The organism is Mesorhizobium sp. B2-7-2 (genome assembly GCF_006440775.1).
Lineage (GTDB): Bacteria > Pseudomonadota > Alphaproteobacteria > Rhizobiales > Rhizobiaceae > Mesorhizobium.
The window spans coordinates 55,521-166,227 of sequence record NZ_VFTZ01000001.1 but is presented as its reverse complement, the minus strand read 5'-3'; the positions used below and the strand labels follow the sequence as shown (position 1 = coordinate 166,227).

The 110,707-nt window shown below is 62.6% G+C and carries 114 protein-coding genes, 2 tRNA genes and 3 pseudogenes (2 of these 119 only partly in view); 62 read left to right on the top strand and 57 right to left on the bottom strand.

Annotation, left to right across the window (positions count from 1 at the left end):
* Both FJ425_RS00860 and FJ425_RS00855 read right to left on the bottom strand, forming a co-directional pair.
* A protein-coding gene (locus FJ425_RS00860; RefSeq protein WP_140546200.1) for an ABC transporter ATP-binding protein crosses the window boundary here: on the bottom strand, positions 1-59 show its start. It extends 883 nt beyond the left edge of the window; 59 of the gene's 942 nt are visible here — the first part of the coding sequence; its start codon is at positions 57-59; the stop codon falls past the left edge of the window.
* Entirely contained in the window at positions 56-1,330 is a 1,275-nt protein-coding gene (locus FJ425_RS00855) for an NEW3 domain-containing protein (protein ID WP_246676527.1), read from the bottom strand. The genes FJ425_RS00860 and FJ425_RS00855 overlap by 4 nt, the downstream gene beginning before the upstream one ends.
* A gap of 372 nt (positions 1,331-1,702) precedes the next feature.
* On the opposite strand from FJ425_RS00855, the gene FJ425_RS00850 reads away from it, so the two are divergent.
* Positions 1,703-2,308 (top strand): sigma-70 family RNA polymerase sigma factor, encoded by a 606-nt coding sequence (locus tag FJ425_RS00850; protein WP_140546214.1) that lies wholly within the window; start codon positions 1,703-1,705, stop codon positions 2,306-2,308.
* A 133-nt stretch (positions 2,309-2,441) separates the two neighbouring features.
* Here the strand turns inward: FJ425_RS00850 and FJ425_RS00845 are convergent, their stop codons facing one another.
* Positions 2,442-3,296, bottom strand: coding sequence for a 3-keto-5-aminohexanoate cleavage protein (locus FJ425_RS00845; protein ID WP_140546213.1), 855 nt, complete (start codon positions 3,294-3,296; stop codon positions 2,442-2,444).
* Between the two features lie 82 nt (positions 3,297-3,378).
* Here FJ425_RS00845 and FJ425_RS00840 point away from each other — a divergent pair, with 82 nt between their 5' ends.
* The 4 genes from FJ425_RS00840 to FJ425_RS00825 all read left to right on the top strand — a co-directional run bounded on the left by FJ425_RS00840 (position 3,379) and on the right by FJ425_RS00825 (position 9,317).
* Positions 3,379-4,263: a MurR/RpiR family transcriptional regulator gene (locus tag FJ425_RS00840; RefSeq protein ID WP_140721013.1), complete on the top strand. Its 885-nt coding sequence runs from the start codon at positions 3,379-3,381 to the stop codon at positions 4,261-4,263.
* Positions 4,260-5,606 (top strand): aspartate aminotransferase family protein, encoded by a 1,347-nt coding sequence (locus FJ425_RS00835; RefSeq protein ID WP_140721010.1) that lies wholly within the window; start codon positions 4,260-4,262, stop codon positions 5,604-5,606. Before FJ425_RS00840 ends, FJ425_RS00835 begins: the two co-directional genes overlap by 4 nt.
* A 45-nt stretch (positions 5,607-5,651) precedes the next feature.
* Positions 5,652-6,620: a TAXI family TRAP transporter solute-binding subunit gene (locus FJ425_RS00830; protein ID WP_140721008.1), complete on the top strand. Its 969-nt coding sequence runs from the start codon at positions 5,652-5,654 to the stop codon at positions 6,618-6,620.
* Positions 6,621-6,707: 87 nt separating this feature from the next.
* A complete protein-coding gene (locus tag FJ425_RS00825) occupies positions 6,708-9,317 on the top strand; it encodes a TRAP transporter permease (RefSeq protein WP_140721005.1) in 2,610 nt (869 codons plus the stop codon).
* Positions 9,318-9,333: 16 nt separating this feature from the next.
* Here the strand turns inward: FJ425_RS00825 and FJ425_RS00820 are convergent, their stop codons facing one another.
* Together FJ425_RS00820 and FJ425_RS00815 are read right to left on the bottom strand one after the other, a co-directional pair.
* Positions 9,334-9,657: a YciI family protein gene (locus FJ425_RS00820; RefSeq protein WP_140542396.1), complete on the bottom strand. Its 324-nt coding sequence runs from the start codon at positions 9,655-9,657 to the stop codon at positions 9,334-9,336.
* 120 nt (positions 9,658-9,777) lie between these two features.
* Entirely contained in the window at positions 9,778-10,212 is a 435-nt protein-coding gene (locus tag FJ425_RS00815; RefSeq protein WP_246676354.1) for an EF-hand domain-containing protein, read from the bottom strand.
* Between the two features lie 358 nt (positions 10,213-10,570).
* Here FJ425_RS00815 and FJ425_RS00810 point away from each other — a divergent pair, with 358 nt between their 5' ends.
* The gene (locus tag FJ425_RS00810; RefSeq protein WP_140721002.1) at positions 10,571-10,804 is read left to right on the top strand and encodes a hypothetical protein; all 234 of its coding nucleotides are present in this window, start codon (positions 10,571-10,573) and stop codon (positions 10,802-10,804) included.
* 213 nt (positions 10,805-11,017) lie between these two features.
* The gene (locus FJ425_RS00805; RefSeq protein WP_140542398.1) at positions 11,018-11,215 is read left to right on the top strand and encodes a hypothetical protein; all 198 of its coding nucleotides are present in this window, start codon (positions 11,018-11,020) and stop codon (positions 11,213-11,215) included.
* Positions 11,216-11,543: 328 nt separating this feature from the next.
* Here the strand turns inward: FJ425_RS00805 and FJ425_RS00800 are convergent.
* A pseudogene (locus FJ425_RS00800) lies at positions 11,544-12,211 on the bottom strand (DUF1236 domain-containing protein).
* Positions 12,212-12,531: 320 nt separating this feature from the next.
* Here FJ425_RS00800 and FJ425_RS00795 point away from each other — a divergent pair.
* The 4 genes from FJ425_RS00795 (at position 12,532) to FJ425_RS31845 (ending at position 14,905) form a co-directional block, all read left to right on the top strand.
* On the top strand, positions 12,532-12,882 hold the full coding sequence (locus FJ425_RS00795) for an antitoxin Xre/MbcA/ParS toxin-binding domain-containing protein (RefSeq protein ID WP_140720999.1): 351 nt from the start codon (positions 12,532-12,534) through the stop codon (positions 12,880-12,882).
* A gap of 11 nt (positions 12,883-12,893) precedes the next feature.
* Positions 12,894-13,391, top strand: a complete 498-nt coding sequence (locus tag FJ425_RS00790) for an RES family NAD+ phosphorylase (RefSeq protein WP_140542401.1) — start codon at positions 12,894-12,896, stop codon at positions 13,389-13,391.
* Positions 13,392-13,461: 70 nt separating this feature from the next.
* On the top strand, positions 13,462-14,400 hold the full coding sequence (locus FJ425_RS31850) for an HAD family hydrolase (RefSeq protein WP_246676355.1): 939 nt from the start codon (positions 13,462-13,464) through the stop codon (positions 14,398-14,400).
* Positions 14,297-14,905 carry a cation transporting ATPase C-terminal domain-containing protein gene (locus FJ425_RS31845; protein ID WP_246676356.1) on the top strand — a complete coding sequence of 203 codons (609 nt, stop codon included), beginning with the start codon at positions 14,297-14,299 and terminating at the stop codon, positions 14,903-14,905. The genes FJ425_RS31850 and FJ425_RS31845 overlap by 104 nt, the downstream gene beginning before the upstream one ends.
* A gap of 63 nt (positions 14,906-14,968) precedes the next feature.
* Here FJ425_RS31845 and FJ425_RS00780 read toward each other — a convergent pair whose 3' ends face one another.
* Together FJ425_RS00780 and FJ425_RS00775 are read right to left on the bottom strand one after the other, a co-directional pair.
* Complete coding sequence (locus tag FJ425_RS00780; protein WP_140542402.1) at positions 14,969-15,436, bottom strand: DUF2231 domain-containing protein; 468 nt, start codon at positions 15,434-15,436, stop codon at positions 14,969-14,971.
* A gap of 50 nt (positions 15,437-15,486) precedes the next feature.
* Positions 15,487-15,747: a hypothetical protein gene (locus FJ425_RS00775; RefSeq protein ID WP_140542403.1), complete on the bottom strand. Its 261-nt coding sequence runs from the start codon at positions 15,745-15,747 to the stop codon at positions 15,487-15,489.
* A gap of 127 nt (positions 15,748-15,874) precedes the next feature.
* On the opposite strand from FJ425_RS00775, the gene FJ425_RS00770 reads away from it, so the two are divergent.
* Genes FJ425_RS00770 through FJ425_RS00760 form a run of 3 tightly spaced genes read left to right on the top strand, consistent with a single transcriptional unit; the run spans position 15,875 to position 18,203 of the window.
* Positions 15,875-16,201 (top strand): PepSY domain-containing protein, encoded by a 327-nt coding sequence (locus tag FJ425_RS00770; protein ID WP_140542404.1) that lies wholly within the window; start codon positions 15,875-15,877, stop codon positions 16,199-16,201.
* On the top strand, positions 16,198-16,863 hold the full coding sequence (locus FJ425_RS00765; RefSeq protein WP_140542405.1) for a response regulator transcription factor: 666 nt from the start codon (positions 16,198-16,200) through the stop codon (positions 16,861-16,863). Before FJ425_RS00770 ends, FJ425_RS00765 begins: the two co-directional genes overlap by 4 nt.
* Entirely contained in the window at positions 16,863-18,203 is a 1,341-nt protein-coding gene (locus FJ425_RS00760) for a HAMP domain-containing sensor histidine kinase (RefSeq protein WP_140542406.1), read from the top strand. The genes FJ425_RS00765 and FJ425_RS00760 overlap by 1 nt, the downstream gene beginning before the upstream one ends.
* 7 nt (positions 18,204-18,210) lie before the next feature.
* Here FJ425_RS00760 and FJ425_RS00755 read toward each other — a convergent pair whose 3' ends face one another.
* The 3 genes from FJ425_RS00755 to FJ425_RS00745 are packed head-to-tail and all read right to left on the bottom strand — an operon-like array spanning position 18,211 to position 21,243.
* Positions 18,211-19,716: an RnfABCDGE type electron transport complex subunit D gene (locus FJ425_RS00755; RefSeq protein ID WP_140720997.1), complete on the bottom strand. Its 1,506-nt coding sequence runs from the start codon at positions 19,714-19,716 to the stop codon at positions 18,211-18,213.
* Positions 19,713-20,432 (bottom strand): FAD:protein FMN transferase, encoded by a 720-nt coding sequence (locus FJ425_RS00750; protein WP_246677838.1) that lies wholly within the window; start codon positions 20,430-20,432, stop codon positions 19,713-19,715. The genes FJ425_RS00755 and FJ425_RS00750 overlap by 4 nt, the downstream gene beginning before the upstream one ends.
* A gap of 25 nt (positions 20,433-20,457) precedes the next feature.
* The gene (locus tag FJ425_RS00745; protein WP_140720994.1) at positions 20,458-21,243 is read right to left on the bottom strand and encodes an FMN-binding protein; all 786 of its coding nucleotides are present in this window, start codon (positions 21,241-21,243) and stop codon (positions 20,458-20,460) included.
* Between the two features lie 258 nt (positions 21,244-21,501).
* Between FJ425_RS00745 and FJ425_RS00740 the strand changes: the two genes are divergently transcribed.
* On the top strand, positions 21,502-22,197 hold the full coding sequence (locus FJ425_RS00740; protein ID WP_140542465.1) for a VIT family protein: 696 nt from the start codon (positions 21,502-21,504) through the stop codon (positions 22,195-22,197).
* Positions 22,198-22,362: 165 nt separating this feature from the next.
* On the opposite strand, the gene FJ425_RS00735 is transcribed toward FJ425_RS00740, so the two are convergent.
* Together FJ425_RS00735 and FJ425_RS31840 are read right to left on the bottom strand one after the other, a co-directional pair.
* Positions 22,363-22,578, bottom strand: a complete 216-nt coding sequence (locus tag FJ425_RS00735; protein WP_140542466.1) for a DUF1858 domain-containing protein — start codon at positions 22,576-22,578, stop codon at positions 22,363-22,365.
* A gap of 75 nt (positions 22,579-22,653) precedes the next feature.
* Positions 22,654-22,871, bottom strand: a pseudogene (locus FJ425_RS31840) (GNAT family N-acetyltransferase); the annotation flags it as partial.
* A 229-nt stretch (positions 22,872-23,100) separates the two neighbouring features.
* Here FJ425_RS31840 and FJ425_RS00725 point away from each other — a divergent pair.
* The 4 genes from FJ425_RS00725 to FJ425_RS00710 all read left to right on the top strand — a co-directional run bounded on the left by FJ425_RS00725 (position 23,101) and on the right by FJ425_RS00710 (position 26,739).
* A complete protein-coding gene (locus tag FJ425_RS00725; protein WP_140720991.1) occupies positions 23,101-23,589 on the top strand; it encodes a sulfocyanin-like copper-binding protein in 489 nt (162 codons plus the stop codon).
* Between the two features lie 558 nt (positions 23,590-24,147).
* A complete protein-coding gene (locus FJ425_RS31435; RefSeq protein ID WP_181175776.1) occupies positions 24,148-24,324 on the top strand; it encodes a hypothetical protein in 177 nt (58 codons plus the stop codon).
* Positions 24,325-25,275: 951 nt separating this feature from the next.
* Positions 25,276-26,100 carry a Ku protein gene (locus FJ425_RS00715; protein WP_140542411.1) on the top strand — a complete coding sequence of 275 codons (825 nt, stop codon included), beginning with the start codon at positions 25,276-25,278 and terminating at the stop codon, positions 26,098-26,100.
* A gap of 45 nt (positions 26,101-26,145) precedes the next feature.
* Positions 26,146-26,739 (top strand): SOS response-associated peptidase, encoded by a 594-nt coding sequence (locus FJ425_RS00710; protein ID WP_140720988.1) that lies wholly within the window; start codon positions 26,146-26,148, stop codon positions 26,737-26,739.
* Between the two features lie 382 nt (positions 26,740-27,121).
* Here FJ425_RS00710 and FJ425_RS00705 read toward each other — a convergent pair whose 3' ends face one another.
* Entirely contained in the window at positions 27,122-27,409 is a 288-nt protein-coding gene (locus tag FJ425_RS00705; RefSeq protein WP_140542414.1) for a hypothetical protein, read from the bottom strand.
* A gap of 141 nt (positions 27,410-27,550) precedes the next feature.
* Between FJ425_RS00705 and FJ425_RS00700 the strand changes: the two genes are divergently transcribed.
* On the top strand, positions 27,551-27,820 hold the full coding sequence (locus tag FJ425_RS00700; RefSeq protein WP_140542415.1) for a hypothetical protein: 270 nt from the start codon (positions 27,551-27,553) through the stop codon (positions 27,818-27,820).
* Positions 27,821-27,829: 9 nt separating this feature from the next.
* Here the strand turns inward: FJ425_RS00700 and FJ425_RS00695 are convergent, their stop codons facing one another.
* Together FJ425_RS00695 and FJ425_RS00690 are read right to left on the bottom strand one after the other, a co-directional pair.
* Positions 27,830-28,672, bottom strand: a complete 843-nt coding sequence (locus FJ425_RS00695) for a plasmid partitioning protein RepB C-terminal domain-containing protein (RefSeq protein ID WP_140720985.1) — start codon at positions 28,670-28,672, stop codon at positions 27,830-27,832.
* Positions 28,660-30,234, bottom strand: coding sequence for a recombinase family protein (locus tag FJ425_RS00690; RefSeq protein ID WP_140720982.1), 1,575 nt, complete (start codon positions 30,232-30,234; stop codon positions 28,660-28,662). Before FJ425_RS00690 ends, FJ425_RS00695 begins: the two co-directional genes overlap by 13 nt.
* A 65-nt stretch (positions 30,235-30,299) precedes the next feature.
* Between FJ425_RS00690 and FJ425_RS00685 the strand changes: the two genes are divergently transcribed.
* Positions 30,300-30,560: a type II toxin-antitoxin system HicB family antitoxin gene (locus tag FJ425_RS00685; protein ID WP_140542418.1), complete on the top strand. Its 261-nt coding sequence runs from the start codon at positions 30,300-30,302 to the stop codon at positions 30,558-30,560.
* A 155-nt stretch (positions 30,561-30,715) separates the two neighbouring features.
* The gene (locus tag FJ425_RS00680) at positions 30,716-31,033 is read left to right on the top strand and encodes a YMGG-like glycine zipper-containing protein (RefSeq protein ID WP_127234358.1); all 318 of its coding nucleotides are present in this window, start codon (positions 30,716-30,718) and stop codon (positions 31,031-31,033) included.
* 64 nt (positions 31,034-31,097) lie between these two features.
* On the opposite strand, the gene FJ425_RS00675 is transcribed toward FJ425_RS00680, so the two are convergent.
* Entirely contained in the window at positions 31,098-32,270 is a 1,173-nt protein-coding gene (locus tag FJ425_RS00675; RefSeq protein ID WP_140542419.1) for an acyltransferase, read from the bottom strand.
* Positions 32,271-32,511: 241 nt separating this feature from the next.
* Here FJ425_RS00675 and FJ425_RS32440 point away from each other — a divergent pair, with 241 nt between their 5' ends.
* Positions 32,512-32,685 carry a hypothetical protein gene (locus tag FJ425_RS32440; protein ID WP_348640650.1) on the top strand — a complete coding sequence of 58 codons (174 nt, stop codon included), beginning with the start codon at positions 32,512-32,514 and terminating at the stop codon, positions 32,683-32,685.
* 220 nt (positions 32,686-32,905) lie between these two features.
* On the opposite strand, the gene FJ425_RS00665 is transcribed toward FJ425_RS32440, so the two are convergent.
* On the bottom strand, positions 32,906-33,439 hold the full coding sequence (locus FJ425_RS00665; protein WP_140542420.1) for a DUF4142 domain-containing protein: 534 nt from the start codon (positions 33,437-33,439) through the stop codon (positions 32,906-32,908).
* 194 nt (positions 33,440-33,633) lie between these two features.
* Here FJ425_RS00665 and FJ425_RS00660 point away from each other — a divergent pair, with 194 nt between their 5' ends.
* From FJ425_RS00660 to FJ425_RS00650, 3 genes are all read left to right on the top strand, one after another.
* On the top strand, positions 33,634-33,963 hold the full coding sequence (locus FJ425_RS00660) for a DUF768 domain-containing protein (RefSeq protein ID WP_140542421.1): 330 nt from the start codon (positions 33,634-33,636) through the stop codon (positions 33,961-33,963).
* A 371-nt stretch (positions 33,964-34,334) separates the two neighbouring features.
* Positions 34,335-34,580, top strand: a complete 246-nt coding sequence (locus tag FJ425_RS00655; protein WP_140542422.1) for a hypothetical protein — start codon at positions 34,335-34,337, stop codon at positions 34,578-34,580.
* 212 nt (positions 34,581-34,792) lie between these two features.
* Positions 34,793-35,581: an alpha/beta hydrolase gene (locus FJ425_RS00650; protein ID WP_246676358.1), complete on the top strand. Its 789-nt coding sequence runs from the start codon at positions 34,793-34,795 to the stop codon at positions 35,579-35,581.
* A gap of 174 nt (positions 35,582-35,755) precedes the next feature.
* Here the strand turns inward: FJ425_RS00650 and FJ425_RS00645 are convergent, their stop codons facing one another.
* From FJ425_RS00645 to FJ425_RS00635, 3 genes and pseudogenes are all read right to left on the bottom strand, one after another.
* Positions 35,756-36,037: a hypothetical protein gene (locus FJ425_RS00645; protein WP_140542424.1), complete on the bottom strand. Its 282-nt coding sequence runs from the start codon at positions 36,035-36,037 to the stop codon at positions 35,756-35,758.
* Positions 36,038-36,795: 758 nt separating this feature from the next.
* Positions 36,796-37,087 (bottom strand): annotated as a pseudogene (locus FJ425_RS00640) (hypothetical protein); the annotation flags it as partial.
* A gap of 107 nt (positions 37,088-37,194) precedes the next feature.
* Complete coding sequence (locus tag FJ425_RS00635; RefSeq protein WP_140542425.1) at positions 37,195-38,256, bottom strand: site-specific integrase; 1,062 nt, start codon at positions 38,254-38,256, stop codon at positions 37,195-37,197.
* 115 nt (positions 38,257-38,371) lie between these two features.
* Between FJ425_RS00635 and dusA the strand changes: the two genes are divergently transcribed.
* On the top strand, positions 38,372-39,370 hold the full coding sequence (dusA, locus tag FJ425_RS00630; protein ID WP_140720979.1) for a tRNA dihydrouridine(20/20a) synthase DusA: 999 nt from the start codon (positions 38,372-38,374) through the stop codon (positions 39,368-39,370).
* Positions 39,371-39,419: 49 nt separating this feature from the next.
* Here the strand turns inward: dusA and FJ425_RS00625 are convergent, their stop codons facing one another.
* Together FJ425_RS00625 and FJ425_RS00620 are read right to left on the bottom strand one after the other, a co-directional pair.
* Positions 39,420-40,124, bottom strand: a complete 705-nt coding sequence (locus FJ425_RS00625) for a TIGR02281 family clan AA aspartic protease (protein ID WP_140720976.1) — start codon at positions 40,122-40,124, stop codon at positions 39,420-39,422.
* A gap of 10 nt (positions 40,125-40,134) precedes the next feature.
* The gene (locus tag FJ425_RS00620) at positions 40,135-40,365 is read right to left on the bottom strand and encodes a DUF1289 domain-containing protein (protein ID WP_140542428.1); all 231 of its coding nucleotides are present in this window, start codon (positions 40,363-40,365) and stop codon (positions 40,135-40,137) included.
* A 161-nt stretch (positions 40,366-40,526) separates the two neighbouring features.
* Here FJ425_RS00620 and FJ425_RS00615 point away from each other — a divergent pair, with 161 nt between their 5' ends.
* On the top strand, positions 40,527-41,525 hold the full coding sequence (locus tag FJ425_RS00615) for a nicotinate-nucleotide--dimethylbenzimidazole phosphoribosyltransferase (protein ID WP_140721582.1): 999 nt from the start codon (positions 40,527-40,529) through the stop codon (positions 41,523-41,525).
* A gap of 11 nt (positions 41,526-41,536) precedes the next feature.
* On the opposite strand, the gene FJ425_RS00610 is transcribed toward FJ425_RS00615, so the two are convergent.
* The gene (locus FJ425_RS00610) at positions 41,537-43,060 is read right to left on the bottom strand and encodes a HAMP domain-containing sensor histidine kinase (RefSeq protein WP_140542429.1); all 1,524 of its coding nucleotides are present in this window, start codon (positions 43,058-43,060) and stop codon (positions 41,537-41,539) included.
* 76 nt (positions 43,061-43,136) lie between these two features.
* Between FJ425_RS00610 and FJ425_RS00605 the strand changes: the two genes are divergently transcribed.
* The 4 genes from FJ425_RS00605 (at position 43,137) to FJ425_RS00590 (ending at position 45,664) form a co-directional block, all read left to right on the top strand.
* Entirely contained in the window at positions 43,137-43,760 is a 624-nt protein-coding gene (locus tag FJ425_RS00605; RefSeq protein WP_140720973.1) for a thermonuclease family protein, read from the top strand.
* Positions 43,761-43,807: 47 nt separating this feature from the next.
* Positions 43,808-44,419 carry a glutathione S-transferase gene (locus FJ425_RS00600; protein ID WP_140720970.1) on the top strand — a complete coding sequence of 204 codons (612 nt, stop codon included), beginning with the start codon at positions 43,808-43,810 and terminating at the stop codon, positions 44,417-44,419.
* 28 nt (positions 44,420-44,447) lie between these two features.
* A complete protein-coding gene (locus tag FJ425_RS00595; protein WP_140542432.1) occupies positions 44,448-45,065 on the top strand; it encodes a uracil-DNA glycosylase family protein in 618 nt (205 codons plus the stop codon).
* Positions 45,066-45,172: 107 nt separating this feature from the next.
* Entirely contained in the window at positions 45,173-45,664 is a 492-nt protein-coding gene (locus tag FJ425_RS00590) for an Lrp/AsnC family transcriptional regulator (RefSeq protein ID WP_006205209.1), read from the top strand.
* A 23-nt stretch (positions 45,665-45,687) separates the two neighbouring features.
* Here FJ425_RS00590 and FJ425_RS00585 read toward each other — a convergent pair whose 3' ends face one another.
* The 13 genes from FJ425_RS00585 to moaA form a co-directional block, all read right to left on the bottom strand.
* On the bottom strand, positions 45,688-46,260 hold the full coding sequence (locus FJ425_RS00585; protein ID WP_140720967.1) for a DUF3299 domain-containing protein: 573 nt from the start codon (positions 46,258-46,260) through the stop codon (positions 45,688-45,690).
* Positions 46,261-46,324: 64 nt separating this feature from the next.
* Complete coding sequence (locus FJ425_RS00580; RefSeq protein ID WP_140720964.1) at positions 46,325-46,903, bottom strand: GNAT family N-acetyltransferase; 579 nt, start codon at positions 46,901-46,903, stop codon at positions 46,325-46,327.
* The gene (locus tag FJ425_RS00575) at positions 46,863-47,567 is read right to left on the bottom strand and encodes a DNA alkylation repair protein (RefSeq protein WP_140721579.1); all 705 of its coding nucleotides are present in this window, start codon (positions 47,565-47,567) and stop codon (positions 46,863-46,865) included. Before FJ425_RS00575 ends, FJ425_RS00580 begins: the two co-directional genes overlap by 41 nt.
* Positions 47,568-47,573: 6 nt before the next feature.
* On the bottom strand, positions 47,574-48,443 hold the full coding sequence (locus tag FJ425_RS00570) for an NAD(P)-dependent oxidoreductase (protein WP_140628037.1): 870 nt from the start codon (positions 48,441-48,443) through the stop codon (positions 47,574-47,576).
* A 178-nt stretch (positions 48,444-48,621) separates the two neighbouring features.
* Positions 48,622-49,446, bottom strand: a complete 825-nt coding sequence (locus FJ425_RS00565; protein WP_140628041.1) for an ABC transporter permease — start codon at positions 49,444-49,446, stop codon at positions 48,622-48,624.
* Complete coding sequence (locus FJ425_RS00560) at positions 49,443-50,159, bottom strand: ABC transporter permease (protein WP_140628043.1); 717 nt, start codon at positions 50,157-50,159, stop codon at positions 49,443-49,445. Before FJ425_RS00560 ends, FJ425_RS00565 begins: the two co-directional genes overlap by 4 nt.
* A gap of 78 nt (positions 50,160-50,237) precedes the next feature.
* Positions 50,238-51,023, bottom strand: a complete 786-nt coding sequence (locus FJ425_RS00555) for an ABC transporter substrate-binding protein (protein ID WP_140720961.1) — start codon at positions 51,021-51,023, stop codon at positions 50,238-50,240.
* Positions 51,024-51,174: 151 nt separating this feature from the next.
* Entirely contained in the window at positions 51,175-51,690 is a 516-nt protein-coding gene (mobB, locus tag FJ425_RS00550; RefSeq protein ID WP_140628047.1) for a molybdopterin-guanine dinucleotide biosynthesis protein B, read from the bottom strand.
* Positions 51,687-52,319 (bottom strand): molybdenum cofactor guanylyltransferase MobA, encoded by a 633-nt coding sequence (gene mobA / locus FJ425_RS00545; RefSeq protein WP_140628050.1) that lies wholly within the window; start codon positions 52,317-52,319, stop codon positions 51,687-51,689. Before mobA ends, mobB begins: the two co-directional genes overlap by 4 nt.
* A 5-nt stretch (positions 52,320-52,324) precedes the next feature.
* Entirely contained in the window at positions 52,325-53,245 is a 921-nt protein-coding gene (locus tag FJ425_RS00540) for a DMT family transporter (protein WP_140628059.1), read from the bottom strand.
* Between the two features lie 125 nt (positions 53,246-53,370).
* Positions 53,371-53,727, bottom strand: coding sequence for a hypothetical protein (locus tag FJ425_RS00535; protein WP_140628062.1), 357 nt, complete (start codon positions 53,725-53,727; stop codon positions 53,371-53,373).
* 113 nt (positions 53,728-53,840) lie between these two features.
* Positions 53,841-54,335, bottom strand: a complete 495-nt coding sequence (locus tag FJ425_RS00530; protein WP_140720958.1) for a hypothetical protein — start codon at positions 54,333-54,335, stop codon at positions 53,841-53,843.
* Positions 54,336-54,390: 55 nt separating this feature from the next.
* Positions 54,391-55,386 (bottom strand): GTP 3',8-cyclase MoaA, encoded by a 996-nt coding sequence (gene moaA, locus FJ425_RS00525; RefSeq protein WP_140720955.1) that lies wholly within the window; start codon positions 55,384-55,386, stop codon positions 54,391-54,393.
* 198 nt (positions 55,387-55,584) lie between these two features.
* Here moaA and FJ425_RS00520 point away from each other — a divergent pair, with 198 nt between their 5' ends.
* The gene (locus tag FJ425_RS00520) at positions 55,585-55,938 is read left to right on the top strand and encodes a DUF971 domain-containing protein (RefSeq protein WP_140720952.1); all 354 of its coding nucleotides are present in this window, start codon (positions 55,585-55,587) and stop codon (positions 55,936-55,938) included.
* Here the strand turns inward: FJ425_RS00520 and FJ425_RS00515 are convergent.
* Positions 55,935-56,390 (bottom strand): nuclear transport factor 2 family protein, encoded by a 456-nt coding sequence (locus FJ425_RS00515; protein WP_140720949.1) that lies wholly within the window; start codon positions 56,388-56,390, stop codon positions 55,935-55,937. The two genes, FJ425_RS00520 and FJ425_RS00515, sit on opposite strands and share 4 nt — an antisense overlap.
* Before the next feature lie 147 nt (positions 56,391-56,537).
* Here FJ425_RS00515 and FJ425_RS00510 point away from each other — a divergent pair, with 147 nt between their 5' ends.
* Positions 56,538-57,149, top strand: coding sequence for a pyridoxamine 5'-phosphate oxidase family protein (locus FJ425_RS00510; protein WP_140720946.1), 612 nt, complete (start codon positions 56,538-56,540; stop codon positions 57,147-57,149).
* Between the two features lie 12 nt (positions 57,150-57,161).
* Here FJ425_RS00510 and FJ425_RS00505 read toward each other — a convergent pair whose 3' ends face one another.
* The gene (locus FJ425_RS00505) at positions 57,162-57,614 is read right to left on the bottom strand and encodes a MarR family transcriptional regulator (RefSeq protein WP_140720944.1); all 453 of its coding nucleotides are present in this window, start codon (positions 57,612-57,614) and stop codon (positions 57,162-57,164) included.
* Between the two features lie 47 nt (positions 57,615-57,661).
* Here FJ425_RS00505 and FJ425_RS00500 point away from each other — a divergent pair, with 47 nt between their 5' ends.
* A complete protein-coding gene (locus FJ425_RS00500) occupies positions 57,662-58,570 on the top strand; it encodes an alpha/beta hydrolase (RefSeq protein WP_140720941.1) in 909 nt (302 codons plus the stop codon).
* An 8-nt stretch (positions 58,571-58,578) separates the two neighbouring features.
* Here the strand turns inward: FJ425_RS00500 and FJ425_RS00495 are convergent, their stop codons facing one another.
* Both FJ425_RS00495 and FJ425_RS00490 read right to left on the bottom strand, forming a co-directional pair.
* Positions 58,579-58,980, bottom strand: a complete 402-nt coding sequence (locus FJ425_RS00495; RefSeq protein WP_095765408.1) for a rhodanese-like domain-containing protein — start codon at positions 58,978-58,980, stop codon at positions 58,579-58,581.
* Between the two features lie 174 nt (positions 58,981-59,154).
* Positions 59,155-59,766, bottom strand: a complete 612-nt coding sequence (locus FJ425_RS00490) for a TetR/AcrR family transcriptional regulator (protein WP_140628085.1) — start codon at positions 59,764-59,766, stop codon at positions 59,155-59,157.
* A gap of 99 nt (positions 59,767-59,865) precedes the next feature.
* Between FJ425_RS00490 and FJ425_RS00485 the strand changes: the two genes are divergently transcribed.
* The gene (locus tag FJ425_RS00485) at positions 59,866-60,612 is read left to right on the top strand and encodes a 3-oxoacyl-ACP reductase family protein (protein WP_140628088.1); all 747 of its coding nucleotides are present in this window, start codon (positions 59,866-59,868) and stop codon (positions 60,610-60,612) included.
* A 223-nt stretch (positions 60,613-60,835) separates the two neighbouring features.
* Positions 60,836-62,716, top strand: a complete 1,881-nt coding sequence (locus FJ425_RS00480) for a murein L,D-transpeptidase (protein ID WP_140720938.1) — start codon at positions 60,836-60,838, stop codon at positions 62,714-62,716.
* Between the two features lie 63 nt (positions 62,717-62,779).
* On the opposite strand, the gene FJ425_RS00475 is transcribed toward FJ425_RS00480, so the two are convergent.
* From FJ425_RS00475 to FJ425_RS00465, 3 genes are all read right to left on the bottom strand, one after another.
* The gene (locus FJ425_RS00475) at positions 62,780-63,265 is read right to left on the bottom strand and encodes a hypothetical protein (RefSeq protein WP_140628096.1); all 486 of its coding nucleotides are present in this window, start codon (positions 63,263-63,265) and stop codon (positions 62,780-62,782) included.
* Between the two features lie 98 nt (positions 63,266-63,363).
* Positions 63,364-64,092: a lysozyme inhibitor LprI family protein gene (locus FJ425_RS00470; protein WP_246673192.1), complete on the bottom strand. Its 729-nt coding sequence runs from the start codon at positions 64,090-64,092 to the stop codon at positions 63,364-63,366.
* 84 nt (positions 64,093-64,176) lie between these two features.
* Positions 64,177-64,434: a PepSY domain-containing protein gene (locus FJ425_RS00465; protein WP_140628100.1), complete on the bottom strand. Its 258-nt coding sequence runs from the start codon at positions 64,432-64,434 to the stop codon at positions 64,177-64,179.
* Positions 64,435-64,848: 414 nt separating this feature from the next.
* Here FJ425_RS00465 and FJ425_RS00460 point away from each other — a divergent pair, with 414 nt between their 5' ends.
* Together FJ425_RS00460 and FJ425_RS00455 are read left to right on the top strand one after the other, a co-directional pair.
* Positions 64,849-66,630, top strand: coding sequence for an adenylate/guanylate cyclase domain-containing protein (locus FJ425_RS00460; protein WP_140542454.1), 1,782 nt, complete (start codon positions 64,849-64,851; stop codon positions 66,628-66,630).
* A gap of 117 nt (positions 66,631-66,747) precedes the next feature.
* The gene (locus FJ425_RS00455) at positions 66,748-70,974 is read left to right on the top strand and encodes a cytochrome P450 (protein ID WP_140628103.1); all 4,227 of its coding nucleotides are present in this window, start codon (positions 66,748-66,750) and stop codon (positions 70,972-70,974) included.
* A gap of 102 nt (positions 70,975-71,076) precedes the next feature.
* Here the strand turns inward: FJ425_RS00455 and FJ425_RS00450 are convergent, their stop codons facing one another.
* The gene (locus tag FJ425_RS00450) at positions 71,077-71,760 is read right to left on the bottom strand and encodes a Crp/Fnr family transcriptional regulator (RefSeq protein ID WP_140628245.1); all 684 of its coding nucleotides are present in this window, start codon (positions 71,758-71,760) and stop codon (positions 71,077-71,079) included.
* A gap of 572 nt (positions 71,761-72,332) precedes the next feature.
* Here FJ425_RS00450 and FJ425_RS00445 point away from each other — a divergent pair.
* From FJ425_RS00445 to FJ425_RS31430, 3 genes are all read left to right on the top strand, one after another.
* On the top strand, positions 72,333-76,007 hold the full coding sequence (locus FJ425_RS00445; protein WP_140720935.1) for a S8 family serine peptidase: 3,675 nt from the start codon (positions 72,333-72,335) through the stop codon (positions 76,005-76,007).
* Positions 76,000-77,523 carry an MBL fold metallo-hydrolase gene (locus FJ425_RS00440; protein WP_181175734.1) on the top strand — a complete coding sequence of 508 codons (1,524 nt, stop codon included), beginning with the start codon at positions 76,000-76,002 and terminating at the stop codon, positions 77,521-77,523. Before FJ425_RS00445 ends, FJ425_RS00440 begins: the two co-directional genes overlap by 8 nt.
* Positions 77,524-77,656: 133 nt before the next feature.
* Positions 77,657-77,827, top strand: coding sequence for a hypothetical protein (locus FJ425_RS31430; RefSeq protein WP_181164840.1), 171 nt, complete (start codon positions 77,657-77,659; stop codon positions 77,825-77,827).
* A gap of 86 nt (positions 77,828-77,913) precedes the next feature.
* On the opposite strand, the gene FJ425_RS00435 is transcribed toward FJ425_RS31430, so the two are convergent.
* Both FJ425_RS00435 and FJ425_RS00430 read right to left on the bottom strand, forming a co-directional pair.
* Positions 77,914-77,988 (bottom strand) — tRNA-Val (locus FJ425_RS00435).
* A 126-nt stretch (positions 77,989-78,114) separates the two neighbouring features.
* Positions 78,115-78,795 carry a phosphoglycolate phosphatase gene (locus FJ425_RS00430; RefSeq protein ID WP_140720929.1) on the bottom strand — a complete coding sequence of 227 codons (681 nt, stop codon included), beginning with the start codon at positions 78,793-78,795 and terminating at the stop codon, positions 78,115-78,117.
* A gap of 160 nt (positions 78,796-78,955) precedes the next feature.
* Between FJ425_RS00430 and rpiA the strand changes: the two genes are divergently transcribed.
* From rpiA to gor, 3 genes are all read left to right on the top strand, one after another.
* Entirely contained in the window at positions 78,956-79,651 is a 696-nt protein-coding gene (rpiA, locus tag FJ425_RS00425) for a ribose-5-phosphate isomerase RpiA (RefSeq protein WP_140700221.1), read from the top strand.
* A gap of 21 nt (positions 79,652-79,672) precedes the next feature.
* On the top strand, positions 79,673-80,272 hold the full coding sequence (locus FJ425_RS00420) for a DUF2059 domain-containing protein (RefSeq protein WP_140542460.1): 600 nt from the start codon (positions 79,673-79,675) through the stop codon (positions 80,270-80,272).
* Between the two features lie 118 nt (positions 80,273-80,390).
* Positions 80,391-81,779: a glutathione-disulfide reductase gene (gene gor, locus FJ425_RS00415; RefSeq protein ID WP_140700222.1), complete on the top strand. Its 1,389-nt coding sequence runs from the start codon at positions 80,391-80,393 to the stop codon at positions 81,777-81,779.
* A 54-nt stretch (positions 81,780-81,833) separates the two neighbouring features.
* On the opposite strand, the gene mgtE is transcribed toward gor, so the two are convergent.
* From mgtE to FJ425_RS00395, 4 genes are all read right to left on the bottom strand, one after another.
* On the bottom strand, positions 81,834-83,198 hold the full coding sequence (mgtE, locus tag FJ425_RS00410; RefSeq protein ID WP_140720926.1) for a magnesium transporter: 1,365 nt from the start codon (positions 83,196-83,198) through the stop codon (positions 81,834-81,836).
* A 280-nt stretch (positions 83,199-83,478) separates the two neighbouring features.
* Positions 83,479-85,368, bottom strand: coding sequence for an ABC transporter ATP-binding protein/permease (locus FJ425_RS00405; protein WP_181175732.1), 1,890 nt, complete (start codon positions 85,366-85,368; stop codon positions 83,479-83,481).
* Positions 85,369-86,044: 676 nt separating this feature from the next.
* Positions 86,045-86,725 (bottom strand): DsbA family protein, encoded by a 681-nt coding sequence (locus FJ425_RS00400; RefSeq protein WP_140720920.1) that lies wholly within the window; start codon positions 86,723-86,725, stop codon positions 86,045-86,047.
* 38 nt (positions 86,726-86,763) lie between these two features.
* Positions 86,764-88,584 (bottom strand): extracellular solute-binding protein, encoded by a 1,821-nt coding sequence (locus FJ425_RS00395; protein WP_140720917.1) that lies wholly within the window; start codon positions 88,582-88,584, stop codon positions 86,764-86,766.
* A gap of 293 nt (positions 88,585-88,877) precedes the next feature.
* Between FJ425_RS00395 and FJ425_RS00390 the strand changes: the two genes are divergently transcribed.
* Positions 88,878-89,498 (top strand): invasion associated locus B family protein, encoded by a 621-nt coding sequence (locus FJ425_RS00390; protein WP_095765425.1) that lies wholly within the window; start codon positions 88,878-88,880, stop codon positions 89,496-89,498.
* Between the two features lie 95 nt (positions 89,499-89,593).
* On the opposite strand, the gene hspQ is transcribed toward FJ425_RS00390, so the two are convergent.
* Both hspQ and FJ425_RS00380 read right to left on the bottom strand, forming a co-directional pair.
* Entirely contained in the window at positions 89,594-89,917 is a 324-nt protein-coding gene (gene hspQ / locus FJ425_RS00385) for a heat shock protein HspQ (RefSeq protein WP_181165073.1), read from the bottom strand.
* 238 nt (positions 89,918-90,155) lie between these two features.
* Positions 90,156-91,367: a UbiH/UbiF family hydroxylase gene (locus FJ425_RS00380; protein WP_140720914.1), complete on the bottom strand. Its 1,212-nt coding sequence runs from the start codon at positions 91,365-91,367 to the stop codon at positions 90,156-90,158.
* 101 nt (positions 91,368-91,468) lie between these two features.
* On the opposite strand from FJ425_RS00380, the gene FJ425_RS00375 reads away from it, so the two are divergent.
* The 8 genes from FJ425_RS00375 (at position 91,469) to FJ425_RS00340 (ending at position 99,953) form a co-directional block, all read left to right on the top strand.
* Positions 91,469-92,359, top strand: a complete 891-nt coding sequence (locus tag FJ425_RS00375; protein WP_140636668.1) for a DUF2182 domain-containing protein — start codon at positions 91,469-91,471, stop codon at positions 92,357-92,359.
* 11 nt (positions 92,360-92,370) lie between these two features.
* Entirely contained in the window at positions 92,371-92,985 is a 615-nt protein-coding gene (locus tag FJ425_RS00370; protein ID WP_140636670.1) for a DUF1326 domain-containing protein, read from the top strand.
* Positions 92,982-93,800 carry a phosphatidylcholine synthase gene (gene pcsA / locus FJ425_RS00365; RefSeq protein ID WP_181165074.1) on the top strand — a complete coding sequence of 273 codons (819 nt, stop codon included), beginning with the start codon at positions 92,982-92,984 and terminating at the stop codon, positions 93,798-93,800. The genes FJ425_RS00370 and pcsA overlap by 4 nt, the downstream gene beginning before the upstream one ends.
* 137 nt (positions 93,801-93,937) lie before the next feature.
* Positions 93,938-94,915 (top strand): quinone oxidoreductase, encoded by a 978-nt coding sequence (locus FJ425_RS00360; RefSeq protein ID WP_140636672.1) that lies wholly within the window; start codon positions 93,938-93,940, stop codon positions 94,913-94,915.
* 294 nt (positions 94,916-95,209) lie between these two features.
* A complete protein-coding gene (locus tag FJ425_RS00355) occupies positions 95,210-96,787 on the top strand; it encodes an ABC transporter ATP-binding protein (RefSeq protein WP_181175729.1) in 1,578 nt (525 codons plus the stop codon).
* The gene (locus FJ425_RS00350; RefSeq protein WP_140720908.1) at positions 96,784-97,914 is read left to right on the top strand and encodes an ABC transporter permease; all 1,131 of its coding nucleotides are present in this window, start codon (positions 96,784-96,786) and stop codon (positions 97,912-97,914) included. The genes FJ425_RS00355 and FJ425_RS00350 overlap by 4 nt, the downstream gene beginning before the upstream one ends.
* Positions 97,914-98,834 carry an ABC transporter permease gene (locus FJ425_RS00345; RefSeq protein WP_140720905.1) on the top strand — a complete coding sequence of 307 codons (921 nt, stop codon included), beginning with the start codon at positions 97,914-97,916 and terminating at the stop codon, positions 98,832-98,834. Before FJ425_RS00350 ends, FJ425_RS00345 begins: the two co-directional genes overlap by 1 nt.
* Positions 98,835-98,885: 51 nt before the next feature.
* Complete coding sequence (locus FJ425_RS00340) at positions 98,886-99,953, top strand: BMP family ABC transporter substrate-binding protein (protein ID WP_140545690.1); 1,068 nt, start codon at positions 98,886-98,888, stop codon at positions 99,951-99,953.
* A 76-nt stretch (positions 99,954-100,029) separates the two neighbouring features.
* Here the strand turns inward: FJ425_RS00340 and rimO are convergent, their stop codons facing one another.
* The 3 genes from rimO to FJ425_RS00320 all read right to left on the bottom strand — a co-directional run bounded on the left by rimO (position 100,030) and on the right by FJ425_RS00320 (position 102,883).
* On the bottom strand, positions 100,030-101,343 hold the full coding sequence (gene rimO, locus FJ425_RS00335; RefSeq protein ID WP_140720902.1) for a 30S ribosomal protein S12 methylthiotransferase RimO: 1,314 nt from the start codon (positions 101,341-101,343) through the stop codon (positions 100,030-100,032).
* A 178-nt stretch (positions 101,344-101,521) separates the two neighbouring features.
* A complete protein-coding gene (locus FJ425_RS00330) occupies positions 101,522-102,205 on the bottom strand; it encodes a TerC family protein (RefSeq protein ID WP_140545688.1) in 684 nt (227 codons plus the stop codon).
* Between the two features lie 270 nt (positions 102,206-102,475).
* Positions 102,476-102,883 carry a DUF930 domain-containing protein gene (locus FJ425_RS00320; RefSeq protein ID WP_140720899.1) on the bottom strand — a complete coding sequence of 136 codons (408 nt, stop codon included), beginning with the start codon at positions 102,881-102,883 and terminating at the stop codon, positions 102,476-102,478.
* Between the two features lie 270 nt (positions 102,884-103,153).
* Here FJ425_RS00320 and FJ425_RS00315 point away from each other — a divergent pair, with 270 nt between their 5' ends.
* A complete protein-coding gene (locus tag FJ425_RS00315) occupies positions 103,154-103,378 on the top strand; it encodes an antitoxin MazE family protein (protein WP_140545687.1) in 225 nt (74 codons plus the stop codon).
* A complete protein-coding gene (locus tag FJ425_RS00310; RefSeq protein WP_140720897.1) occupies positions 103,375-103,731 on the top strand; it encodes a type II toxin-antitoxin system PemK/MazF family toxin in 357 nt (118 codons plus the stop codon). Before FJ425_RS00315 ends, FJ425_RS00310 begins: the two co-directional genes overlap by 4 nt.
* A gap of 109 nt (positions 103,732-103,840) precedes the next feature.
* Here FJ425_RS00310 and FJ425_RS00305 read toward each other — a convergent pair.
* Positions 103,841-103,930: transfer RNA gene (locus FJ425_RS00305), tRNA-Ser, on the bottom strand.
* A gap of 584 nt (positions 103,931-104,514) precedes the next feature.
* Here FJ425_RS00305 and FJ425_RS00300 point away from each other — a divergent pair.
* From FJ425_RS00300 to FJ425_RS00275, 6 genes are all read left to right on the top strand, one after another.
* On the top strand, positions 104,515-105,765 hold the full coding sequence (locus FJ425_RS00300; protein WP_140720894.1) for a septal ring lytic transglycosylase RlpA family protein: 1,251 nt from the start codon (positions 104,515-104,517) through the stop codon (positions 105,763-105,765).
* A gap of 123 nt (positions 105,766-105,888) precedes the next feature.
* Positions 105,889-107,067 (top strand): D-alanyl-D-alanine carboxypeptidase family protein, encoded by a 1,179-nt coding sequence (locus FJ425_RS00295; protein WP_140545684.1) that lies wholly within the window; start codon positions 105,889-105,891, stop codon positions 107,065-107,067.
* Positions 107,068-107,139: 72 nt separating this feature from the next.
* The gene (gene tmk, locus FJ425_RS00290; protein ID WP_140636683.1) at positions 107,140-107,814 is read left to right on the top strand and encodes a dTMP kinase; all 675 of its coding nucleotides are present in this window, start codon (positions 107,140-107,142) and stop codon (positions 107,812-107,814) included.
* A complete protein-coding gene (locus FJ425_RS00285) occupies positions 107,811-108,866 on the top strand; it encodes a DNA polymerase III subunit delta' (RefSeq protein WP_140636685.1) in 1,056 nt (351 codons plus the stop codon). Before tmk ends, FJ425_RS00285 begins: the two co-directional genes overlap by 4 nt.
* Positions 108,867-108,993: 127 nt before the next feature.
* Positions 108,994-110,544, top strand: coding sequence for a methionine--tRNA ligase (gene metG / locus FJ425_RS00280; protein ID WP_140720891.1), 1,551 nt, complete (start codon positions 108,994-108,996; stop codon positions 110,542-110,544).
* Positions 110,544-110,707 carry the start of a TatD family hydrolase gene (locus tag FJ425_RS00275; protein ID WP_140636689.1) on the top strand. 631 nt of this gene lie beyond the right edge of the window, so the window shows 164 of its 795 coding nt (coding positions 1-164); the start codon lies at positions 110,544-110,546; its stop codon lies off the right edge, out of view. The genes metG and FJ425_RS00275 overlap by 1 nt, the downstream gene beginning before the upstream one ends.

Below are 110,707 nucleotides of genomic sequence, written 5' to 3'. Positions count from 1 at the left end.
ACCGCCGCGAAACGACCGTAGCGCTTAATAAGGCCGCGCGCTTCTATGACCGTCGTCATCGGCGTCCATACCGCGTTACGGCAAACGCGAGCATCAGCGCAGAGGCGCCGATAACCCCGAGGCCAGTCACGCCCCACAGCGTGGATGTGCGCACCGTCACCCGGAAATTGGCGCTATCGGATGCGCCATCTCCATTGGCGCGGACCGAGACCATATAGTCGCCGGCGATCGCCTGGTTCGAAGGTGTCATTGAGACGCCGACATTGGATGTTCCGCCTGGTGCGATCTCGTCGACTTTCTCTGGATTGAAGGTGACTTTCCAGCCAGCTGGCGGGCTTGCGGAAAGCTTCAGATCGCGGGCAGGGGCCGACCCGCTGTTCGACAGTGTGAATGTGAAGGTGCGCTCCTGACCCGCCGTGGCATCGCCCGAAAGCCGGCCCTGGGGACCTGAAAGAGAAACGGATGGCCTGCCGGTGATGTCGAGCAGCAGTCTGGTATCGGCGCTGGCGCCGCCGCCGCTGGCGGCTACGGCCACCGGATACTGGCCCGCCTGGGCGTTGTCGGGCGGCTGGACGCTGATGGACAGCGTTTTCGATTCTCCCGCCTTCAGCGGCAAACTGGTCAGTTCCTGCGAGCCGTAGCCCTGCTTGAAGGTCACCTGGAAGCCGGGTGGCGCCTTCGAAAGCAGGTTGACGGTCGAATCCTCCTGGCCGTCGTTCTTGATGTCGACCTGGAAGTCGAAAGCCGATTTGGCGGTGCCGCGCAACGCCGGGAGTTTGGGTTCCAGCGTCAGCTTTGCAGGCTCGGTCTTGGTGAGCGTCATCGCCATCGGCAATTTCAAAGCCTCGGCGGAGGTCTTGCCGGACACGGCAAAGTTGACCCCTTTGCCGATATCGCCTTCAGGCGGCGTCAATTTTAGCGTCAGGCCCACCGTGCCATCAGGATCTGCGATTGCCGCCGTAACGGGTTTGCCGCCGCCGTCGATCTCCCACTTCCAGCCACCGGGCAGGCCATCGACTCCGAACTCGACGCGTTGAGGCGGCAGTCCGCGGTTAGCCAGCTTCAAGGGCACGCTGACGTTCTTCCCGGCCTGGGCCGAGAACTCCGGATAGGGCGTGGTCAGCCATAAGCCGGTCGGCGACTGAGCAGCGGCACTCGCGGCGGACTGTGCGTGTGCCTGGGGCACAGTTGAAGCCAGGCCGATTGCCGTCAGGCCTGCTGCGATCCAAGTTGTCGGGGTCGAAAAGGGCGCGCGAATACCCGCAGGAATCATGCATACCTCCCGCTCATAAACCGAAAATTCTGTTTCCTTGCAACGCCTTGGAGGCATTTCGCGGGGAGAAAATTGCAGCCGCTAATGTGGCGCGAGTTGGGCGATTTCAGCCGATCAGGCTGTGTTCACGGATTTGTGCCTTTTTGTAATAGCGCGTGATGACGCGACCAGTGTCGCTCGCAGCCGAAACGGCGGTCCAACCGGCCGTGAAGCAGATGCTGTGCAATGACGAACGGCGATCTCGGGATCTTGGCAACGTTTCCACGGACACGGCATAGTCGCGGAATATTCAAACTGGGTCGCTCGTCCGCCCGACCCATCGGTTCGGTCAAAATTGCGCTACGCAACAGAACGCAGGAACGTTCCGTTTCCCCAGGCATTTCCTTAAGTCTGCATATCATCCACTCCTACTCGCCGGGGCCCGGAAAATTGTCAGCCACGGAGCATAAGCTTGCGAACCCTGACGCCGGTGAGATCTCGATCGTCGCTCTCATTCCTGCCTTGCGGGCTTTTGCGCGAACGTTCTGTCGGGAGGCCTATGACGCCGACGATCTCGTCCAGGAGACGTTAACCAAGGGACTTGCCAACCTGGACAAGTTTGAGCCGGGCACGCGCCTGAAGTCATGGCTCTTCACCATCATGCGCAACACGCACTACACGCGTGTCAAAGCGGCGGCCAGGGAGGCGCCCGGCCTGCTCGACTGCGCCTCCAGCCGGCCGATTTCGGAACCCTCCCAGGAATGGTCCGTCCAAAGCAGGGAAGTGCATCAAGCCATCCAGAAGCTGCCGTCCCATCAGCGTGAGGTTTTGATGCTGATCGGCGTGCTGGGCGTCAGCTACGAAGAAACGGCGGAGATCTGCGGTTGTGCCGTCGGAACCGTAAAAAGCCGGCTTAACCGTGCCCGTGCCGGTGTTCTGGAATTCCTGGAGGAAAACTCGCCGCAAGCGCTGATCGAGCCACGCCGTCAACTTTCGGAGCACCATTCGGATACTGGCGCGCAGGACGCCAAGACCGCCGAAGCCTACCTGCGCTGAGCTCTCCCCTCATTGCCTTCCCCTGTCTCATCAACGAGGCCCAGTTCAGGCCGAGCAGAGAAACAAGTTCGAGCGCCTGCGCTTCGGTGATACCCGCCTTTGCGACGTAGGCAGAGTGGCCCGGCAATGCCGTTCAAAGTTGTTCGTTGTCGTCTCCAGCCGCCCAGGCATGGCGCAACGAGGCGGCCGACTGTATTGGGCGCCCAAATCCCCGCAGCCGCTGCGCCACGGTATCGACCAGAACCGCATTCGATGCCGCCATCGAACCGTCCGGCTGCAGAAGATTGTTTTCGAACCCGACCCGGACGTCGCCACCAAACAATGCTCCCGCGCATACGCAAGCAGCCTCGTCACGACCGAAGGCGCAGACCATGAACGACCGGAAACGCGGAATGCCGGGTGAAAGAAACGGCAGCAGATCGTTCGGGGCAGATTGCTGTGACGCCGTATAGCGGCCGAGAACCAAAAGCACGGGAATGTGATCCCAGGGGATCAGGCCGCGCCGGTGCAGGTCGAACAGATACAAAGCCTCGTCAGGGTCGTAAAGGATGATCTGCGGCATTATGGTTTCACGCTTCAGCCAAACCAGGAATGCCGCAAAATCTGGCTCGGCATCTCTGCCGGGGACAAGCTCACGCAGCGCGAGCGATACCGCCTCGGGTCTGGTCTCGCGCACCACATCCATCTGCCTTCCAGGCTCGTACGCGCCAAGCGACTCGCTTGTGATCTGCACCACCATGCCGTCGCCGACTGCCTGGCGAACGGCAAGGATGGCAGCCCGATAGGCGTCAGGATCGAGAATGTGCAGGCCGTGCCGGTCGCGCACGTGGAGGTGGATCATTGCCGCGCCCCGCTCGAGGCACTCGGCCGCCGCTCGAGCGAGTTCGGCAGGCGTCATGGGCAAGGCCGGATGGTCGGCCTTGGTGCGCCGGCCGCCATTCGGCGCAACGGCAATGGCAACCGGCCTATCGGAGGATCGGGACATCATGTCGGGACCAGACAATTGGATCATTACGATATCTTGTGAATCACTTGTTGCAAATAGGATTGAGGCGCGCCAGACTGCCGTGATGGGTCAGGGGCCTTTGACGGAACGCATCATCGCAGAGTTCGACGGCATGTCGGCGCAGCTGCAGGCCGCAGCGCGCTACATGCTCGACCATCCGAGCGACGTGGCCCTTCTTTCGATGCGCGAACAGGCGAGGCAGGCAGGCGTGCAGCCGGCCACGATGACGCGTCTCGCCAAGCATCTCGGCTTCGAAGGTTACGACGTCATACGCGATACCTACGCGGCAGCGGTTCGGAGCGGATACCAGGGCTTTGCCGGAAAAGCCGGGATCCAGGTGCTCAGCCAGAAGCTCAGGGGCGATCGCGGCCAGGCCGCCGAGATGATGGATGCGCTCGCCGCCCACATCGACCGGCTTTCGGGGCCGGAGGTTCTGGATAGGATCGTGGCGGCCGCGAGTTGCCTCTCGTCGGCGCGGCGGATCTATTGCCTCGGCCTGCGCTCCAGCCACCCCGTCGCCTGGCACGTGCACTACGTCCTGTCGCTCGTCGGCGATCGATCGGTGCTGCTCGACGGCGTTGCCGCAACCGGTGCCGACGCGATAGGCCGCGCCACCCCCGACGACGTGCTGCTGGTGGCGAGCGTGCTCCCCTACACGCGCCAGACGGTGGAGATCGCCGAATATGCCGCCAGGCGCGGTGTTCCGGTCATTGCCATCACGGACAGCGAGGTGGCGCCGCTCGCCCAGATCGCAACGAAGGTCATCCTCGTGCCGACGCAAAGTCCGTCCTTCTTCCACACCATGGCGCCGGCCTTTGCTGTCGCAGAAATTCTGGCTGCGCTCCTTACCGGCCACGGCGGCGAGCAGACCTTGGCGGAACTGCGACGTACCGATGAGCATCACGCAGCGCTCAACGTTCACCTCAAACCGCGTCTGGGCAAGAAATGACCCATCTGCTCCACCGCACCATCAAAGGCTCGCTCCCCTTCGCAGTGGGCGGCAAGGGCATCCGAATATTCGACAGCGACGGCCGCGCTTACATCGATGCATCGGGCGGCGCGGCCGTCTCGTGCCTTGGTCATGGCCATCCAGATGTCATGGCGGCGCTGCGTGATCAGCTCGACCGCATTGCCTATGCCCATACCAGTTTCTTCACCACCGAGATTGCCGAGCGGCTGGCCGACCGCCTCGTTGAAGATGCACCCGCTGGTATCAGCCATGTCTATCTCGTCAGCGGCGGATCGGAGGCCGTCGAGGCCGCGCTGAAGATGGCGCGGCAGTATTTCGTGGAGAAAGGCGAGCAGCAGCGCCGCCACGTCATCGCCCGCCGCCAGAGTTATCACGGCAACACGCTCGGCGCGCTCGCTGCAGGGGGCAACGAATGGCGGCGGCGGCAGTTTCAGCCGCTGCTCATCGAAACCCACCACATCGATCCGTGCTTCGCCTATCGCTATCAGCTGCCCGGCGAAAGCGACGCCGAGTACGCTGCGCGAGCGGCGCAGGCCCTGGAGGACAAGATACTCGAACTCGGCGCCGGCGAGGTCATCGCCTTCGTCGCCGAAACGGTGGTCGGCGCGACTGCCGGAGCCGTGCCGCCGGTGGCTGATTACCTGAAGCGCGTCCGAGCCATTTGCGACCGCTACGGCGTCCTGCTCATCCTGGACGAGGTGATGTGCGGCATGGGCCGCACCGGCACGCTTCACGCATGCGAGCAGGAAGGCGTCGTTCCCGATCTCTTGACCATCGCCAAGGGACTCGGCGGAGGCTATCAGCCCATCGGCGCCGTGCTGCTCGGCCGGCATATCTTCGACGCCTTCGCGAATGGCTCCGGCTTCTTTCAGCACGGCCACACCTATATGGGCCATCCGATGGCCGCGGCGGCTGGGCTCGCCGTCCAGGAGGTGATCCGCCGCGACCATCTGCTCGACAACGTCAGCGCAACGGGCCTGCATCTGGAGCGGCGCCTGAGGGAACGTTTCGGGAATCATCATCATGTCGGCGACATTCGCGGCCGCGGCCTGTTCCAGGCGATCGAACTCGTGGCGGACCGTGGTTCTAAGGAGCCTTTCGATCCGGCGCTGAAACTCAACGCGCGCATCAAGCGCGAAGCGATGAACAACGGATTGATGGTCTATCCGATGGGCGGCACGATCGATGGCGCCCGCGGTGACCATGTGCTGCTCGCGCCGCCGTTCATTTCCACCAGCCAGGACATCGACGCCATCGTCGAACGGCTCGGCGATGCTGTCGATGCAGCCTTGCGCGCTCCCGATTTGGCGGGACGCGCCTGACCAGAGCCCGGCGCAAGGCCGGAGGACCACCAGGGAGGAAGTCGAATGCGTAACTTGCTGAAAACCTTAATAGCCGCCGGCACGGCGGGGTGCCTGCTTGCCGCCACACCTTCGTTTGCCGAGCAGAAGTTCATCACCATAGGCACCGGCGGTGTGACCGGTGTCTATTATGCCGTGGGCGGCGCCATCTGCCGGCTCATGAACAAAGACAGACAAAAGACCGGCATACGCTGCTCGACCGAATCGACGGGCGGGTCGGTCTTCAACGTCAACTCAATCAATACCGGCGACCTCGATTTCGGCCTTACCCAGTCCGACGTGCAGTTTCAGGCTTATAACGGCGTCGGCCCTTTCGACGGCAAGGCCATAAAGGACTTGCGCGCGGTCTTCTCGGTCCATCCTGAACCGTTCACCGTTCTGGCGCGGCCGGATGCCGGCGTGAAGGTCTTCGAGGACTTCAAGGGCAAGCGCTTCAACGTCGGCAATCCCGGCTCCGGCACGCGCTCCTCGATGGAAGAGCTGCTGAAACAGATGGGCTGGACGCTGAAGGACTTTTCGCTCGCCGCCGAGCTCAAGGCCGACGAACAGGGCAGTGCGCTTTGCGACAACAAGATCGACGGCTTCTTCTACGGCGTTGGGCATCCGTCCGCCGCGATCCAGGATCCGACCACGGCGTGCGGCGCCAAGCTCGTTCCGCTGACTGGTCCGGCCGTCGACGCGCTGGTCAAGGCACACCCCTATTATTCCGTCGCGACCATCCCCGGCGGCATGTATGCCAACAATCCCGATCCAACGACGACGTTCGGCGTGCGCGCCACCGTGGTGACGAGCGCCAAGACGCCCGACGATGTGGTCTACGAGATGGTCAAGGCGGTTTTCGAGAACTTCGACGATTTCAAGAAGCTGCATCCGGCCTTCGCCAATCTGGATCCGAAGGAGATGGTCAAGGCCGGCCTTTCGGCGCCGCTGCATCCGGGCGCCGAGCGTTACTACAAGGAGAAAGGCTGGCTATGAACCTTCGGCATGGCCAGGCTGCCTCGGAGGGCAGCCCGGCCGCAAGCCGAAACGCCAATATGAAAGAGTAGGGGCCGAAGGAGAGCGATGACAGATCAGTTCCGCCAGGTGGAAGCGCCTGAAGACGTCGACCTCGACAAGCTGAATGAGATCGTGGCGGAGGCCGACACTGGTGGGCGTAAGCCGACGGGTCTCGCCGCGTATCTCGTTCTGGCGGTGTCGCTCGCCTGGTCGCTGTTCCAGCTTTGGTACTCCTCGCCGATCCCTTACGTGCTTGGCTTTGGCGTCGTCAGCGACGGGATCGCGCGGTCCATCCATCTGGCCTTTGCACTTTTTCTGGCGCTCGTCACGTTTCCCGCCTTCAAAAGCTCCTCGCGCAATTGTGTTCCGCTGCCTGACTGGGTGCTGGCCGTCGCCGGGGCCGCCGCAGCGCTCTACCTCGTCGTATTCTACAGTGAGATTGCAACGCGGCCCGGGCTTCCCACGACGGCGGACCTCATCATCTCCATCGTTGGAATTGTCGTCCTGATGGAAGCTGCCCGGCGCGCCGTCGGCCCGGCAATCACCGTCATAGCCGGGCTGATGCTGATCTACATCTTCGTTGGGCCCTATATGCCCGGCCTGCTGGCGCACAAGGGTGCCACTCTGTCGCGCGCGGCCTCGCAGATGTGGCTCACCTCCGAGGGCGTGTTCGGCGTAGCGCTCGGCGTCTCGACCAACGTTGTTTTCATGTTCGTGCTGTTTGGAACATTGTTGGAGCGAGCGGGGGCAGGTGGCTACTTCATCCTGCTTGCCTTCTCCATCCTCGGCAAGTATCGCGGCGGCCCCGCCAAGGCCGGGGTCGTGGCCTCTGGCCTGACGGGAATGATCTCCGGATCGTCGATCGCCAATGTCGTCACCACCGGCACCTTCACCATTCCACTGATGAAGCGCGTCGGCTACACGCCGGTCAAAGCCGGCGCGATCGAATGCGCGGCCGGCGTCAACGGGCAGCTCATGCCGCCCGTGATGGGAGCGGCCGCCTTCCTCATCGCCGAATATGTCGGCATTTCCTACGCCGAAGTAGTCAAGCACGCCTTCTTTCCCGCGCTGCTCACCTATGGCTCGCTCTTCTATATCGTCGATATCGAAGCGATGAAAATGGGGTTGAAGGGTCTGCCGTCGCGCAGCCGACATCCCGCCTTGCAAGGGGCCGTGCGCTCTCTGATGGGTATCTGCGCGTTCGTGATTCTGGCTGGCCTCGTCTATTACGGCATCGGATGGACAAAGACTTTCTTCGGGAGCGCCGCCACGTGGATGATCGTCGCGGCGCTCATCATCGTCTACGTCGTTCTCGTCGCCTACAGGGCGAAGCATCCCGACCTGCCCCTGGAGAGCCTCAAAGGCGACATTCGGGAAATACCCCATTTCGGCGAGACGGCACGAACCGGGCTGCATTTCCTGCTGCCGGTCGTGCTCCTCATCTGGTGCCTGATGGTGGAAGAGCTTTCGCCAGGCCTCTCCGCCTTCTGGGGCTCCGCCGCGCTGATGGCGCTGGTCGTCACGCAGCGCCCGTTGACGGCGTTCTTCCGCGCGGAGCGTCAGCTTGCGCCGCGTTGGCGGGAAGGCTTCGTCGATCTCATCGAGGGGCTGTCGGCGGCCGCACGCAACATGACCACGGTCGGCATCGCCACGGCAACGGCCGGCATCATCGTCGGCACGGTGCTCCTGACCGGCGTCGGTCTGGTAATGACCGAGCTTGTCGAATTCATCTCGGCCGGCAGCTTCATGATCATGCTGCTGTTCACCGCCGTTATCTGCCTCATTCTGGGAATGGGCATGCCGACCACCGCCAGCTATGTCGTCGTGGCGACGCTGATGGCTCCGGTGATGGTCAATCTCGCGGCGCAGAACGACCTGGCCGTGCCGCTGGTGGCGGTGCACCTTTTTGTCTTCTATTTCGGACTGATGGCCGACGTGACGCCCCCCGTCGGTCTTGCTGCATACGCAGCCGCCGCGATTTCCGGCGCCGATCCTGTGAAGACTGGCTTTCAGGGATTCAAGTACGAAATCAGGACGGGGCTGTTGCCGTTCATCTTCATCTTCAACAACGGCCTGCTTATGATCGACCTGCAGGGCCCGCTGGATTTTGTCCTCGTCGTAGGCACATCCGCGCTGGCAATGATCGCCTTCGTTGCAGCGACGCAGAACTGGTTCCTCGTTCGAAATCGCTGGTACGAGGCCATAGCCCTCTTGCTGATCTGCTTCACGCTGTTCCGGCCCGGCTACTGGCTCGATCTGGTCGATGAGCCCTTTGTTGAAAAACCCGTGTCGCAGTTGAACCAGACTGTTGATGCGACGCCGGCGGGGCAGGCGGTTCGCCTCAGGTTGAAGACGGTCAACATCAATGGGGACGAGATCGAGAAGCTGGTCAGGCTCGATCTCGCCGAAGGCAAGAATGCCACGGAGCGGCTGGAGAGCGCAGGACTGAGCGTCAGTGAGCTGGGTGATAGCATGACGGTCGGCATCGTGCGGCTCGGAAGCCAGGCGGCGAAGTTCGGGCTGCAGCCCGGTGACGAAATCACCGGGGTCATGGTGCCAAACGACCGTCCATCGCGCTACTGGTTCGTGCTTCCCGCGCTTTGCCTGTTCGGTCTGGTTTTCTGGCTACAGAGGCGCCGAAAGCAGGCCGCCTTGCCAGTTGGAGCCGTTCCCTGAGGTATTGCCCTGTGTTTCATTTCAATGGCCATACCTCAACGACGCCGTGCGCGACAGCGCAGGGGACGTGCGAGATTTTGTCGATAGCGTCGCCCAGGTCAGCAGCTTCGATCACGGCAAATCCGGCGATCGGCAGGTCTGACGACATGAAGGCACCCTCCTGCGTCTTTACACCTGGTGCATCCGGATTAGGCACCTGTACCGGCGTCCCCGCCCTCCCTATCAGGGCGCCTTCCGAGCGCAACCTCTCGTCCTGTTCATGAGCAGCATCCCTGACGGATTGTAGAGTGCGATCGTATCCGGCCGGGTCGCCATATTGGATTGTAACGAATTTTGGCATCGGGACGTCTGCTTTCGCGGGGTTCGACGTGAAGCTCAGGCGAGGACCTAACTCGGGCAAGACGAGATTGGCACGACTACCTCGCGAAGAGCCGTCTTGACCTGATTGCTGGGAGATCTCCTACCGCATGTCTTCACCGCCAGAGCCGTGCAAGAAGGACTGGATCTCATCCATGTCGATCTTCCCATCACCATTCTGGTCGATTGCAGAGAAGATGCGCCCGACAGCGTCCTGAACCTCGTTTTCGGACAACGATCCGTCGCCATTTGTGTCCAAAAACGCGAACATCAGTCGCATTCCGGCGCCGCGCATCATCATACGCGGGCCATGGTGTCCAGCCATCCAGTGCTCGCCGGACGGGCCGCCATAACGGTTTTTATGCCAAGGGACGCCATGACGATCTGCGCTGTCCTGAGCGTTGTCATGCTCTTCTTGACGATTGTTGGCCACGTCAGAGCTTCGATCCTGCTGCATCCGCTCCTGGATGGCTTGGTCAATCATCTGGCGGATCATTTCACGCGTTGGGCCGCCCGCTTGCCCATTCGCATCCGGCAACTGCCCGGCACCAGGCTGTTCAGTCGCCGGGGGAGGCGCAGGGGTTCCGTTTGTCTGGGCGAGAGCAGGGAAACTAGCGAAAATAAGAGCGGCGGCCGCAGCCGTCGTGCAGCAAGGGAATCTCATGACATGCTCCATTTGGTTGGCCGTGGTCTGCCTCAAGCGGATTGGGCTGCCCAAACTGGCGGTATGCTCGATTGTTCCGGCCGGTGTTTCTTCGGCAAGAGGGCATGAGGGACGGGTTGGGCAAACATGGTCGGAGCGATCGAGATCCGGAGCATCAAGTAGCTCATTGTGGCGTCCTCGTTTGGAACGCTGATGCAGGCGCTGATAATCAACTCTTTTTGAGGAACGGAACGTGAACCTCGAGTGGACATTGGATGGAGGTCAGCGCTGGCTGCGGCCGTTCGGCTTCTTCTGGCGCGTCCTCTTGCCGCTCACTAAGACCCGGTCTTGCCAGGATGGCCACCTTCACCGTCGTCGCCGGCTGGAACAAATTCTTCGGGCCGCTGATCGCTACCAATTCCGGCGAGACCTGCAGGCGCTCGGGCTGGCAATTTTGGTCGGCGGCGCCGGCACATCGATGAAGTAAAATGTGCTAATCGCGTCCGCGGGCGTGGCGACGCTGCCGACGGCGATCCTCTTCCTCGCCTTGCAGCGCCACTTCGCGCGTGCCATCGCGGCGACTGGCATCAGAGGCCGGCGATGGCCGACATCGAGATCGCCGGCAACCGTCAGGCTGTGGGCTCTCCACGAAAGGCGGATTGATCTGGCGGCTGGGGATTAATCTCGGCCACGTCAGCCGATGCTACGCCTGCCGCCCGAACGTTCGGATCGCGACTCGCTCAAGGCCGGCTGCTTCCGTTTGATCCCGTTCGACAACAGGCTCGAAGGCAACCGTCTTCTGGTCGAAGCCAACTTCACCACGCAGGCAGTGCTTGTCCCAGGGGTTATTGGACTTCAGACGGCACCGCTGTCGCTCAAATTTCAAGGAGAGCATTAGCGCTATCGCGCTCTGCAAGCTTCGAATGCGAAGGGATGAGCTGCAATGCGATCCTTGGCGTGACGAAGCTCGGCGATCGCACGGTGCCGTTCGGGCTCGGCTGGCACCGCTATTTTCCGCTGAGACCGATTGAAGGGGCGGCTTCCGGGCCCCGCAACCAGGTGCCCGAAGCTTAATTTTAGGGACTGGAGAGCGCTGCCGCGCCGTTTGGCCAACAACGATTTTGATGGCTTGGGACGGCGCGGCCTCTAGCGCTCCCGAACGGGCGTATGCGGCTCGGGGTCGAGACCGCTCCTGCTGTCCCTATTTTCCTTGCCGATTGGCACGTTCAGCCTTCCACATACACGATGCGGCGCGTCGACGGCTCAACCAGCACCGGTCGGTTGTTCACATAGACGTACCGGTACCGGTAGTTCGGGATCTTCTGCAAGGCTACCGTGTCGGGCAGGGTTGCGCCCGTCACAACCTTTCCTTGAAGGTAAACAGGCTTGACCCGATGCTCGCTGATGTAAGTACGCACCTGTTCGGGCGGATTGATCACGGTGCCAGCCGCACCGCCGCCCACGATCCCCGCCGCGCCGCCCACAGCAGCGCCAACTGGGCCTCCGATGATAGCGCCGGCGATCGCTCCGGTAGCGCCGCCGGCGACCGCTCCGGCATTAGCCTGATCGCGAGGAGCTCTCACGATCGCGACGCCGGAGTTGGCCGGCCGCTCGGTTAAGACGACCCGATTGCCGCCGAATTCTGCGGTAACGTAATCGGAATAGACCCAGCCTTGACCACCGGCCTCGGCGATGGTGCACCATTTCGAGTTTGCAGGCAGCCGTTCAGTGTGGCCGTCTGACCCGCCCGCAGCACGCCGATGACTGGATATTGCGAGCCCGGACCGGCGCGAACATTAAGGTTTGTAGTAGCGGATACGGGAGTGTCGGCAAAAGCTGCGCCAGACCAGCCGACAAGCGCGCCTGCCACTGCAGGTAACAAAAGCCTTCTCATCGTTCTGTCTCCGTTTCATGGTTCCCTCAGAGCCAAAAACGAGGAAGAAGCGCGTGCGTTCCGCTGGCGGAATCGCTGAACGGATAGATTCCAAATGTCATCATTGAGCTGTCTCTGCTGCTCCCGCTTGAGTCTAGATAGATCGGGCTGGCATCATCGGAGTGGCCTTGGCGCACACCGTCGCGCGATAGGCCGTGGAGTAGTTTTAGGACCACTGAATCAGCAATCGTTGCGGGGAGAAGCCGGGCAGGTCTTGAAATGCCAGCACAACTGACGCTACATAGCGTCATAGTTTTTGGCCAGTGCACGGAGGTGCTGCGATGGGCCTGGCACGATATGCGGATAACGGTTTGTTCGCACCGAAGAAGATTGCGGAGGCTTTCCGCACCACGAGCGAGGAGATCGCGCGTACCGCTGGTCTAGGCAAAGACGCGATCCAGCGCCGGGAGCGGGTGCGCTCAGACAAGACGCAGCGCCGCCTGCGCGAGATGGTGGAAATAGTGAACAAGGTCGAGCCGCGATTTGGCTCCGCGCTCATGGCGTACGCCTGGTATCGGTCCGAGCCGCTGCGGGGATTTTCGGGGCAGACGGCTATGCAGCTCGTTCGGGAGGGTCGAGCCGATGAGGTCCTCGACTTCATCGACTCGGTCGATGCAGGGATTTACGCCTGAGCATCGCCGCCATCACCTATTCGGGCCGGCTCTACCGCGCCCTCAATCCGGTGTATGGCCGCGAGCCCATGTCGGGACGCGGTGCCGAGTTCTATGGAGGGCGTTTCAACCCCAAAGGCATGCCGGCGCTCTGTGCGTCGACTTCGATCCTGACAGCTTTGCGCGAAGCCAACCAAGTTGGCGATCTGCAGCCGACGACGCTGGTCACTTATCGTGCCGAGATCGAAGCCGTCTTCGATGCGGGCGACGCCACTGCACTTACAGCAATGGGTCTCGATGCGGCGGCCCTCGCCGACCCGACATGGCGCGATCAGATGAGAGACCATGGCGAGGCGCATACGCAGCGATTTGCCCGTGAGATGTTCGCGCAAGGCTATAATGGCCTGCTCGTGCCGAGCTTCGCCAAGGGCGCCGCCGCAATCGGCGACTTGAATCTCGTTCTGTGGCGATGGGGTGACACTGCCCCATCCAGGCTCGAGCTGATCGAAGACGAGCAACGGCTCGGTTGATCTAGCCGGCCGCTGCCCGCGTTGCCAACTATACTGCCTTCGACAGGGAACCGGTTAGGGCTGCACTGAAATGACAACTCCGACCGTCAGGTTCACCAAGATCGGCGAGATTCCCTACGATTTTGTTCGCAAGCGCTTGTCAGTCGCCGTCCAGGACAGCAAGCGCGAACAGATCCTTATCACCAAGGGAGCCGTGCAGAACGTCCTCGACGCTTGTGGTTTCGTGCATGGCTGGATACCCCTCGGCGCGACGGAACGCGAGGCAATCGATGAACGATTCAGACGCTGGAGCACGCAAGGCTATCGCGTTCTCGGCCTGGCGATCCGGCGATTTCAAAGCAAGGCGGGCTTCAGCCGCGACGATGAAACCGACATGGCGTTCGCGGGGTTCCTGCTGTTCCTCGATCCGCCTAAGGAGGGTGTACGGGAGACACTGTCAGCGCTCGCCGGTCGCGGCATCGGCGTAAAGGTCATTTCCGGCGACAACCGCTATGTCGCGGCGCATCTGGCAGAGGCCGTGGGCCTGCGGGCCGACAGGATCATGACCGGCGCACATCTATCGAAGCTAACGAAGAACGGGCTTCTGGCCGGCGTCCGCAACACCGATCTGTTCGTCGAGATCGACCCGAACCAGAAAGAGCGTATTGTCGAGGCGTTGCGCCGGAGCGGCCATGTGGTCGGCTATCTAGGCGACGGCATAAATGACGCGCCGGCGCTTCATGAGGCAGACATCGGCATTTCGGTCGATACGGCTGTCGATGTGGCGCGAGGCCGCGGACATCTTCTTGCTCAAGCGCGATCTAGGTGTGCTGGTAAGGGGCGTCGACGATGGCCGGAAAACGTTCGCCAACACGATGAAGTACATCTCGATCACGACCAGCGCCAATTTCGGCAACATGATCAGCATGGCCGCCGCCTCGCTTTACCTGCCATTCCTGCCTCTGCTGGCCAAGCAGATCCTGCTGAACAATTTCCTCTCCGACATCCCGGCTCTCGCGATTGCGGGTGACAATCTCGATGTCGATCAAGTGCGTCGGCCACGTCACTGGGATATTCATTTCGTGAGACGCTTCATGGTGAGTTTCGGGCTGGTGAGCTCACTGTTCGACTTTGCAACCTTCGCGTACCTTCTTCTGGCCGTTCACGCCACGGCAGCCACGTTTCAGACCGCGTGGTTCGTGGAATCGCTGCTCACCGAACTCTCCATCGTGCTTGTGGTGCGGACCCAAAAGAGGCTGTGGCGCAGCCATCCCAGCCATTTGCTTGCGGGCCTCGCCCTCGGCGTCGGCATTATCACCATCGCCATCCCTTTCGCACCGTTCGCCAGCAGGTTCGGATTTGTGCCTCTGCCAGGACCTGTGCTGGCCGTGCTACTCGCAATCACCACGCTGTACGTGCTTGTGTCGGAGATCACCAAGAGCCGCCTTTTCGGCCATGGTAATCGAAGCAAGCCTAGACGAGAAAGTCCCGGGTCAAATCCCAAATCGGTCGCGCCGATCGGCATCCCTGGCTGAACCCAAGGACGCGGTTCGGCGATTCCCGCAAAGTGCAACGGCTCGATATCTAACAGGGCGACGTCAACCGCCGACGGCGGCCTTGGTGACATTCACGCCAAGATCGTAAACCAGCTGCCCCCCATAGTAGCCTGTCACCGTGACCAGCGCCGCGCCGGCTATTTCAATCGCGGGAATGGCGGGGGCCAGCGTGGCCAGCTCTCGGTTTCGCACCCACAGCGCGAGCCGGAGCAGGCCCCAGCCCAGAAAGGTCAAGGCGCTGATCCCGCCCAAGCCCTCATGGATTTCCGCTATCTCGCTGCTGAAGCCGGCCGCCTCCGCGTGGTCAAGGGCCAAGCCGCCGAAGAACCATGTGCCGACGGCAAACAGGCCGGCGGCGACGGCGGCAAAGGTGGAAATCGTCCCTACGCCCGAGCGCTTCGTCACGGCATTGCGATTGGCGAGCGCGACAAGGTCGATGACAACGAGCGCGTACATGAGCACGATGGGGAAATGGACCAGGATGGGATGGATATGCTGAATTTCGGGCATTGCAGATATTCTCCCGGAAGCTTGATGGTCGTTGGACGCTCGGTCGGCTGTCAGTCGTTGTCCCCGAGTTCCTCGTCTTCCCGATCGCTGCGAGCGCCGGAGATCGGCTTGCCGTCGCCGCATTCGTCGCCGACATCTTTGACCGACTTGGGACCAGCGGCGCTCATCATGGGGATAGCTTCGAGGTCGATTGGCGCGGAAGAGGCGGCGGATGCGGTTGCGCATGATCCATGGTCGGATTCCGCAAGGGCGGGTATGACAAAAACGGTCAAACCTCCGAGGGCGACAAGCAAGACGGGAAAATTGCGCATGGTTTCGTATCCCTCTCTGAGCGCCCGTCATCGGGCGCGGCGGCCCTTGATAGAGACGTGCTCCTTGCCGCCGGCTGATGATGATTGACAGCGGTTTGACAGCTTCCACATGCGACAGCTCTCTCCCATGAAAACCGTTGTGATGAGCCTCGCCGCTCTGGGAGTGGCCGCATTTGTGCTGGCCACGCCGCTAGTCGTCCGGGCGCAGGACGACGACGATGACCACGACCGGGCGCGCGATCTTTATGAGCGCGGCGAAATCGAGGGTCTCGCCCATATCATGGCCATTGTCCGCGCCAGGGCTCCAGGCGAGATCGTTGCGGTTGACCTCATTCGCGCCGGAGACAGGTGGATCTATCGGTTCCAGGTGGTTGCCGCCGATGGGCGGCGCAGGATCGTTGACATCGATGCCGGCGCCGGTGGCGTCTTGAGCAGTGAAGGCGACCGTAAATGAAGATCCTCGTGGCGGAAGACGAACCGCGCATCGCGGCCGATATCGCGGGGGTCTTGAAGGCCTCGGGCATGGCCGTCGATATCGTGAGTGATGGTGAAGCCGCGTGGTTTGCAGGCGATGTCGAGAACTACGATGCGGCGATCCTCGACCTTGGATTGCCGAAGCTTGACGGCCTCACGGTGCTGAAGCGCTGGCGCGCCAACGGACGGCGCTTTCCGGTGCTGATCCTGACCGCGCGGGGGCTGTGGACCGAGCGGGTGGAAGGCATCAACGCCGGAGCAGACGATTACCTTCCCAAGCCTTTTGAAATGGAGGAGTTGCTCGCACGATTGCGCGCCATTCTGCGCCGTTCAAGCGGGCAGGCGGCACCGGTCCTGAAATCGGGTCCCTTGTTGCTCGACACGCGCCAGATGCGCATCTGCCTTCGCGGCATTCCCGTGGCGCTTTCGCCGCTCGAATATCGGCTTCTCGCGTTCCTGATGCATCATGCCGGTCGCGTGGTCGCGCCGACCGAGCTCGCCGAGCATCTGTACAGTTCCGACAACGAACGCGACCCGAACACGATCGAGGTCATCGTTGCGCGTCTGAGGCGCAAGCTTGGCAGCGATATCATCGAAACCCGACGCGGCTTCGGATATTTCGTGCCGGACGGGCCCGGCTGATGCGCAATTCGATCCGCTTCAGGCTATGGTCGGCCGCAGCCATATCGATCGTGATCGCTCTTGCCATTGCAGGCGTCGGCCTGCGCTATCTGTTCGAGCTCAACGTCGAGCGACGAGTCGTCAGCGAGTTGACCGTCGACCTCAACGAGCTGATCGGCGCGACGAGCTTCGCGGCCGGCGGCCGTCTGTCTGTCGCTTCGACGCTTTCCGATCAGCGCTTCGCCAGTCCGCTGTCCGGCCACTACTGGCAAGTGGAAGACCTTGCAACCCACAGCCTCGTTCGATCGCGCTCCTTGTGGGATGCCACACTCGCCTTGCCTGAACAATCAGCGAATGGCGAGCTGCGGAAGGAAGAGCTCAAGGGGCCAGGCGGCGAGCTCACGGTTGCCGTTCTGCGCACGATTACCGACGCCGACGGGCGGGCGTTTCGTGCCGTCGTTGCGGAGGATCATCGTAATGTTGAAGTCTCGGTCGGCGAATATGTCCATGATCTCGTACCGGCACTTATGATGCTCGCATTCGCCCTGATGGGAGCGTTCTTCATCCAGATCACCGTCGGTTTGGCGCCATTGGGAGGCTTGCGCGTAGCGGTCAGGGACGTGATTGCGCAGCGGAAGGCTCGTCTCGATGTGGCCGCGCCGAGCGAAGTGCAGCCGCTCGCGGACGAGATCAATCGGTTGCTCGCCGCCCAGGAGAAGGCCCTGTCTCGCGCACGCTCGCGCGCCACCGATCTGGCGCACGGCCTCAAGACGCCGCTGCAGGTCCTGTCGGCCGATATCCGCGCTCTGCGCAAGAAGGGTGAGACCGAACTTGCCGACGAGATCGAGAAAAGCGCCGGCGCAATCCGCCGCCATGTCGAGCGGGAACTGGCGCGCGCTCGTATGGCGCCTGGCGTTTCCGGCGATGCCGCTTGCCTTGTCCGAGAGGTGGCCAACGGCGTGGTTGCCGTCGTTAGACGAACGCCAAGGGGCAAGCAGCTCTCATTCGCGATCGATGTCGCCGAGGATTTCATAGCGCCGGTCGAGGAGGGCGATCTATCCGAGATTCTCGGCAATCTGTTGGAAAACGCGACGCGCTTCGCGAAAACCCAGGTCCATGTAAGCGCATCCGCAAGCGCTGGGGAGGTGATCATCAAAGTCGTCGACGATGGGCCGGGCATCCCCGAGGCCGCCCGGAATGCCGCATTGTTGCGCGGAGTCCAGCTCGACAGCAAGGGCGGCGGCAGCGGTCTCGGCCTGGCAATCGTCTCAGATGTCGTCGAAGCCTATGGCGGCCGCCTCGAGATGGCCAATGCCAACTCCGGTCTGGCGGTGACCATCTACCTGCCTCGTCATAGTTGAGCTGTGTTCAGGCAAATCCCGGGAAGTAATCGACTTTGATTCTGGAACGGCGAACCCCCATGGCCAACAGCTTCCTGCGCAACGCCTTGACCATCGCCTGGGGGCCGGAGATGTAGAAGGTGCGTTCGAGATAGTCGGGCATGGTGAGGCGCACGAGGCGTGCGTCGATGTAACCGGGATACTGGCCGTGCTCAGCACCCTTGGCCACGGCATGAAACGTCCTTATGCCCAGTTCGCGTCTCGCCAGGCCAAGCACGTCGCGATAGGCAATGTCGCCTTGTCCCTCCGTTCCATAGAGAACGACGACGGGCCGCACTTCCTTGCGATCGACGAGATACTGCAGCATCGAGCGGAAGGGCGTGATGCCGATGCCGCCCGCCAGGAAAGCGATCTTGGTTTTCGGATCGGACGGCAGCGTGAAATCGCCGGCCAGTTGTGAAGCGTGAATCGTGGCGCCCGGCTTCATGGCTCCCAGCGCCCGCTTGAAAGCGCTCGATTGCGGATAGAACTTGACGCCAAGCCGCACCGATTGCTCGGTCGGCGATGAGGCGACAGTGAAATAACGCCGGTTGCCGCGATTGTCGGAACGGTCAAGGCCAAGTGTCCACTCAAGATACTGACCCGCCTGGAAAGCGAGCCTCCGCTGCGATCTGAAGATGAAGTCATAGCTGTCGACGGCGGTCTGCTCGATGCGTTCCAATGTCAGCACGAAACGGCCCTTCGGGCTCACGGCGTGAGCAAAGAGGTTACCCACCAGGAGAGCGAGCTCGGGCGTGAAATAGAACGAGCCGACATGGATATTGGGCGCGAACAGAAGGCCGACAACACCGGCAAAGGCGACACGCGGCCAGCGCTGTGTAGGCGCGGTCAGCGGCTCGGTCAGCATCACGAAGGCGAAGAACAGCATCGGCGACGAACTCAGCGTCTCCTTGAGCGCATTGCCATATTGCGCGGGCTCAGTCGTCGCCAGGATCGTCGCTACCGCTACGGCCACAAATGTCGCGACGAGATCCAGGCGACGTAGCTTTCTGACAACAAGAATGCCGCCGACCACCACCAGGGGAAGCAGCCAGGGATTGCCACCGACCCACCAGATAGCCGGTTTGTCCAGCAGCAGGGCCGACAACGCCACACCGAGGGCCGCTGGATTGAAAAGATGTTTTCTGCCGACCGCGAAGATGAACTTGGATGAGATCGCCCAGACTGAAGCGAAAGCGACGGCGGCGATGCCGTTCAGATCCGTGACCGGATCGAGGATGAGGGCCAGAATGAGCGCGGTGATGTAGACGGATTCGTTGTTCGCCGGAACCTCGAAGACCAGGGCGAAAGCCTTGTTGGTAACCCAGCAGACCGAAACCGTCAGGGCCGTGGTGTAGACGAGCGCAAGCGGATCATGCGGCACGAGCTTGACGAAGCCGAAGGCGAAGGCCGCGCCCAGCAGCGCCATCAGATAGTAAAGCACCAGCCGATACATGGTCAGGTGATCGAGCAAACGGTCGACTGCCTTGATCATAGTTTGCAAAGGTCTCTGAACCCGCTTGTCGACGTGGCGCGGCCATTGACGTCGACCACATACCCCTCGAGCCCGGGAGCCTGCTCGATGAAAAGGATACCGTCCCGGCCCATGGCGAAGGCAGCGGTGGCGAAGCGATCGGCCTCGAGCACATCGGGTCCGATGACCGTCAGGCTGACGATGTCGGTGATAGCGTCGCAAGGTTCATGGGGATTGTAGATGTGCTGGCCGCGCGCATAGGTGCCGGACGTGGCGACGCCGCGACCGCGCGGATAGATGACCTTGATGATCTCTTCCGTCTTGAAGGGGTTGCGGATGCCGACGCTCCAGTCTTGCGCGGACGCATTCCTGCCGCAAGACTGAATGTCGCCGCCCGCCTCGATGAAGAAATCGCCGACGCCGGCTCCGCGAACGATATCGGCGGCATTGCGGATGGCCCAGCCCTTCACGATTCCGGAGGGATCAAGCGAACCGTCGACCTTGCGGATATTGAAATATCCGTTCGTTTCGCTTCTTGTCCGCTCGGCCAGCGCCAGCACTTCCATCATCTCGCCGCTCCAATCCTTGATCGGAACGTCGCCACGGTTGATGGCGGAAATCTCGCTATCGGTCCTGTAGGTGCTGAATCGGCGATCGATTTGCCCGAAATAGTCGAAGACGGAATCGATCAGCGAGCCGGCGGCGCCATCAACATCGAGTGTGACGGGCATTCCCATCAGAATTCGGGTCTCGCGCATGGAGTCAGGAAGAAGCCTTGCTCAGGGCGCCGCCGAGCGACTGGATGAAGGCCTTGCTGGTCAGCGTTGCGCCCGAGATGATATCCACATCGGCGCTCTGCGCGCTGATCGCTTCATCGCGCAGCATCGGCAAAGCCTGCCGGTTGATGTTGACAGAGGTACGTCGATCATTGGGGTATCTCAGCACCTTCAGTGCCGTGACCCGGCCACCCTGGACAAGCGCCTGAATCTGGATGATGCCGTAGTAGGCGTCGGCGGCAGGGCCGGTGTAGACCCCGTCGGTATAGCCATGCGTCGCGAGCTTCATGCCCGTATGGAGGACGCGCGCCTGGGGATAATCCGGCCGCGGCTGCGGGACGGGAATGTAGACGGCAGGCGTCACCGCGAATGACGGTGTCCGCGGCGGGACGGCATTTTCACTTGGGAGCACCACCGTTCGCTTCGGCGACGGGGGCGGTGTCGGCGTGACCTTCGGCAGCATGTCGGTAATGATGGGCTGCGGTGCCGTGACCGCAATCGTCGCGGAAGTATCCTTCCCGGGTTCGACCGTTGTGCGTGGCGCCGGCTCCTGTGCCGCATTCGGCTGGGGAACGACCGGGAAGATGGCTGCCGCTGATGGGACTGGACTGGCAGGAGAGAGCCGAGTAATCGGCGGCAACGTGGCCTGTTGCGCCGCGTCGGCGGTCCCCTGTGTGTCGATCAGTTCGTTGTCTGAAAGCTTGCCCGCCTGATCCCAGACATAGGCCCCGGACGAGGCGATCACGAAGAGAGACAAGGCGAGCTGTTTCATGAGCATTGTTCCGATTTCGAGCACGCTGCGGCCGAAGCCGGTTCGTGCAAGTTAGGAGCAATATCTCACGAGCTGGCTGACAACTGGCTGTCAGCGCTCCGGCCTGCGAAGAATGCCGAGTCGACGAACTGGGACGCCGATTGACTTTGATCAAGGCATTTGTTCGGCTCGAGGAGCAGTGAACAGTCGGACTGCCTTCCTGTGCTTGCCGATGTGGACCCAAACCATGGCCGAACCGACAATTGTTCCCCTGCTCAGATGAGTCGTCTTCACGCCGAAAATCACCTGGTTTCACGTGTCGGTTGGTTACGAGCCGCAGTGCTCGGCGCAAACGACGGCATCGTCTCGACCGCCAGCTTGATCATTGGCGTTGCAAGCGCCAATTCCACCACGGCCAGCGTGCTCGTCGCCGGAGTCGCGGGCCTGGTGGCTGGCGCCATGTCGATGGCCGCCGGCGAATATGTATCCGTCAGTTCCCAGGCCGATACCGAGCACGCGGATCTCGCACGTGAGCGAAAAGAACTGGCGAGCCAACCCGAATTCGAGAGGCACGAGCTTGCCCAGATCTACGTCGATCGGGGTGTGGAGCCTCAATTGGCGTTGCGGATGGCTGATCAGTTGATGGCAAAGGACGCTCTTGGCGCACATGCCCGTGACGAGCTTGGTATTTCCGAGATAACCGCTGCGCGACCGATACTGGCCGCGCTGGCTTCGGCGGCGGCGTTTTCAATCGGCGCGGTCATGCCGCTGGCGATGGTGCTGCTTTCATCGCCCTCCCAACTTGTTGCCGTCGTTTCGATAGCGTCGCTGTTGTTCCTGGCGGTGCTGGGCGCAATCGGCGCAAGGGCAGGGGGTGCCAATGTATGGAAGGCCACCATTCGCGTCACCTTCTGGGGAGCGCTGGCTATGGCGCTGACCGCAGGCATTGGCGCGATATTCGGGACTGCGGGCTAAGGTCCGCCGCTTTCATCGAGGCGTTGGACCCATGCGGAGCCACGTTATGTTCATCATTAACGTGCTGGTATGTCCTGGGCGAGAAAATAGCCAGCCTGGCGAAGCAACTCCCCGACACGGATGGCCCTCGTTGATCGATATCAACGTCGCAAGCCGCCTGATACGCTAATCCACGTCACCGCTTTTGATCGCTGCCTCAAGATCCCGGCGAAGTCGGTCCTCGTCCAAATCATGCTCGCGCGCCGCTTCGGAAAGGGTGTGAAAGGAAGCGATCGGACAGCCGACGCAAAGCATCGCGTGCTGGAGAACGACGCGGATCGTTGCCGGGGTCGCGCGCATGATCCCGTCCATCGTCGCATCGTGGTTCAGTTTGCGCTTCATGCAGGCATCCTGACCGAGCTTTCCGGTGCCTTCCTTGCTCTGAAACAAAGATGACATCGTCTTGCTTGCTTGACGGTCGATCGCCGCGCGGTTCTCGCGACTTTCGATCGACTCGATTGTCTCGATGTCATGGTCTTCGGCGTACGCGCTATATAGCCGAGGAACTCCCAGCCGACGCCGAGATGCTTGCGATCCTCGCGGATGCAGATGGCGACTTCGCCACGCCTGTCGGCCGGATCGGCTGCAAGCGTCGCCACCGCGATCAGCATTCCGCCGCTCGAAAAAGCGAGAAAGCGCGGGTGTCGCGCCTGTAGGTGGGTTTTCGATCGGCCTTGGGAGACGATGATTTCATCGTCACTTCGGCGATATACCCGATTCAACCTGACAGCGGCTGACAGCCGAATCGGCGTGCAGCCGATTTCACCACCATCAGTTTGATTTGGCGCAAGGACTGCGGATGGCCGCGCGAGCAGGGTGAGGACAGGCGTGAGCGCTCATGCTGCCGCCGCAAGGAGGATTGCCATGAGGACAATATCCAAGCTTGGACTTGTCGCCGCTGTGCTCATGACTTGCAGTTCTAATATCGTCCAGGCTGCGGCGCTTGTCCAAGTCTCGTTGTGGGACAAGGGTGCGAGTATGGAGATGCCCACCGGGCTCACCTATGCAGCGCCAGGACTGGACAGCACAAAGGCCACCATGGGCATCAAGATTTCGCGCGGTGCGGTGAAAGCAGGAAAGGTGACCTTCAAGCTCAAGAACGATTCCAAGGATACTATCCACGAGATGATCGTGATATTCCTTGCCGATGCGAAGAAGCCTCTTCCTTACATCGATGCCGAGAACCGGGTCGATGAAGACAAAGCTGGCGACGAGGGCGAGGTTTCGGAGCTGGATCCCGGTAAATCGGGTTCGTTGACCGTTGATCTGAAGCCCGGAAGATACCTGCTCATCTGCAACGTGTCCGGTCACTACGCCGCCGGCATGTGGACCGAATTTACAGTCAATCCTTAGGCTGGCCGGCTCTCGGCCGAATGTCGGGATCGCCAGTCTAATTCGGAGATTCGGGATACCCCACAAGGCTCCGGCATTTGTTTGCCGAGCCACCAGGCCCGATTGCTCTCGCGATTTTTCGAGTCAGCGTCTCAAAGTCCCCGCTGACCGAGAGCACGCATTTGCCCAATCCACTTCGCCCGTTTCGCCTCGCTGGCGTTCGCGACCATGTCGAATAAGGTTTGCCGCACCGACCTGATGCCGACGCGCTTTCGACCGCCTTGGCCGTTTTACCCCTGGACCGCGCTACTTCGGCTCTCGCCGGCGCCGGGGCGACGCGGGCTTATTTCGTGCTTCCTGACGGGCGCGTCGTCGACCGGAGCGCCTGATACGAGCGAGGCACGTTGCGGGAGCAATGGCCGGCTCGCTTGAAGCTGTTCGCTATCTGCTTTTCAAGGGCAGATTTGCGCGAACGCAAAGAGCCAACATCGTCGACCCGATAGCGTCAGCGTCCGGAAGCAACCGCTGGATAAAGTCGATGTTGCACCGAGCATGCGCTGCATGTCCCCAGCAAGCAAAGTGAAGGTGATGAAGTTCATGGTCGAGGAGCAAAAAGTGATCGAAGAGTGGCCGGCGCTTGTGTTCAGCACCGAAGCGGCAAGCGGGGCCACGACGGGCCACACGTTGCTGCCCATGCTTATCGCGGGGTTGGCCCTGGTCGTTCTCGGCGGCGCGGCCGTGATGATCTTTGTGTAGCGGAATAAGTCGGAGCGGGACCTGGCGGGCCTCGGCACTTTCCGCGAATTGTTTGCGCTTCGGCAAATAAACGGATTTCGCCCGAGTTACGTTTTGGCATCGGGCAGGCCCGACAGGGGTCAGAAGCGGCCTTTTGATTTGCACATTCGATCGAGCAGCCTCATCCTTGCTTACGACGCGGACGCTGGATCGTCGTCCTCCGGGACCACGCAGAACGCGAACGCAAGGTCCACGGGATCGATGCCGAAGCACCCTTCGGCGAGCTGCGCGAGCCATCACCCGGCGCCAGGAATGATCGCTGCCGGCGGCCGCATATAGTTCAGCGAGGCGCCGCTGGGCGCTGGAGCGGCAGTGTTGCACGTGGCCGATCAAACTGGCTTCGAAGTCATCGTCTCGAAGCGGAAGAATTCCGTCCATCGCCCTGGCACTCGACAGCTTGGCTGTAGACGAAATCCTATGCTGTCGACGAGTACGATTTGCTTGGCCGTCGAGGATTAAAACCGGGCAAACCGGCGTTCGCCCTCGTGGAGGGACAGGGCGTATGTTGGACCTGCATTCATCACCCTGAACCGTGAGAAGCGCGAACGACCTTGGCAGCGCGTGCAGGAACGCGCTGGCTCGGCGCCGAGGCATGAAGCGGCCCGCCACGCAATAGGTTCGGCCGGGCTTAATAGGGCGACTGAAACACATGCGCGGCGAAGACGACCTGCGACACGCGTCATTGCAGGACTGACCCGAGAATGGAACGTAGGGCGCCTGGCAGCCTTAGTTGTCGGGTGGCGCACCCTCGCCAGATGGCGCGTTATCCTCGGACTGCCCACAGTCCGAGAGCCTGCCATTCGTCCCTCGCGGGTCGGCAGGCTCAAAAAAGCTTATCGATTTCTGGGAAACTGAATGAAGTCGGAACCCCCGGCGGGCGCCAGTGTTTCTTCATCTAACGGAGGATGAAACATGGCAGCGCCGCGCGCGGTTTGGAAAGGTTTCCTGAAATTTGGATCGGTCGCATGCGGCGTAAAGCTGGTGGGAGCAACCACTGAGGCCGGGAGGATCCATTTCAAGATTCTGAACCGCGAAAACGGCTTGCCGGTGAAAAGCGCGTATATCGATGAAGGAACCGGCGATATCGTTCCTTCAGAAGATCAGATCAAGGGCTACGAGGCTGAGAAGGGCGACTTCCTCGAAATCGAGCCGGACGAGATCAAAAAGCTGAAGCTTACGTCGCAGCATACGCTCGACATTGAGGGCTTCGTCGCGATCGATGAGATCGACACGAGGTATCTGGAAAAGCCCTATTACGTCATTCCGGCCGACGGTGCCGCTGTTGAGACGTTTTCGGTGCTGCGGGAAGCAATGGCCAAGAAGCGGGTCGCGGCGCGATCTTGTGTTGTGCTGTATCAGCGGGGCAGGGAAGTCATTATCCAGCCCTTCGGCAAAGGAATGCTATTGACCGAATTGCGAACCCACAACGAGATGATTTCAGCAACGAGCGTCTTCGAGGACGTGAAAAGCCCCAAATACGACAAGGATCTCCTCGAAATTGCCGGGCTGCTGATCGACAAGAAGGTGACAAAGTTCGACCCCTCGAAATTCGAAGATACCTATGAGGATGCGCTGATCGCCATGATCGACGCCAAGCGCAAGGGCAAGAAGCCGCCCAAGCCGGCGCCGAAACCCAAGGAGAACGTGGTGGACCTTGCTGCAGTGCTGAAGAAGAGCCTCGCTGCGGAGGGCATCAAGGGGCGGCCAAACGCGAAGCCCGCGCGAAAATCCGCCTAGCGTGGCAACGGACTGCCCCGTATGTATTTCTTTTGTGGGGACAGCATGTGCAACGACTATGAGCAGCATGTCGCTTGGGCCGAATATTGCCGGATGATGGCTTCGCTGGCGCTGGAGATCCCGGCTCGTCAAACTGAACTCGATCTTCCCCAAGCTGACGATATCCGCATCAATGATCCGGCGCCGATCATGCTCGCTGCCGGAGACGGAGTTGAACTTGCGTCGATGACGTTTGGGTTTCCGCCGGCCGGCCCGAAGGGAGGACCGGTGTTCAACTTCCGATCGGAAGGACGTCGTTTCGCCGACAGCAAACGCTGTCTGGTCCCGGCCTCGGCGTTCTTCGAATTCACTGGCACCAAATACCCGAAGGCGAAACACCGCTTCGCTCTGAACGGCGCTCCTTTTCTGGCTATCGCCGGGCTCTGGCGGGAAGCGGCCGGCAACAAGCCGCCCACCTTCACCATGTTGACGACCGATCCCGGGCCGGATGTCTCGCCATATCACAATCGCCAGGTGGTCGTTCTTCAGCCTGAGGATTGGAGCGCTTGGCTCGATCTGTCGAAACCGGAGAGCGAGTTATTGCGGCCCTGGCCGGCGGGATCGTTGTCCGTTGAAACGGTACGGCCAGAGCGCGCCTGAGTTCCGTTGCGGAGAGGCTCCGGCACACTGAGCGGTCCAATGTCGAAAATCCGCCGATAGATGCCCTTGCGACGCCAGGCGCCACGTGCGCGTCCATTCTCTCTGTCTCGCTTGGGATCGAACATGATCCCGCCGAAGTGGCCAAGGAACGCGGCGGCGGCATCGCGATCAGCGAAACAGTGCAGTCGCCATTGCTCCTGCTTGCCGTCTTCCCAGATCGCGATCACCGATCGCGTCCGGCAAAATAGCCCTTGCTCCTCAAGAAACCGCCGGATCAGCGTGAAGTTGTGTGCGGTGCATATGTCGTCGGGCAGCGCCACCTGGTGCGGCATATCGCGATCGATCATCGTTGGCGGCGGAATGCTACGGCTGCGGGCCGCCATTAACTGCTCAATTTCCGTCGCCTGGTTTCAAAGGCTTGCTGCAAATCGATGTCGGTCTGGTCGCGCATCGCATCGGAAAGCGATATCGCAAGGTCAAGGCTGTCCGGGTAGATCGCCATGATCCAAGCGACAGTCAGCTCTGTAATCGCCTGCTTCTGGCTGACATCTGACAGTCCACGCAGGTGCTTTGCCATCTCTTGAGCTGCTCGGCGGATGGCAGGCATTTCGCGCCTGTCGATTGCGTAGATTTCGGGCTGCTCGGCTTCGGTCGCACGCATCGGTTTCATGTTTCTGTCTCCTTTCGCAAACAGTGAACGAAAAGAGAACAAAGAGTCAAGACACCCCTTGACCGCATGGGAATATGTTCCTCATTTCAGGGGATGCCGGAACAACCCGAAAAGTGGCCACGAGGCCATGCTTGGACGCTGATGCATGCTCATGAGGCCGGGCAGGTGGCCGGAATCAGCTGTGGCAAGTGCAACCTCAAGCGCTTCTACAAGCCGCTCGAGCTGCGCGAGGTTATTGGAAACGTCACGATCGACGAGGTTCGGGAAAAGGTTAGGTGCCAGAAATGCGGCAGCCGCGAGTGGATGAACGCCGAGCTATTCCATCCAACCGGACAGCAGGCGCACACGATCCGATATAGGCGCCTGGTTCAGATCCGTTGGGAGAAACGGGTTATCTGGCGGGATGAGTGAGCATCGAGCCTACCTAATTGGGGTCGGCGACAAGCCGTGAAACTCTTCAAATTGGTCCGGGAAGTTGTGTGCCAGGTAGCGCACCACCTTGGAATTATCCATCAGATGCTCAAAATAGCGGCGAGCTGCCACCAGTTCCAGCCTCACAGAGCCACGCCGTTCTACGGCCCTCAGAAACTCACTGCTTAGCCTGCCAAGTTCTGGCGTCATCGCGCCGAGTTGATCTTCAGACACGTTGGCTATTGTCGTTGGATCGAAGCCCTCGGCCAGCAGAGGGCGCGGCGTAAAGGCGACAAGGATCTTTGTGTATGTGAATGTGACCCGCTCCATGGCAACCATCAGTCGGGCAATTTCCATTTGCCTGGCCGGGAGCACATGTCGCAGTAATCCGAAGATCTTCACCTTCACAAAGCAGTCCTGGAGGAAAGCGAGGACGTCCGGGCAAATCCCGCTGACAGGTTGCCGGCCCGCGCTGCTGCCTGCAGGCGACATGCCGGCATCCTTTGCTGTTGCCGTCTCTAACGTAGCGTCGTCGTGTAACCTTTGCATCAGGCAGTTTGGGATGGTGGCAAACCCCTCGTACATGAGCAACGAGAGAAACTCTTTGTCATTAACTATTACGCGAAGCGCTTCAGCCAGACGGACCAGGCAGCGTTCCGCTTCCTCGGTTTCTCTTATGAAATCGCGCTTGCTGCTGCACGCCGCCCTGTAGGCCGGAAACAGCTTGGGTGCGAACAGCTTCTCCTTCGACCCAGGTTGATCGGCAGCAATTTCGCGGGCGTGTCTCTGGGCGCTGCCGTGCAACGCGTTGTAGGCCGCTTCGCGGGTCAAACGACGCTTCAACCGCACCATAGGATCTCCGCACTGGCTCGCGCTGACAGCTTGACGAGGGGGTCGAGCGTGGAGAAGAGGTAGGAGTCCAGCTGCGCTCCATTGTTCGCGGCCAATTGCGATTTGCCGACGATTTCAGAAGCGGGGGCAATGAAGTAGTCGCGAATGACCAGGTCACCCGGGCGCATCCTGATCAGGGTGAAAATGTCGGCCACCGACTGGCCTTGGGTGTCCATGGACCAGAAAGGGTAGCCGTGGTCGGAAGCGCGGCAGCGTGCGATTTCGACCGCAACCGTGAACTCGTCGTTGACCCGCAAGAGGTCGGCCTCTCTGTCGTAGGTCGCCTTTCCGCCAACGCATCCGATCGCGGCCAGTAGGTCCCCGATCGCCTGTGTGCGCAGCGACGCCAGTCGCTCTCGCGATGTGATAAACTGCCAGTTCTTGGGCGGCTGATACCCAATCAATTCGTAGGCCTTCAGAAGGCTCCCGAAGCGATGATGATACAAGCTGGCCTTGGGGCAATCAGGCGCAGCGTCGATGATCGAGCTGGATAGGGCGCCGTGACGCGCCAGGACCTTCTTCAGTGCAGCCAGAACCTCATCATTGCTCACGCGCAGATGCGAATAGAGCTTTCTGTGGATGGCTTGAGCCCGATCGAACAGCCTGCGATCTACGATCGGCTCGAATGCGCCTTCCGCGCGCACCCACTGTTCAGGAGGATTGCTCACTGCCTTTGCTTTCAGCTTGCGGGAGCGCCGGTTCCAGACATTGGTGCCGACATATTTTTCATTGGTTAGGACGCTGCGCGCAGTTTCCCGCTTCCATGGTCGCCCAAGGTCCGTCAGCACGCCGCGCTTGTTTAGAAGCCTTGCCATCTCAAGCTCTGTCATGTGCGTTTTGACGAACTGACGGAAGATCCACCGAACCGTTGCAACCTCTTCAGCCGGCCCGGGCACCAAGATCGTTCTGTCGGTGTGGACGCTCTTTTGCTCGTGCTCGGAGAGAATAAGTTTTGGACGTCCCGAATGGTCTATAATCTGGCGTCTTAATCCGAGCCCTGGCTTACCACCCTGGCGGAATCCCAACCGGATCAGCCTCGCCTGCCCTATGAACGTCTTTTGCGAGAGCATGCGGCTGTGCTCGGCCGCCATGCTGCGTTTGATGGCCTTAAGCACGTCCGAGCCGATACTGCCGTCGTTCAAGAATTGCTCGGCGCAGAATTCGATCCGAACGCCGGCCATATGGCAACGGTATTCATAGGAGGCGCTTTCATCGATGTTCTGAAAACGCCCCCAGCGGCTCACATCATAGACAACGATGGTTTCGAAATCGGCGCGGCCGCTCTCCACATCGGCGAGCAAACGTTGAAGGCCAGGGCGTCCGCCTAACTTAAGGCCACTGCGACCCGCGTCCTCGTATGTGGCGACGATATCGTAACCCATTATGTCGGCATAGTTGCGGATGGCATCTTTCTGGTTGTCGATCGAGTAGGTCTGGTGCTCTCTCGACATGCGCAGATATTGCGCAGCGCGAACCCTCCGCCTCCCTTCAGGAGTGGTGCGGTTCGATGTAGCCTTGTCCATCGTCTTGCGCCGTCGTGCTGGCGCTTTAAACTAGCGGTCGATGATCGGGCGGCAAGAGGAACGGAATGCGCCAGTACGTCGGGCTGATCCACAAAGAGGACGCCAGCGATTACGGAGTGTCCTTTCCTGACTTTCCCGGTGTGGTCACGACTGGAGCAAGTCTCGAAGAGGCGCGCGAGTTAGCTGAACAGGCTTTGGCCTTTCACGCTGAAGGCCTGATCGAGGACGGCGAGGCGGTTCCTGATCCCACTTCCCTTGCGCAGGTCATGGCAGAAGCCGACCGGCGGGTGCTCACTCCGATCATGGTTCCGCTTGACGCCTGCTGAACGTCTTTCCTCTTTGGAAACCATGGCGTTCAACCGCCGCGAAACCGTGATTCACTTCGTGAGCGGGCTCCGCCGCCGTTCCGCCGCAATGCGACCGCAGTTCAGCTCCGTTCGCCCCCGTCGTCAGTCCCTGGGGCTTCAAAGGAGTTCTAGTGATGATCATCAAGAAGGCCATTCTGGCCGTGCTCATGACCGCGGCACTTGCCGGCTGCGAGACGCAGACCGAAGGCCAGCAGCGGGCCACCACCGGCGCGCTGATCGGCGGCGCCGGCGGCGCCCTGGTCGGCCAGGCGATCGGCGGCAACACCAAGAGTACGGTGATTGGCGCGGCGAGCGGCGCGCTGCTCGGCGCCGTCGTCGGCTCGGCCACCACGCCGCAGCGCCGCGGCGACCAGCTCTGCCGCTATCAGGACCGCTACGGCCGCATCTATACCGCGCCCTGCGACGACCGGTACTACAACGGCAATTATTGATTATCTGGATTCTTCCCGCTGACTTCGATCGGCGGGAGGAAGTCCACCCCGATGCCGGCGTTGATCATTCAGCGGGGCTCGGCTTCAGCACCGGCTTCCTCCGGGCGAACCAGCGCAGGACCGTGCGGCCGAGTTGCTGGCCAGGCATTTCGATGACCCTGTAGGTGACGAACGACAGAAGCAAGACCACCGGCAGCACGATCGCCAGCACGATGGCGAAGCGCAGCGGCGCGTCCATCTCCTGGCCGTAGCGGGCAATGACGAATGCCGCGACCGGCTGCAGCACCAGCAGGTGGATGAGATAGATGCTGTAGGACAGCTCGCCCAGAACATGAAAGACACCGCCACCCAGCGCCACGGCGATCTTTCTCGAAACGGTGCCCGCCAAGCCGGGCAGCATGCGGTAGAGGACAAGGGCAAAGAAGCCCAGCACCAGCGCTTCGCGTATCAGGAATTTCGAAAGCCCGTAGCTGTCGCCAAAGGGCAGCGACGCAAGCCCCATGGCCAGGGCCAGATGCAGGAGCGGCCGCGGCCGGCTTTGATGCACGATGCCGGCCAGCAGCATGCCGCAAAGGAACACCTGGATCTTCAGCGGCAGGAAGGACGGCATAGGGAAATGGATCGATAGTTGTCCAAGGAGCAGCACGCAGCCAATGCCGATCGCCGCAATCATGATGGCGCCCCAGATCCAGTCGAAGCGGCGCACCAAAAGCATGAGCGCCGGGAAGACTGCGTAGAACTGCATTTCCAGGCCAAGACTCCAGTCCGGCAGCGGCGTCCGGTAGGCGAGATTCGGAGAAAGGCCGAACAGGAATGTGAGGTGGGCGACGATGTTCTTCAGGCTGCCGTCGAGAAAGCGCTCGGGCGCCTGTGGCGCGCGCTGCAGGAAGGCATCGATGACCGTCCGTGAGTCATAGAGATAGGGCCCGAGCGCCAGTGCGAAGAACAGCATGACGTAGAACAGCGGCGCGATGCGGAAATAACGCCGTGTCCAGAATTTGAGCCAGGTCTCAGGCCGTTGCCAAGGCTCCTTGGCCTGGCGCAACTGATAATGAAACACCATCAGAAATCCGGACAGCATGATGAAGAGATCGACGCCGAGCGCAGGATCGCCAAGCACCGGAATATGCCAGCCGGTCAGGAGCAAGCAGTGACCTAGCAGCACCCACAGCGCTGCGGCGGCGCGAAGGCCGTCCAGGCATTCGATGCGTGCTGACTCGGTAAGGCTACTGTTCATGCTGCAATGCAGCATGGCGAGCGAGCCACGAATGTCAACCCGCGATGTCACCAGAAGAAGCCTTGATGCGATTCCGGCAAACATCAAGCAGACAGCAACCGCTCAAGACCGATAGCAGCTGCCGCCGATATTCGCGGCATGATCTGGCAGCTGTGCGATGCTAGCAACGCCGTTCCTGTTTCGGGTGCATGCGCGTCCGCACGACTACAACCGCTAGACGCCCGCTGGGCTGAAACAGCTAATGGTCGAATTCGGCTTCGCCGACAACGACGTGCAGGCCTTTGGCTGCAACAACTCCTGCGCCAAGGCTCATACCCGTGGGCCGGTGCGGGCTTACGGCTTGTGGCGAGACCTCAGCAACGATGAGGAATATCCGCTGAGGTCTGGGCTTTTGGAAAGAGAGCTTCACGTCTGATGAGCAGGCGCGTTTCCCGCTCGAAGACGAACCAACAAACAGTGTAGCCGCCCAAGATCAAAAGGCTGCCGGTCGGGACGTCAAACTGCCGACCCTGGTCAGCGCTTCTCGAAGCTACAAGGTTGCCATGCCCGCGAACGGGTGAGGGCAATCCAGGTTCCCACCGAGCCGGCTTGGCGGCACGGGATGCCATGCGCACCTACGCCAAGTCCAGACAGGTTCACTTGTTAAGTCCGTTCGCCATGTCCAGGTGCTGCTGCAGATGCGGCAATGTCGCCGCTGCCCAGGCCTTCAGGTCGGCCTGGTCGCCACCCTGGCTGTAGCGCTTGAAGAGATCGACCGCATCCTTGTGCGCATCGACCTGATCGGAATGATATTGCTTGGTGAAGTCACCGCCCTGCAGCGCCTTCAGATCGTTGAGGGTTGACTGTTGCTTGTCGGTCATGGCCGTGGGAAGCGTGGCTTTCACCTTTCCGCCAGTTACCAGGCCCTTCAAGTCGGCGGTCGTCTTCTCGTGGTCGGCGACCATCTGCTTGGCGAAGGCCTTCGTCGCATCGTCGGACCGTTCGAGCGCCAGCTTGCTGGATTCGATCTCGAACATGTCGCTGGTGGCTGCTTCGGTGATGAAGTCCTGCGTCGACGGCGCAACGCCCAGAACCGAATTCACGCCGGTCTTTTCCGTGGTCGAGGTCGATTGGGCCCAGGCCGGCCACGCCAGCACGAGCGCGGCGACCGTCAGAGCGAACTTTTTCATCGATTTGTCTCCGTTGTGATTTTCCAACCGAAGACGAGCCGGTTTGTTCCCCACCCGAGATGAGCGCGGCGCGCTGCACAACTACCTGACGGTCCGCCGCTCATCACGTCAGTGCATCATGTGGCCTGGCGCGTTTCGGCTTTGCGGGAACCTCGGTGCCATGGTCCGGTTATCTCGCTGCGAGGAGGTGCTCCATGAATGCGACGAAGGAATTCCTGCGCAGCTGGCTGGAGGAGAACGTCGGAAACTTGCCCGCCGATACCGAGGTCAGCGTTCCGATGCTGGCGCAGCAGTTCGAGCAGGATGCCGATGCCGCCGGCTACGGTCGCGAAGTGCGGGAGCAGGAGGTCGGGAACATCGAAGACGCCATCCAACGCGCTCTCGATAAGACCCCCGAGGGAACCGGTGAGGTGGAATCCGGTCCCGATAAGGAGAATTCACTGGCGCCGGTTGTCGATGCCCTGGAAGCCGTCGAGCCCGAGGCTTTGGGCGACGCTGAGGGTGGCACGAAGCCGGCCGGCTAGCGGCTCTCCTTCTCCAGCCTCGCGACCACCGCGTCCAGAACAGCCTTTGGGCAGGTTCTCCCTCGCGCAACGCCTTGAACCGCCATGATCCTTAGACAGCTTCGAAGCAGCCCGCGTGAGCGCTTCGAATTACAAAAAAGCTGAAAGGGGAATTGCTAGACATTGTTGCTACATCGGAGGGGGACGCAAGGGGCGACCGGGCGCGTGCCGCATTCCTGGAAGCGCGCCTAGCAGCAGCTGTCGGTTCTACCTGCTTACTGAGCCAGCGGCTGAGTGACGCGCGTCCCAGCCGCTCACGGAACAAAGGCGAGCCGCAGAGGTTCGGAGCTGCTTCCCGCAAGCCGCAGACACTTGGTCAGCAGAGGTATCCGATGACGAAGCCCCATCAAAACGACGATCCCGCCCGATCGGCACCAAGCAGCGACCGGACCGGCCAGCACACAGGGACGCACAGGGATCGGCCGCAAGAAGATCCCGCGGAAGGCTCGCGCAAGATTGTGGATCGCGAGCTCGCGCGGCAAAAGCAGTCGCCCGGGATTGAGAACGAGGAACCCGAGCAGGGCCTGCGGGATCAGGTCGAGGAAGAGACAAAGCTGCCTCAGAAAGGGTCGGCCTGATCGCGGCGAGCAGCGGCGCGACTGCCCTCATGACGGCAAAGTCCAGGCGGAACCTGCTTCTGTTGCTTGCGGCGGCAACGGCTGGGTTGGCGCTCTACAACAACCTCCTTGCGAGACGGACATTGGCCGGACGCCCGCTTGGGCGCTTCGTCCATGTCCGCGGAACGAAGCTGCATTTCCTGGAGGCGGGCCATGGGCAATCGTTGCTGCTCTTGCACGGCAACGGCGCTTCGGCGGAGGACTTCATGACAAGTGGCATCTTCGGCGAAGCCGCTGGCAAATATCGCGTGCTTGCCTTCGACAGGCCCGGCTTCGGCATGAGCCCACGCCCAATAGGCAGATCTTGGACCGCCGGCGCTCAGGCCGATCTCATCCAGGCCGCGGCGGAAAAACTCGATGTCGAGCGCTACATCGTTGTCGGGCATTCCTGGGGAGCCGCCGTGGCGCTCGAGATAGCGCGTCGGCATCCCCGATCCGTCGCCGGTGTGATCGTTGTCGCTGGTTATCATTACCCGCCGCCAAGGCTAGCGCTTGCCATCTCCTCGCTGCCAGCGGTCCCCCTGATCGGGACGGTGCTACGCCACGCCATACTGCCTTCGCTGGTCAGGCTGAACTGGCGCTGGGCGATGAAGAAGATTTTCCACCCGGCAATGATCGCGACGCCGTTCGCGGCAACGACAAGGGGATTGGCGAGCCGGCCCTCGCAGCTGCGGTCCATCTCTGCTGAATCCTTCCTGATGCTGGCGTCGGCACTGTTCCCAAATCGTCGATACGCCGACATTGCCGTCCCTGTCGGGATAATTGCCGGTGCCGGCGATCAGCTGTTCGATGCCAAGGCCGAAGCGCTGCGGCTACACGCCGAGATAAACCACTCGCTGCTGGATATCGTCTTGGCTGCCGGACATATGGTGCATCAAAGCAAGCCGCAGGCGGTTCTAGCCATGATCGACAAGGTTGCCGCTCTCGCGAGTGTTGCCGACCCGGTCTTGGAACCTCTATGATGCGGCAGCTCCAGACGCGCACCGTGGGGTGTCGATCGGTAGCGGGTGCACAGGCCCTTAAAGGACAGCCAGCAACAGTCGAGATAACGCTTCTAAAGACCTCCATGGCGCTCGTCGCCGTTGATCATCAGATCAGCCTGCGAGAGCTATTGCCAGTCCCCCAGGCCGCTCGCGTTATGGCTGGAGAAGTGCGCCACCATATTGCGCCCAAAGGTGTTCGCAGTCCCATATCCTCAAGCTTGGCGTTCTTGGTTCCCCATATAAGACCATTGCACCGCGAACGTCGTATCCAAGCACCGAGGCATTGGCGACGAACTGGATGGCGCGGCCTAAGCTGATGGCGCCGATCGGGACTTCAATTTTGCTGGTGAGGTCGATCACTCCGAAGATTTCCGCATCCGTGCCTCTGCCGGCCAAAACAGCCATCGAGATCGCATCGTCCAGGGCAAGGAGCATCGCGTGAGTCCCCCAAGGAGCAGTTGCAAACTCCAATGCGCGGAATTTGTTCCGCGTCGCTAAAAGAATCTGAGATCACCCTTCACTTTCCGTCGCCTGGTGCACATCCGTTAGGAGAAGCGAGTGATCTGGCGCTATGAGTAAATGAACAGCGGGAGCGGCCGCGACACTCTGCCCGGTGGCCAGCACGAGTGGGGCCGCCATCGATCGCAGCCGACGTTCCACCCGCCCGGAAATAGGCGATGCCGATCCAGCCGAGCAGCAGCAGGAAGGTCAGGTGGATGTGGATCTCGGTGCCGCCCACACGGAGGATCGGATAGGACCACTGCATGACGTCACTCCGTCGGGTCGGAAGCAGGCCGCGCCCGCCGAGAAGTTTTGCAGTTGCGTCAAGTGCCCTCGTCATCCGTTCGAGCGCGTCGCTCCCGCCGGCTCGCTTACAGGGATTTGGGCCGGCGCGTCATTTCCTCAAGAGACAAGACAATAGGCCTCTTCGCCCGAAATGCGCGACTCGACCATGCTGGATCCGTCTCCCAATCCCGGTCGCGGTAGCCACTGCGCTGCACGAGCTGCAAAGGGTTCTTCTCGCCATAGGCGGCGCTGGTGGCCGCGCACCTTCAGTCCCAACAGTCGCTCGGTGGCAAAGCCGACTTCCCGTCGCACGTTGAAGCGAAGGCGGGGCATCTTCCGCGTTTGCGGCAGAACCTCAGTGGGTTTCCCATCGTTTTTCAGGCGTCATTTAGAGGGCGATAACCCTCCTATGAGCGGAGGTCGAAGCCCTCTTGTCCAGTGACGCAACAAATCGTCGAGTCTCGCCCGGCACAGCACGAGAGCTTGGTGACGTCCTTTTCGACGCCCACCGCAGCCAGCGTTAGGCCCTCGACTGTGGTGAGATACGGAAAGATCGTGTCCGCAAGTTCGTCAATGGTGAGCCCCTGCCGGATCGCCAGCGTCGCGGTTTGGATGCTGTCGGCACCTTCCGGCGCGAGGATATGGGCCGAACAAACGGCCGTCGTTCACATCGTCGACAAGCTTAATCAACCCGCGGGTAAGAAGGCCACTCGGTCTCCAAAACCGCTGCTCCGTTGAAATCCTGCCATAGGTTGCGCGATCAGCGCTTAGGGCGGCCCGATTAATGCTGCGGCTTCGCACCTCAACTATGCAGCCTTCGCAGCGTGGATAGTATGAAGCATCTCGGGCTTTAGATGCGTGTAGCGTCGCAGCATCTTCCAATCCTTGTGTCCCGTAACCAGCGCCACCTGTTCGATAGTGAACCCGGCTTCGAATAGGCGGCTCGTGCCTTCGTGCCGCAAGTCGTGAAAATGAAGGTCCTGGATGCCAAGGTCAGCGCATCCTCGGCGAAAGGCGGTGCCGACTGACCGATGATTGAACGGGAAAATTCGATCATCGTCATTGCTGCGCCTTGCGCGCTGCTCCTCGACAATGGCCCACGCGTCGTACCCGGTTGCGGCGAACAGCGGTATGCGCTGATTGTTCCCCTTCTTGTTGCGTGGGTCTTTGCGGTCGCGGATCAGAAGCATTCGCGTGCGAGAATCCAGATCGGACCAACGTGCCTTGCAGATTTCCTCCTGACGCATCGCGGTTGCGACGGCAAAACGTATAATGCGGCCAACCGGCGCTATCTGAAGTGGGTTTAAATCGAAGTGAGCGACTAGTCTGTCGAGCTCGTCCTGGGTCGGCCGCCTGTCGCGCTCACATCCCTTGCCGACCAGGCCGAGGCGCTTAAGCGCGATACGGGCGAGATCGACGGATTCCACCTTAGTCGGGAGACCGTGGACGGCCGCAGCATGGGACAGGACAAGCTTTACGAAGCCGATATCGATACCGAGCGTCATCGGGCCGGCACCCTGGGCGGCGCGCTCGCGGCCGAACTGAATGAGCCGTTCGCGATCGAGAGCTGCGATGCTGCTCTTGCCAAGATGTCTTCGGATCATATCGAGGGCCGCGGCCTTGGAGCGGCGAGGGGACTTGCCTACATCGCGCATGTCGTCGATATGGAGGTCGATGAGTTCGCCGAAGGTCTTAAGACGCGCAATGCGGGACTTGGTCGGCGTCTCTCCACGATCGATTTGGCGTTCGGTTTCGGTCGCCCAGCGGCGTGCGTCGTCGCGGCGCAGGAAGGTCTCGCTGACGTAGCGACCTTTGCGACGGACTTGCACGCGCCAGGAACCGGACGAGAGCTTTGTGTAGGTGGCCATATTTTCGTGTGCGCTCCGTGTGCACTGAGAGATCGAAACGTGGCGAAAAAGGTCGTATTCTGGCGTAAATTCGGTTTGGCCCGTTAGGAGCTAAGAATTTGATGCTAAATAAAAAATGCTTATAAATCAAGGGCATACAGTGGCCGTGGCCCCGATGATGGATTGGACGGATCGGCATTGCCGGTTCTTCCATCGTCAGCTGACGCGCCGCGCGCTGCTTTACACCGAGATGGTGGTGGCGGATGCGGTCATCCATGGCGCGCGCGAAAGACTGCTCGGTTTCGACAACGTCGAGCACCCGGTTGCGCTACAACTTGGCGGATCGGATACCGCAAAGCTCGCCGAGGCAGCGCGGATCGGCGAAGCCTTCGGCTATGACGAGATCAATCTCAATGTCGGCTGCCCATCCGACCGCGTCCAGTCGGGGACGTTCGGCGCCTGCCTGATGAAGACGCCGGTTCTGGTCGCCGAGTGCGTCGCGGCGATGAAGGCCGCGGTGAAAATCCCCGTCACGGTCAAATGCCGTATCGGCGTCGACGATCAAGACCCGGGGCCCGCGCTCGACACGCTCGCCGACGGCGTGCTCGCCGCCGGCGCCGACGCGCTCTGGGTGCACGCCCGCAAGGCTTGGCTGGAAGGGCTGAGCCCCAAGGAAAACCGCGAGATCCCGCCGCTCGACTATTCGCGCGTCTACCGGCTGAAGGCCAGAAAGCCGGACGAATTCATCGGCATCAACGGCGGCATCCAGTCGCTCGCCGAGGCGTCGGCGCATCTTTCCCATGTCGACGGCGTGATGCTCGGCCGCGCGGCCTATCATACGCCGGGGATCCTGACCGGCATCGATGCCGCCTTCTATGGCGAGGCGCCTGCCGCCTTCGATTATTCGGCGCTGATCGATGCCATGGCCGGCTATGCCGCGCGCCATATCGAGCGGGGCGGGCGGCTCGGTCACATTACCCGCCATATGGTCGGACTGTTCCACAGCTTGCCCGGCGCGCGCCGCTTCCGGCAGATCCTCTCCACCGACGCGAACAAACCCGGCGCCGGGCCGGAGGTGCTGAAGACCGCGTTTTTGGCAATCGATTTCACGGCGGCGGAAGCCGAGGCGGCCTGACTGTCGGTTAAAGCGTGTCGCGCCGCATACTACTGCTGCGCGACACGCATCAGTCCCGCAGGATCATGCGGTCGCCGCGTACGTCGAAGCCCGACAATGAGCCGATGAAGTTCATGCCGAGCAGGCTTTGGTCCAGCATGCCGGGCGCGGCGACCATCACCGACATGTCCTTGCGCACGATGCCGCCGATCGCCACTTCGTCGGTTCTGACCGTCGCAGCGCGCGCCATGCCGTTGGCCGTGGCGACATCCACGCTGTAGCTTAGCGCCGCCGGGTTGAACCCCGCGGCTTGAGCATCTTCGGACGTCAGCACCGTGCTGGTCGCGCCGGTGTCCACCACCGCCCGCACCGGCGTGCCGTTGACCAGGATCCGGGCTTCGAAATGGCCGTTGTCGGCTTTGTCGAGCGTGACGGTCGGGCGGCCATTCTCCACGCCGAGCGCCAGCGGGCTGCCCGGGACAAAGCCGGCGGTGACGCGGCTCGCCACATCCTGCAACTCGTAGCGATACTGATAGCCGGCGATCAGAACGAGGATCAGTGCGGCCCAGACACCGATATTGCGTGCCATGTCGCCCAGCGGCCGGCCGGAGCGGAGCAGGCTCGCACCGATCACCATGACCAGCACGCCGACCCAGATCAGCCGGCCGAAATCATTGTTGTTCATGCCGAAAGTGCGGCCGGCCGAATTGTTGAGCATGAGCAGCACGACCCCGACGCCGATCACCGCCATGACGATCCAGAACAACCGGTTCATCGGTTTCTTCTCACAGAACGCCGCGCTCGCGCGCCATGCGGGTACGCCGGGTTTCGCGGCGCGGCCGCCGCTCGACCGTTTCAAGTCGCGCCGGCAGTTCGGCCATCACTGATCGGCGCGTTTCGGGGGTCATTGCGAGCCAGGCGGAAATCTCGTCGCGCGTACGGCCGCAACCAAAGCAGAAGCCGGTTTTCATATCGATCGAACAGACCAGGATGCAGGGAGATTCGATGGCGGTCATGCTGTTCTCTTGCCTTTATTCCACATGGTGCAACCGCCGGAGCAATGCAAGCCCTCCGCATTGCGCCGCAAGGCGACGCGTTCGCGGCATCGTCAGGCGGTTGTGCCGGCTGGAGAAGGCGGCTATGCCGCTTGCGACTTCCGCAACCAACCGCGACCGACATAATGCCTGCTAAGCCTTTCGACGATTTCCGAAGCCTTCTGGCGGCATTGCCGCCGGCCGACGATGCGGCGAGCGCCCGTGTCCGGGCGCTTTTCGCCAAAGCGGCAAAGCCGAAGGAATCGCTCGGCCGCGTCGAGGACGTCGCGGCCTGGATTGGTGCCTGGAGCGGGCGCGCGCCGCCGGCGATCAATCGGCCTCTGGTGGCGATCTTCGCCGGCAATCACGGCGCCGTCAGGCACGGCATCTCGCCGCGGCCGGTGGCGGCGACCGCAAATGAAGTCGAACTCTGCGCCGCCGGCGGCGCCGCGATCAACCAGGTCTGCATCGCCAACGATCTCGGCCTGAAAGTCTTCGACCTCGCCTTGGATATCTCCACGGGCGACATCACCGAGGAGGCCGCGCTCGATGAACGCGGCTGCGCCGCGACCATGGCCTTCGGCATGGAAGCGGTCGCCGGTGGCGCCGACCTCCTTTGCCTGGGCGATCTCGGGGTCGGCAATTCGACGATCGCCGCCGCCCTTTGCGCCGCGCTGTTCGGAGGCGACGGGACCGATTGGGTCGGGCCGGGGTCGGGTGCCGATGCGACGATGATGGCGCGCAAAGCCGAGGTCGTGGATCGGGCGCTGGCATTCCATGGCCCGGGTCTGGGAGACCCGCTCGAGGTTTTGCGCAGGGTCGGCGGGCGCGAATTCGCGGCGATCTGCGGCGCCATTCTCGCGGCGCGCATGGAGAAGATTCCTGTCCTGCTCGACGGGTTCGCGGCGACAGCGGCGGCCGCCGTCCTTTATGCGGCCAATCCCGGCGCGCTCGATCATTGCCTGCTTGCCGGCCTGTCGCCGGAACCCGGCCACGCCAAGGCGGCCGAAAGGCTCGGATTGCGGCCGCTGTTCGATTTCGGGATCAGCCATGGCGAAGGGGTAGGGGCTGCTCTCGCTGCCGGTATCGTCAAGGCCGCGGCGTTGACCAGCTCGGGCATGGCGCTGGCTGTGCGGCTTTAGCGCCCGGCGACTCAGCGGCGTCCGCGCGCGGCGACCGTCTTGGTCGGCAGGGCCGGCAATTCCTCCATCACCCGGCTCAACGGGAAGATGGCGATCGCCTCGGTGCCTTCGCGCAGCTTGGAATGAAGCTCGAACTCGCCGCCATGCATGGCGAGCAGGCCCTGCACGATCGGCAGGCCGAGGCCGGTTCCCTGTTCGGCGCTCTTGATGGCGATCGAGCCCTGGCCGAAGGCGGAAAGCACCACCGGGATTTCCTCTTCCGGTATGCCCGGGCCGTTGTCCTTGACCGAAATGTACTGGCCGCCGCCGGCGGTCCAGCCGACACGCACGCGCACTTCGCCCCCTGAAGGGGTGAACTTGATCGAATTGGACAGGAGGTTGAGCGTGATCTGCCTGACGGCACGCTCGTCGGCGAAGAGGCGCGGCAGGGTCTCCTCGAACTCCTGGATGATACGGATGTCCTTGTTGCGGGCGCGCAGCTCCATCATGTGGCAGCAGTCCTCGACGATGGTCACCAGCACGACCGGCTCCTCGTTGAGCTGGTAGCGGCCGGCCTCGATGCGCGACAGGTCGAGGATCTCATTGATCAGGTCGAGCAGGTGCTGTCCGGACTCATGCACGTCATGGGCATAATCGCGGTAGGTCGGATTGCTCATCGGCCCCAGCACTTCATTGGCCATCACTTCGGAGAAGCCAAGGATGGCGTTGAGCGGCGTCCGGAGCTCGTGGCTCATCGAGGCGAGAAAACGCGATTTCGCCAGATTGGCGTCCTCGGCGCGCCGCCTTGCTTCATCCGACATCGATTTCGCGGTCTCCAGCTCGGCGATCAGCGCGTCCTTCTCCGAGCGGAAGGAGAGCAGCATCAGCGAAGCCTGATTGAGATGGCGCGCTACGTAACCGAAGAAGGGAAGCGCCGCGATGAGCAAGGCCGCCATCGTGGCCTCGATCGGCGTCCACAGGCGCATGACGGTGTAGACATAAACGGCAACGGGAATGGCAAAGGTCGCGAACAGCGCGCCGCCAAGCGAGGAGGCCATCACGGCCGTCGTCGCCATGGCGATCAGCAGCACCATGGCCTTGGCAACATGGAACTGGTCGATCTGGCATGTGGCGCAGCCGACCCAGGCGAACCACGCCCAGCCGAGGCCGCAGAGGAAATGGCCGATCAGGAAGTCGCGACGCGTCTGCGCCGGGTCGAGTTCGGCCGCCTCGGTCCGCTCCACACGACGCGCCATGAACGCGACGATCGTGTAGCAAAGCAGCGTCGACAGGGCCCAGATTGTGATCTGGCTGTCCAGACCCGCCAGCCGGCCGATGGCCGCCACGGCAAGCACGAGCAAGGGGATCGCAAGCGCGCTGACCGACATGGCGCGCGCATGCAGCTTCAGCAGTTCACGGTCGAAATCGAGGCTGCCCGCCTGCTGCGAAAGGCGGTCGCGCGTCTTGCGCACCGCGCGCGCCACATCGCTGTTGCGGTGCGGTTTACGGCGGTCCACAATAAATTTATCCGCTGTGTTCGAGCGTTGCAAAGGCATACAGACTTCAATTTCTGCGCGCAGCGACTTCCGGTTCGTTAAGCTACGTTCGAATGATTAAGAGACTGTTTGCCATATGAGCCGTTTCGGGCCGCGAGGACCGCGCCGACACTACGCGGCAAGCCGGCCGCGAAGCTACTGGCGCAAGCTGCTGGACTACGGACTTGCCATCCTTCTGCTTGGTTTGCTCATCCTGGTGGCGGCACGCCTCGACCGCTTCGAGAGGCGCCAGGAGCAAGGCACGGCGATCGTCAATGACGGCGATTCGATCACGCTCGGGGCCGAGCGCATCCGCATGCGCGGCATTGACGCTCCGGAGTATCAGCAGACCTGCCAAAAGGCCGGCGCCGACTATCCCTGCGGCAAGCTGGCGCGGCAGTCGCTGGTGCGCCTGATCGCCGGCAGGCCTGTTGCCTGCAGCGGCTGGGAGCGCGACCGCTACGGCCGCCTGCTCGGCGATTGCAAGGCAGGCGACACCGACCTAAACCAGGCCCAGGTGCAGGCCGGGTGGGCGGTTGCCTTCGGCGATTTCGAGACCGAGGAAGCAGCGGCGAGAGCGGCCAAGGCCGGCATCTGGGCAGGCACCTTCGCGGAGCCGCAGGACTGGCGCGACAGCCATCACGGCGCGCCGGTCGAACGAAAGCATGGCACGCTGGCCTCGTTCGGCGATGCAGTGCGCGAATTTGTTCGCTTCTGGTGATGGGCTGACCAGCGCCTTATGATCCGGTGGATAAGCTGGAGGATGGAATGAAGCTGTTCGATGGCGGTCGCGCCCCCAATCCCCGGCGCGTGCGCGTCTTCCTCGCCGAGAAGGGGCTGATGGTGCCGCTGGTGCCTGTCGACATGGGCGCGCTGGAGCATCGCGGCGAGCAGGTGGCTGAGCGCAATCCGCTGCGGCGCCTGCCGGTGCTCGAGCTCGACGACGGCACCATCATCACCGAATCGATCGCCATTTGCCGCTATTTCGAGGAATTGCATCCCGAGCCCGCTTTGTTCGGCACGGGCGCGCTCGGCAAGGCAAAAGTCGAGATGTGGCAAAGACGCTTGGAATTGAACCTGATGAGCAGCGTCGCCGCCGCTTTCCGGCACATCCATCCGGCGATGAAGGAATGGGAAGTGCCGCAAATTCCGGAATGGGGCGAGGCCAACAAACCGAAGGCGATCGAATTCCTGCACCTGCTCGACGACGAACTGGCGGAGCGCGAATTCGCCGCCGGCGATGCCTATTCGGTCGCCGACATCACCGGCATGATCGCCATCGACTTCATGAAACCAGCGCGTATCAAGGTGCCGGAGGAATGCACGAACGTGCTGCGCTGGTATGCGGCGCTTACAAGCCGGCCAAGCGCGATGGCCTGAGTGACAGCAATTGGATAATCCGCCGGACATGATCGAACCGCTGCCGCGCCTCGTCGAAAGGGTGCGGGCCTGCCGCATCTGTGTCAACCAGCCGCTTGGCCGGCCTTTGCCGCATGAGCCGCGGCCGGTGCTGCAGCCGTCCTCCACGGCGCGCATCCTGCTTGCCGGCCAGGCGCCGGGCACCAAGGTGCATGTGTCGGGCATGCCGTTCACCGACGCTTCGGGAGACCGGCTGAGAGATTGGCTCGGTGTCAGCAGCAAGGAGTTCTACGACGCCGAAAAATTCGCCATCGTGCCGATGGGCTTTTGCTTTCCCGGACAGGATGCCAAGGGCGGCGACCTGCCGCCGCGTCGCGAATGCGCTCCGGCCTGGCGCCCGGACCTAATGGCGCTGATGCCGCAGATCGACCTGGTGCTGACCATCGGCGGTTATGCGCAGGCATGGCATATGGGCACGACACGCCTGCCGTCACTGACCGAGACGGTCAGGAACTGGCGCGCCATATGGGATCGACCGTCCCTGCCGAAAGTGCTGCCGCTGCCGCATCCATCGTGGCGAAACACCGGCTGGCTGAAGAAGAATCCCTGGTTTGAAATGGATTTGCTGCCCTTCCTGAGGGCAGAAATCCGCTATCGCATCGATTAGGCATTCTGCAAGAAATCACTCGCATTTACCGCCATCGGCAGAATTTCTTTCTTGTGAAAGGCTCTGATAAAAGGGATTATAGCCAAACTATTCCCCTGGAGCCTCCCATGGATCGCCTCGATAGAAAAATTCTCCGCCTTTTGCAGGAGGACGCGACGCTCGCGGTCGCCGATGTCGCCAAGAAAGTCGGCTTGTCGACGACGCCATGCTGGCGGCGCATCCAGAAACTCGAGGAAGAAGGCGTCATCAAGCGGCGCGTCGCCATCCTCGATCATGAGAAGGTCAATGTGCGCGTCACCGTCTTCGTGTCGATCCGCACCAATTCGCACAGCCATGAATGGCTGCGGCGCTTCTCCGAGGTCATCCAGGAATTCCCGGAAGTGGTCGAGTTCTACCGCATGAGCGGCGACGTCGATTACCTCTTACGCGTCGTGGTTCCAGACATCGCCGCCTACGACGCTTTCTACAAGCGGCTGATCGCCAAGATCGAGATACGCGACGTCTCGTCGTCCTTCGCCATGGAGCAGATCAAGTACACGACCGAAATTCCGCTCGACTATATGGTGCTGGACAAGGAATCGGGCGCGAACGCGGCGTAGACGCCAGGCCGGGCCGGCAGGCCTTAGTTCTTCTTCTTGTTGAGGAAATTCCACGGCGAGTTGACCGGGAGCGTAACCGTGTCCGGCACGCTGTCGACGCCCGCCACCTCGGCCTTGCGCATGGTGTAGCCGGACTGGACGATCGAGACGCCATCGAGGATGAAAAGCTGGCTTTTCTCCATGCCGGGCTTCAGCACGCCGGTGACGGCGACCGGTTCGTAAGCCTCTTTCATCCTGTAGGGATGCGCCGGGCTCACCAGCACGATCTGGTTGGGTGGCGGCGTCGGCATGTGGCTGCAGGCGCCCGTCCACGGCACCAGCAGGAACTGGTAGATAAGATCGCCGTCACGATCGACCGGCAATGCATAGCCGGCTAATTGTATCGTCTTGTCCTGCAAGTTGAGCGACAAGGTCTCGCCATGGTCGGGCAGCTTTGCCGCGATCATCGGCAGGTTCGCGTCCTCGGCGGTCGCCTGCGTCGCGGGGCGCAGATCCTTCCAGAGGATATGCGCGGGTTCCGCCGAGGCATCGGCTCCCGTGGCTGCGAGGAGGAGCGCAGCCGCCAGCGCCGCGCATGACTTGAAACGCTTGCTCATGGTCGCTCCATCTTCCGCCAGTCCATTTGCTGAATCGAGTAAAAGCGTCGTGACCGATCCATGCTCAACGGTTCAGCCGCAATACATGCCGGCGCGTGCCGGCGGTACCGGTCTCATGGAAGCCCCTCGTAGTAAACATGTCGCGAAAACCCATGAAGCGGTAGCTGGGTGCTGCCTCATCGACGGGATAGGCTTCAATGACACGCGCGCCTTTGCTGAAGGCATGGTCGATCGCCGCGTCAAGCAAAGCGGAGGCCAGTCCGCCGCCGCGCAATGCCCTCGGCACATAGAAGCAGACGATCGACCAGATGCCGGTCTCGCTGTCGTCCTGCTGCTTTGAAAGTTTCCGGTAGGTCTCGCGCGGCGCCACCGAGCACCAGCCGACCGGCCTGCCGTCCATCTCCGCGATGATGCCGACCGGGGTGCCTTTGTCGATGAGCGCCATCATCATGCGCTTCCTCTCGTCGTTCTGAATGTGTTCGCGGGTGGAATGGCGCCAGGCCATGCACCAGCAATATTTCGGTGCGCCGGGCTGCTCGAACAGGTTTTCGAAGTCGGCGCGTGTCTCTGGCGTCACCCCGACGAACCGAATCCCGGCAAGGTCAGGCTTTTGCGACTGCGAGCCTTTCGAGCTGTCTGGCATCCGTCAGTTCCTTCACCGCATCCTTGCCGATCCAGCGCGCCGTCTTGTCGGACGATGCCGCCAATCTTTCCGCCAGCGCAAGGGCAGGGGCGTGCAGGCTCATTGAGCGCTTGCCGATCTGCCGCAGCGCCCAATTGACCGCCTTGCGGACGAAATTGCGCGGATCGCCGGCATGCTTCTCGATCAGCGGCAGATAGGCGAGGAAGGTCGCGTCCGGCTCTTTCTTGAGATGCACCGCGCTCCAGGCCAACATGGCAAAGGCGGTGCGGCGAACGAATTCGCGTTCGTCTTCGGCAAACTCGTCGATCAATTCACGCCAGAATGGTGATTCGGCGAACAAGTCGGCAACGGTGTCGACGATCTCCCAGCTGTCGAAATCCGCGGCCCAGCGCCGGCATTGATCGATATCGACCTTCTTCGGCTCGCCGGTGAAGGCGGCCATCAGCCGCGCTTCGCGGATGCCGCTGTTCCAGAGCTGCAGCGACCGCTCGTGGTTCTTCTTCAGCTTGCGCGCCAGCGGCCGCAATTGTGAATTGCCGACGCCGAGCGCGCTGGCGGTGTTGATGCCGAAGCGCGCCATGCCCGCCCGGTTGTCCTCGGTGCCGACCGAACGCAAATGAGCGACGATGTCGTCGGCGCTCCAGCTCGGATCGGGCAGTGGCATCGTCACCTATCTTTCCAGGCGCGCCAGCAGCGAGGACGTGTCCCAGCGCTTGCCGCCCATGTCCTGCACATCCTTGTAGAACTGGTCGACCAATGCCGTCACCGGCAACTTGGCGCCGTTGCGATTGGCCTCCGCCAGGCAGATGCCGAGATCCTTGCGCATCCAATCGACGGCGAAGCCGAAATCGTATTTGCCGGCGTTCATTGTCTTGTGGCGGTTCTCCATCTGCCAGGAACCGGCCGCGCCCTTGGAGATCACCTCGATGACCTTCTCGATGTCGAGGCCAGCCTTCTTGCCGAAATGGATGCCCTCGGCCAGGCCCTGGACGAGGCCGGCGATGGCGATCTGGTTGATCATCTTGGTCAACTGGCCTGCGCCAGCCGATCCCATCAGGCCGACCATGCGAGCGTAGGCGTCGATGACGGGCCTGGCCTTGTCGAAGGCGGCCTCATCGCCGCCGACCATAACGGTCAGCACGCCGTTCTCGGCCCCGGCCTGTCCGCCTGACACCGGCGCGTCGAGGAAGGAGAAGCCCGCCTTGCGCGCGGCGTCGTCAAGCTCGCGCGCGACCTCGGCCGACGCTGTGGTGTTGTCGATGAAGACGGCACCCTTCTTCATCGCGGTGAAGGCGCCGCTCGCACCTGTGGTGACCGAGCGCAGATCATCGTCATTGCCGACGCAGGAGAAGACGAAGTCCTTGCCCTCGGCTGCTTCGGCCGGCGTCAGCGCCAGTTTGCCGCCATGCTGGGCCACCCACTGCTCGGCCCTTGCCTTGGTGCGGTTGTAGACGGTGACGTCATGGCCGCCCTTGTTCCTGAGGTGCCCGGCCATCGGATAGCCCATGACGCCAAGACCGAGAAATGCAACCGATGCCATAAGCCTGCCTTCCAACAAAACACAGTTTCCAGTGGCGGAAGGTCTAGGCCAAGCGAAAAATTCGTCAAGGCACGCAGAGCCGCTTCGGCTGGTGCAGGCGGCCGGGGTGGCGATCTAAGTCTTTGTTTTATGCATGTCGTTTCCCCTAAAACCGCTGCGCACTTTTAGGCGACATGTATTAGCGATGCAGATGGACGGTGATGCGGCGCTCGATCCACTCGACGCCATGGCGCAGGATCTCGACCATCACCAGATAGACGATCGCCACCCAGATATAGGCCTGGATGTCGAAGGATTTCGCGTAGGCGAGCTTGGCGTTGCCCATCAAGTCGTAGACGGTGATGATGGCGACGATCGCGGAAGCCTTGATCATCAGGATGAGCTCGTTGCCGTAGGGTCTCAGCGCGACGATGATCGCCTGGGGCATGATCACCTTGCGCAGCGTCTGCAACCTGTGCAATCCGAGCGAGGCCGCACCTTCCCATTGGCCGCGCGTCACGCTTTCGATGGCGCCGCGCAGGATTTCGGCCTGATAGGCGGCGGTGTTGAGCGAGAAGGCAAAGACGCCGCAATAGAAGGCCTCGCGGAAGAACCACCACAGCCCGACCGTCTCAAGCTCAGGCCGGAACGAGCCGATGCCGTAATAGACCAGGTAGGTCTGCACGAGCAGCGGCGTGCCGCGGAAGAAATAGACGTAGCAATAGGCAAGCGCAGATAGGATCGGGTTCTTCGACATGCGGCCATAGGCGACCGGCAGCGACAGGAGCGCGCCAACGACCATCGAAATGCTCACCAGCGATAGGGTGGTCCCCAGGCCTTGCAGATAGGCGGGAGCATATCTGGCGAAGAATTCGGCGTTCCAGGCATAGACCAGATAGGCGATGATGCCGGCGCCGAACAGCACCCAGATGCCGACCAGCGCGTAGCCGAGGATACGGGCTCGCGACCACCCGCGCGCTTGCGGAGGCGGCTTGTCGATGGCGATGGCCTGGCTGACGCTCACCGCGCCTCCCTCCGTCCGAGGTAGCGCAGGATGTAGCTCGTGGCGATCGACGACAGGACGGCCAGCGCCAGAAAGATCAGCGCCGCAACGCTGTAGAACAGGAAGGCATGCCTGGTGACGCGCGCGGCGACACCGGATTGGCGCAGGGTCTCGGCGAGATTGACCACCGACACCAGGGATGTGTCCTTGAGCAGGCTTAGCCAGCAATTTTCGAGGCCCGGAAAAGCGATGCGTATCAGCTGCGGCAGGACGATGAGCCGCATCGTTTGCCATTTTGACAGGCCAATGGCGTAACCGCCCTCATACTGGCCTTTCGGAATGGCGCGGAACGCGGAGAGGAAGACCTCGCTGGCATAAGAGGAAAAGATCAGCGACAGCACGATCATGCCGGCGATGAAGCTGTTGACGTTGATCGTCGCGTCGGGATTGAACAGCCGCACGACATATTGCAGGAGAAGCGGCATGCCGAAGAAGAACAGGAACAGCGTCACCAGTTCGGGCAGACCGCGAAAGACCGTGGTGTAGATGTTGCCGGCCAGGCGCAGCGAGGATTCTTCATGCTGCTTGGCGAAGGCGACGAAAAAGCCGGTCACCAGGCCAATCGGCAGTGTAGCGAGCGCCAGCGCGATGGTGACCAGAACGCCAGACGCAATATCGTCACTCCAGCCCTCCGGTCCCCAGCTGAGAAGTGTCCAAATGCTTTGGGCCGGCATTGACGGGTCGTGTCTCCGTGGCGATCCCGGAAGGATTTAAGGGCGGTGAGGGATGCCTCACCGCCCTTGGCGTATCGATCAGGATTCGGCGCCGTAGACGTCGAACTTGAAGTACTTGTCGTTGATTTCCTTGTACTTTCCGTTCTTGCGGATGGCGTCGATCGCGTTGTTCAGCTTGTTGACCAGATCGGTCTCGCCCTTGCGCACGGCGATGCCGGCGCCCGGTCCGAAGATTTCCACCGGCTGCGGCGACGGCTGGCCGAGGATCTTGCAGCAGGCGCCGTCCGGCGAATCCAGCCACTGCTGCAGCACGACGATGTCGTCCTCGATCGCATCGAGACGGCCATTGGCGAGGTCTGCCTGTTCCTCGGGGCTGCTCGGATAGCCCTTGATGGTGCTGTCCGTGAAGGTCTTCGACGCGTAGTTGTAGTGCGTGGTCGTGGTGGCGACGCCGATGTTCTTGCCGGTGAGATCTTCCTTGGTCACGCCCTTGAGCGGCGAATCCTTCGGCACCGCAATGGCCGACGGGGTGTTGTAGTATTTGTGGGTGAAGTCGACCTTTTCCTGGCGCTCGGGCGTGATCGACATCGAGGCGACGATGGCGTCGAACTTGCCGGCCTGGAGCGCCGGGATGATGCCGTCCCAATCCTGCGCGACGAAGGTGCATTTCACCTTCATCTCGTCACAGAGAGCCTTGGCGATATCGATGTCGAAGCCGACCAGCTGGCCGTCCGAGGTCAGGTTGTTGAAGGGCGGGTACGCGCCTTCGGTGCCGATCCTCAGGGTCTTTTCCTGAGCCTGGGCGACGCCGAGTGTCAGCAGCGCGGCCGAAGCGGCAAGCGCGATACGCAGTGCAATACGCATGATAATCCTCTCATATGTCATGGCCGCTGTCCCGTGCGGCTCTTGTGGGCGGCCGTTTCTTGACCACCCGCTGAGGCGGATACTCCCACTCTTTGCGAGAAAAAAGCAACTGCAATTCAACGGCAAACGACAATCGGGATGTGCCGCTGCGTTACTTGGTTTGAGCCACGAGACCTGTGCTGCGCTCCACAAAGTCGGCTATCGATTTCGTGTCGTCGAGGTGGAAAACCGGCAGCTTTTCGCCTTCGACCATGAAGTCGGCGGCAACCGCGACAATGTTGGGATCGTTGGCCGAAAGCGGCGTCCGATCCTTGGCATCGAGCCGCCTTGCCTCGATCTTCTTATGTGGTTCGCGCTTGTAGCCTTCGACCAGCACGATGTCCGAGGGCGACAGCCGCGCCAGAATGTCGTCCAGCGCCGGCTCGTTCTCGTCGCGCAACTCGTGCATCAGGGCCCAGCGCCGGCCGGAGACGATGGCGACCTCCGTCGCGCCCGCCTGGCGGTGGCGGAAGGAGTCGGCGCCCGGCTTGTCGATGTCGAAATCATGATGGGCGTGCTTCACCGTCGAAACCGTCCAGCCGCGCGCCACCAGTTCGGCGACCAGCTTTTCCGTCAGGGTCGTCTTGCCGGAGTTCTTCCAGCCGGTGATGCCGAATATGCGTCTCATGGCCCGAGGCTTTGCAACAGACGCTCCGCCGCCGCAAGGTCGTCCGGTGTGTTGATGTTGAAGAAAGGATCGATCTTTTGGCCGCGAGCCTCGATCATGGCGAACTCGACCTCGACATGGCCGTGCCGCTCCATGAAGGCGGAAACCCGTCGGTCGTCCTCGTCGACCAGGAAACGGCGCAAGGCGTCGCGCAGGCCGAGCGGCCAGAGCGCGAAGGTCGGGTGCCATCTGCCGTCCGAGCTGGCGACGGCGATCGTGCCGGGCCGATCGAGCGCTGCCGCCACCAGGCGCTCGACGAGATTGTCGGGAAAGAACGGCGTGTCACCGGCGGCGCTCACCAGCCATCGGCAGCTTGTTTGCGTTGCCGCCCAGTCGAGGCCGGTGAGAATGCCTGCGAGCGGGCCGGCATGGCCCGGCATCGTATCTTGGATCACCGGCAGGTCCATGCCGGCAAATCGCGCCGGATCGCCGTTCGCGTTGAGCCCCAGTGTGGCGACCTGCGGCCTCAGTCGCGTGGCGACATGGTCGATCAGCCTGGCTTTGCCCAATGAAAGGAGCGGCTTGTCGCCGCCGCCCATCCGGCGCGACTGGCCGCCGGCCAGAATGATCCCCGCAACAGTTCGGTCCATCGCGCCTATATGCCGTCCGGTGCCATGTCGGGTCCAGCGCTTTCGGCGGCAGGTTGCTGCCGTCCGACGACGCGCTCGCGGTAGAGCGCATAGAGGCCCGAGCCGATGATGATGGCGGCGCCGACGGTCATCGGCGTATCGGGGATATCGCCGAAAACGACGAGGCCGAGCAGGATCGACCACAATAACGCGGTGTAGCGGAATGGGGCGATGAAGGAGATGTCGCCCGAGCGCATTGCCATGATGATGAACTGATAGCCGATGAGCACCAGCACCGCTGCCAGCGCCAGAAGCGTGGTCGCCCGGCCGCTCATCGGCATCCAGCCGCCCATCGGCGACAAAAGCAGCGCGCCCAGCACCGTCATGGCAAGCGCGGTCGCCGTCGACACCAGTATGGTCGGGATGGCCTGCGGGATGCGCTTGGTGGCGAGGTCTCGCACCGCGCAGCAGGCGACGCTGGTCAATGCCAGCAGCGAATAGACGCTGAAGCCCTCGAAGCCCGGCCGCACGATGATCATCACGCCGGCGAAGCCGACGGCGATGGCAAGCCAGCGCCGCCAGCCGACGCCTTCGCCGAAGAACAGCGCCGCGCCCATGGTCACCGCTAGCGGCAGTGCCTGCAGCACGGCCGAGACGTTGGCGATCGGCAAATGCGCAAGCGCGATCAGAAACGATACCGTGGCGCCGGCTTCGCCGGCAACGCGCGTCGCCACCATCGGCTGCAGCACGGCCGCCGGATTGGCAAGCGCGCCGCGCCGCCAGGCGAGCAGGCCGACGAACAGGGACGCGAAGGCGCCGCGCACAAGCATGACCTGCGCCATGTTCATCGATTCCGACGAGAATTTGGTGATCGCGTCGTTCAAGGTGAAGCCGACCATGGCCACGATCATGAACAGCGCGCCGCGCAGATTTGGCGAGAGAGGCAAAGGGGTTTTCCGGATTCAATTTTAATTCAGCCGTCTAGCAGGCAGCCGGAAAACAGCAACGGCAAAGAAATGGGCCACGAATTTCTGCGTGGCCCATGAGATCGATTTGCCGAGCTTTGGAAGGCTTACTTCGGCGTCAGCACCTCGGTGCCGTTGCCGTTCTGGCCGGCGATGGTCCACAGCCCGTGCAGGGAGCCGTCCTTCTCGATCTTGTAGACGACGAGACCTATCTCCTTGCCCATCGCGTAGCCGGCGGAAAATGCATTGTCGTTACGCATGCAGATGCCGTCCGAGGTCGAGCCGCCGGTTTCCCAGTGGATGGTGCAGGTCGTGTCGCTGGTCAGCGTGATGGTTGCCTCGCCGTCATATTTCGAGCCGTCGAAATTGGTGCCGGCGACGGTGTAGGTGCCGCCGATCGATTGAGCCGCGGCCGATACGGAAGCAACCCCAAGCATTGCGAGTGAAAGCATGAATGTGCGCATGTGCACTCCCCCTAGAGCGAAAATTGCGCGCGAAGGCTAGGCTGTAAAAGGCCGGCGGTAAATCGGCCGGAAGGCGACGCCAACGCTTTATTTTCAGTGCGGCCAGGCTGACCTCAAGGGCCGCGCAGGGTCTTGGCGATGGAGCCGGCCAAAGGGTCGTATTTTGCCTTGAGCGCGGCAGGGTATTCGATCCAGACGGTGCGAATGACGTCGTCCTTTCCGAACAGGCGCCGTTCGTAAAAAATGTTGCCGTCCTTGGTGCCGGAGAGCACCGCCCAATTCTTGCCGGTCTTGCTGTAGGTGACCTTGTAACCCGGTTCGGTGCTGGCTTTCTCCTGGACGACGAAACCTTGCGGCGTGTCGTTGTCAACGTTGTAGATGCCGGAACAGGTCAGGCTGGCGCCGTCGGCGCTAAGCCATTGCTGTCCGTCGCCATTTTCCGGCTCGGGCATCGGCTTGTTGAAGATGTCGTCGGGAAAAGTGCAGGACTGGCCGAACCGCGCATTCACGTAGGTGAAGGGCTTGGCCATCGCGGCCGCCGCCATGATTGTCGACAGGGACAAGATGGCCGCTACCGACGACCAACCGATGCGCTGCGGACGTTTCATGATCCCCCCTTTGGTCGATGACCGAAGGTGATCCTGCACCAAATCGTAGAAAAAATCAGCCGCCGGTGACGCTCATATGCCGAGATACCGAAGGACGGCTGGTGCGGCGGTCGATGACGAAATCATGGCCCTTGGGCTTGCGGCCGATGGCCTCGTCGATCGCCTCGCCGAGCAGCTCGTTGCCTTCGGTGGCGCGCAACGGCGCCCTGAGGTCGGCGGCGTCCTCCTGGCCAAGGCACATATAGAGCGTGCCGGTGCAGGTCAGCCGTACGCGGTTGCAGCTTTCGCAGAAATTATGCGTCATCGGCGTGATGAAGCCGAGCCGGCCGCCGGTCTCCGTGACATGAACATAGCGGGCTGGGCCGCCGGTCTTGTAAGGAATATCGGAGAGCGTGAACTGGCGCTCCAGCGAGGCGCGCAGCAGCGACAGCGGCAGATACTGGTCGGTGCGGTCGGTCTCGATCTCGCCCATCGGCATCGTCTCGATGAGGGTGAGGTCCATGCCGCGGCCATGCGCCCAGCGCATCAGCTCGGGGATCTCGGCATCGTTGAAGTCGCGCAGCGCAACCGCATTGAGCTTAATCTTCAGCCCGGCCTTCTGCGCGGCATCGATGCCTTCCATGACCTTCCCGAGATTGCCCCAGCGCGTGATCTGGTGGAATTTCTCGGCATCGAGCGTGTCGAGCGAGACGTTGATGCGCTTGACGCCGCAATCGGCGAGCTCGGCCGCGAAGCGCGACAGCTGCGAGCCGTTGGTGGTCAGCGTCAGCTCTTCCAGGGCGCCGCTCTCCAGATGCCGCGACAGCTGGCGCACCAGATGCATGATGTTCTTGCGAACCAGCGGCTCGCCGCCCGTCAGTCTAAGCTTCTTCACGCCTTTCTCGATGAAAACGGTGCAGAGCCGGTCAAGCTCCTCGAGCGACAACAGGTCCTTCTTCGGCAAGAACGTCATGTCCTCGGCCATGCAATAGGTGCAGCGAAAATCGCAGCGGTCGGTGACCGACACGCGCAGATAGCTGATGGTGCGACCGAAGGGGTCGATCATGTCCATTTGCAAACGTTTCCCATGGCCTGAGCGGCACCGTTATATACAGCTATGTGATACGATCCAATGCCGCATTCAAGATAGACGGTCTTGATCTTTGGTAACATTCCCCGGCCGACACCGCATGTCGGCAAGGTCTAAATGACCTTTTCCGGCTGAGCGAAGCAGCGTAGGGAAGGGTGGATTGATGCAGGATGGACGACATTGACGGCGCCGAAGGAACTCAGAGTCTCGAAGGACAGAAAACTGCTGTCCGTCACCTTTCCCGGTCATGACCCGTTCGAACTGCCGGCCGAACTTTTGCGCGTTGCTTCGCCCTCGGCCGAGGTGCAGGGCCATTCGCCGGAGCAACGGGTGACGGTTCCCGGCAAGCGCAATGTCACCATCCTGAAGATCGAGCCGGTCGGCAATTATGCCGTGCGCATCACCTTCGACGATTTTCACGACACCGGCATCTTCACCTGGAACTATCTGCATACGCTTGGCCACGAAAAGGACGAGCGCTGGAACGCCTATCTTACCGAGTTGGCCGAGAAGGGACTGAGCCGGGATCGCTAGGCCATCCTGTCCGCGTCTTTCGGCTTGGCCAGGGCTGCCAGGATCTCGCTGGTGTCATAGTAGAAGGGTGTGCCTTCAATCAGCCGGCCATTCCTGAAGCGCAGGACTTCGGCAAATGGCTGCTTGATCGTCACGCCGGTGGCTCGCGCTGTCAGCGAAAGCGTGCAGCTCATAAAGACGACGTCATCTTTTTGCGCCGCCTGAAGGTTCTCCACCGCAACACCGCTCCAGCTTTCGTGCATCGTCTGGAAAAGAGAGGCGATGCCTTCAAGGCCGTTCCAGTCGCCGGCATAGGGCAGTGAGTGCGGTTCATGCGCGACGACATCCCTGTGGAAGGCGCTGGTCAGCATCTCGATGTTGCCCGACCCCGATTGCAGGAATCGCATTTCAACGTCGAACATGTTTTCGAGAAGTTCCATGGCGGTGCTTTGCCGCTCAACTGCTTTGTCCATGTCGATCTCCGTGTCCGTTTTGTACGGTGAACACAGTTTGCGCCGGAAATCATTGTGTCGACACCCGTTTCCTGATTGTCAGGTTTGGCACGTCGCGAGGACGTCATAGAGTTGGGGTAACGCCGGCAAAGGTTCGGAGGCGGGAAAATGTCTGAGATTACCACGGTCGAACAGCTCGAAGCGCTCTATGGCCTGCCGGGCGAAGCTTCGGTCGTCAAGGAACTCGACCATGTGATTCCCGAATATGCCGCCTTCATCGCGGCCTCGCCCTTCGTGGCGCTGGCGACGAGCGGGCCCGAGGGCCTCGACTGCTCGCCGCGCGGCGATCTCGCCGGCTTCGTGCGCATTGTCGATGACAAGACGCTGATGATGCCCGACAGGCGCGGCAACAACCGCGCCGATTCGCTGAAGAACATCATTCGCGATCCGCGCGTCGGGCTGCTCTTTCTGGTGCCGGGCTCGGGCACCACGCTGCGGATCAACGGCCGCGCTCACATCACGACCGATGCCGAGCTTTGCGCGTCTTTCACGGTCGACGGCAAGCCGGCCCGCTCGGTCACCGTCATCGATGTCGACACGGTCTATTTCCAATGCGCCCGCGCCATCGTGCGCTCCGAGCTCTGGAACCCGGCCATGCATGTCGACCCGAAGTCGCTGCCGACACCCGGCCGGATTCTCGAGATCACCAGCCGCAAGAACATCGACGGCGAGGCCTATGATAGGGAATGGCCGGAAAGAGCAAAGAAAACGATGTGGTGATTGGAAGCCGGCTCAGGCTTCCTTCAGCACGTCGGCGATCTTGCGCATCTGCTCGCCGATCATGTCGCACTGCTCCGGCGTCGACTGGCTCATCGCCTTTTCGATCAGCGCCATGTGCACCTTCAGGGCCTTCATCAGCAGAGCCTCGCCCGCGTCGGTGAGGTTCAGCCGCAGCACCCGCTTGTCCTTCTCGTCGCCTCCGCGACGCAGCAACCCGCGCGCCTCGAGCTGCGGCAGCAGCATGGTGATGTTGGAGCGGCCGACGAGCAGCTTGCGGGCAAGGTCGTGTTGCGACATGCCGGGGTGGCGGTAGAGGTTCATCAGCACGTCGAGCTGCGCCGGCTTGAGGTCGAGCGGGGCGAGCTTAACCGCCAGCGTGCGCTCCAGCACATGGCAGGCGCGCGCCACCGCAACCCAGTTGCGAAAGCGAGGGTTGTCCCAGGGTAGCTCTTGCTTAATGTTCATGTTTGAACTATTATGTTCATGCTTGAACGAATGGATGGACTGCCAATATGGCATCATTTGGAATGAAGGTCATCCGGGGCGTTTTCGGCGCGGCCGAGCATGTTGCGCCGCGTCTTAGCGGCCGCGCCGCCTTCGAATTGTTTTGCCGCACACCCAACGTCAAATCCCTGAGCGACGGCGAACGGCGCGCTGTGGAGCGTGCCTCTGCCTTCATGGCCGAGGCGCGCCATCACAGGCTGAAAACCAGGACCGATTGCGTCGCGGTGCATGAATTCCGGCCGGAGCCGGACAGGGAGTCGCGCGGCACGGCGCTCGTCATTCATGGCTGGCGCTCGCGTACCGAATATATGCGCGCTTTGATCGAAGGGTTTCGCGGCGCCGGCTACAAGGTTGTTTCGCTCGACCTGCCCGGACATGGCCATTCGCTAGGCCGCCATCTCAACATGGTGACTGCCGTGGACGCGGCGCGGGTCGCCGGCGAATGGTTCGGCCCCTTTGCCGCCGCCGTCGGCCATTCCTTCGGCGGCGCGATTGCCGCCAATGCCGTCGCCGCATCGGTCAAGGGCATGCCGCCGCTTGCGGCGCAAAAGCTGGTGCTGATTGCGGCGCCGAGCTCGCTGCCTGCAATCTTCGACGACTTCAGCGATATGATGAATGTCGGGCCGCGCTCGCGCGTCGCCATGGCGGACAGGGTGAGATACCTTTCGGGGCGTCCGCTCAGCGAATTCACCGGCGACCGCCAACTGGCCGCAGCGTCGGTGCCGACACTGGTCATCCACGCGCCGGACGATCGCGAGGTCCATGCCGACCACGCGAAGCGTTATGCGGGCGCCGGCGAGCATGTCCACCTGCATTGGGCCGAGGGGCTTGGCCACCGGCGTATCCTCGCCGACAGGGATGTCGTCGCGCGCGCGGTCGACTTTGTGACTGGGCAGCGGGAAACGGCCCTGCACTAATCGACCTATCAGTCCGCCTTCTTTTTCTGCCCCGGCTCTACGGGCAGGCCCGCTGCTTTCCAGGCGGTATAGCCGCCGAGGATATGCTTGACCGGCGTCAGGCCCATGTCCTGCGCCGTCTTGGTGGCTAAAGCCGAGCGCCAGCCTCCGGCGCAGAAGAAGACGAAGGTCTTGCCGCTGGCGAAGAACGGCTTGTGGTACGGGCTTTCGGGATCGATCCAGAATTCCAGCATGCCGCGCGTCACATGCTTGGCGCCGGGGATCTTGCCGTCACGTTCGACCTCGCGCGGGTCGCGCAGATCGACGAAGATTGTGTCCTCATCCTCCAGCAGCCCCGCTGCCTCCTCAGGCGACACGACCTCGATCTCGGCATTCGCCTCGTCGAGAAGCTGGCGATAACCTTTCTTCACGGCAAATCCTCCCGGCCACGCTTGCTGCGGCCGCCGAAATTTCGATCACAAAGACTGACGTTTGTCACGAGGTCAGGCGTTAGATCGGGATGGCGTTTCGTTGAATCGCCGTCACGATCTAACTGTTTGTTGGAGCATGATCTTCTCCAAAAACCCAGTTCCCACTTTTCGGGATCATGCTCTAGTGCCGGCCATCGTCGTCCACGCCGCCATGGCGCCGGCAACGGTCGCCATAAGAGCGGCATGGGTTGCGCCGTCGCGCGCCTGGATCGACATGCCGTGCTGAACCGTAGCATAGAAGGTCGCCGCGGTGCCGCTGTCGAAGCTTGCCGGCAATTCGCCCTCCGCCACGGCGCGCTCGAGCCGTCGCAGCAAGGCGGTCCGGTTTTCCGCCCGGCGGCGGCGCAGATCATCGCAGATCGCGCCACTGCTTGAGTCCTGATGCAGCGCGCCGAGCGCGATAAGGCAGCCCTGCGGGCGATCGCCCTGCGAGTAGGCCTTGGCTGTCTGTCGCAGGAAGTTCTCCACCGCCTGGCATGCCGTCGGCGCCTTGTCGAGCGCCGCCCAGATCTCGGTACCTTCGGCGTGCGTGTAATATTCGGTCGCTTCAAGGAAGAGCGCCTCCTTGCTGCCGAATGCGGCATAGAGGCTGGGAGACCCGATCCTCATTGCCGCGGTCAGGTCTGCGATCGAGGTACCCTCATAGCCTTTGGCCCAGAACAGCTCCATCGCGCGCCGCAACGCGGCGGTTCGATCGAAACTTCGGGGACGGCCTCTTTCCGACATGGCGCTCTTTTCTGTGTTGATCGTTACATAATTCACTTGACGATTACGGGCAAGGCTGACAGGTATTTATGTATCGATCGTTACACAAAGGAGAGATCAATGACTTCCAATCAGCTGCGCGGCAGGGCCGCTTTTGTGACCGGCGGCAGCCGCGGCATCGGCGCGGCAATCGCAAAAAGACTGGCGCGTGAGGGTGCCAGCGTCGCGCTGACCTATGTGAATGGGGAAGCGCAGGCGCAGGCTGTCGTTGACGAGATCGAGGCGGCGGGCGGGCGTGCCGTCGCCATTAGGGCTGATGGTCGCGATGCCGAAGCGATCGAGCATGCCGTCGATCAGGCGATGGACACGTTCGGGCGGCTCGACATACTGGTCAACAGTGCCGGCATATGGCGCGCCGCGCCGATCGATTCCCTCTCGCTCGCCGATTTCGACGAGAGCATGGAGGTCAATCTCCGAGCGCCTTTCGTCGCTTCCAAGGCCGCAGCCCGACACATGGCGGATGGGGGTAGGATCATCTCGATCGGCAGCAATCTGGCCGAGCGGGTGACCGATCCTGGGCTCAGCGCCTATTCGACCAGCAAGGCGGCGCTGATCGGCTTGACAAAGGCCCTGGCGCGCGACCTGGGCCCACGCGGCATCACCGCCAACATTGTTCATCCGGGCTCCACAGACACCGACATGAATCCCGCCAGCGGGCCACATGCGGAGCACCAGCGCCGCAAGATGGCAACGCCGCGCTTCGGTGAGGCCGAGGAGATCGCGGGAATGGTGGCCTGGCTGGCAAGTCCTGAGGGCCGCTTCGTCACGGGAGCCTCGTTGACCATAGATGGCGGCGCCAACGCCTGATTGTTTTTTTCGACACCGCCACATGCGTGTGAGGCCCGAGGACAGCCACTGCCTCGGGCCTCACAAGGATGTGAAACTGTTCTGCAACACGGCCGCGAAAATTTATGGAAGCTTAACGAAATCGGTATGAATCGGTATAGTCACGTCATACATCCGCCATGCGGAGGGCGGGACCGTCCAGCGGCGCGGAACGGGAACCGGCCACAACCGGTGCGGGTGAAGCATGAAAATCCTCGGGAACAAAAGAACCGTCCTGCCGGTCGCCATCGTCGCGACACTGGCCTTCGGGCAGCAGCCGGCAAGCGCGCAAGGGCTGTTCGACATGCTGTTCGGCGGCGGCATCCGGCATAACCCGCAAGGCGAGTTCCCGCCGCCGCCGAAACCGCGCAAGATGCGGCCGGCCGGAGAGGATGGTGGCAGCGTCAGGATCAGCGGTCCGACCTACAACACCTACAGGGCCGACAAGCTTGTGCGGGTCGATTTCAAATCGCTGCTGCCGGCACCGCAGGCCACGGCCGCTCAGGACGCCGCGTTTGTGCCGTCTGTGACGAGCAACAGCTTCCGCGATGCCGTCGCTGGCTTGAGCGACTACGAGCTGTTTGCCGAGCCGGATATCGCCAAGGCGCTGATCGCCTATTATTCGGCCAATCCGGATTTCATCTGGGTGAGCGACAATATCCCCAACAGCCGGGCGCAGGATGCAGTGCGCGTCCTGGGGGAGGCGGCGAGCTATGGCCTGACGCCGGCCGACTACTCCGTCGATGTCCCGGCAGCCGCTCATTCCGCCGCCACACCGGAAGAGCAGACCAAGGAACTGGTCCGTTTCGAGATGGCGCTGTCGGCGCGCGTGCTGCGCTATGCCCATGATGCCCAGAGCGGCCGCGTCGATCCCAACCGGATGACCGGCTATTACGATTTCCCGGCCAAGCCGCTCGATCTCGAAGGCGTGCTGAAGACGCTGGCGCATACCCAGGAGGTCCGCACCTATCTCGAATCGCGGCATCCGCAGAATGCCGAATACCAGGCGCTGCGCGTCGAACTGGAAGCGCTCGAGGCGAGCGAGGAAAACGAGATCGTCGTCGATCCCAAGCTCCTGCTCAAGCCCGGCGAGAGCAGCCCGGAACTGCCGAAATTGCTGACGCTTATTTCCCGTAATCTCGATGACGAGATGGGTGGCAGCTATGGCGAAGTGCTCGCGAGGCTCGGCAAGAGCGAGCTCTACGATCCAGAGCTGGTGCCGGTGATCAAGGCGGTGCAGCAGCGCGCCGGCATGAAGGGCGACGGCGTCATCGGCCCGCGCACGGTGGCTTCATTGGCCGGCGCCTCAAAGGCCGACAAGGTCGAGAAGGTCAAGGTCGCGCTCGAGGAACTGCGCTGGATGCCGTCTGATCTCGGCAGTCCGCGCGTCTTCATCAACCAGCCCGCCTTCACCGCCAGCTATATCGACAATGGCGAGGAGAAGCTGAAGACCCGCGCGGTCATCGGTCGGGTCACCAACCAGACCGCCTTCTTCTACAACCAGATCAAGCAGGTCGACTTCCATCCTTATTGGGGCGTGCCGCAGTCGATCATCGTCAACGAGATGCTGCCAAGACTGCGCGGCGATCCGGGCTATCTCGACCGCGCCGGCTATGAGGTGACGGATAGTCACGGCAAGCGCATCCCATCGGCGGCGGTCGATTGGGGTGCTTATGGCGCCAACATTCCGTTCAATGTGCGGCAGCAGCCGAGCGAGGCCAATGCGCTGGGCGAGTTGAAGATCCTCTTCCCCAACAAGCATGCCATCTACATGCACGACACGCCGCAGAAGTCGTTCTTCGAGCGCGACATGCGCGCGCTCAGCCATGGCTGCGTGCGGCTGCAGGATCCGCGCGGCATGGCCGCCGCCGTGCTGGGCACCACGGTCGACGATATCGCCGAAAAGCTGAAGCACGGCCATTCGACCGAGAATGTCACGCGCGTCATTCCGGTCTATGTCGCCTATTTCACCGCATGGCCGGACATGTCCGGCAAGGTCGAGTATTTCGACGACGTCTATGGCCGCGATTCCAAGCTGATGCAGGCGCTCGACGCGACCGAAGCGGTGCGCACGCCGTCAAGCTGAGCGCTCTTACTCTCAAGCAATTTCGGACGGAAGGCTACGGCGAAGCCGCCCAGCCTGACCGCTTCACACTTTTCCTGGAATTGCTTTGATCAACGGCCGGCGCAATCCGGCGTCGCGCCCGGCGATCAGCCAATAGATCAGGCCGGCCACGAGGCCGCCGCCGGCGATGATGCCCATGTCGGCCCAGCGTTCCGGATCATCGGCGGCGCCCGGCCAGATCAGCATGAAACCGGCTGCCGCAGCTGCGGCGCCGAACAGCATATGCAGCCAGAAGCTTCGCAGCGAAAAGAACTCGGCGACCATTGCAAAGACCAGCGTCTGCATCGCCGTCAGGACGATCGTCAGAAAGTAGATGAACATGCCGAGCGGCGGCACCACCAGCGCGGCGACCGGCGTGAACGCCATAAGCTCGAAGTACCCCGGAGCATTGGGCAGCGAACTCAATATCGCGTAGATCACCACCACGGCGATCAACCCGACCAGCACCGCGACCAGATAGCCGACAAGCACCATCAGGATGCGCTTCAGGACGTAGCCGATCATTGCCATGCACCCCCGTGCCCGCAATCATGGCGGGCAGTCAGCCACCAAAGTTGTGACGATGCAAGGATGGTCCGTCGCGCTGGCTCCGCGCGGCGCCAAGGTCTTCAGGCGCCACCACATAGATGCTGGGAGTCGGGCAGGGCCCATGTGCCTTTAGCCGCGAGGTCGACGGCGTAGTAGACCATGCCGCGCAGATCGTCTTTCGGACAGTCGCGCGGGATCGCGATCAGGCACATGACGATCGGATCGCCGACCTTGGAACTCGCCAGCCCCGGTTCGCGGCCATAGGAGACCGCCGTGCCGCCGTTGGTAAATCGCGCCGCGCTGCCGGCTTCCGGGCTGGCGGTTTCCAGCGGGTCGTCGCCCAGCCTTGTCGTCAGCGCCGTGATATGGGTGAAGCCGCATTTTCCGATCGACACGGGCAGGGGCTGATCGACTGGTTTCGGCGTCCTTGCCGCAAAGTCGAGCGCCTTCTTGCCGATGAGCGCGATATTGTAGTCCTGCACCCATTGCGGCGCATTGCCGTAAGTCTGCAACGCATTGTTCTGGGCGCTGACGATGCAGGCTGCGTCCATCTTGCAGGCATTCCGGTCGGCGGCCAATCCCCTGGCGATCCTGCGTTTGTCGCCGCCGAAGGCGGGTTCGAAACCGGCATAGGCCTTGGTAACCAAAGCATCGATGGCCGACATTTGCGGGTCGGCGCAGATCGCCTTTTCGGCGGGCAACTGCGCCTTTCGGCAATCGAAGGACGGGCCGTCCGCGCGCGCCGGGATCGATGTCCCAAGCGCCGATGCGGCCACAAGCAAGGCGATTGCGCTGATGTGAAGCCGCATGTCTGTCGTCCGTCCGGCCTGTTTCGATGATCAAGTCTATGCCGAACGCAGGTCCTTCGGAATGGCGGAGGCAGGCAACAAGGCCTATTTGGGTTCACCGGTTACGGGATCGTAGGTGATTTGGACCTTGGCTTTGTCCGTCGTGTAGTAGGTGATGGTGTAGCCGTCACTATCCCATTCGACCTCCTTCACATAGCGGAAGTCGGTGCGGTGCTCGACCTTGGCGACGACCTCCGAGAGCTTCTTGGCATTTTGCGGCGGCACTGGCTGGTCGTCCGCCGCAAAGGCTTGTCCACTGATAAGCAGGAAAGCGATACCGGTTGCTGAAACAACAGTGCGCATGAGAGCCCTCAAATCTCGTCGGCGTCAGTGCCGTCAGAAACTCGCACGCAGGCGGGTTGGTTCCGCAGCGCTGCAATAACGGACTTTTGCAGCGCATGCCTCGATGAAGCCGGTTCTTGCCGGCAGGAGCCGGCCAATGTTGGCTGGCGGAGAAAACATAATAATTTCAACTGGTAAAGTCGCGCTTCGGATGTGCCTCCTGATGTAACGAACGACTAACCATGCGCCGGAGGGTGAATTCGCCATATTAGCTGTTCGTGGTAGAGCTTTCGCCAAGACCCTGATAGAATTCTGGTCATAACAGGGTGGCAACAGTGCGCCGGGCCTGCCGAGGATTTCCGTCGGCAGCCGGCGACGCGTTTCTTTGAGCGCAGGTCGCCTGTTCTGGACTGCAGTGGGACTGGGGGCTCAATCATGGCTGAACGGAACTATACCCGTCAGCTTGCGACAATCATTTCAATCGACGCCGTTGGATTCTCGAGGCTTATGGGCATCGACGACGAGTTGGCTGTTGCCGCCTTCGAGGAACGGCGCGACATCATCGCCGACAGTTGCGGCGCATTTGGCGGACGCACGTTCGGCGATGCCGGCGACAGCATCATGGCCGAATTCGGCAATCCAATCGAAGCCTTGCGGGCAGCCTTCGATTTCCAGGCCCGGGTCGTGGCGCTGAATGCCGCCGTCGCCGAGGACATGCGCATGCCTTTTCGCGCCGGGATCAACACCGGCGACGTCATCGTCCGGGAGGGCCGTCTCTATGGTGACGACGTGAATATCGCGGCCAGGCTTCAGGAATTCGCGCCGCATGACGGCGTCGCCATCTCGGCGACGACGTGGCATCACGTGAGGGACAAGACGGCGGCCGTCTTCACCGATCTCGGCGAGTTCAGCCTGAAGAACATCGCCCTGCCGGTGCGGGTCCTGATCGCCGGTCGCGGCGGCAACGGCCCTGCCGCGACGGCTTCCTTTGCTTCCATTCCCGCCACGCCCGGTCATTCCAGGCCGATCGCCAAGGGCCCCCCGGCAATCGCCGTGCTGCCGTTCCAGGGCAACGGCAGCGAACCCGATGTCGGCTACATGGCCGACGGTATCGCCGAGGACATCATCTACGGTCTTTCCAACACGCGCTGGCTTTCGGTCATCGCCAAGGGCTCGAGCTTCCAGTTTCGCGACGACAGCCTCGGCACAAGGCTCATCGGCAACGCGCTGGGCGCCCGTTACATCGTCAGCGGCACGTTGGCGCGCTCCAACAGGCAGATCCGCCTCAATACGTCGCTCACCGATACCTCGAACGGGCGCCTGGTCTGGTCGCAACGCTTCGACCGCGACCTCGTCGACATCTTCAGCCTGCGCGACCAGATCGGCAGCGAGATCGTTTCCATCCTCGACAAGGAGGTCGACCGCGCCGAACAGGCGCGCACGTTTCAGGTGCCGTGGGAAAGCCTCGAGACCTGGCAACTGGTCAGGCGCGGCCGCTGGCACATGAACAGGCGGACACGTCGCGATACCGAAATCGCGCTCGACTTCTTCGACAAGGCCTACCAGGAAGATCCGAATTCGAGCGCCGTGCTCAACGAGCTCGCATGGTGGTATTTCTGGCGGGCCTGGCTGCGCTTCGGCGACAGCGACGATCTGGAGAAAGTCGAGACGCTTGCGCGCAAGGCGCTGCTGATGGACAGCCTCGATGCGCGTCCGCATGCCTATCTCGGCGCCGCCGACATCATGCGCGGCTTGCCGGCATTGGCAGCCGAGCATCTTGCCGAAGCGATCCACATCAATCCGAGCTTCGCCTTCGCCCGCTCGGCCATGGGCAGCGCGTATCTTTTGCTTGGCGATGCGACCGGCGCGATACCGTTCTTCCTCGACACCGAGCGGTTGAGCCCGTTCGACCTCTATCGCTTCCACAATCTGGGGGAACTGGCCGCGGCCTATTGCTTCGTCGAGGACTGGCAGGCCGCGATCGCCACCGCCGAGCGCTCGCTCAACCTGTCGCCGGGCTACTTTTACGCAAGATTCCTGAAGATAGGCGCCCTGATGAGAAGCGGTCGGCGCGACGAGGCGGCGCATGAACTCGCGATTTTCATGACCAGGCACCCCGATTTTTCCGAGCAGAGGATACGCTGGATACCGTTCGTGGACCCGGCCAAGAACAATTTCCTGATCGGCAATTTCGATCGGGCCAAGTCTGCCGCATGATCGCCGGGGCCGACAACAAATGACTGTGAACGAATTCACATACGCCGGACCGATGCAAACCTAGGCCAGACAATGCCGGCATCGCATTGACGTGGATAGCCGGGGGGCTTGAACGCGATGATCACTTTGAAGTACTTCGCCGCCGTCCGCGCCGCTCAGAAGAGCCAGCGTCCGCTCGCCGAAATGCCACCGTTCGACATCAACCGGCTGCGTTCCAAGAGCGGCTTTGCTTCCCGCATCGCCGGCTTTCTTCTGGGCGATCCGCGCTGGCTGCTGGCGCTGCTGCGCCGTTTCTGGCCGAATCTCGGCTTCGGCAATTTCCTGCTCGTCACCAAAGGCGCGGATGTTCGCGACATATTGGAGCGGGGCGACGAGTTCGAAACGCCTTACGGGCCGGAGATGGCCGAACTCGCCCGGGGTTCGAATTTCATTCTCGGCATGCAGGACGGCGCCGCGTACCGGCAGATGAAATCGGCGGTGCTGAGCGCGTTCCCGCCGGCGGAGGTCGAAGCCGCCGTCAGGCCGATCGCCGAGCGCCATTCGCACGATATCATGACCCGCGCCAGCCCCGGCTTCGATGCCATCGCCGGATTGATGAAGATCGTGCCGGTGCGCATCTGCCGCGATTATTTCGGCCTCGAGATCGACGACGAAACCGAGTTCGCCGACTGGTCGATCGCGCTCAGCGCGTTGTTCTTTTCCGATCCGACGGCAAGTCCCACCACGCGCCAGCTTGCCGTGGTCGGCGGCGATCGGCTGATCAAGGTCATAAACCGATCGATCGCCGCGGTCAGGGAGAGAGCGGGCAAAGACGACCGGCCGCTTGCCCGCCTCGTCGCGCTGATGGACCAAGGGCGCCTGTCGTTGCCCGACATTCATTCCATCATGCTCGGCATGGTCGCAGGCTTTGTGCCGACGAACGTGCTTGCCGGCAGCAATTGCCTGGATGTGATCCTGTCGCGATCCGATGCGCGGCAGGCCGTGGATGAGGCCATCGCGGCCGGCGACACCGGCAAGCTCGACCGGGCGATCATGGAAGCCATGCGGTTCAAGCCGATCTGGATCGGGCCCTGGCGCTATACCAGGCGTGACGCGGTCATCGGCAAGGGCACGCGCCGCGAGCGCCTGGTCAAGGCCGGAACGGTGGTCATGCCGGCGACGCTTTCAGCGATGTTCGATCCGGAGATCGTGCAGCGGCCGAACGAGTTCGACACGTCGCGCCCGCATCGCGACTACATGGTTTTCGGTTACGGCATCCATCTGTGCATCGGCGCCGAGATCGCCCGCATCCAGATCGGCGAATGCATCCGCGCGCTGTTCGGCAAACCGAAGCTCGCCCGCGCGCGGGGCAGGGCCGGCAAGATGGTCAATGTCGGCGCCTACCCGGCAAGCCTCAAGGTCGATTTCGAGCGCCCGCCGCTTTGCCGCACCGCCGACCAGTCGATGGTGACGGTTGTCTGCCCGATCACCCGCGCCATGCCGCTCGATGCGGTGCGCGACAAGGTCGCCGACCTCGGCAATCCCGCGATCGGCGAGATCAGCGCCGCACTCGACAAGGTCGCCACCATACATTTCACCAGCCTGGCCGTCGCGCCTACCGGCAGGGACGAAAAAAACGGGACCGAGACCGGCGCGCTGGTGTTCGAGATCTCCGGCGACGGCAGCACCGACGACGTCATTGCCGCTATTGCGCAATCGATCGGGCATCGGCTGCGGCCGATCTTCAGGGATGTCTGCGGCCTGCCGGACGGCGGCTCGCTGGAGGACTTCCTGAAGAAGAACCACATAGAAATTTCGCCGTCCTTCGGCAGCGCCGCGGGGCTGGTTTTTTCCGGCACGCCGGGACATTCCGTGCGGCGGATCCTGGCCGAGGCCAAGCTCGCCGATAGCGTGCGCGAGATCGCCGAAAAGCCGTGCGCGGGCGCCGGCAACGCGATGGACGTGCTGGCCGAAGCGCGCCGGCATGTCCGTTGCCTCGGGCAATTCGGCTGGGCGTTCGAGCCCGCCGAAAGCCTGCTGGAAAGGCCGCCCGGCCACTGGTCGCGTGCGCTGACGACGACGCTGCTGACGCCGGCGATGTTCGCCACGGTCGCGATTGTCGTTCTCGCCTTTTGGCGCATGACTTATGTGCTCGTGTTCGGGAACCCGCATGGCGTCACTATTGCCAACATCGCGATCGCCGGCGCCGCGCTTCTGCTTACGGTACTCGGTCTGCTGGCTATTCTGGCTCTGTTCGTGGGCCTTTGCTTCCTGGCGTTGCGGCGGCTCGAAGACAAGGACCGGCCGGCGAACACGCCGGTCGATATCGGCGCGCTGGAAAGGATCCTCGCCAATGAGGACCACTGCGCGCAGAACAACCTGACGGCGATCTCGACGATGAAGCCGGGGATCTTGCGGCGGCTGGCGCTAAGGCTCGCCTTCTACCTGATCTCGATATCGGCGCAGAAAGTGTTCAGGCCGGGCTTCCTCGCCACCATCAACACCATTCATTTCGCCCGCTGGGTGCTGCTGCCCGGCACCGACAGGCTGGTGTTCTTCTCCAATTACGGTGGCAGCTGGGAAAGTTATCTGGAGGATTTCATCGCCAAGGCCTCGGCCGGCCTGACCGGCGTGTGGAGCAACACCGAAGGCTATCCGCGCACGCGCTGGCTGTTCCTGGACGGCGCGCGCGACGGCGATCGTTTCAAGCGCTGGGCGCGGCGCCAGCAGGTGCCGACGCTGTTCTGGTACAGCGCCTATCCGCATCTCAACACACCGCGCATCCGCATCAACTCCAGGATCAGGCGCGGCATCGCATCCGCCACCGGAAACGAGGCGCGCGACTGGCTGAGCTTGTTCGGTTCGCTGCCGCGCCCGCAAGCACAGCCGGCGGACGCGACCAGCCTGCCTGAACTGCCGTCCGCGCCGCTCGAAGAGCTGGAATCGGGTGAAATCCAATCCATCTTCTTCGGACCGTTCGGCGCGCTCGGCCATGCGCACATGCTTGCGATCCAGGTGCCGGAAGGATTGCCGGCAACGAAGCGCAAGGCGTGGCTCGACTTCGTGACCGAAAAAACCAGCTTCGGCGACGGCGTACCTGCCGGCCGCGCCATGACCGTGGCGTTCGGCCCCAACGGACTGCGCCGGCTGGGGCTCGAGGGCGGCGTCGACGACGAGCCGTTGGACACGTTTCCTGTCGCCTTTCGGCAAGGCATGGGAACGCCCGAGCGCAGCCGCATCCTCAACGACACGGGTCCCGACGCCCCCGACAAATGGCAGTGGGGGTCGCCCGCCAATCCCGTCGACGTCGTCATCGTCTGCTATGCCGGGACGCCGGCCGCGTTGAAGGCGGAGATCGCGGCCATGAAGCGACAGACGACAGGCGCGGGGATGGCCGTGGCCGCCGAACTGCCGCTTATGGTGCGGCGCGACGGCAAACGGGCCGTCGAGCATTTCGGCTTCGTCGACGGCATCTCGCAACCGATCGTTCGGGGCACGTCGCGCGCCGCCAAGGGAGCCGCGCCGATGCATTTGCTGGCACCGGGCGAGTTCCTGTTCGGCTACCGCGACGAGCACGGCTTCTACCCGGCTTCGCCGTCGGTGGACGCGGCGCTGGACCGAACCGGCATCCTGTCGCAGGTGCGGCGCAACCGTCAGATACTGGGGCAGCCGCCTCCGCCGCGCGATTTCGGCCGCAACGGCACCTTCCTCGTCCTGCGCCAGTTCGAGCAGCATGTCGAACTGTTCGACGATTATTGCAGGAAGGCCGCGACACAGGCAGCAAATGAGACTGGCGACGCCGCCATCACACCGCATTGGGTGGCGGCAAAGATGCTCGGTCGCTGGCAGGACGGAAGCTCTCTGGTGCGCAATCCGAACGGACGTCCGGGCCGCGGCATCGACAATGATTTCGCGCTCGGCGCCGAGGATCCGCAGGGGCATGCCTGTCCGCTCGGCTCCCACATACGCCGTTCCAATCCGCGCGATTCGCTCGGCGAGGACCGCGAGACGCAGATCAGAATCGGCAAGCGCCATCGCATCCTGCGCGTCGGCCGCACCTACGAGAAGAAGGACAGGGGCGGGAAGACGGAGAAGGGCCTGCTCTTCATGTGCCTCAACGCCGATATCGAACGCCAATATGAATTCATCCAGCAGACCTGGGTCTCGTCCAATTCGTTCCAGGGCCTGGTCGGCGAGACGGATCCGACGATTGGCGCGCGGGGCGGCGGCGGCCGGTTCTCGATCCCATCCTGGGAAAAGGTCACGGTGCTCAAGGATGTGCCGCAGTTCGTCACCACGAAAGGCGGCGGCTATTTCTTCATGCCGAGCCGGTCGGCGCTGCGCTATCTGATCTCGCGGCTCTGACCGGGTGCGCTGAAAGCAGTTCGGAGCAATGGCGAAGCTGCCGAGCGGACTATGGCGAAGGCGCTGAGCTCGCTACGGCGACGGCGAAGTCGCCGAGCCTGCTCAGTCGTCGTCCTGCGATTCGGCGATCTGGTTCAGCGCGGCGGCGTTGGTGATGCGCAGGCCGCCGCGCTTGATGGCGATCATCTGCCGGCTGCGCCAGTCGTTCAGCGTCTTGTTGACGGATTCGCGCGTCGCCCCGAGGAATTCGCCGAGCTCCGACTGCGAAATCGGAATCCAGCCGGCAGCGTCTGCCATCACCCCACTCAGGAACACGAGCCGCTTTGCCAGCCTGGCCTCGATACCGAAAAAGGCCTGGTCGCCCAGCTCGCCGCTGACCCAGCGCAGCCGCGTGCAAAGCAATTCGATCATCGCGCGGGCCAGGGGCGGGTTTTTCTCAATGCGGTCAAAGAGTTGTGTCCGGCTTAGAGAAACCAGCTCGCATGCCGTAAGGCAGATGGCGGTCGCCGTGCGCGGGCGCCCATCCAGGGCTCCGATCTCGCCCACGAGGCTGCGCGACAGCTCGATATTGGCCACCAGCTTTTGCCCACCGGGCGAATAGAGCGAAATCTCGACGGTGCCGCTCATCACGCCGTAGATGCGGTCGGAAGCGTCCTCCTGGACGAATAAATGCTGGCCGGCGGCATAGCGCTCAAGCTTGCAGCCGCCGAACAACAGGTCGAAGTGGCGCGGGTCGATGCGCGCCAGGCGCGGCAGGTTCCTGTCGTCCGCGCCGTTTGTAGCCATGATACGATTCCGCCTCTCGTTAGACGGAAATTGTAGGATAAGTGCGTGCTCGATCAAAGCGTCGTCTCCTTCTGTGGTGGCTGACCGAAATCGGCAGTGGCGGACAGACGTTTCATGTCACGCGTCACACGCCGAAATTGGATAAGCCGGCAAACTGTAAGGAGACCGGGCGCACTGGCGGTTGCGGGCCGATCTTGGAAACGCCATCCGCGCGCTTGGGTGGGAGGTGCCCATGCGCGCAGACGGCAAACCTGAAAATGGCTAGGTGATCGAAATTTCTCCTCGAGAACCGCATCCATATCGCAGTCCGGCAGCAGCTTCGGACGCCGTAGTCAGCTCGGGCCGTCGATGCCGCCGTTACAACATCTGAGCGCAAGCCCTGTTCGGCGTATGTGAAGGCGCTCACAGATATACGCATCGGGCGGACTGATGGTTATTTTAGAAGTGTATGGTCTTTGCTTTGCAATCGGCATGATTGCCTAGTCGGCAAAGAGATCAACCGAAGTATGGCTGGAACCTTGTCTTGACTACAGGTGACGGTCGGCGTCATGGTTCACTTTGGGGGGCAGGCCATGGCAGCCGCGAAGGGATTCCTTGTAAAGGTTCGCGGCGACGGCGCGGGGCTCTCGGTCCAAGGCGGGCCGCCCCGGATTGGCGGCATCGAAGCCGAGCCGATCCTCTCTCTGCCTGCCGACGTGAGCGCCGGCACGGCCGCGGCCGGGGATCGCGGCGCCACCTGGTTTCGGTTGGCCACGGACGCCGCCGATACACATAACCCCTGGGATCATGCCCACGATCTTGTCGCCCGGAACCCGGCGCTGGCGGCCGCGGGCGCCGAGGTGCTCGCAATCGAGCCCGATATCGTGCAGCAGTGGGATTATAAGGACAGCGGCGGCGATCGCGGCATGGCGGCAAGCGCAGCTCCGGTCTGTGCATTCGACGATCAGGACCCGCAGGGCGGACAGGCGGTGGTCGCGGGGCGCGTCGCCTGGAATGCCGCGCCGGACTTCAGCCAGTTCGCGGCGGCGCGCGAGAAGGTAGGCGCCAAGCAGGCCAACATCACCATCGCCCATCTCGATACCGGTTTCGATCCACGCCATCAGACCATTCCGGCCGCGCTTCTTGCAGCGCAGCAGCGCAATTTCGTCGATGATGGGACGGGTCCGAACAACGCGGCCGATCACGCTCCGGCCGGCACGCTGACCAGCAATCGCGGCCATGGAACCGGCACGCTCAGCCTGCTTGCCGGCAACAAGCTCGACGGCTCCTCGCCGCACTGGCCAGGCTTCAACGATTTCATCGGCGGCGCGCCACTGGCGAAAATCCTGCCGGTGCGCATCGCCGACTGGGTGGTGCGGCTGACCACCGGCACCATGGTGCAAGGCATCGACTTTGCGCGCAAGCAGGGAGCGCAGGTGTTGTCGATGAGCATGGGCGGCCTCGCCTCGCAGGCGCTGGTCGACGCCGTCAATCTTGCCTACGATCACGGTGTGGTCATGGTCACGGCGGCCGGCAACAATTTCACCATCACGCCGCGCAGCATCGTCTATCCGGCACGCTACAACCGGGTGCTTGCGGCCTGCGGCGTGATGGGCGACGGGCGCGCCTATGCCGGGCTCTCGTTCGGCACCATGCAAGGCAATTACGGGCCGCCGTCGAAGATGGATACGGCGCTCGGCGCCTACACGCCGAATGTGCCCTGGGCCGAGATCGATTGTCGCAAGGTGGTCGACATGGATGGCAGCGGCACCTCCGCCGCCACCCCGCAGGTCGCGGCCGCGGCCGCTCTCTGGTTAGCCGAGCACTGGGACGTGGTGAAGAATTATCCTCAGCCCTGGATGCGTGTCGAAGCCGTACGCAAGGCGTTGTTCGCGAAAGCCCTGAAATCGACGGCCAAGATGAACGCGGCGGAGACGAAGGAGAAGATCGGGCAGGGCGTCTTGCGGGCCTTCGATGCGCTGGGCTTCCCGCCGCCGGCGGCGAACAGCCTGACCAAGCTCGCTCGAGCCACCTACACGTGGAGCTGGCTGGACCTTTTGACCGGAGGGAATTCGTTGGCGGCGCAACCGCCGGCGACGCTGCGGCAGCGGAGGATGTTTGCGCTGGAACTGACGCAGATGGCGCAAGCCACGGCGGCAATCGACCAGGCGATCGCCGACCCGGATGGCGATCCGGACGAGGTTTCGGCGGCGGCCCGCAACCGCTACCTGGAGGCGGCGCTCGACCAGGGCAACCCATCGAAGCCGTTGAAGGCCTTTCTGGAAGGATGGCTGGGCCGGCCAAGCGCCAGCGTCGCGGCTCCGGCGCCGGTCGTGGGCCCGGCACCGGCCATCAGGCGCAAGCCGCGGCCGCTGCCGCCGCCGCAACGGCGGCTGCGCATCTACGCGCTCGACCCGTCGGTCGCCAAGCGACTGGATTCGGTTTCGGTCTACCAGGCGACGCTTTCGGTGCCGTGGGACGACGAGCCTGCGACTGACAGGCCGCTGCTGCCCGGTCCGATCGGCGAATATCTCGAGGTGGTCGATGTCGACCCCGCGTCCGACCGCGTCTACGACCCGGTCGACCTCAACGACAAGGTCCTTCTGGCGCAGGACGGCCTGCCGCCTTCGGAGGGCAATCCGAAATTCCACCAGCAGATGGTCTATGCGGTGGCCATGACCACGATCGGGCATTTCGAGCGCGCTCTTGGCCGGCGGGCGTTGTGGGCGCCGCACTACGCCGAGGCTCCCGGCCGCACCGGTGACATGACTGTGAAGGCGCATTACGTGCCGCGCCTGCGCATCTATCCGCATGCGTTGCGTGCCGAGAATGCCTATTACAGCCCGGAAAAGAAGGCGCTGCTGTTCGGCTATTTCCCGGCGACCAGCAATCAGGGCGACGTCACCACGCCCGGAACGACGGTGTTCTCGTGCCTGTCCAGCGACATCGTCGCGCATGAGATGTCGCACGCATTGCTCGACGGGCTGCACCGCCGCTTCCAGGAAGCATCCAACCCGGACGTGCCGGCCTTCCATGAGGCCTTTGCCGATATCGTCGCGCTGTTCCAGCATTTCACGCTGAAGGAACTGGTCGGCTTCGAGATCGGCAAGGCGAGGGGCGAATTGTCGGCCGCCTCGCTGCTTTCCGGTATTGCCAAGCAGTTCGGCGAAGGCAGCGGCCGGGCCGGGCCGTTGCGCGAATATGGCGGCGCCGGCATGGCCGACCTCGACTACGACAAGACTTTCGAGGCGCATGACCGGGGCTCGATCCTGGTTTTCGCTGTCTACCAGGCCTTTCTTGCCATCGCCGACCGGCGGACCGACGACCTGATCCAGCTTGCCACCGGCGGGTCCGGCATCCTGCCGGCGGGCACCTTGCATCCGAGCCTGGTCGAGCGCCTCACCGACGAGGTTGCCAAGACCGCCACGCAGATGCTGACCATGTGCATCCGCGCGCTCGACTATTGCCCTTCCGTCGACATCAGCTTCGGCGAATATCTGCGCGCCCTGATCACCGCCGACCGCGACGCCTACCCTGACGATCCGCTGCACTATCGCCTGGCCTTCCTGGAATCCTTCCGCAAGTGGAAGCTGTTGCCGCGCGACGTTCGCACCATCTCGGAGGAGACGCTCGCCTGGAGCGCGCCGGAGGATCCGTCGCCGGTCTGGCTGAAGGGCCTACTCGGCAAGATCGACCTCGGCTGGAACCAGAAATTGAAGCGGGCCGATATCTTCGCGCTCAACGACAAGAACCGCTATGCGCTGTGGAAGGCGATGCACAAGGCCTTCGCCTCCGATCCGGACCTCTACAAGCAGTTCGGCCTGCTGCCCGACCTGCCGCGCTACAATGACGACGGCACGGTCATGCACCCGCCGAAGAAAGGTGAGACGACGTTCGACATCTACAGTGTGCGCCCGACGCGCCGCGTCGAGCCGGACGGCTCGTTCCGCGTCGAGGTGGTGGTGGTCATCCAGCAGCGCATTCCGGTTGCGCTGGACGGCACGGCGATGCCGCAAGGCATGGCCAAGGGCGAAGGCTTCTTCTGGTTCCGCGGCGGCGCCACGATCATCATCGATCCGCGCGAGGGTTTCGAGGAAATCCGCTACTCGATCATCAAGAACACCGGCAGCGCGGACCGGCAGAAGCGTCAGGCCGGGACGATGGCGGCCAATTATCTGTCGCCGCTGCGAGCGCTCTATTTTGGCGGCGAAGTGTCGGAGCCCTTTGCCTTGCTGCATGCCAGCGACGGAGACGACGACCATGTCTAGAAAGCCGGCGGCAAGAACTAGGCCGGCAAAAGCGGCTCCCGCGGCGACGCCGGCATCGGGCATCACCGTCAGGCATTACTGCCAGGGCATCGGCGACTGCCACTTGCTGACGTTCAAGAAGCCTGACGGTAAGCCGTTCCGCATTCTCATCGATTGCGGCATTCATGTTTCGATCAAGGGTGGCCCGGCGCTGGTCGCCGACATCGTCGCCGACCTCAAGAAGGAGACCGGCGGCAAGATCGACATCCTCGTCGTCACGCACGAACACTGGGACCATGTCTCCGGCTTCCTGACCGCGAAGGACCTCTTCAAGGATTTAGTCGTCGGCGATGTCTGGATGGCTTGGACCGAAAATCCCGCGGACGGCGAGGCCGCGGAACTCGACAAGTTCAAGGGCCAGGCGCTGGCGGCCCTGCAAGGCGTGGGCCAGAAGCTCGACGGAATGCAGGGGCTCAGTTCTTACATGGCCGGCGTGCGCGACGGCTTGCAATCCGTGCTCGGCTTCCAGTTCGGCGCCGCCGGCGAGCGGGTGCGCTCGGCCCGCGACGCAGCGGCAAAGCTGTCGCAAAAACCGTCGCCGACCTATTTCGAGCCCGGCGGACCGCCGGTGACGATCGACGCATTGCCCAACCTGCGCGTTTATGTGCTCGGCCCGCCGCGCGACAAGGCGGCGCTTCGCCTGGATGAAAAGGCGAGCGAGATGTTCCCGCTGGCCAGCGGTGGCCCGTACGCGCGGGCGCTGGCGAGCGGTCTCAAGATGAACGAGGCGGCCGATGCCGGTTACGTCGACGAGCTCAGTCCGTTCGAGCGCAATGTCGGCACGCCGCTTTCCGCGGCGCTCGCCGGCGACAAGGGCAGCGACCCGGCCATCGACATCGCCGCCTTTGTCCGCAAGCATTACTCCGGACCAGTCTCGGCCGCGGCATCCATGGAAGACCGCGACCAGTCCTGGCGGCGCATCGACGCCGACTGGATGGGGATCGCCGCCGACCTGGCCTTGCAGCTCGACCGCGGCGTCAACAACACCAGCCTGGTGCTGGCCTTCGAGTTCATCGACAGCGGCCGGGTGTTGCTGTTCCCCGGCGACGCCCAGATCGGCAACTGGCTAAGCTGGAAGGACCTGAAATGGCCGGTGGGGCAGAGCACCGTCACATCGGCCGATCTTCTGGCGCGCACCGTCTATCTCAAGGTCGCCCATCACGGCAGCCAGAACGCCACGCCGCAGAAACAGGGCTTCGATCTGCTGACGAGCTCGGACCTGTCGGCCTTCATCCCGACCAACAAGGTCGACGCGCTGAACGTGCACTGGGGCGAGATGCCCTATGACGGCATCCTGACCGCGCTCGAGACAAAGACAAAGGGCCGCGTCATCCGTGCCGATGATCCATGGCTGGCGGACAAGAATGGAAAGCCGGTCTTTGCCGCGCCGTCCGGTTCGATCCAGGCGGTGCGCAGCGCGCCGCGCGATGCCGCGCGGGGACCGGGCGGACTGTGGGTGGAAGTGGATCTGGTCTAGGACCACCGGAGCGCCGCCGCGGCAGGCGCTGATCAGTCCGGCCTCAAGGCCGATTGCGAAAAATCGAAAACCGATTTATGGAACACTCGGCTGAGTGAGGGCGGCCACTCAACACATTGCACAAGGTCGCCCCATGCCCGATGCATTCTCCCGCGTCATCGCCTTCCTTGCCGTGGTCACGGCCCTGCTGTTTGCCGGGCTGCATTTTCACCAGGGCCACATCATCGCCACGCTTTACTTCATGACCGGCGCCATTCTGGTGACCGCCGTGACGCGCATGAATGTGAGGAGAGGGCTGATTTAGGCGCCAGCGCCGTCCAGGCCAGCTGCGCACGTAGCGATGACTGTGAATTGGTGGGCTGGATCATCCAACTCATTCAGGAAGTTGGATGGTGGGCGATGCAGGGATTGAACCTGCGACCCCACCCGTGTGAAGGGTGTGCTCTCCCGCTGAGCTAATCGCCCGCCTTGGGCCCGAAGGCCGAAGCGAGCCGCGATATAAGGGAGGCGGGTGCGCGAAGTCAAGGCGATGTGCCAAGCTTATCGCGCGGACCAGTTTCCGGTTTGTCAACCGTCCGATCCGAGTCCCGCTCAGCGTGCCGCCGCGATCAACCGCTCGGCCAGTTGCGGCGTCAGCGTGTCGAAATGCGAGATCACCAGAGTTGGCTCGAATTCGCGCACATGGCGGTCGGTGTAGCCGAAATCGACCGCGACCACCGGAACGCCGGCTGCCTTGGCGGTGTCGATGTCGGTCTGCGAATCGCCGATCATCAAGGCGTTCTCCGCATCGCCGCCGGCCAGGCGGATCGTCTCGGTGAGGTGGCGCGGATCGGGTTTGCGGAAAGCAAAAGTGTCCTGGCCGCAGATCGCGGCAAAATAGTTCGACAGGCCCAGCGCGCCGATCAGCGTCGCGGAATTGGCTTCGTATTTGTTGGTGCAGACCGCCATCAAATAGCCGGCTGCCTGGAAACGGTCGAGCGCGGCGATGACGCCCGGATAGGGACGGGACTTGCCGGGAATGTTCAGCGTGTAATGGTCGAGGAACAGCTTCAGCAGCCGGTCGTGCTCTTCGGCCACCAGGGCCTTGTTCTGCGCGACATGCGCACGTTCGATCATCACGCGGCCGCCATGGCCGACGAAGCGTCTGAAGCCGGCTTCATCGACAGCGGCAAGATCGCTTGCCGCCAGGCTGTGGTTGAGGCTGTCGAGCAGGTCGGGCGCGGTGTCGATCAGCGTTCCATCCAGGTCGAAGACGATGATGGGGGGGGTCATGGGTGGGTCCTGCGGCAATTGCGTTGCCGCAGCCGATACAGGCTGGCCCAAGTTCAAGCAAGAAGCCTCGATCGGTCCACAGAGCCTTTGAGGGCGAGCCTTTGACGGGACAGGCAAAAATGCTAGGAGGCGCGCGAAACCGGCGAAATCGGGGCTCCCCATGGATGCAAGGCAGTTGAAGGTCGAGGCCGCGCGGGCAGCGCTCGCCTATGTCGGCAGCGGCATGCGGCTCGGCATCGGCACCGGCACCACGGCCGAAGAATTCGTGCGGCTGCTGGCCGAGAAGGTTGCGACCGGCCTCAAGGTCATCGGCGTGCCGACTTCCGAGCGCACCGCAGCGCTCTGCCGCGAGCTCGGCGTGCCGCTGTCTACACTGGAAGAAACACCCGAGCTCGACCTCACCGTCGACGGCGCCGACGAGGTCGACCCGGAGCTGACCCTGATCAAGGGCGGCGGCGGCGCGCTGCTGCGCGAGAAGATCGTCGCGGCGGCGTCCGAGCGCATGATCGTGATTGCCGACAAATCCAAGATGGTCGAAACCCTCGGCCGGTTCCCGCTGCCGATCGAGGTCAACAAATTCGGCCTGCGCGCCACCGAGATCGCGGTACGCGCCGCCGCGGCAGGTCTCGGCCTTTCCGGCCCGGTTACATTGAGGATGACGGGAAGCCAGCCATTTGTTACAGACGGCGGCCACTTTATCCTCGATGCATCTTTTGGCCGCATTCCGGATACAAGAGCGCTGTCGAATGCTCTCTTCGCCGTTCCAGGCGTTGTCGAGCACGGTCTATTCATCGGGCTGGCGTCAACGGCCATCATCGCCGGCGGCGACGGTATCGAAACCGTCCATGCAGCCTGAAACCAGGGAGTTCTACCGACTATGATTTTGCCTAAACGAGTTCGCCGCTTTTCGACGCTTCTGGCGGCCTCGGCCGTCCTTGCGCTGTCGTCACCGGTGTTTGCGCAGGACATCAGCGAATCGCATCTGAAGGCCGCTCGCGCGGCTGTCGCGGCGATCCATGCCACGGACTCGTTCGACAACATCCTGCCGCAGGCGGCCGGAGCGCTGGAGTCGCAGCTCATCCAGAAAAACCCCGACATGCAGGAACTGATCGGCAAGACCGTGACCGAGAAGGCGCTTGGCATGGCCTCGCGGCGCGCCGACTTGGAAAAGGAGGCGGCCATGGCCTATGCCAAGGTGTTCTCCGAGAAGGACCTCAACGATATCGCCGCCTTCTACAGCTCCGAGGCCGGCAAGAAGCTGCTGGATAGCGGCCCTGCGGTGACGCGCGACCTCGTCAAGGCTGCCGACATCTGGCAAAATGGCGTTGCCCGCGATCTCGCCCAGCAGGTCGGCGAGACGCTTGCGGCCGCCGCCAAGGCAGCGGCGCCGGCAGCGCCGGCTCCGGCCGCCGCCGCACCCGCCGATGGTTCCGCTCCGGCAGACAATTCGGCTCCGGCTGACGATTCGCAGAACTGATCGTGTCGATCCGCCGACTGCGGCTGGACCACAAAGCCCGGGTTTGCCCGGGCTTTTCTTTTGCCGCTTGGCAGCCTACCTCTGACCTCCGTCTTTCTCATCCGCAGGAGCCCAAGCGATGGCCGCTTATGACTATGATCTGTTCGTCATCGGCGGCGGCTCCGGCGGGGTAAGGGCGGCCCGGGTGGCGGCGGCTCTCGGCAAGCGCGTGGCCATCGCTGAGGAATACCGCTTCGGCGGCACCTGCGTCATTCGCGGCTGCGTGCCGAAGAAGCTCTATGTCTATGCTTCGCAATTTCCCGAGCATTTCGCCGATGCCGCCGGCTATGGCTGGACGGTGCCCGAGGCGAGCTTCGACTGGCCGACACTGGTCGCCAACAAGGACAAGGAGATCGCGCGGCTCGAAGCGATCTACAAGAAGAATGTAGAAGGCTCCGGCGGCGAGACCTTCCATTCACGCGCAGTGCTCGTCGACACGCACAGCATCTATCTGGTTGCCGAGGACCGCACGGTCAGCGCCGACCAGATCCTGATCGCCACCGGCGGGCGTCCGGCGCCGCATCCGGCGCTGCCGGGCCATGAATATTGCATCTTTTCCAACGAGGCCTTCGATCTCAAGGAGCTGCCGAAGGCGATCATGATCGAGGGCGGCGGCTACATCGCCGTCGAATTCGCCAACATTTTCCACGGCCTGGGCGTCGACACCACGCTGGTCTATCGCGGCCAGGAGATTCTGAGCCGCTTCGACATGGACCTGCGCCGCTCGCTGCACGAGACAATGGAGAGGAAAGGCATCAGGATTCTTTGCCACGCGGTTTCGGAATCGGTGCGCAAGACACCGGAGGGCAAGCTGGACGCGCAGCTCACCACTGGCGAGACACTGACGGTCGACCAGGTGATGCTGGCGATCGGGCGTATCCCCAATACCGAGAATATGGGCCTGGAAGGCGTCGGCGTCGAACTCAGCAAGACGGGCGCGATCGTCGTGGACAAATATTCGCGCACCAATGTCGATAACATCTGGGCGATCGGCGACGTCACGCATCGCGTGCAACTGACGCCGGTGGCGATCCATGAGGCGATGTGCTTCGTCGAGACGGCCTTCAAGGACAACCCGACAGCGCCGGACCACGACACCATTCCGACGGCGGTATTCTCGCAGCCGGAGATCGGCACCGTCGGCCTGTCGGAAGACGACGCGATCGAGCGCTATCCGGATGTCGAGGTCTACCGCGCATCCTTCCGTCCGATGCGCCACACGCTGTCTGGCCGCGACGAGAAGATGCTTATCAAGCTGGTGGTCGACGGCGTATCCAGGAAGGTGATCGGCGCCCATATTCTAGGCCCCGATGCCGGCGAGATGGCGCAGCTTCTCGGCATTCCGCTGAAGGCTGGCCTGACCAAGGACGATTTCGACCGCACCATGGCCGTGCATCCGACCGCGGCCGAGGAACTGGTGACGATGTACAAGCCGACTTATCGCGTGAAGAACGGCGAACGGGTCTGACCGGATCGCGGGATGCGACGGCCGCCGGCGATGCCGGTGGCCGTCGAGATGTTCCTACAGAAGCGTGCCGCGCAGGATTATAAGCGCCACCGAGAAGTAGATGATCAGCCCGGTGACATCGACCAGCGTGGCGACGAACGGCGCCGAGGCGCTCGCCGGGTCGAAGCCGATGCGCTTCAGCGCGAAGGGCAGCATCGATCCCGACAGCGAGCCGAAGGTGACGATGCCGACCAGCGCCGCGCCTACCGTCGCCGCGATCAGCATCCAGTGCGGGCCGTAGTCGTAGAGGCCGAAATACTGCCAGAGCGCGATGCGGCAGATGCCGACGATGCCGAGGATCGAGCCGAGCACCAGACCGGTCGGCAGCTCGCGCAGCGCCACCCGCCACCAGTCGCGCAGCCCGATCTCGCGCAGCGCCAGCGCGCGGATGACGAGCGAGGTCGCCTGCGAGCCGGAGTTGCCGCCGGAGCTCATGATCAGCGGGATGAACAGCGTCAGCACGATCGCCTTCTCCAGCTCGCCCTCGTAGCTCTGCATGGCGTTGGCCGTCAGCATCTCGCTGAGGAACAGCGCGCAAAGCCAGCCGGCGCGCTTCTGGATCATGGCGAGGAAGCTCATCTTCATATAGGGCTCGTCCAGCGCCTCCATGCCGCCGAAGCGGTGCGCGTCCTCGGTCGTCTCCTCGATCATCGTGTCGATGATGTCGTCGATGGTGACGATGCCGAGGAGCTTGCCGTGGTCGACGACAGGCAAGGCGAGCAGGTCGTATTTGGAGATGGTCTGCGCCAGGGTCTCGCGATCGGTGAGCGGCGTCACCGCCACCGGCATGCGATCGGGCGCCACGGACAGGATCGAATCCTCCGGATTGCCGGTGATCAGCCGGCGCAATCCGGTCGCCCGCAGCAAAAGATGCGTCTCCGGGTCGACGATGTAGATGGCGTAGATGGTCTCGCGGCTGCGCTCGACCTTTCGGATATGGTCGAGCGTGCGCCCAACGGTCCAGTCTGAGGGCACGCTGACGAATTCGGTCGTCATGATCGAGGCGGCGCTGCCTTCCGGATATCCCAGGATGGACAGCAGCGTCGCGCGCAGCGGCGGCGCCAAGGCGCCGAGCAGCTCCGAGCGGGCCGGCTCGTCCAGCTCGCGCAGGATGTCGGCGGCGCGATCGACCGACATGGCGGTCAGGAGCTTGCTCGCCTTCGGGCGCGGCAGGGCCTCGGCAAGCTCGGTTGCTGCTTCGAGTTCGGGCTGGTCGAAGATGTCGACCAGCCGCTCGAACGGCACGGCGCAGAGAAGCTCGATGGCCGTCTCGCGGGATTCATGGTTGAGGGCTTCAACGACGTCGGCGACGTGATCGTTGGCAAGAACACGGGCGACGGCGATTGCTTCGTCGTCCGATACAGGGGCGAATTCGTTCATGGCTCACTCCTTGCCGTCCGGCAGGACGTGAGCCGTCAGGTCACGTCAGGGCGGACGGCGGTTGCGTTCGACTGTGACTGTCGCCAGGCATGGCGGGTTGACCTTTCTGCTCGCCGGGTTCGCGCATGAATTCTGCGAGCGGGCGCAACATAGGAGGGGTTTTTGCCGAGTCAATCGCGAAGGGCACCGAAAATCGATGCGGGGAAGCCGGATCGCGAGACTGTGATCGAACGCAGCCCGAGCCGGGCTACGGTCGCCGGTCAAACGCTTGGTATAACTGCTATTTCTGCTTCAGGCGGCGGAAGCGCAGCCACTTGTCCTCGACCGGCCGCGGCTGGGCGAGAATGGTGGTGAGCTCGCGCGGCAGGCTGGGCGCGAGCGGCTTCTTGGTGGCGACGCCGTCGGCGATCGAAACCACGCTGTGATAGAACTCCTCGCCGGAAAGCGAGCGCGGCGCCACCGCCTCGTGCATGACGCTGATGACGGTGACGCTCGGGCAATTGTCCTTGATTGCCTGGTGGAAGGCGATCTTGCCTTCGGGGTCGAGCGCACCGGTCGCCTCGTCGAGGAAGAGAAGTCCCGGCTGCTGCAGGATGATGCGCGCGACCACCAGCTTCTGCTTCTGGCCGCCCGAAAGCACCTGATCCCAGATCTTGCCCTCGCGGCTTTCGTCGGCCAGTTGCCCGATGAAGTCGCCGAGGCCGGCCTTGTGCAGGGCCGCGGCAACCTGCGTGTCGCTGTGATCGTTCTCTGAACCAGGCAGGCAGACGAGCTGCTTCAGCGAGACCTGCTGCAGCTTGACCTCCTGAGCAGCGTAGAAGCTCGTCACGCCCTCCGGGAAGACGATGGTGCCGCGGCCATATGGCCACAGGCCGTTGATCGCCTTGATCAGCGAAGTCTTGCCGCAGCCGGATTCGCCCTTGAGGAAGGTCCATTCGCCGCGGCGGAAGCGCAGATTGGCGGCGCTGAGGAAAGGCGTCGCGTCCTCACCCTGATGCGCCAGCTCGAGCCTCTGGATGGTCAGGCCGAACACCGGGTTCTGGGTGGCGTAGCCGAAGTCGGAGCGGCCGGTCTGCTGATAGAATTCGCGCGGGTGCTGGACGTTCTCGATGGCGTTGGCGAGTTCGGTGACGCGCTGGCTGTTGGCCCTGAGCGTCGCGATCGCCGGCATCACATGGATGAACCACGAGCACTGGCTGATCAACTGGGCGACCATTTCGGAGCCGGTGATGTAGCCTTTGTAATCGAGACGGTTGTGGATGAACGACACCAGGCCCGGTGAATAGGCAACAATACGGGCGCCGACGAAATTGTAGATCAGCTCGAACGACGTGTAGCTGGTGTTGACGATATTGAGTCGCCCCCACGTCTTGTCGATGTCGACATAGAGCCTGTCATGCATCGACTTTTGCACGCCCTCGCCATGCGAGGCGGCGACGTGGAAGCTGCGGCGCAGGAATGTCGTCAGTTCGCTGCGGTAGCTGCCCTCGGCCTGCTGCATGCGCACATTGAGCCGCTCGAGCAGCCGCCCGAGCTTGACCGCAATCCAGGTGTTCAGCGGCACGTAGATGGCGACGGCGAGGAAAGCCAGCACCGCGGTGCCGTAGCCGCCGAGGAATTCCAGGCCCTTGACCTCGACCGAGGACCCGATCAGGTTTTCGCCGATGAAATAGAGCGAAGTCGCGACACCCAGCACGCCCATGGCAAGCCCGATGGCGCCGCCGGTCATGTCCTTGATCGATTCCTGGATGCGCTGGTCGATGTTGTCCGGGGCGACGATGCCGCCGGCCGCCGAGCCGTGCTGCGCATGAAAATGGGTATGGTTGCCGTCGAGCAGCGCCTGGTTGAACTGGCTGTTCAGCCAGCCCCGCCATTTGCGGTGCAAGGTCGTTGAAACGAGATTGCGCACGCCGGTGAAGCCGGCATCCTTCAGCACGACCAGCAGCACCAATACGCCGGCATTGGTCAGAATGGTCTGCAACGGGTGGGCGTTGGCGGCGTCATGGAGGAAGGCGATCGAATTGCCCAGCTCGCCCAATGCCAAGGCGAACCAGACGCCAGCCTTGCTGGACAACGCCGTCAGCAGCGCGATAACGAATGTGAGGGTCCAGGCTTCCTTCCACCGGTCGGAGAACCAGTAGGCTCGCATCAGCCCCCAGAATGTGCGCATCGACGATACCGGCGTCAGTGACGAGGTCTTCGCCTCGTTGGATGTTTGCTCCGGTACTGTTCGTTGCGGTCTACCGACCCCAGTCACGATCCCGCCCAAACCTTTCTTAGTTTTGTTACACAGGGTAACACCAATTGATCATTTTCCATTAATTTTCTGCCGGCGAATGTGAACAGGGTTACCCGCCGTGGCATGAGGGCAACAGAAAGGCTGCGCCGGGAGATCGCCACTCGCGGCGATTTCATATTTTATTTCAGTTCGTTAGAGCTGTTTTCGCCAGCCGCCGGCAACCTTCCCTAAGGGAAGTGGAAAACACGGGTTTGTGAATGAAAAAGAGGTGTCCGCTGGCCGCGATGGCTACTGGCGGTGACCGGAATGACCGAAAATTTGCCGTCGGTGAGCTACTCAGGGTTTACGCGATTCGTCTTTTCCGGAGGCGCTGAAATGGCCGGAAATGGTCTTGCTGGCAGCTCGTATCTGTCGATGGCGATCTCGCCGCTGCCGAAACGGACATGGCCGTACCGGCGATCAGGGCTGTTGCGGCGATCTGACCAAGCTTGGCTACGGCAACAGCTTCTTCCTGAGCAAAGCCAAGGCGACCGCGAAACAGGAGCACAATTTTCAGGAAAGCGCGCGGCGGTCAGTTCGGCGGCTACGGATCGCACTGACGGAACATTCAGTTCGCGGTTTCGAGCTCGCCGCGCGCCTTGGCCTGGGCCACCTGGCGGATGGCATCGGCAAGCGTGTCGGCATCCTGCGCGCCCATCACGGCATATTTGCCTTCAAGCAGGAAGCAGGGCACGCCGGTGATGCCCATGCGCGAAGCGGTGGCGATCTCGTTGCGGACGGCCTCAACGTCGGCGTCGGTCGGCAGCAGCGTCTCGACCACCGACGCATCCATGCCCGCCTCGCCGGCGGCCGTAATCAACACGGCATGGTCGCCGATGTTCACGCCTTCCTCGAAATTCAGCTGGAAGAGGCGGCGCACCAGCCGGTTCTGCACGTCCTCGCCGGCTGCGCCCGCCCAGCGGATGACGCGGTGCGCGTCGAGCGTGTTCGGCGCGACCTTGATGGCGCCAAAGGCAAAGCTGATGCCCTCGGCTTCGCCGAGCGGCTCGATGCGCGCGTGGATCTGATGGATGCGCTCCTCGCTGCCGAACTTGCCGAGCATGTATTGGCGGCGATCCATGCCGGCTGGCGGGATGGTCGGATCGAGCTGGAATGGCCGCCAGCGCACACGCACGTCAATGTCGCTTGCGGAAGCGATGGCCTTGTCCAGCCGCTTCTGGCCGATAAAGCACCAGGGGCAGACGACATCGGACACAACATCGACGGTGATGGTGTTCTCGGCGCTCATGCTCGTCTCCTGTTTGGTCTCAGCCGGTCGGGCCTGCCTCAGTTGGGCTTTCGCCACCAGGTCGGCAGCTGATAGCCGAATATGGGGGTCTTTTGCGGATGTTCCAGATAGCTCCAGTAAGCGACCCATTGCTGGGTGTTGTACTGCATCGGCACCATGTAGCCGCCTGAGATCAGCAGCCGGTCGAGCACGCGCACCGCGGCGACATAGTCTTCCTTGGCGCGGGCGTTCAGCATCGCGTCGATCGCGGCGTCGATCGCCGGATCGGCGACGCCGGCGAGGTTGAACGATCCTTCCGTTTTGGCGGCGACCGATCCCCAGCGGCCGACCTGCTCGCTGCCGGGCGACAGCGAATTGCTGAAGCCGCTCGTCCCGATCAGAACCTCGAAGTCGAAACGCTGCTTGCGCGACTGGATCTGGTCGCCGTCGAGGGTGCGGATGCCGACGTCGATACCGATCTTTTCCAGCGTGCGCTGGTAGACGGCCGCCAGCCGCTCTTCGTCCTGCGACGAGGTCAGGATTTCGAAGCCGAACGGGTTTCCTTGCGCGTCGAGCATCTTGCCGTCCTGCACATGGAAGCCGGCGCTCTTCAGCAATTCGAAGGCGGTTTTGAGCACCTTGCGGTCCTGGCCTGAACCATCCGTCACGGGTGGGCGCCAAGTGCCGTCCATCACTTCGGGCGGCACGCGGCCGGGGTAGGGCGCAAGCAGCGCCTTTTCGCGATCGTCCGCAGGGTGGCCGAGCGCCGACAACTCGGAATTCTGCCAATAGCTCATGGTGCGGTTGAACTTGCCGCCGAACAGATTCTTGTTTGTCCATTCGAAGTCGTAGAGCATGCCGAGCGCGCGGCGGACGACGGGATCGGCGAATTTCGGCAGCCGGGTGTTGAACAGAAAGCCGGTCACAACCGGGGGAATGCCGGTGTTGAAATATTCTTCCCTCACATCCCCCTTTCGGAAGGCTGGAAAGTCGATGTCGCGCTCACGCTTGACCGGATCGGTCTCGTCATCGAGAGCGCAAATTCCTTTCTTGAACGCTTCCGTCTTGGCGTTGGCGTTGAGAAAATACTCGATCGTGACCCGATCGAAATTGTCGAAGCCGCGCTTCGACGGAATGTCTTTGCCCCAGTAATCCGGATTCCGCTTGAAGACGATACGCTGCCCCGGCAGCACCTTGTCCACGGTGTAGGGCCCGCTGCCGATCAGCGGCTTCAGCGTGGTCTTATCGAACGTGTCCTTGTCGGAGGCGTGCTTGGGGACGATCGGCGTCAGCGCGACGATCAGCGGGAATTCGCGATTGGCCTTGTCGTTGAAGGTGAACTTCACGCTGTGCTCGCCGGTCTTCTCCAGCTTGGCGATCATGCTCATGCGGTCGCTGTAGGGCGGGCGGCCCTTCGCGGCGAAGACGTCGTAGGTGAACAGCACGTCCTCCGGCGTCACCGGCTGGCCGTCCGACCATTTTGCATTGGGGTTCAGATGGAACTCGATGCTCTTTCGCTCCGGGTCCATGTCGGCACTGTCGGCAAGCAGCCCGTAGAGGCTGAAGGGCTCGTCATAGTTTCGCTGCATCAGCGGCTCGAAGACGAGATTGCCGTAAACCGTATCGATCATCCCGCGCGCTGTGGTGCGCAGGCTTTTCAGGATAAAGGGATTGAGGTTGTCGAAGGAGCCGACGACGCAATAGGTGACGCTGCCGCCTTTCGGCGCGTCCGGATTGACGTAGTCGAAATGCTGGTAGTCGGGCGGCAGCGCCGGCTCGCCTTGCATGGCTAAGCCGTGCTTCGGCTCCGACTGTGCCGGAAGAAGCGAAAGAGCCAGAAACGAGGTCGCGGCGATCAGCCGGACGAGAACGCGGTCCATGACCGTCTCCTTGCCGGACGGCTTTGTGATTCGCCATGCACCCTAGAGCATTTCGCTATCCGATTGAATCGGCGCGCCAATGGGAATCGGGTTCCGCCGCTCCAGCGCCGATCGATGCTTGCCCTGGACATCGAACCGCGAAGAAATCGCGGAAACCGGGCTGGATTCGATGTCGCTGGCAGTGTAACACGCGCTCCGAAGTCATCCTGTTGCCTCATTTGGGCAACAGGTAGCTGGACCACACGGCACGAAGAAGCCGGTCCCCGGGATCATTTGAGAGGAAAGTGCACCATATGACGATCAACGCGTACCGCCTTTCGGTGCTGGCCGCAGGCGTGGTCGGCGTTCTGGGCGCCGGGCTTTTCACCGCCTCGGCCCAACAGCAGCCGCAGATCCCGCAGGGCTGGTTCAAGGCCTGCACCAAGCAGGAAGACGTTGACATTTGCAATGTGCAGAACATCGTCACGGCCGGCAACGGCCAGCTCGTCACCGGCGTCAGCCTGATCGAGCTCAAGGGCAAGGTGAACCGCAAGGTCTTCCAGGTCACGGTGCCGACCGGCCGCCTCGTGCCTCCCGGAATTGCGCTGCAGATCGATGCCGGCAAGGCGCAGAAGCTGGACTATGTGATCTGCTTCCCGGATCGTTGCGTGGCGGAAGTGCCGCTGAGCGACCAGCTCGTCGCTTCCTTCAAGAAGGGGCAGGGCATCACGCTCACCTCGATCAACTTCCAGAACCAGCCGAACCCGATCAAGATCGCGCTCACCGGCTTCAGCGGCGCCTATGACGGCCCGCCGTTGCAGCAGTCGGATATCGAGGACCGGCAGAAGAAGCTGCAGGACTTCGTCGCCAAGAACAATCAGGACTTCGCCAAGAAGCTCAAGGACGAGCAGGACAAGGCCAAGACCGCGAACTGATCGCGCAAGCGCGTTTCTCGGAAACAAAAAAGCGGGGCAAATGCTCCGCTTTTTTGTTGCGCCGCGTCGCGCCCTGGGCGACGTTCGTTAGCGCTTCAGTGCTTCGACTGGCGCTTCGGCTCGTAGCGGCCGTCCGGCAGCTTGTCGAAAATCTCGCCGATCTGCGGATGCCGTACCGGCTCGCCCGACCGGTCCTCGAGCAGGTTCTGCTCGGACACATAGGCGATGTACTCAGTCTCCGAATTTTCCGCCAGAAGATGGTAGAAAGGCTGGTCCTTGCGCGGACGCACGTCGGCGGGAATAGCCTCGTACCATTCCTCGGTGTTGGCGAATTCGGGATCGACGTCGAAGATCACGCCGCGGAATGGAAACAGCCTGTGGCGAACCACTTGCCCGATCGAGAACTTGGCCGTTTTCATTACGTTCACCACTTAGGTTCCGAGGCGCCTGTCGTGGCTGCGCACAAGGCGCCTAAAGCCTTGAATTTACACGTCACGCGGCCAAAAATCGACCCCGACTTTCGGCTGGTGCCTATTTGGCGCAGACGCGGCCGCAGTTCAATAGCCAAGTCCTTGATCTTGGCTGAAGCAACGGGTTAGCCGCGCGGGAGTTTTCCCGCCTGAGCGAAGAAAGTCCGACGTCATCGGCCTTGGAATACTACCGGCCGACCTCTTTCCTTAGGCCGCCGGCGATGGCGCGAAAGCCGCTGCCGGGCCGCAGGCCCTCGCGCATGAAGAAGGCGCGCAGCGGCGCGAAGCCGCCAAGCGCACTAAGGCCGGCGCTGCGCGCCAGCTGCGCCGGCAGCATGTCGGACAAGAGCGACATGTTGAGCAGGTTCACTGCGCCACTGCGCGCCCAAATGTCGGGCCGGCGCCTCGTGTCATAGGCGGCGAGGCTTCGGCGCGATCCAGGGTCATTGCTGTTTTCACTCGCGATTCCAATCAGATCGTCGATATCCCTGATACCCAGATTGAGGCCTTGGGCGCCGATCGGCGGAAACACATGCGCTGCCTCGCCGACCAGCGCCACGCGGTTTTGCGCGAAACGGCCGGGCGAGGCCGCAGACAAGGGATAGACCTGGCGGCCCGGCTCGACGGAGACCCGGCCAAGCATCGATTGCATCTGCTCCTCGACACGCCCCGACAAAGTTGCATCGTCGAGCGCGGCAAGCTCCCGCGCGGTCTCCGGCCTCACCACCCACACAAGGCTCGAGCGCCTGCCGGGCAGCGGCACCTGCGTGAACGGCCCTGTCTCGGTATGGAACTCGGTTGAAACGAAGCCGTGTTCGCTGCGGTGGCCTAAATTGAGCACAAGCGCCGACTGCGGATAGGGACGCGCAAAGGCGCGAATGCCGGCGGCTTCCCGCGCCAGCGACAGGCGCCCGTCGGCGGCGACAGCAAGCGATGCAGAGATTTCGCTGCCGTCGGCCAGCCGGGCATGGGCCTGATCGGCGTCCAGGCGCCATGACTCGACGGTGGATTTCAGCCAATGAATGCCATCATGAGCTGAAACCGCCTTGGCAAGAATGGTGATGAGGGCCTTGTTCGGCAGATTGAGCCCGAACTGTTCCTCGCCGATCTCGCTGGCGCGGAAGATCACGGTTGGACTGCGGATCAGCCGCCTTGTGGCATCGACGATGCGCATCACCTTGAGCGCCGCGGCCTGCGGCTTCAGTTCGGCAAGGATGCCCAGTCGTTCAAGGACTTTCAGGGCGGGGTTCATGAGGGCGGTGGTGCGGCCGTCGGCGGTGTTGGCCTCAGGGCCGACCAGCGTCACTTCGAAGCCGGCCTCGGCGAAGCCGAGCGCGGCGATCAAGCCGGCCGGACCGCTGCCGGCAACCAGGATGCGGGCTTTGTCGTTGTGCTCCACGCCAGGCTTCCACAATGCGAGGCGACCCGTCGGGCCTTTGTCCCGATATAGGGCAGATTGGCCGGCTTGATCAACGCGGCGATTCAGCCCATTCGATTGCCATGAGCGGCGAGCAGCATGATTTCAGCCATCTCGACCGCGCCGGCCGCGCGACGGCGGGCGTGGCGCGCAGCCCGCGCCGCGCGGTCATGCTCGCGATTGGCATCGGCATCGCCCTTGCCTGGTTGCTTCTCGGCGCGATGGCGATACGCGGCGCTGAAGGCAGCCCCGTGGGCGGCCCCGGCGATATGCTGCTGAAAAATCTGCCGGGCCTGCCGTTGCCGGATTTTCTCGACCGGTTCTTCGCTCTTTGCCTCGCGCCGGCGCCGCTTGCCGGCCTGGCCGGCCTGCAAGCGCCGGCGCTTGTGCTGATGTGGTTCCTGATGGCCGTGGCGACGATGCTGCCTTCGGCGGCGCCGCTGATCCGCACCTATTGCGAAATCGCCGACACGGCGAGGATCAAAGGCGAACCAGTCGTTCATCCGCTGGTGCTTGTCGCCGGATACCTCGCCACATGGCTTGCCGCATCCGTGGGCTTCAGCGTGCTGACGTTCGCCGTGTACGCCTTTGTCGGTTCCGGCCGGATGCTCGACCCCGCCGTCGGGCTTGCCGGCGCCATCGCGCTGCTTGTCGCCGGCCTCTATCAATTCAGCGGCCTGAAACAGGCATGCCTGGAAAAGTGCCGCAATCCGTTCTCGGTCCTGTTCGCCAGGTGGAGCGCGAAATCAGGCCGCATCTTCCGGCTCGGCCTGGAACAGGGCGTCTGGTGTCTCGGTTGCTGCTGGGCGCTGATGCTGGTGATGTTTGCCGTCGGCGCCATGAACGTCTTCTGGATGGCGCTGATCGGCCTGTTCACGCTGATCGAAAAACAGACCGCCGGCAGGGTGGCCAGCCGGATTGCCGGTGCGATACTGCTTGTGTGGGCGGCTGCCCTGCTATTAGTTTCGGCATGAGGGAGAATTCGATGACCGACCAAAGCTGGGCAATGAAAGGGGAGCTGGTACTCTCCTGCAATTGCACGGTTTTCTGTCCCTGCGTGCTGTCGCTTGGCAGCCATCCGCCGACCGAGGGCTATTGCCAGACATGGGCGGGCTTCCGCATCGATGCGGGCCATTTCGGCGAGGTCGAACTGTCGGGCCTCAATCTCGGCCTGATCATGGAAATTCCCGGCTATATGAGCCGCGGCAACTGGACGGCCGGCCTGTTCATCGACAAGCGCGCGTCGATCTACGCGGTGAAGGCGCTGACCAAGATCTTCACCGGCAAGGCCGGCGGCACCACCTCGCTGCTTTCGATCCTCGTCGGGAAATTCCTCGGCGTCGAGCAGGTGCCGATCACCTACGGGACGCGTGACAAGACGCGCGTCTTCCAGATTCCCAAGATTATCGACGGCGCGGTGACGCCCATTCCCGGCAAGGACCGTGAGAAAGATACGGTGATCGCCAATTCGGAATATTGGATCGCGCCGGAAATCATCGTGGCGAAGTCCGACAAGAGCAAGATGCGCGCCTTCGGCCGCAACTGGAATTTCGCCGGCCGCTCGGCCGAAATCTGCAAGCTGGACTGGCGGGGACCGTGAGCAAGAACACAAGGGCCGGCAAGGCAGCCAAGAAGATCGCGCAACGGATCCCATTGCCGAAGAAGAAGGTGACGTGGCCGCAGGCGCGCGCGTTCTCCGTGCATCTGCTCACGGCGTCGGGATCGTTCCTTGCCTTCCTATCGCTGGTCGCGGCGAGCGAGCAACGCTGGACGGCGATGTTCTGGTGGCTGGGGCTGGCGCTTTTCGTCGATGGCATCGACGGCCCGATCGCCAGGAAGCTCGAGGTCAAGGAAATCCTGCCGACATGGTCGGGCGAGCTCCTCGACAACATCATCGACTACGTGACCTACGTGCTCATTCCGGCCTTCGCGCTCTACCAGCGCGGCTTCATGGGCGAGAATCTGTCCTTCCTGTCGGCGGCCATCATCGTCGTCTCCAGCGCGATCTATTATGCCGACACCGGCATGAAGACGAAGGAGAACTTCTTCAAAGGGTTTCCCGTCGTCTGGAACATGGTGGTGTTCACGCTCTTCGTCATCGAGCCTGGGCAATGGGTGTCTTTCGCCGTGGTGGTGGTTGCCGGCATTTTGACCTTCATGCCGATCAACTTCATCCATCCGGTGCGTGTCGTGCGGCTGAGGCCGGTCAATCTCTTTATGACGCTTTTGTGGTGCGCCTTCGGCGCGCTGGCGCTGGCGCAGGCAGCACTTGCCGCCTTCTATGACAAGATTGGCGTGCTGGGAGAGCAGGTCAGCAACTTCACCAAGATCGGCATCACCATCAGCGGCCTCTATCTCGCCAGCATCGGAGGCATCATGCAGATATTTCCCAATCTGGGCGCCAAGAAGTCCTGATCCTGGATCAGGATATTTTTTGCTGAATGGTCATCCTGGCCCTAGCTGTATATCGGCGCATGAACTTCCGAAAATCGGTTCTCCTTTTCGGAATCATGTTTCCAGATTTTCGCACTTACCCTTCTGAGAGCTGAGCGATGTCCAAGGCAATCCGCATCCACGCCCATGGCGGCCCCGAAGTCCTGGCCTATGAAGACGCCGACCCCGGCCAGCCGGGAGAAGGCCAGATCCTGATCCGGCACACGGCAATCGGCCTCAACTTCATCGACGTTTACTATCGCTCCGGGCTTTATCCGCCACTTGGCGGTTTTCCGCTGATCCCAGGCGGCGAGGCAGCGGGCGTCGTTCTGGCGCTCGGCCCGGGTGTCGACTGGCTGAAGCCCGGCGACCGCATCGCCTATGCCGTCAATGTCGGGGCTTACGCTGAGCAACGGGTGATCGCGGCCGACCGCGTGGTCAAAGTGCCGGACGGCATCGGCGACGAGCAAGCGGCGGCGATGATGCTGAAGGGCATGACGGCCGAATACCTCTTGCGCCGCACCTTTCCCGTCAAGGTCGGCGACACGATCCTCTACCACGCAGCCGCAGGCGGTGTCGGCCTGACCCTCGGGCAATGGGCAAAGCATCTCGGCGCGACCGTGATCGGCACCGCGAGTTCCGCCGACAAGATCGAACTTGCGCGGGCGCACGGCTTCGATCACGTCATCAACTACAAAGAGCAGGATTTCGTCGCCGGCGTAGAGGCGCTGACGGGCGGGAAGAAATGCGACGTCGTCTACGATTCCGTCGGCGCCGACACTTTTCCGGCATCGCTCGACTGCCTGCGGCCGCTCGGCATGTTCGTCAGCTTCGGCCAGTCGTCCGGGCCGATCCCGCCTTTCTCGATGTCGCTGCTGGCGCAGAAGGGCTCGCTCTATGCGACCCGGCCGACGCTTTTCGTCTATAATGCCAGGCGCGAAGATCTGGTGAAGTCGGCCGAAGCGCTTTTCGACGTGGTCAAGAGCGGCGCCGTCGCGATCAAGATCAACCAGCGCTATGCGCTGAAGGATGCTGCAAAAGCGCAAGCGGATCTCGAGGCCCGCAAGACGACGGGAACGACCGTCCTCATTCCCTAAAGCGTTTCACGGAAGCGGCGTATCGCTCTATCGCAATTCCGGGGCGGGAAGTCGCTTTACACTTTTCAGCACCATACCTAGCCGGCTGCCCTGTTTTTCAGTGGCTTGCCGTGCCCGAAGGCACGGATTGCCTGAAAAGCGCTGTTGATTTGCTGTCGTTCCCCACGGATCTATCTTAGCCCTTGAGTTTCCGCTGAAATTCTTGAAGCTCTTTCAAGTCGGGTGCTGCTTTCCGACTGGAGCCGGCCGCGCATACCATGCTTTCGGGAACACAGAACATGTCTGGGAAACCGGATGGGAGGCACTGTGAGTGCAAATCATGACAGGGCGAACCTGCTCGAGGTTCGCGGCCTAACCAAGATATTCGGCACGCTGACGGCGTGCGATCACATCGATCTCAATATCGCAAAAGGCGAGATCCACGCGCTGCTCGGCGAGAACGGCGCCGGCAAGTCGACGCTGGTCAAGATGCTGTTCGGATCGCTCGAGCCGAACTCGGGCGAGATCTTCTGGGACGGCAAGCCGGTCAAGATCACCAGCCCGGGCGCGGCCAAGAAGCTCGGCATCGGCATGGTGTTCCAGCATTTCTCGCTGTTCGAAGCGCTGACCGCGGCCGAGAACATCGCGCTTTCGCTCAATGACGGCTCGCCGATCAGCAGCATCGCCGCGAAGGCGAGGGCATTGTCCTACAGCTATGGCCTGCCGCTCGATCCGGATTCGCTGGTCGGAGACCTTTCGGTCGGCGAACGCCAGCGCATCGAGATCATCCGTTGCCTCTTGCAGACACCGCAGCTCATCATTCTCGACGAGCCGACTTCGGTGCTGACGCCGCAGGAGGCCGACAAGCTGTTCGAGACGCTGGAGCGCCTGCGCGCCGAAGGCAAGTCGATCCTCTACATCTCGCACCGGCTGGAAGAGGTCAAACGCATCTGCGACCGCGCCACGGTGCTTCGCCACGGCAAGGTTGTCGGCCATTGCAACCCGCGCCAGGAGACCGCCGCATCGCTCGCCCGCATGATGGTCGGCAGCGAGGTGAAGGCTGTGGTCCGCGCGCCGGCCGAAGGCATCGAAACGGCGCCGGCGCTGCTGGAAATCCGCAGCCTCAGCCGCAAGCCGGCGACGCCCTTCGCCATCCCGCTCAAAAACATCAACCTCACCGTGCGCGCCGGCGAAGTGATCGGCATCGCGGGTGTGGCCGGCAACGGCCAGGGCGAGTTCTTCGAATCCGTGTCCGGCGAAGTGCTGCAGCAGGATACCGGTTCCGTGCGCATCCGCGGCAAGGACGCCGGCGGCCTTTCGATCACCGGCCGGCGACTAATGGGGGCCGCCTTCGTGCCGGAAGAGCGCCTCGGCCATGGCGCAGCACCCCGCATGAAGCTTTCGGAGAACCTGCTGCTCTCGCGCCATGCCACCGACGGCAAGTCGTTCGTCGGCTCGGGCGGCATGGTCAAGAACAGCGCCGTTTACAGCGCCGCCCAGCGCATCATTACAGCCATGGACGTGCGCAAGAGCGCGCCCGATCCGGAGGCCGCCGCGCTGTCGGGCGGCAATCTGCAGAAATTCATCGTCGGGCGCGAGCTCGACCGCAAGCCGAGCGTCATGATCGTCAACCAGCCGACCTGGGGCGTCGACGCCGGTGCTGCCGCTCACATCCGCCAGGCCCTGATCGAGCTTGCCCGCAGCGGCTCCGCGGTCCTGGTCATCAGCCAGGATCTCGACGAATTGTTCGAGCTGTCGGACGCGATCGCCGTCATGCACAACGGCGAATTGTCGACGCCGCTGCCGATTGCCGAGGCGACTTTCGAGAGGATCGGCCTGTTGATGGGCGGCGCCGAGCCCGGCCACGCCGAACACAGGATGGAGGTGGCATGATGCGCATCGAACTCGTCAAACGCCCGCAGCGCTCGGCGCTGTTCTCGATGCTGTCGCCCTTCATCGCCTTCGCGCTGACGATCATTGCCGGCGCCATCATGTTCGCCTTGCTCGGCGTCAATCCGCTCAACGCCTTCGAGATCTATTTCGTCGAGCCGGTCAGCCAGGTCTGGCAGTTGCATGAGCTGGCGATCAAGGCAGCGCCGCTGATCCTGATCGCGGTGGGCCTTTCGGTCTGCTACAGGGCCAATATCTGGAACATCGGCGCCGAAGGCCAGTTCATTTTCGGCGCGATCTTCGGTTCGATCATCCCGGTGCTGTTCCCGCAGTTCGAAGGCCCGCTGGTGATCCCGCTGATGCTTCTGCTCGGTATGGTCGGCGGCGCCTTTTACGCATCGATCCCGGCGCTTTTGAAGACCCGATTCAGCACCAACGAGATCCTGACCAGCCTGATGCTGGTCTATGTCGCGCAGCTTTTCCTAGACTGGCTGGTGCGCGGCCCGTGGCGCGATCCGCAAGGCCATGGCTTCCCGCAGACGATCCAGTTCGGCGACTCGGCGGTGCTGCCCGAGCTGATGCCCGACGCCGGCCGAGCCAATTGGGGCTTTGTCTTCGCCTTGGTTGCCGCCGTGCTGGTCTGGCTGATGATGAGCCGCATGCTGAAAGGCTTCGAGGTGCGCGTGCTGGGTTCCAGTCCAAGGGCAGGGCGCTTTGCCGGCTTCGGCTTCAACCGGATGGTGTTCTTCGCTTTCCTTCTGTCCGGCGCGTTGGCCGGTCTGGCAGGCATCTCCGAGGTCTCCGGCGCCATCGGCCAGCTGCAGCCGGTGATCTCGCCTGGCTACGGCTTCACCGCCATCATCGTCGCCTTTCTCGGCAGGCTCAATCCGCTTGGCATCGTGGCCGCGGGCCTGGTGCTGGCGCTGACCTATCTTGGCGGCGAGGCGGTGCAGAGCGCGCTCGGTATTTCCGACAAGGTGGCGCGCGTGTTCCAGGGCATGCTTTTGTTCTTCGTGCTCGGCTGCGACACGCTCATCCATTACCGCATTCGCCTGATCGGCATGGCGCTGACGAAGCCGAACGGGGCGGCGCAGCTCGAAGCGGCGCCCAAGCTCGAGGAGGCTCGCTGATGGACATCACCGTCAACATCCTTTTGACCATCGCGACCGCCGCGACGCCGCTCCTGATCGCGGCGATCGGCGAGCTGGTGGTCGAGCGCTCGGGCGTGCTCAATCTCGGCGTCGAGGGTATGATGATCGTGGGCGCCGTCGGCGGCTTCGGCGCCGGCTACCTCACCGGGTCGCCGTGGATCGGCCTGCTTGCCGCAATCATCGTCGGCGCGCTGTTCTCGCTGCTGTTCGCCGTCATGACGCTGTCTCTCGCGACCAACCAGGTGGCGACCGGCCTGTCGCTGACGCTGCTCGGGCTCGGCCTCTCCGGCATGATCGGCACCAGCTTCGTCGGTCAGCCGGGCGTGAGATTGCCCAATTTGGATATCCCGGGGATCAGCTCGATCCCGGTAGTCGGCAAGCTGGTCTTTGGCCAGGACCCGGTGTTCTACATCTCGATCGCGTTGACCGCGGCGGTAATGTGGTTCCTGTTCAAGACGCGCACGGGCCTGACGCTTCGCTCGATCGGCGACAGCCATACGTCGGCGCATGCGCTCGGCATCAAGGTCATTCGCTACCGCTATCTCGCCGTGATCTTTGGCGGCGCCTGCGCCGGTCTTGCCGGCGGCCACCTGTCGCTGGTCTACACGCCGCAATGGGTGGAAAACATGAGTGCGGGTCGCGGCTGGATCGCGCTGGCGCTGGTGGTGTTCGCTTCCTGGCGTCCGTGGCGGGTGCTGGCCGGCGCCTATATCTTCGGCGCAGTGTGGATCGGCCAGCTTCATGCACAAGCTTTTGGCATTCCGGTGCCTTCGCAGTTTCTTTCTTCGCTGCCCTATCTGGCAACCGTCGTGGTTCTCGTTCTAATCTCGCGCAACAAGCGGCTGACGATGATGAACACGCCGGCTTCGTTGGGGCAGCCATTTGTTCCGGATCGTTGACAACAACAAAAAGACGGGAAGCTCCAAGGCTTAACTCAGAGAGGTAACACAATGAAAAAACTGCTTATTGCGTTGATGACCACGGCCGCGGCCCTGTCCCTGGCGGCAACCGCCCAGGCCGCCGACAAGCTCAAGGCCTGCTGGGTCTATACGGGTCCGATCGGCGACTTCGGCTACTCCTATCAGCACGACCAGGGCCGGCTCGAAGTCGAGAAGGCGCTCGGCGACAAGGTCGAGACCGCCTATCTCGAAAACGTCTCGGAAGGCCCGGACGCCGACCGCGCTTTCGAGCGCCTGGCGCGCGAGAAGTGCAAGATCATCTTCGGCACCTCCTTCGGCTTCATGGATGCCGAAGTGAAGGTCGCCAAGAAGTTTCCCAAAGTGATGTTCGAGCATGCTACCGGCTTCAAGACCGGCGACAATCTCGGCATCTACAATGCGCGCTTCTATGAAGGCCGCTATGTGCTGGGCCAGATCGCGGCAAAAGAATCGAAGAAGGGCCTCGCCGGCTACATCGTTTCCTTCCCGATCCCGGAAGTGGTGATGGGCATCAACTCCTTCATGCTCGGCGCGCAGTCGGTCAATCCCGACTTCAAGGTGAAGATCGTGTGGGTGAATTCCTGGTTCGACCCCGGCAAGGAAGCCGACGCCGCCAAGGCGCTGTTCGACCAGGGCGCCGATATCATCGTCCAGCACACCGACTCGACCGCCGCTCTGCAGGTCGCCGAGGAGCGCAAGCTGCACGGCTTCGGCCAGTCGTCCGACATGATCAAATTCGCACCGCACGCGCAGCTGACCTCGCTGACCGACGAATGGGGCCCGTATTATATCAGCCGCGTCCAGGCGGCGCTCGACGGCACCTGGAAGCCCGACAATGTGTGGCTCGGCATCAAGGACGGCGCTGTCAAGCTCGCCCCCTACACCAACATGCCCGACGACGTGAAGGCGATGGCCGAGGCGACCGAGAAGAAGATCGCCGGCGGCTGGAACCCCTTCACCGGACCTGTCTCCAAGCAGGATGGTTCGCCCTGGTTGAAGGACGGCGAGGTCGCCGACGACGGCACGCTGCTCGGCATGAATTTCTACGTCAAGGGCATCGACGACAAGCTGCCGCAGTAAGCGGCAAATCGCTGAACCGAAACGAAAAGGGCGCCACAGGCGCCCTTTTTTAAGCTGCGTGGGTACGCGTGGGCTGTCAGACCGCCGAGCCGTAAAGGTCGTAAGCGTCGGCGCGGTCGATCTTGACGGTGACGATCTCGCCGGCGCGCAGCGGCCGCCGCGACTGGATGTGCACGGAGCCGTCGATCTCCGGCGCGTCGTATTTGGTACGGCCTTTGCCGGATGTGCCATGCGCCTCGTCGATCAGCACCGGCAGGCGCTTGCCGACTTTCTTGGCCAACTGCGTAGCCGAAATTTTCTGCTGGCGCTGCATGAAGCGGTGCCAGCGCGCTTCCTTGACCTCCTGCGGCACCTGCTCCAGTCCGAGATCGTTGGAGCGCGCGCCCTTGACCGGCTCGTATTTGAAGCAACCGGCGCGGTCGATCCTGGCTTCGTCCAGCCAGTCGAGCAGCATCTCGAAATCGTCCTCGGTCTCGCCGGGGAAGCCGACGATGAAAGTCGAGCGGATGGCGAGATCCGGGCAGATGTCGCGCCAGCCACGGATGCGGTCCAGCGTCTTTTCGCCATGCGCGGGGCGTCGCATGTTCTTCAGCACCTGTGGCGAAGCGTGCTGGAAGGGAATGTCGAGATAGGGGAGGATCTTTCCCTCCGCCATCAGCGGAATGACGTCGGCGACGTGCGGGTAGGGGTACACATAATGCATGCGTATCCAGATGCCGAGCTTGCCGAGCTCCTCGGCAAGGTCGAGGAATTTCGCCCGCACCTCGCGATCGCCAAACATCGACGTCTGGTACTTGATGTCGATGCCGTAGGCGCTGGTGTCCTGCGAGATGACCAGTATCTCCTTGACGCCGGCCTTGGCGAGCTTTTCGGCTTCGCGCAGCACGTCCGCGGCCGGGCGCGAGACGAGATCGCCGCGCAGCGCCGGGATGATGCAGAAGGTGCAGCGATTGTTGCAGCCTTCGGAAATCTTCAGATAGGCGTAGTGGCGCGGCGTCAGCTTCACGCCCTGCGGCGGCAGCAGGTCGATATACGGATCGTGGCTGGGCGGAGCCGCCTCGTGCACCGCCGCCATCACGCTTTCATAGGCCTGCGGGCCGGTGATCGCCAACACGTTGGGATGCTTCTCGCGGATGACCTCCGGCTCGGCGCCGAGGCAGCCGGTGACGATGACGCGGCCGTTCTCGGAAAGGGCGGAGCCGATGGCGTTGAGCGACTCGTCGCGGGCGGAATCGAGAAAGCCGCAAGTGTTGACGACGACGAGGTCGGCGCCGTCATGCTTGCGTGCGATCTCGTAGCCCTCGGCACGCAGCCGCGTGATGATGCGCTCGGAATCAACGAGCGCCTTCGGGCATCCAAGACTGACGAAACTGACGCGTGGGGCGGACATAAATTTGTTTTCCAAGAGATGAGGGCGAGATCGAGGAGCCTCAGGCTCCGAAGATCGATCTAGGGCGCGCGGCTTTGAGCCATTTCGCGCGGCGCAATAGCACGCTTCGGCACAGAAGCAAACCTGCCAGCCGGCCACGACAAGAGGCGATGCGGCAGATGCTCGCCTTGAAAGAACGTCAGTGGCCGTCCGATCCGAACCAGGGCGCCAGGAAAGCAAAATGGTCGGGAAACTGCTGCACGGCGCCTCCCAGAAGCATGTTCACCGCGACATAGAGGATGATCAGCAGGCCGACATAGGCGATCCAGCGGTACTTGTGCAGCAGGCGCGCGACGAAGGATGCGGCAAAGCCCATCAGCGCGATCGAAAGGACCAGCCCGATGATCAGCACCGTCGGATGCTTCATGGCTGCGCCGGCGACGGCGAGCACGTTGTCGAGCGACATCGAGACGTCGGCGATGACGATCTGCCAGGCGGCCTGCGAGAAGGTCTTGCGCGGTTTGCCGGCGATTTTGCCGTCCTTGTTATAATCGCCGTTCGACAGCGCTTCTGTCGCGTCGCGCTCATCCTCGTGGCTGACGCGCAGCTCGCGCCACATCTTCCAGCATACCCACAGAAGCAGGAGCCCGCCGGCGATGAGCAGCATCGGGCCGATGCTCAGCAGCCATTGCGTGATCAGGGCAAAGACGATGCGCAGGACGGTGGCTGCCGCGATGCCGACCAGGATGGCACGCTTGCGTTGATCGATGGGAAGGCCGGCTGCCGCGAGGCCGATCACAATTGCGTTGTCGCCGGCAAGCGCGAGATCGATCGCAACGACCTGGAGGAGAGCCGAAAGGCCTGCGGCAGTGAATATTTCCATCGACTAGAAATCCTTGCCTGAAATGAGCGTAGCCCTTTACCCGGACGGGCCTAAAGGCGCGGTCCATCGGCGTCAAGACGCAGGGTTGGACATCGCCGGAAAACAAGGCCGGCAGCGCAATCCCTCAACGATTTAGAGTGGTAGCCGGCAAGCTGGCGAGGACGAAAACTAGAGCGTTTCACCGTTTCACGGAAACGGCGAACCACTCTATCTCTTTGTTTTGACGCAATTCCGGACGGGAAACCGCTACGCACTTTCCCTGGAATTGCTCTAGTCGTAGAGATTGTATTTGGCCCAGTCGGATTCCGGGATTTCGTCGCCGATCTTGTAGCGGAACTGCAGCACTTGCATATGGTCCGGCGCGGTCTGGCATTTGAACTTCAGCCGGTACCATTGGCCATTGCTGCGGAAGGCGGCGCCCGAGCTCTTGATGGCATCGGCGCTCATCTGCGGCGTGGCGAAGGCGTAGGCCACGACGCGGTCGGCCTTGTAGTTGCGATCGTCGTGGCTGATCCGGTCGAGCACCTCGGCGTCACAGCGCTGCTCGAGGCGAGTCTCAGGATCGAGTTTCATCAGGCCGGCGCGCAACGCATTGTCCATCGCCTTGGCCGGCAAGACCGGCGCCAGCGACGCCAGAACCATCAGGCAGAGCTTTTTCATGGGCGCGACAAGCAGCATATTTTGTCCGATAAATCAAATAAACGCTGCTTTACCAACAGTCGATCGCCAGCGCCGCTTCGCTTCCAACGAATGCACCGTCTGCAACCCTTGAGCGCCTCAAGCTGCAGGCTCGCTAATATGCGTGGAACGTCTATGTCGTCGATGCCGGAATCCACGGATTTCAGGCAACTGAACCAGTCGGACTTGCGCCTCCTGGCGGTCGCGAAAAGGCTGGTCACAACGCGTTGTCCATGCTGGGTTACATGTAACTATTGCGGAGAATGGCTCATGGCATCGGCAAGAAGGGCAAAGTCCACGCATGTGAAGGTGCAGGAACATCGGGAGCGGCTACGCGCCCAGGGCCTGCGGCCCATCCAGATTTGGGTGCCGGACGTGCGCGCCGCGTCGTTTAAGTCCGAGGCGCACCGACAGTCGGCGGCGGTGGCCGCGAGCGCCCGTGCGGCCGAGGATCAGGCGTTCATGGACGCGGTATCCGATTGGGACGATGAATGAGGCGGGGCGAGGTCTGGACCGTCTCCGGCGGCAGGGATTATGCGGGCAAGCCGCGCCTTGTCGCCATCGTGCAGGATGATAGCTTTGAGGCCACGGATTCGATCACGGTCTGCGCGTTCACCACGGACCCGACCGATGCGCCGCTATTTCGGCTTCCGGTGGAGCCGAACGAGAGCAACGGGCTGCGCTCTCCTTCCCGGCTGATGGTGGACAAGATCACCTCGGTTCCGAAGTCGAAGGTCGGCGACCGGATCGGACGGCTCGACGAAGAGGCTATGGTTCGGTTCAATCAGGCGGTGATGGTCTTTCTCGGCCTGACGGTATCGCCGAGGCCTGGCCGGAAAGGGGAATGATGGGCGCGCGTCGGTGCCCCCCTGTATCCGGCAATCGTGCCTGCCGCCTTGCGCCTGTCTTTGCCCGCCACGGCGCTCCGTGCGCGGTGTCCACTCAGGGGTGCCGAAATGGCGGAGGGAGTGGGATTCGAACCCACGGTGAACTTGCGCCCACGCCGGTTTTCAAGACCGGTGCCTTAAACCGCTCGGCCATCCCTCCATCGTGATCTTCACGAGGCGCTTGGTCCTGCCGACATCAAAGCCCTGCCGGCAGGAACGCAAGCGCCCCATGCTCTAGTGCGCTGTGCAAAGATCTGTCAATCGCGGGAATGGCTCAATCCATCGCTTGCGTAGCCGGAACGGGGGCGGAAAGCGGTTCGGCGCATTGACAATGACGTCATGACCCTGCCAATCTCAATCTGCTAATATTTCAAACAGGGGGACAATCGTGAAGAAAGCCTACGAGAAACCCGTACTGACAAAGCGTGAGATGCTGTCTCGTGCGACGGCCCAGCAGGTGCTATCCAACCTGGAATAGCGCACAAACCGTTACTCTTATTCGGATTGGACGCGCCGGCGATCTTATGGCCGGCGCTGTTGGCAGCCAAGAATACTCGAACGAGCACGGACTTTCCGAGCGACGGTGTCACCGCCTCTCGCCATAATCTCGCCCTGTTGCGGCCATAATCGATTAACATCGTGATAAGCAATTCCTGTGCAAAAGGGATTGGGGATCAAGGTGTTGGCCTGGCGGGCGACTTCTGGCCCCGTCTGGTGACAGCACGGTAGGGGACAATCGAAGACATGCAGACTCCGACGCGCCCGCGTCTTCGTCGCGCTTCTGCTTTCGCCCTGTGTGCCCTTTCGGGGCTGCTGCTGGCTGCCTGCGCCTCGCAACCCGAACCGAAGGGGATGGTCTACAGGAAGGGCCGCTCCAAGGAATATTTCGCCGAATCCGAATATGGCGTGAAGGCGAGCCCGCGTGTCCAGTTCATGCGGCGCGGCGGCGGCCGCGACCAGCTCGGCAAGCCCTATCAGGTGCGCGGCAAGTGGTACTATCCCAAGGAAGACAAGGGCTACGCCAAGGTCGGCCTGGCTTCCTGGTACGGCGATGCGTTTCATGGCCGCCTGACCGCCAATGGCGAAGTCTATGACATGACGCATCTGACGGCGGCGCATCCGACGATGCCGCTGCCGAGCTATGCCCGCGTCACCAATCTGGAGACCGGCAGCTCGGTCATCGTGCGCGTCAACGACCGCGGCCCCTATCACGAAGGCCGCATCATCGACGTTTCCGAACGCGCGGCGCAGATGCTCGATTATGCCAAGGTCGGTACGGCCAGGGTCAAAGTGGAATATGTCGGCCGCGCGCCGCTCGACGGCGATGACGACCAGTACCTGGTGGCCTCCTACCATCCCGGCAACAACCGGCCGGATCCTTCGGACGGCCTGCCGAGCGGCGTCATGGTGGCCATGAACGGCCCGTCGCCGAGCGTGCCGGTGGGGGCGTCGCCGGCGGCCGCGCCGTTTCCGGGCGAGTTGACCAATTCGGGGCAGGCCTTTGCAGCGCAGCCGGGGCTTTCGGATCAGCCGGCCGCATTCGCTGTCCAGGGCGCTGGTGATGTCATGCTGCCGGATTTCGGCCCGATCGTGCCGGAACGGCCGGATTTCACGCTTCCGCTGAACTCGCCCTTCGCCATGGCCTCCCTGTCTTACGCGGATGAGCGGGTAGAGCGCGCCGACGTCTTTGCCGCGCTCGATTCCGGCGGCATGTCGCCGGCTGATATCCTGCGTTCATGGAAGAAATCGAACCGAGAGCTACAGACGCCTGCGTCCGACTACGTCGCTGCCGGTTCCTTCGACGAGGCCGCGAAGGCAAAGCGCGTGGCCGCAGCGCTCGAGCCGTTCGGCCGGACCGAGATCCAGCGCACCGAGCTCGACGGAAATGACTGGTATGCGGTCAATGTCTATCCGGACGGCCATGGCAGCGTCGACGACCTGCTCCAGGCAGCCTGGTCGCATGGCGCGCCGGACGCGCTAGTTGTGCGTAACTGATCAAATTCGCGCTGCCCGTTGATCCGGCCGAAAAAACCCTGATAGCTTGGCCGCGGGGTAGTCTTTGCGCATTCTGGAGCGGCTCTACGCTTTTCCGGGTTGCTCAGATCGGGTCGACATTTCATGCAGTTCCGCATTTTTCCGCCTTTCGCCAGCCTTCTGGGATTGGCGCTGGTGTTGCTTTGCGCCGCCCCGGCCAGCGCGCAACTCTTCGAGACCAAGGCGGCGCAGGCGTTCATGATCGATGCCGACACCGGCACCGTGCTCTTCGCCAAGGACCCCGACAAGCCGATCCCGCCCGCCTCGATGGCCAAGCTGATGACGATGGAAATGGTCTTCAACGCCATCAAGTCGAAGCGGATCACGCTCGACGACACTTTCGTCGTCAGCGAAAACGCCTGGCGCACCGGCGGCGCGCCGTCCGGTACCTCGACCATGTTCGCCAAGCTCAAATCCGAGGTCCGCGTCGAGGATCTGATCCAGGGCGTCACCGTGCAGGCCGCCAATGACGGCTGTATCGTGCTCGCCGAGGGCATGGCGGGCTCGGAAGCGAATTTCGCCGCGCAGATGACCGATCGCGCCCGCCAGCTCGGCCTCTCGAAATCGACCTTCGTCAATTCGACCGGCCTGCCGGCCGACGGGCAGCAGACGACGGTGCGGGAGCTGACGATGCTGGCGCTGCATCTGTGGCGCGACTATCCCGAGTTCTTCCACTATTACGGCCAGCCGGACTTCACCTGGAACAAGATCTCGCAGAGGAACCGCAATCCGCTGATCGCCATGGGCATCGAAGCCGACGGCTTCGTGGCCGGCGCCAGCGAGCAGGCGGGCTTCGGCCTAGTCGGCACCGTCGGCCACAACGGCACGCGCGTGATCGCCGCCCTCAGCGGACTGGCCAATGACCGCGAGCGCTCCGAAGAGGCGCGCAAGCTGCTCGAATGGGGCTCGCGGTCATTCCAGAAGACCGAGATCTTCGCCAAGGACGAGGTGGTTGGCGAAGCGCAGGTTTTCGGCGGCGCCAAATCCGGCCTGGCCTTGAAAGCGAAAGGTCCGGTAGACATCTTTCTGCCGATCGCCAACCGCGACAAGCTGACCGCCAGGATCGTCTACCAGGGTCCGGTGTCGGCACCGGTCGAGGAGGGGCAACCGGTCGGGGAATTGCGCGTTTGGATAGGCGAGACGCTGAGCCAGCAGACGCCGCTCTATGCCGCCGAGTCGGTTAAGGTGGGCACGCTGCCGCAGCGCGCGTTCGACGCAGCCAAGGAACTCGCTGTCGGCTGGCTACGTCAGAAACATTTGTGATCGGGCAAGTTCGTGGACCTTTTGTCGGACGGGAGCTATGACAGCGGCCAGCACGGGCAAAGGCAATCTCGATTGGCGAGCGGATTTTTCATCACCTTCGAGGGCGGCGAAGGAGCAGGCAAGTCGACGCAGATCGAGCGGCTGGCGCGGCGCATGCGCGCCAAGAAATACGAGGTCCTGGTCAGCCGCGAACCGGGTGGATCGCCCGGCGCCGAGGCGGTAAGGCATGTGCTTCTGTCCGGGGCGGCCGAACCGTTCGGCCCGAAGATGGAGGCGATCCTGTTCGCCGCCGCGCGCTCCGACCATGTCGAGCAGGTCATCCGGCCTGCGGTCGAGCGCGGCTCGATCGTGCTGTGCGACCGTTTCATCGATTCCTCTCGCGTGTACCAAGGCGTCACCGGCGGGCTCGATGCCGATTTCATGAAGGCGCTGGAGGCGGTGGCCATCAACGGCATGATGCCCGACATGACGCTGATCTTCGACATCGACCCCGCTGAAGGCCTGAAGCGGGCCGCCGCGCGGCGCGGCGCCGGTGACGCCGCCGACCGCTTCGAGAAGGAGACCCTGGCCATCCACCGGCGGCGGCGCGAGGCTTTCCTGGCCATCGCCGCGGCGGAGCCGGAGCGCTGCATCGTCATCGACGCTTCCGCCGATCCCGACACGGTGGAGAACGTCGTCACCGCCGCCGTCTTCGCGGCGCTGGAAGAGCGGATGCCGGCGCAAAGGATTGAGACGGCGCCGGCATGATCTTCGAACGTATCGCCCCCGAACAGCACGACACGCTGGACGGCGTACCCGAGCCTGCCGAAACGCCGCGGCTGATCGGCCACGCATCGGCGGCAGGGATGCTTGCCAGCGCCTACCGCGCCGGCAAGCTGCCGCATGCGCTGATTTTCGCCGGGCCGCAGGGTATCGGCAAGGCGACGCTGGCGTTCCACATGGCGCACCATCTTCTGAGATATCCGGATTTCAAGACGGCGCCCGACACGCTTGCCGTTCCCGATCAGGCCTCCTCGCTGTTTCGCCAGATCGCCACCGGCGCGCATCCTTCGGTGCTGCATCTCACCCGTCCGGCCAACGAGAAGACCAAGAGCTTCAAGACGGTGCTGACCGTCGACGAGATCCGCAAGGTCAGCCGCTTCCTGTCGATGACCTCGCATGACGGCAGCTACCGGGTCGTCATCGTCGATCCGGCCGACGACATGAACACCAACGCCGCCAATGCCTTGCTCAAGAATCTCGAAGAGCCGCCGGCGCGCACCCTGTTCATTCTGGTGGTGCATGCGCCCGGCAGCCTGTTGCCGACGATCCGCTCGCGCTGCCAGATGGTGCGGCTGGCGCCTTTGGCCGCCGACGAGCTGATGGCGGTGCTGGAAAATGTCGAACCGCCGCCGCCGGAGGATCCGGGCGCGCGCGCAGCGCTGGCCGAGCGGGCAGGGGGCAGCGCCCGCAACGCGATCCTGCTCACCCAATATGGCGGGCTGGAGATCGCCGGCGCGCTCGACACGCTGGTGGCGGCTAGGAAGCCCGACATTGCCGGCGCCCATCGCCTTGCCGAAGCCGTGGCGGGACGCGATCAGGCGATCCAGTTCGACATCTTCAACCGCCGCGCGCTTGATCTTCTTTCGACGGCCGCCAGTGACGCCGCGCTGGCCGGCGATCTCGCCCGGGCCAAAACCCTGTCCGAGGCTTGGCACGAGGCGCTGAACACGATATCTGAGGCTGAGACCTACAATCTCGACAAGAAGCAGCACGCCCTGACCATGATCGACCGCCTGAATTCTGCGATGCGAATGTGACGGCTCGTTCGATGCATGCCGTTGGCCCAGTTTTGGGCGGCATGCATTAGCCTCGGGATGGCAATCGACGTTCCGATGCGATATCCACCGCCACAACTCACATTCAGATATTCATGACGGTTCATTCATGTCACGCGATACATTCTACATCACGACCGCGATCTCCTACCCGAACGGCAAGCCGCATATCGGCCATGCCTATGAGCTGATCGCCACCGACGCGCTTGCCCGCTTCCAGCGGCTGGACGGCAAGGATGTATTCTTCCTGACCGGCACCGACGAGCACGGCATCAAGATGCTGCAGACGGCGCGCAAGGAAGGCATCCCGGCGCGCGAGCTTGCCGACCGCAACTCGGCCGAGTTCAGGCGCATGGCCACCGCGCTCAACGCTTCCAACGACGATTTCATCCGCACCACCGAGGAGCGGCATTACGCATCCTCCCAGGCGATCTGGAAAGCGATGGCCGCCAACGGCGATATCTACAAGGGCGGCTATGCCGGCTGGTATTCGGTGCGCGACGAGGCCTATTACGGCGAGGAGGAGACCGAGGTCCGCGCCGACAATGTCCGCTACGGGCCGCAGGGCACGCCGGTGGAATGGGTCGAGGAAGAGAGCTATTTTTTCCGGCTGTCGGCCTACCAGGACAGACTGATCGCGCTTTACGAGAGCCAGCCCGATTTCATCGGTCCGGCCGAGCGCCGCAACGAGGTGATGAGCTTCGTCAAATCGGGGCTGAAGGATCTGTCGGTCTCACGCACCACTTTCGACTGGGGCGTGCCGGTGCCGGGCGACGAAAAGCACGTGATGTATGTGTGGGTCGACGCCTTGACCAATTACATCACCGGCGTCGGCTATCCCAATGAAAACGATGAGAAATGGCGGTTTTGGCCAGCGGACGCGCACATCATCGGCAAGGACATCGTGCGCTTCCACGCCGTCTATTGGCCGGCCTTCCTGATGTCGGCGGGAATCCCGTTGCCGAAGCGCGTCTTCGGCCATGGCTTCCTTTTCAACCGCGGCGAGAAGATGTCGAAGTCGGTCGGCAACGTCATCGACCCGTTCACGATGGTCGAGCACTACGGCGTTGATCAGGTGCGCTATTTCTTCCTGCGCGAGGTGCCGTTCGGCCAGGACGGCAATTACAGCCATGAGGCGATCGTCAACCGCACCAATGCCGACCTTGCCAACGGTCTCGGCAATCTTGCGCAGCGCTCGCTGTCTATGATTGCCAAGAACTGCGGCGGCAAGGTGCCGGCGCGCGGCGACCTTACCGAGGCCGACACTGCGATCCTCGACCAGGCGATCGAAGCGCTGGCCGTTTCTCGTCGGGCGATGAGGGAGCAGGGCATCCATCTGGCGCTGGCGGCGATCTTCGGCGTGGTGGCCGAGGCCGACCGCTATTTCGCTTCGCAGGAGCCCTGGGCGCTGAAGAAGACCAATCCGGAGCGCATGGAAACCGTGCTGTGGACGACGGCCGAGCTGGTGCGCCGGGTGACGCTGCTTTGCCAGCCCTTCATTCCCGGATCGTCCGCCAAGCTGCTCGACCTGTTGGCCGTGCCCCCTGAGAGCCGCGCTTTCGAGCACGTCCATGCCGACCACGCGCTGGAGCCAGGCACTGCCTTGCCTGCGCCGGAGGGCGTGTTTCCGCGCTATGTCGAGCAGGATGGCAATAGCTGATGCTGGTCGACAGCCATTGCCATCTCGACTTTCCGGACTTCGCCGAGGAGCGGACGGCCATCGTCGCCCGCGCTCTCGCCGCCGGGATCGGGCGCATGGTGACGATCTCAACGCGCGTGAGACGATTTCAGCAGGTCCTTGAAATCGCTGAATCTTTCAATGA

Bases quoted from the DNA above. Each gene is read 5' to 3' on its own strand.
- FJ425_RS00855 (WP_246676527.1), bottom strand. From the start codon at position 1,330: ATGCCTCCAAGGCGTTGCAAGGAAACAGAATTTTCGGTTTATGAGCGG.
- FJ425_RS00845 (WP_140546213.1), bottom strand. From the start codon at position 3,296: ATGATGTCCCGATCCTCCGATAGGCCGGTTGCCATTGCCGTTGCGCCG.
- FJ425_RS00840 (WP_140721013.1), top strand. From the start codon at position 3,379: ATGGGTCAGGGGCCTTTGACGGAACGCATCATCGCAGAGTTCGACGGC.
- FJ425_RS00835 (WP_140721010.1), top strand. From the start codon at position 4,260: ATGACCCATCTGCTCCACCGCACCATCAAAGGCTCGCTCCCCTTCGCA.
- FJ425_RS00830 (WP_140721008.1), top strand. From the start codon at position 5,652: ATGCGTAACTTGCTGAAAACCTTAATAGCCGCCGGCACGGCGGGGTGC.
- FJ425_RS00825 (WP_140721005.1), top strand. From the start codon at position 6,708: ATGACAGATCAGTTCCGCCAGGTGGAAGCGCCTGAAGACGTCGACCTC.
- FJ425_RS00820 (WP_140542396.1), bottom strand. From the start codon at position 9,657: ATGCCAAAATTCGTTACAATCCAATATGGCGACCCGGCCGGATACGAT.
- FJ425_RS00805 (WP_140542398.1), top strand. From the start codon at position 11,018: ATGCTACGCCTGCCGCCCGAACGTTCGGATCGCGACTCGCTCAAGGCC.
- FJ425_RS00795 (WP_140720999.1), top strand. From the start codon at position 12,532: ATGGGCCTGGCACGATATGCGGATAACGGTTTGTTCGCACCGAAGAAG.
- FJ425_RS31850 (WP_246676355.1), top strand. From the start codon at position 13,462: ATGACAACTCCGACCGTCAGGTTCACCAAGATCGGCGAGATTCCCTAC.
- FJ425_RS31845 (WP_246676356.1), top strand. From the start codon at position 14,297: ATGGCCGCCGCCTCGCTTTACCTGCCATTCCTGCCTCTGCTGGCCAAG.
- FJ425_RS00780 (WP_140542402.1), bottom strand. From the start codon at position 15,436: ATGCCCGAAATTCAGCATATCCATCCCATCCTGGTCCATTTCCCCATC.
- FJ425_RS00775 (WP_140542403.1), bottom strand. From the start codon at position 15,747: ATGCGCAATTTTCCCGTCTTGCTTGTCGCCCTCGGAGGTTTGACCGTT.
- FJ425_RS00770 (WP_140542404.1), top strand. From the start codon at position 15,875: ATGAAAACCGTTGTGATGAGCCTCGCCGCTCTGGGAGTGGCCGCATTT.
- FJ425_RS00765 (WP_140542405.1), top strand. From the start codon at position 16,198: ATGAAGATCCTCGTGGCGGAAGACGAACCGCGCATCGCGGCCGATATC.
- FJ425_RS00760 (WP_140542406.1), top strand. From the start codon at position 16,863: ATGCGCAATTCGATCCGCTTCAGGCTATGGTCGGCCGCAGCCATATCG.
- FJ425_RS00755 (WP_140720997.1), bottom strand. From the start codon at position 19,716: ATGATCAAGGCAGTCGACCGTTTGCTCGATCACCTGACCATGTATCGG.
- FJ425_RS00750 (WP_246677838.1), bottom strand. From the start codon at position 20,432: ATGGGAATGCCCGTCACACTCGATGTTGATGGCGCCGCCGGCTCGCTG.
- FJ425_RS00745 (WP_140720994.1), bottom strand. From the start codon at position 21,243: ATGAAACAGCTCGCCTTGTCTCTCTTCGTGATCGCCTCGTCCGGGGCC.
- FJ425_RS00740 (WP_140542465.1), top strand. From the start codon at position 21,502: ATGAGTCGTCTTCACGCCGAAAATCACCTGGTTTCACGTGTCGGTTGG.
- FJ425_RS00735 (WP_140542466.1), bottom strand. From the start codon at position 22,578: ATGAAGCGCAAACTGAACCACGATGCGACGATGGACGGGATCATGCGC.
- FJ425_RS00725 (WP_140720991.1), top strand. From the start codon at position 23,101: ATGAGGACAATATCCAAGCTTGGACTTGTCGCCGCTGTGCTCATGACT.
- FJ425_RS00715 (WP_140542411.1), top strand. From the start codon at position 25,276: ATGGCAGCGCCGCGCGCGGTTTGGAAAGGTTTCCTGAAATTTGGATCG.
- FJ425_RS00710 (WP_140720988.1), top strand. From the start codon at position 26,146: ATGTGCAACGACTATGAGCAGCATGTCGCTTGGGCCGAATATTGCCGG.
- FJ425_RS00705 (WP_140542414.1), bottom strand. From the start codon at position 27,409: ATGAAACCGATGCGTGCGACCGAAGCCGAGCAGCCCGAAATCTACGCA.
- FJ425_RS00700 (WP_140542415.1), top strand. From the start codon at position 27,551: ATGCATGCTCATGAGGCCGGGCAGGTGGCCGGAATCAGCTGTGGCAAG.
- FJ425_RS00695 (WP_140720985.1), bottom strand. From the start codon at position 28,672: ATGGTGCGGTTGAAGCGTCGTTTGACCCGCGAAGCGGCCTACAACGCG.
- FJ425_RS00690 (WP_140720982.1), bottom strand. From the start codon at position 30,234: ATGGACAAGGCTACATCGAACCGCACCACTCCTGAAGGGAGGCGGAGG.
- FJ425_RS00685 (WP_140542418.1), top strand. From the start codon at position 30,300: ATGCGCCAGTACGTCGGGCTGATCCACAAAGAGGACGCCAGCGATTAC.
- FJ425_RS00680 (WP_127234358.1), top strand. From the start codon at position 30,716: ATGATCATCAAGAAGGCCATTCTGGCCGTGCTCATGACCGCGGCACTT.
- FJ425_RS00675 (WP_140542419.1), bottom strand. From the start codon at position 32,270: ATGAACAGTAGCCTTACCGAGTCAGCACGCATCGAATGCCTGGACGGC.
- FJ425_RS32440 (WP_348640650.1), top strand. From the start codon at position 32,512: ATGGTCGAATTCGGCTTCGCCGACAACGACGTGCAGGCCTTTGGCTGC.
- FJ425_RS00665 (WP_140542420.1), bottom strand. From the start codon at position 33,439: ATGAAAAAGTTCGCTCTGACGGTCGCCGCGCTCGTGCTGGCGTGGCCG.
- FJ425_RS00660 (WP_140542421.1), top strand. From the start codon at position 33,634: ATGAATGCGACGAAGGAATTCCTGCGCAGCTGGCTGGAGGAGAACGTC.
- FJ425_RS00655 (WP_140542422.1), top strand. From the start codon at position 34,335: ATGACGAAGCCCCATCAAAACGACGATCCCGCCCGATCGGCACCAAGC.
- FJ425_RS00645 (WP_140542424.1), bottom strand. From the start codon at position 36,037: ATGCTCCTTGCCCTGGACGATGCGATCTCGATGGCTGTTTTGGCCGGC.
- FJ425_RS00635 (WP_140542425.1), bottom strand. From the start codon at position 38,256: ATGGCCACCTACACAAAGCTCTCGTCCGGTTCCTGGCGCGTGCAAGTC.
- dusA (WP_140720979.1), top strand. From the start codon at position 38,372: ATGCTTATAAATCAAGGGCATACAGTGGCCGTGGCCCCGATGATGGAT.
- FJ425_RS00625 (WP_140720976.1), bottom strand. From the start codon at position 40,124: ATGAACCGGTTGTTCTGGATCGTCATGGCGGTGATCGGCGTCGGGGTC.
- FJ425_RS00620 (WP_140542428.1), bottom strand. From the start codon at position 40,365: ATGACCGCCATCGAATCTCCCTGCATCCTGGTCTGTTCGATCGATATG.
- FJ425_RS00610 (WP_140542429.1), bottom strand. From the start codon at position 43,060: ATGCCTTTGCAACGCTCGAACACAGCGGATAAATTTATTGTGGACCGC.
- FJ425_RS00605 (WP_140720973.1), top strand. From the start codon at position 43,137: ATGAGCCGTTTCGGGCCGCGAGGACCGCGCCGACACTACGCGGCAAGC.
- FJ425_RS00600 (WP_140720970.1), top strand. From the start codon at position 43,808: ATGAAGCTGTTCGATGGCGGTCGCGCCCCCAATCCCCGGCGCGTGCGC.
- FJ425_RS00595 (WP_140542432.1), top strand. From the start codon at position 44,448: ATGATCGAACCGCTGCCGCGCCTCGTCGAAAGGGTGCGGGCCTGCCGC.
- FJ425_RS00590 (WP_006205209.1), top strand. From the start codon at position 45,173: ATGGATCGCCTCGATAGAAAAATTCTCCGCCTTTTGCAGGAGGACGCG.
- FJ425_RS00585 (WP_140720967.1), bottom strand. From the start codon at position 46,260: ATGAGCAAGCGTTTCAAGTCATGCGCGGCGCTGGCGGCTGCGCTCCTC.
- FJ425_RS00580 (WP_140720964.1), bottom strand. From the start codon at position 46,903: ATGCCAGACAGCTCGAAAGGCTCGCAGTCGCAAAAGCCTGACCTTGCC.
- FJ425_RS00575 (WP_140721579.1), bottom strand. From the start codon at position 47,567: ATGCCACTGCCCGATCCGAGCTGGAGCGCCGACGACATCGTCGCTCAT.
- FJ425_RS00570 (WP_140628037.1), bottom strand. From the start codon at position 48,443: ATGGCATCGGTTGCATTTCTCGGTCTTGGCGTCATGGGCTATCCGATG.
- FJ425_RS00560 (WP_140628043.1), bottom strand. From the start codon at position 50,159: ATGCCGGCCCAAAGCATTTGGACACTTCTCAGCTGGGGACCGGAGGGC.
- FJ425_RS00555 (WP_140720961.1), bottom strand. From the start codon at position 51,023: ATGCGTATTGCACTGCGTATCGCGCTTGCCGCTTCGGCCGCGCTGCTG.
- mobB (WP_140628047.1), bottom strand. From the start codon at position 51,690: ATGAGACGCATATTCGGCATCACCGGCTGGAAGAACTCCGGCAAGACG.
- mobA (WP_140628050.1), bottom strand. From the start codon at position 52,319: ATGGACCGAACTGTTGCGGGGATCATTCTGGCCGGCGGCCAGTCGCGC.
- FJ425_RS00535 (WP_140628062.1), bottom strand. From the start codon at position 53,727: ATGCGCACATTCATGCTTTCACTCGCAATGCTTGGGGTTGCTTCCGTA.
- FJ425_RS00530 (WP_140720958.1), bottom strand. From the start codon at position 54,335: ATGAAACGTCCGCAGCGCATCGGTTGGTCGTCGGTAGCGGCCATCTTG.
- moaA (WP_140720955.1), bottom strand. From the start codon at position 55,386: ATGGACATGATCGACCCCTTCGGTCGCACCATCAGCTATCTGCGCGTG.
- FJ425_RS00515 (WP_140720949.1), bottom strand. From the start codon at position 56,390: ATGGACAAAGCAGTTGAGCGGCAAAGCACCGCCATGGAACTTCTCGAA.
- FJ425_RS00510 (WP_140720946.1), top strand. From the start codon at position 56,538: ATGTCTGAGATTACCACGGTCGAACAGCTCGAAGCGCTCTATGGCCTG.
- FJ425_RS00505 (WP_140720944.1), bottom strand. From the start codon at position 57,614: ATGAACATTAAGCAAGAGCTACCCTGGGACAACCCTCGCTTTCGCAAC.
- FJ425_RS00500 (WP_140720941.1), top strand. From the start codon at position 57,662: ATGGCATCATTTGGAATGAAGGTCATCCGGGGCGTTTTCGGCGCGGCC.
- FJ425_RS00490 (WP_140628085.1), bottom strand. From the start codon at position 59,766: ATGTCGGAAAGAGGCCGTCCCCGAAGTTTCGATCGAACCGCCGCGTTG.
- FJ425_RS00485 (WP_140628088.1), top strand. From the start codon at position 59,866: ATGACTTCCAATCAGCTGCGCGGCAGGGCCGCTTTTGTGACCGGCGGC.
- FJ425_RS00480 (WP_140720938.1), top strand. From the start codon at position 60,836: ATGAAAATCCTCGGGAACAAAAGAACCGTCCTGCCGGTCGCCATCGTC.
- FJ425_RS00475 (WP_140628096.1), bottom strand. From the start codon at position 63,265: ATGGCAATGATCGGCTACGTCCTGAAGCGCATCCTGATGGTGCTTGTC.
- FJ425_RS00470 (WP_246673192.1), bottom strand. From the start codon at position 64,092: ATGCGGCTTCACATCAGCGCAATCGCCTTGCTTGTGGCCGCATCGGCG.
- FJ425_RS00465 (WP_140628100.1), bottom strand. From the start codon at position 64,434: ATGCGCACTGTTGTTTCAGCAACCGGTATCGCTTTCCTGCTTATCAGT.
- FJ425_RS00460 (WP_140542454.1), top strand. From the start codon at position 64,849: ATGGCTGAACGGAACTATACCCGTCAGCTTGCGACAATCATTTCAATC.
- FJ425_RS00455 (WP_140628103.1), top strand. From the start codon at position 66,748: ATGATCACTTTGAAGTACTTCGCCGCCGTCCGCGCCGCTCAGAAGAGC.
- FJ425_RS00450 (WP_140628245.1), bottom strand. From the start codon at position 71,760: ATGGCTACAAACGGCGCGGACGACAGGAACCTGCCGCGCCTGGCGCGC.
- FJ425_RS00445 (WP_140720935.1), top strand. From the start codon at position 72,333: ATGGCAGCCGCGAAGGGATTCCTTGTAAAGGTTCGCGGCGACGGCGCG.
- FJ425_RS00440 (WP_181175734.1), top strand. From the start codon at position 76,000: ATGTCTAGAAAGCCGGCGGCAAGAACTAGGCCGGCAAAAGCGGCTCCC.
- FJ425_RS31430 (WP_181164840.1), top strand. From the start codon at position 77,657: ATGCCCGATGCATTCTCCCGCGTCATCGCCTTCCTTGCCGTGGTCACG.
- FJ425_RS00430 (WP_140720929.1), bottom strand. From the start codon at position 78,795: ATGACCCCCCCCATCATCGTCTTCGACCTGGATGGAACGCTGATCGAC.
- rpiA (WP_140700221.1), top strand. From the start codon at position 78,956: ATGGATGCAAGGCAGTTGAAGGTCGAGGCCGCGCGGGCAGCGCTCGCC.
- FJ425_RS00420 (WP_140542460.1), top strand. From the start codon at position 79,673: ATGATTTTGCCTAAACGAGTTCGCCGCTTTTCGACGCTTCTGGCGGCC.
- gor (WP_140700222.1), top strand. From the start codon at position 80,391: ATGGCCGCTTATGACTATGATCTGTTCGTCATCGGCGGCGGCTCCGGC.
- mgtE (WP_140720926.1), bottom strand. From the start codon at position 83,198: ATGAACGAATTCGCCCCTGTATCGGACGACGAAGCAATCGCCGTCGCC.
- FJ425_RS00405 (WP_181175732.1), bottom strand. From the start codon at position 85,368: ATGCGCACATTCTGGGGGCTGATGCGAGCCTACTGGTTCTCCGACCGG.
- FJ425_RS00400 (WP_140720920.1), bottom strand. From the start codon at position 86,725: ATGAGCGCCGAGAACACCATCACCGTCGATGTTGTGTCCGATGTCGTC.
- FJ425_RS00395 (WP_140720917.1), bottom strand. From the start codon at position 88,584: ATGGACCGCGTTCTCGTCCGGCTGATCGCCGCGACCTCGTTTCTGGCT.
- FJ425_RS00390 (WP_095765425.1), top strand. From the start codon at position 88,878: ATGACGATCAACGCGTACCGCCTTTCGGTGCTGGCCGCAGGCGTGGTC.
- hspQ (WP_181165073.1), bottom strand. From the start codon at position 89,917: ATGAAAACGGCCAAGTTCTCGATCGGGCAAGTGGTTCGCCACAGGCTG.
- FJ425_RS00375 (WP_140636668.1), top strand. From the start codon at position 91,469: ATGAGCGGCGAGCAGCATGATTTCAGCCATCTCGACCGCGCCGGCCGC.
- FJ425_RS00370 (WP_140636670.1), top strand. From the start codon at position 92,371: ATGACCGACCAAAGCTGGGCAATGAAAGGGGAGCTGGTACTCTCCTGC.
- FJ425_RS00360 (WP_140636672.1), top strand. From the start codon at position 93,938: ATGTCCAAGGCAATCCGCATCCACGCCCATGGCGGCCCCGAAGTCCTG.
- FJ425_RS00355 (WP_181175729.1), top strand. From the start codon at position 95,210: ATGGGAGGCACTGTGAGTGCAAATCATGACAGGGCGAACCTGCTCGAG.
- FJ425_RS00350 (WP_140720908.1), top strand. From the start codon at position 96,784: ATGATGCGCATCGAACTCGTCAAACGCCCGCAGCGCTCGGCGCTGTTC.
- FJ425_RS00345 (WP_140720905.1), top strand. From the start codon at position 97,914: ATGGACATCACCGTCAACATCCTTTTGACCATCGCGACCGCCGCGACG.
- FJ425_RS00340 (WP_140545690.1), top strand. From the start codon at position 98,886: ATGAAAAAACTGCTTATTGCGTTGATGACCACGGCCGCGGCCCTGTCC.
- rimO (WP_140720902.1), bottom strand. From the start codon at position 101,343: ATGTCCGCCCCACGCGTCAGTTTCGTCAGTCTTGGATGCCCGAAGGCG.
- FJ425_RS00330 (WP_140545688.1), bottom strand. From the start codon at position 102,205: ATGGAAATATTCACTGCCGCAGGCCTTTCGGCTCTCCTCCAGGTCGTT.
- FJ425_RS00320 (WP_140720899.1), bottom strand. From the start codon at position 102,883: ATGCTGCTTGTCGCGCCCATGAAAAAGCTCTGCCTGATGGTTCTGGCG.
- FJ425_RS00315 (WP_140545687.1), top strand. From the start codon at position 103,154: ATGGCATCGGCAAGAAGGGCAAAGTCCACGCATGTGAAGGTGCAGGAA.
- FJ425_RS00310 (WP_140720897.1), top strand. From the start codon at position 103,375: ATGAGGCGGGGCGAGGTCTGGACCGTCTCCGGCGGCAGGGATTATGCG.
- FJ425_RS00300 (WP_140720894.1), top strand. From the start codon at position 104,515: ATGCAGACTCCGACGCGCCCGCGTCTTCGTCGCGCTTCTGCTTTCGCC.
- FJ425_RS00295 (WP_140545684.1), top strand. From the start codon at position 105,889: ATGCAGTTCCGCATTTTTCCGCCTTTCGCCAGCCTTCTGGGATTGGCG.
- FJ425_RS00285 (WP_140636685.1), top strand. From the start codon at position 107,811: ATGATCTTCGAACGTATCGCCCCCGAACAGCACGACACGCTGGACGGC.
- metG (WP_140720891.1), top strand. From the start codon at position 108,994: ATGTCACGCGATACATTCTACATCACGACCGCGATCTCCTACCCGAAC.